At 59.1% G+C, this 113,643-nt stretch carries 113 protein-coding genes and 2 pseudogenes (2 of these 115 cut by a window edge); 42 read left to right on the top strand and 73 right to left on the bottom strand.

Translation table 11 applies throughout. From position 1 onward, the window contains the following. The 6 genes from BN4575_RS05175 to BN4575_RS05150 form a co-directional block, all read right to left on the bottom strand. Positions 1-313, bottom strand: partial view of a phosphopentomutase gene (locus BN4575_RS05175; RefSeq protein ID WP_068977405.1) — the 5' end (the start) only. 896 nt of this gene lie to the left of the window's left edge; the window shows 313 of its 1,209 coding nt (coding positions 1-313); the start codon lies at positions 311-313; its stop codon lies beyond the left edge, outside the window. A 14-nt stretch (positions 314-327) separates the two neighbouring features. Further along, positions 328-1,659 carry a thymidine phosphorylase gene (gene deoA / locus BN4575_RS05170; protein WP_068977404.1) on the bottom strand — a complete coding sequence of 444 codons (1,332 nt, stop codon included), beginning with the start codon at positions 1,657-1,659 and terminating at the stop codon, positions 328-330. A 109-nt stretch (positions 1,660-1,768) separates the two neighbouring features. Then, the gene (gene deoC / locus BN4575_RS05165; RefSeq protein WP_068977403.1) at positions 1,769-2,542 is read right to left on the bottom strand and encodes a deoxyribose-phosphate aldolase; all 774 of its coding nucleotides are present in this window, start codon (positions 2,540-2,542) and stop codon (positions 1,769-1,771) included. 422 nt (positions 2,543-2,964) lie between these two features. After that, the gene (locus BN4575_RS05160; RefSeq protein ID WP_042024325.1) at positions 2,965-3,135 is read right to left on the bottom strand and encodes a XapX domain-containing protein; all 171 of its coding nucleotides are present in this window, start codon (positions 3,133-3,135) and stop codon (positions 2,965-2,967) included. Positions 3,136-3,260: 125 nt separating this feature from the next. Then, complete coding sequence (locus BN4575_RS05155; RefSeq protein ID WP_068977402.1) at positions 3,261-4,535, bottom strand: NupC/NupG family nucleoside CNT transporter; 1,275 nt, start codon at positions 4,533-4,535, stop codon at positions 3,261-3,263. 220 nt (positions 4,536-4,755) lie between these two features. Beyond that, positions 4,756-5,535 (bottom strand): TatD family hydrolase, encoded by a 780-nt coding sequence (locus tag BN4575_RS05150; RefSeq protein WP_068977401.1) that lies wholly within the window; start codon positions 5,533-5,535, stop codon positions 4,756-4,758. A gap of 41 nt (positions 5,536-5,576) precedes the next feature. On the opposite strand from BN4575_RS05150, the gene BN4575_RS05145 reads away from it, so the two are divergent. Beyond that, positions 5,577-6,188 (top strand): type II secretion system protein, encoded by a 612-nt coding sequence (locus tag BN4575_RS05145; protein ID WP_068977400.1) that lies wholly within the window; start codon positions 5,577-5,579, stop codon positions 6,186-6,188. Between the two features lie 320 nt (positions 6,189-6,508). On the opposite strand, the gene luxS is transcribed toward BN4575_RS05145, so the two are convergent. The 4 genes from luxS to BN4575_RS05125 all read right to left on the bottom strand — a co-directional run bounded on the left by luxS (position 6,509) and on the right by BN4575_RS05125 (position 9,662). Further along, positions 6,509-7,018: an S-ribosylhomocysteine lyase gene (gene luxS / locus BN4575_RS05140; protein WP_042038845.1), complete on the bottom strand. Its 510-nt coding sequence runs from the start codon at positions 7,016-7,018 to the stop codon at positions 6,509-6,511. An 18-nt stretch (positions 7,019-7,036) separates the two neighbouring features. After that, on the bottom strand, positions 7,037-7,630 hold the full coding sequence (locus BN4575_RS05135) for a transglycosylase SLT domain-containing protein (protein WP_305087844.1): 594 nt from the start codon (positions 7,628-7,630) through the stop codon (positions 7,037-7,039). 61 nt (positions 7,631-7,691) lie between these two features. Next, positions 7,692-8,030: a nitrogen regulatory protein P-II gene (gene glnB / locus BN4575_RS05130; protein WP_005308848.1), complete on the bottom strand. Its 339-nt coding sequence runs from the start codon at positions 8,028-8,030 to the stop codon at positions 7,692-7,694. Between the two features lie 9 nt (positions 8,031-8,039). After that, on the bottom strand, positions 8,040-9,662 hold the full coding sequence (locus BN4575_RS05125; RefSeq protein WP_068977398.1) for an NAD+ synthase: 1,623 nt from the start codon (positions 9,660-9,662) through the stop codon (positions 8,040-8,042). Between the two features lie 146 nt (positions 9,663-9,808). On the opposite strand from BN4575_RS05125, the gene BN4575_RS05120 reads away from it, so the two are divergent. Both BN4575_RS05120 and BN4575_RS05115 read left to right on the top strand, forming a co-directional pair. Further along, entirely contained in the window at positions 9,809-10,327 is a 519-nt protein-coding gene (locus BN4575_RS05120; protein WP_068977397.1) for a GspH/FimT family pseudopilin, read from the top strand. Between the two features lie 98 nt (positions 10,328-10,425). After that, the gene (locus BN4575_RS05115; protein ID WP_068977396.1) at positions 10,426-10,953 is read left to right on the top strand and encodes a GspH/FimT family protein; all 528 of its coding nucleotides are present in this window, start codon (positions 10,426-10,428) and stop codon (positions 10,951-10,953) included. A 28-nt stretch (positions 10,954-10,981) separates the two neighbouring features. Here the strand turns inward: BN4575_RS05115 and tapY2 are convergent, their stop codons facing one another. From tapY2 to murJ, 12 genes are all read right to left on the bottom strand, one after another. Further along, positions 10,982-11,263, bottom strand: a complete 282-nt coding sequence (tapY2, locus tag BN4575_RS05110; protein ID WP_068977395.1) for a type IVa secretion system protein TapY2 — start codon at positions 11,261-11,263, stop codon at positions 10,982-10,984. Then, entirely contained in the window at positions 11,260-14,964 is a 3,705-nt protein-coding gene (locus tag BN4575_RS05105; RefSeq protein ID WP_068977394.1) for a pilus assembly protein, read from the bottom strand. Before BN4575_RS05105 ends, tapY2 begins: the two co-directional genes overlap by 4 nt. A gap of 10 nt (positions 14,965-14,974) precedes the next feature. After that, positions 14,975-15,412 (bottom strand): type IVa pilus pseudopilin TppD, encoded by a 438-nt coding sequence (gene tppD / locus BN4575_RS05100; protein ID WP_068977393.1) that lies wholly within the window; start codon positions 15,410-15,412, stop codon positions 14,975-14,977. After that, positions 15,409-16,401 (bottom strand): PilW family protein, encoded by a 993-nt coding sequence (locus tag BN4575_RS05095; RefSeq protein WP_083220993.1) that lies wholly within the window; start codon positions 16,399-16,401, stop codon positions 15,409-15,411. Before BN4575_RS05095 ends, tppD begins: the two co-directional genes overlap by 4 nt. Continuing rightward, entirely contained in the window at positions 16,398-16,964 is a 567-nt protein-coding gene (gene pilV, locus BN4575_RS05090) for a type IV pilus modification protein PilV (protein ID WP_068977392.1), read from the bottom strand. Before pilV ends, BN4575_RS05095 begins: the two co-directional genes overlap by 4 nt. Positions 16,965-16,966: 2 nt before the next feature. Then, positions 16,967-17,392 (bottom strand): type IV pilin protein, encoded by a 426-nt coding sequence (locus tag BN4575_RS22425; protein ID WP_068977391.1) that lies wholly within the window; start codon positions 17,390-17,392, stop codon positions 16,967-16,969. A 110-nt stretch (positions 17,393-17,502) separates the two neighbouring features. Further along, positions 17,503-18,438 (bottom strand): 4-hydroxy-3-methylbut-2-enyl diphosphate reductase, encoded by a 936-nt coding sequence (gene ispH / locus BN4575_RS05080; protein ID WP_068977390.1) that lies wholly within the window; start codon positions 18,436-18,438, stop codon positions 17,503-17,505. Next, entirely contained in the window at positions 18,438-18,890 is a 453-nt protein-coding gene (gene fkpB, locus BN4575_RS05075; protein ID WP_176716418.1) for an FKBP-type peptidyl-prolyl cis-trans isomerase, read from the bottom strand. The genes ispH and fkpB overlap by 1 nt, the downstream gene beginning before the upstream one ends. Positions 18,891-18,898: 8 nt before the next feature. Then, positions 18,899-19,408, bottom strand: coding sequence for a signal peptidase II (gene lspA, locus BN4575_RS05070; protein ID WP_068977388.1), 510 nt, complete (start codon positions 19,406-19,408; stop codon positions 18,899-18,901). Beyond that, a complete protein-coding gene (gene ileS, locus BN4575_RS05065) occupies positions 19,408-22,272 on the bottom strand; it encodes an isoleucine--tRNA ligase (RefSeq protein ID WP_068977387.1) in 2,865 nt (954 codons plus the stop codon). Before ileS ends, lspA begins: the two co-directional genes overlap by 1 nt. Beyond that, positions 22,272-23,246, bottom strand: coding sequence for a bifunctional riboflavin kinase/FAD synthetase (ribF, locus tag BN4575_RS05060; RefSeq protein ID WP_068977386.1), 975 nt, complete (start codon positions 23,244-23,246; stop codon positions 22,272-22,274). Before ribF ends, ileS begins: the two co-directional genes overlap by 1 nt. A 145-nt stretch (positions 23,247-23,391) precedes the next feature. Further along, positions 23,392-24,954 (bottom strand): murein biosynthesis integral membrane protein MurJ, encoded by a 1,563-nt coding sequence (murJ, locus tag BN4575_RS05055; protein ID WP_068977385.1) that lies wholly within the window; start codon positions 24,952-24,954, stop codon positions 23,392-23,394. Between the two features lie 191 nt (positions 24,955-25,145). Between murJ and rpsT the strand changes: the two genes are divergently transcribed. Next, positions 25,146-25,409 (top strand): 30S ribosomal protein S20, encoded by a 264-nt coding sequence (gene rpsT, locus BN4575_RS05050; protein ID WP_005892298.1) that lies wholly within the window; start codon positions 25,146-25,148, stop codon positions 25,407-25,409. 49 nt (positions 25,410-25,458) lie between these two features. On the opposite strand, the gene BN4575_RS05045 is transcribed toward rpsT, so the two are convergent. From BN4575_RS05045 to rppH, 8 genes are all read right to left on the bottom strand, one after another. After that, a complete protein-coding gene (locus BN4575_RS05045; protein ID WP_068977384.1) occupies positions 25,459-25,761 on the bottom strand; it encodes an ArsR/SmtB family transcription factor in 303 nt (100 codons plus the stop codon). Positions 25,762-25,812: 51 nt separating this feature from the next. Further along, complete coding sequence (gene nhaR, locus BN4575_RS05040) at positions 25,813-26,745, bottom strand: transcriptional activator NhaR (protein ID WP_042024276.1); 933 nt, start codon at positions 26,743-26,745, stop codon at positions 25,813-25,815. Continuing rightward, complete coding sequence (locus BN4575_RS05035; protein WP_068977383.1) at positions 26,732-27,139, bottom strand: hypothetical protein; 408 nt, start codon at positions 27,137-27,139, stop codon at positions 26,732-26,734. The genes nhaR and BN4575_RS05035 overlap by 14 nt, the downstream gene beginning before the upstream one ends. After that, positions 27,136-28,326, bottom strand: coding sequence for a Na+/H+ antiporter NhaA (gene nhaA, locus BN4575_RS05030; RefSeq protein WP_068977382.1), 1,191 nt, complete (start codon positions 28,324-28,326; stop codon positions 27,136-27,138). The genes BN4575_RS05035 and nhaA overlap by 4 nt, the downstream gene beginning before the upstream one ends. Positions 28,327-28,550: 224 nt before the next feature. Beyond that, positions 28,551-29,345 (bottom strand): thymidylate synthase, encoded by a 795-nt coding sequence (thyA, locus tag BN4575_RS05025; RefSeq protein WP_068977381.1) that lies wholly within the window; start codon positions 29,343-29,345, stop codon positions 28,551-28,553. Further along, a complete protein-coding gene (lgt, locus tag BN4575_RS05020) occupies positions 29,345-30,169 on the bottom strand; it encodes a prolipoprotein diacylglyceryl transferase (protein WP_068977380.1) in 825 nt (274 codons plus the stop codon). The genes thyA and lgt overlap by 1 nt, the downstream gene beginning before the upstream one ends. A gap of 67 nt (positions 30,170-30,236) precedes the next feature. After that, positions 30,237-32,516 (bottom strand): phosphoenolpyruvate--protein phosphotransferase, encoded by a 2,280-nt coding sequence (gene ptsP, locus BN4575_RS05015; protein WP_068977379.1) that lies wholly within the window; start codon positions 32,514-32,516, stop codon positions 30,237-30,239. A gap of 13 nt (positions 32,517-32,529) precedes the next feature. Next, the gene (gene rppH / locus BN4575_RS05010; RefSeq protein WP_042024265.1) at positions 32,530-33,057 is read right to left on the bottom strand and encodes an RNA pyrophosphohydrolase; all 528 of its coding nucleotides are present in this window, start codon (positions 33,055-33,057) and stop codon (positions 32,530-32,532) included. A gap of 733 nt (positions 33,058-33,790) precedes the next feature. Between rppH and mutH the strand changes: the two genes are divergently transcribed. Together mutH and BN4575_RS05000 are read left to right on the top strand one after the other, a co-directional pair. Then, positions 33,791-34,465, top strand: coding sequence for a DNA mismatch repair endonuclease MutH (gene mutH, locus BN4575_RS05005; RefSeq protein WP_068977378.1), 675 nt, complete (start codon positions 33,791-33,793; stop codon positions 34,463-34,465). An 80-nt stretch (positions 34,466-34,545) separates the two neighbouring features. Next, positions 34,546-34,869, top strand: a complete 324-nt coding sequence (locus tag BN4575_RS05000) for an isoamylase early set domain-containing protein (RefSeq protein WP_033135513.1) — start codon at positions 34,546-34,548, stop codon at positions 34,867-34,869. A gap of 104 nt (positions 34,870-34,973) precedes the next feature. On the opposite strand, the gene rplS is transcribed toward BN4575_RS05000, so the two are convergent. From rplS to ffh, 5 genes are all read right to left on the bottom strand, one after another. Then, positions 34,974-35,321, bottom strand: coding sequence for a 50S ribosomal protein L19 (gene rplS, locus BN4575_RS04995; RefSeq protein WP_005313505.1), 348 nt, complete (start codon positions 35,319-35,321; stop codon positions 34,974-34,976). Between the two features lie 32 nt (positions 35,322-35,353). Beyond that, complete coding sequence (trmD, locus tag BN4575_RS04990) at positions 35,354-36,103, bottom strand: tRNA (guanosine(37)-N1)-methyltransferase TrmD (protein ID WP_005340400.1); 750 nt, start codon at positions 36,101-36,103, stop codon at positions 35,354-35,356. A 34-nt stretch (positions 36,104-36,137) separates the two neighbouring features. Then, the gene (gene rimM, locus BN4575_RS04985) at positions 36,138-36,659 is read right to left on the bottom strand and encodes a ribosome maturation factor RimM (RefSeq protein WP_042024262.1); all 522 of its coding nucleotides are present in this window, start codon (positions 36,657-36,659) and stop codon (positions 36,138-36,140) included. Between the two features lie 24 nt (positions 36,660-36,683). After that, the gene (gene rpsP, locus BN4575_RS04980) at positions 36,684-36,932 is read right to left on the bottom strand and encodes a 30S ribosomal protein S16 (protein ID WP_021141082.1); all 249 of its coding nucleotides are present in this window, start codon (positions 36,930-36,932) and stop codon (positions 36,684-36,686) included. 178 nt (positions 36,933-37,110) lie between these two features. Beyond that, positions 37,111-38,487, bottom strand: a complete 1,377-nt coding sequence (gene ffh, locus BN4575_RS04975; protein ID WP_042024260.1) for a signal recognition particle protein — start codon at positions 38,485-38,487, stop codon at positions 37,111-37,113. Positions 38,488-38,689: 202 nt separating this feature from the next. Between ffh and BN4575_RS04970 the strand changes: the two genes are divergently transcribed. Together BN4575_RS04970 and BN4575_RS04965 are read left to right on the top strand one after the other, a co-directional pair. Further along, positions 38,690-39,478, top strand: coding sequence for a cytochrome C assembly family protein (locus BN4575_RS04970; protein WP_068977377.1), 789 nt, complete (start codon positions 38,690-38,692; stop codon positions 39,476-39,478). A 42-nt stretch (positions 39,479-39,520) separates the two neighbouring features. Continuing rightward, entirely contained in the window at positions 39,521-40,801 is a 1,281-nt protein-coding gene (locus BN4575_RS04965; protein WP_068977376.1) for an HlyC/CorC family transporter, read from the top strand. Between the two features lie 40 nt (positions 40,802-40,841). On the opposite strand, the gene BN4575_RS04960 is transcribed toward BN4575_RS04965, so the two are convergent. Further along, positions 40,842-41,312, bottom strand: a complete 471-nt coding sequence (locus tag BN4575_RS04960; RefSeq protein ID WP_042059661.1) for an Rrf2 family transcriptional regulator — start codon at positions 41,310-41,312, stop codon at positions 40,842-40,844. A gap of 111 nt (positions 41,313-41,423) precedes the next feature. Between BN4575_RS04960 and hmpA the strand changes: the two genes are divergently transcribed. After that, positions 41,424-42,617 carry an NO-inducible flavohemoprotein gene (gene hmpA, locus BN4575_RS04955; RefSeq protein ID WP_068977375.1) on the top strand — a complete coding sequence of 398 codons (1,194 nt, stop codon included), beginning with the start codon at positions 41,424-41,426 and terminating at the stop codon, positions 42,615-42,617. Between the two features lie 99 nt (positions 42,618-42,716). On the opposite strand, the gene BN4575_RS04950 is transcribed toward hmpA, so the two are convergent. The 7 genes from BN4575_RS04950 to BN4575_RS04920 form a co-directional block, all read right to left on the bottom strand. Further along, positions 42,717-43,328, bottom strand: coding sequence for a tetratricopeptide repeat protein (locus tag BN4575_RS04950; RefSeq protein ID WP_083221000.1), 612 nt, complete (start codon positions 43,326-43,328; stop codon positions 42,717-42,719). Positions 43,329-43,665: 337 nt separating this feature from the next. Continuing rightward, positions 43,666-44,628: an IS1595 family transposase gene (locus BN4575_RS21155; RefSeq protein WP_083220992.1), complete on the bottom strand. Its 963-nt coding sequence runs from the start codon at positions 44,626-44,628 to the stop codon at positions 43,666-43,668. 113 nt (positions 44,629-44,741) lie between these two features. After that, positions 44,742-45,677 carry a malate dehydrogenase gene (gene mdh / locus BN4575_RS04940; RefSeq protein WP_068977373.1) on the bottom strand — a complete coding sequence of 312 codons (936 nt, stop codon included), beginning with the start codon at positions 45,675-45,677 and terminating at the stop codon, positions 44,742-44,744. 222 nt (positions 45,678-45,899) lie between these two features. Further along, positions 45,900-46,562 (bottom strand): arginine ABC transporter permease ArtM, encoded by a 663-nt coding sequence (artM, locus tag BN4575_RS04935; RefSeq protein ID WP_068977372.1) that lies wholly within the window; start codon positions 46,560-46,562, stop codon positions 45,900-45,902. A 3-nt stretch (positions 46,563-46,565) separates the two neighbouring features. Further along, entirely contained in the window at positions 46,566-47,216 is a 651-nt protein-coding gene (artQ, locus tag BN4575_RS04930) for an arginine ABC transporter permease ArtQ (protein ID WP_042024246.1), read from the bottom strand. Positions 47,217-47,219: 3 nt separating this feature from the next. Beyond that, entirely contained in the window at positions 47,220-47,957 is a 738-nt protein-coding gene (locus BN4575_RS04925; protein WP_042024243.1) for a transporter substrate-binding domain-containing protein, read from the bottom strand. 24 nt (positions 47,958-47,981) lie between these two features. Then, on the bottom strand, positions 47,982-48,722 hold the full coding sequence (locus BN4575_RS04920) for an ATP-binding cassette domain-containing protein (protein WP_068977371.1): 741 nt from the start codon (positions 48,720-48,722) through the stop codon (positions 47,982-47,984). A 201-nt stretch (positions 48,723-48,923) separates the two neighbouring features. On the opposite strand from BN4575_RS04920, the gene argR reads away from it, so the two are divergent. Next, positions 48,924-49,394, top strand: a complete 471-nt coding sequence (gene argR / locus BN4575_RS04915) for a transcriptional regulator ArgR (protein ID WP_005340378.1) — start codon at positions 48,924-48,926, stop codon at positions 49,392-49,394. Positions 49,395-49,484: 90 nt separating this feature from the next. Here argR and BN4575_RS04910 read toward each other — a convergent pair whose 3' ends face one another. The 5 genes from BN4575_RS04910 to glnK all read right to left on the bottom strand — a co-directional run bounded on the left by BN4575_RS04910 (position 49,485) and on the right by glnK (position 54,878). After that, positions 49,485-50,390, bottom strand: a complete 906-nt coding sequence (locus BN4575_RS04910; protein ID WP_068977370.1) for a Dyp-type peroxidase — start codon at positions 50,388-50,390, stop codon at positions 49,485-49,487. Positions 50,391-50,493: 103 nt separating this feature from the next. Then, the gene (locus BN4575_RS04905; protein ID WP_068977369.1) at positions 50,494-51,528 is read right to left on the bottom strand and encodes an ABC transporter ATP-binding protein; all 1,035 of its coding nucleotides are present in this window, start codon (positions 51,526-51,528) and stop codon (positions 50,494-50,496) included. A gap of 81 nt (positions 51,529-51,609) precedes the next feature. Next, a complete protein-coding gene (locus BN4575_RS04900) occupies positions 51,610-53,235 on the bottom strand; it encodes an ABC transporter permease (RefSeq protein ID WP_068977368.1) in 1,626 nt (541 codons plus the stop codon). A gap of 39 nt (positions 53,236-53,274) precedes the next feature. Beyond that, positions 53,275-54,282, bottom strand: a complete 1,008-nt coding sequence (locus BN4575_RS04895; protein ID WP_141689725.1) for a Fe(3+) ABC transporter substrate-binding protein — start codon at positions 54,280-54,282, stop codon at positions 53,275-53,277. A 257-nt stretch (positions 54,283-54,539) separates the two neighbouring features. Continuing rightward, positions 54,540-54,878, bottom strand: coding sequence for a P-II family nitrogen regulator (gene glnK / locus BN4575_RS04890; protein WP_005341406.1), 339 nt, complete (start codon positions 54,876-54,878; stop codon positions 54,540-54,542). Between the two features lie 201 nt (positions 54,879-55,079). On the opposite strand from glnK, the gene arfB reads away from it, so the two are divergent. Both arfB and BN4575_RS04880 read left to right on the top strand, forming a co-directional pair. After that, a complete protein-coding gene (gene arfB, locus BN4575_RS04885; protein WP_068977366.1) occupies positions 55,080-55,496 on the top strand; it encodes an alternative ribosome rescue aminoacyl-tRNA hydrolase ArfB in 417 nt (138 codons plus the stop codon). A gap of 30 nt (positions 55,497-55,526) precedes the next feature. Continuing rightward, positions 55,527-56,018 carry a methylated-DNA--[protein]-cysteine S-methyltransferase gene (locus tag BN4575_RS04880; RefSeq protein WP_068977365.1) on the top strand — a complete coding sequence of 164 codons (492 nt, stop codon included), beginning with the start codon at positions 55,527-55,529 and terminating at the stop codon, positions 56,016-56,018. Positions 56,019-56,380: 362 nt separating this feature from the next. Here the strand turns inward: BN4575_RS04880 and BN4575_RS04875 are convergent, their stop codons facing one another. From BN4575_RS04875 to tapT, 4 genes are all read right to left on the bottom strand, one after another. After that, a complete protein-coding gene (locus BN4575_RS04875) occupies positions 56,381-56,806 on the bottom strand; it encodes a hypothetical protein (RefSeq protein WP_042024223.1) in 426 nt (141 codons plus the stop codon). Positions 56,807-57,002: 196 nt separating this feature from the next. Further along, positions 57,003-57,776, bottom strand: a complete 774-nt coding sequence (gene yaaA / locus BN4575_RS04870) for a peroxide stress protein YaaA (RefSeq protein ID WP_068977364.1) — start codon at positions 57,774-57,776, stop codon at positions 57,003-57,005. Positions 57,777-57,823: 47 nt separating this feature from the next. After that, positions 57,824-58,933, bottom strand: a complete 1,110-nt coding sequence (gene tapU / locus BN4575_RS04865; RefSeq protein ID WP_068977363.1) for a type IVa pilus ATPase TapU — start codon at positions 58,931-58,933, stop codon at positions 57,824-57,826. Between the two features lie 28 nt (positions 58,934-58,961). Then, the gene (tapT, locus tag BN4575_RS04860; RefSeq protein ID WP_042024218.1) at positions 58,962-59,996 is read right to left on the bottom strand and encodes a type IVa pilus ATPase TapT; all 1,035 of its coding nucleotides are present in this window, start codon (positions 59,994-59,996) and stop codon (positions 58,962-58,964) included. Between the two features lie 39 nt (positions 59,997-60,035). On the opposite strand from tapT, the gene BN4575_RS04855 reads away from it, so the two are divergent. From BN4575_RS04855 to BN4575_RS04835, 5 genes are all read left to right on the top strand, one after another. Further along, entirely contained in the window at positions 60,036-60,737 is a 702-nt protein-coding gene (locus tag BN4575_RS04855) for a YggS family pyridoxal phosphate-dependent enzyme (RefSeq protein WP_068977362.1), read from the top strand. Positions 60,738-60,879: 142 nt separating this feature from the next. After that, positions 60,880-61,704 (top strand): pyrroline-5-carboxylate reductase, encoded by an 825-nt coding sequence (gene proC / locus BN4575_RS04850; protein WP_068977361.1) that lies wholly within the window; start codon positions 60,880-60,882, stop codon positions 61,702-61,704. Positions 61,705-61,715: 11 nt separating this feature from the next. Next, positions 61,716-62,267: a YggT family protein gene (locus tag BN4575_RS04845; RefSeq protein ID WP_068977360.1), complete on the top strand. Its 552-nt coding sequence runs from the start codon at positions 61,716-61,718 to the stop codon at positions 62,265-62,267. Next, the gene (yggU, locus tag BN4575_RS04840) at positions 62,267-62,569 is read left to right on the top strand and encodes a DUF167 family protein YggU (protein WP_068977359.1); all 303 of its coding nucleotides are present in this window, start codon (positions 62,267-62,269) and stop codon (positions 62,567-62,569) included. Before BN4575_RS04845 ends, yggU begins: the two co-directional genes overlap by 1 nt. Positions 62,570-62,612: 43 nt before the next feature. Next, complete coding sequence (locus tag BN4575_RS04835) at positions 62,613-63,032, top strand: DUF4426 domain-containing protein (RefSeq protein ID WP_068977358.1); 420 nt, start codon at positions 62,613-62,615, stop codon at positions 63,030-63,032. A 71-nt stretch (positions 63,033-63,103) separates the two neighbouring features. On the opposite strand, the gene BN4575_RS04830 is transcribed toward BN4575_RS04835, so the two are convergent. From BN4575_RS04830 to BN4575_RS04800, 7 genes are all read right to left on the bottom strand, one after another. Next, entirely contained in the window at positions 63,104-64,300 is a 1,197-nt protein-coding gene (locus BN4575_RS04830; RefSeq protein WP_068977357.1) for a NupC/NupG family nucleoside CNT transporter, read from the bottom strand. A 182-nt stretch (positions 64,301-64,482) separates the two neighbouring features. Then, positions 64,483-65,418 carry a LysR family transcriptional regulator gene (locus tag BN4575_RS04825; RefSeq protein ID WP_068977356.1) on the bottom strand — a complete coding sequence of 312 codons (936 nt, stop codon included), beginning with the start codon at positions 65,416-65,418 and terminating at the stop codon, positions 64,483-64,485. Positions 65,419-65,500: 82 nt separating this feature from the next. Then, the gene (locus BN4575_RS04820; protein ID WP_042024200.1) at positions 65,501-66,037 is read right to left on the bottom strand and encodes a glutathione peroxidase; all 537 of its coding nucleotides are present in this window, start codon (positions 66,035-66,037) and stop codon (positions 65,501-65,503) included. A 58-nt stretch (positions 66,038-66,095) separates the two neighbouring features. Next, a complete protein-coding gene (locus BN4575_RS04815) occupies positions 66,096-66,659 on the bottom strand; it encodes an NnrU family protein (RefSeq protein WP_068977355.1) in 564 nt (187 codons plus the stop codon). Between the two features lie 227 nt (positions 66,660-66,886). Beyond that, on the bottom strand, positions 66,887-68,020 hold the full coding sequence (locus BN4575_RS04810; protein ID WP_068977354.1) for a glycerate kinase: 1,134 nt from the start codon (positions 68,018-68,020) through the stop codon (positions 66,887-66,889). A gap of 9 nt (positions 68,021-68,029) precedes the next feature. After that, a complete protein-coding gene (locus tag BN4575_RS04805) occupies positions 68,030-69,292 on the bottom strand; it encodes a GntP family permease (RefSeq protein ID WP_042024193.1) in 1,263 nt (420 codons plus the stop codon). Between the two features lie 117 nt (positions 69,293-69,409). Beyond that, a complete protein-coding gene (locus tag BN4575_RS04800; RefSeq protein ID WP_068977353.1) occupies positions 69,410-70,525 on the bottom strand; it encodes a sugar diacid recognition domain-containing protein in 1,116 nt (371 codons plus the stop codon). A 209-nt stretch (positions 70,526-70,734) separates the two neighbouring features. Between BN4575_RS04800 and BN4575_RS04795 the strand changes: the two genes are divergently transcribed. Both BN4575_RS04795 and BN4575_RS04790 read left to right on the top strand, forming a co-directional pair. Continuing rightward, a complete protein-coding gene (locus BN4575_RS04795; RefSeq protein WP_042024453.1) occupies positions 70,735-71,109 on the top strand; it encodes a YacL family protein in 375 nt (124 codons plus the stop codon). Positions 71,110-71,162: 53 nt separating this feature from the next. Next, complete coding sequence (locus BN4575_RS04790; protein ID WP_042024188.1) at positions 71,163-71,459, top strand: hypothetical protein; 297 nt, start codon at positions 71,163-71,165, stop codon at positions 71,457-71,459. Positions 71,460-71,576: 117 nt separating this feature from the next. Here the strand turns inward: BN4575_RS04790 and BN4575_RS04785 are convergent, their stop codons facing one another. Then, positions 71,577-72,323, bottom strand: coding sequence for a substrate-binding periplasmic protein (locus BN4575_RS04785; protein WP_068977352.1), 747 nt, complete (start codon positions 72,321-72,323; stop codon positions 71,577-71,579). Positions 72,324-72,442: 119 nt separating this feature from the next. On the opposite strand from BN4575_RS04785, the gene BN4575_RS04780 reads away from it, so the two are divergent. Next, positions 72,443-73,273, top strand: coding sequence for a CPBP family intramembrane glutamic endopeptidase (locus tag BN4575_RS04780; protein ID WP_068977351.1), 831 nt, complete (start codon positions 72,443-72,445; stop codon positions 73,271-73,273). A gap of 3 nt (positions 73,274-73,276) precedes the next feature. Here the strand turns inward: BN4575_RS04780 and BN4575_RS04775 are convergent, their stop codons facing one another. Both BN4575_RS04775 and tpx read right to left on the bottom strand, forming a co-directional pair. Further along, positions 73,277-74,506, bottom strand: coding sequence for a DEAD/DEAH box helicase (locus tag BN4575_RS04775; RefSeq protein WP_042024183.1), 1,230 nt, complete (start codon positions 74,504-74,506; stop codon positions 73,277-73,279). Between the two features lie 187 nt (positions 74,507-74,693). Further along, positions 74,694-75,194 carry a thiol peroxidase gene (gene tpx / locus BN4575_RS04770; protein ID WP_068977350.1) on the bottom strand — a complete coding sequence of 167 codons (501 nt, stop codon included), beginning with the start codon at positions 75,192-75,194 and terminating at the stop codon, positions 74,694-74,696. A 227-nt stretch (positions 75,195-75,421) separates the two neighbouring features. Between tpx and BN4575_RS04765 the strand changes: the two genes are divergently transcribed. After that, a complete protein-coding gene (locus tag BN4575_RS04765; protein WP_068977349.1) occupies positions 75,422-77,878 on the top strand; it encodes a zinc/cadmium/mercury/lead-transporting ATPase in 2,457 nt (818 codons plus the stop codon). A gap of 199 nt (positions 77,879-78,077) precedes the next feature. On the opposite strand, the gene pulA is transcribed toward BN4575_RS04765, so the two are convergent. Beyond that, a complete protein-coding gene (pulA, locus tag BN4575_RS04760; protein WP_256028895.1) occupies positions 78,078-81,728 on the bottom strand; it encodes a pullulanase-type alpha-1,6-glucosidase in 3,651 nt (1,216 codons plus the stop codon). Positions 81,729-81,992: 264 nt separating this feature from the next. Here pulA and BN4575_RS04755 point away from each other — a divergent pair, with 264 nt between their 5' ends. Next, positions 81,993-82,406: a hypothetical protein gene (locus tag BN4575_RS04755; RefSeq protein WP_068977348.1), complete on the top strand. Its 414-nt coding sequence runs from the start codon at positions 81,993-81,995 to the stop codon at positions 82,404-82,406. Between the two features lie 127 nt (positions 82,407-82,533). Beyond that, positions 82,534-83,761: pseudogene (locus BN4575_RS21150) on the top strand (IS4 family transposase); the annotation flags it as partial. Between the two features lie 59 nt (positions 83,762-83,820). On the opposite strand, the gene BN4575_RS04740 reads toward BN4575_RS21150, so the two are convergent. Genes BN4575_RS04740 through BN4575_RS04730 form a run of 3 tightly spaced genes read right to left on the bottom strand, consistent with a single transcriptional unit; the run spans position 83,821 to position 85,526 of the window. Further along, positions 83,821-84,018, bottom strand: coding sequence for a hypothetical protein (locus tag BN4575_RS04740; RefSeq protein ID WP_033135984.1), 198 nt, complete (start codon positions 84,016-84,018; stop codon positions 83,821-83,823). Between the two features lie 38 nt (positions 84,019-84,056). Beyond that, positions 84,057-85,118 carry a methyltransferase gene (locus tag BN4575_RS04735; protein WP_068977347.1) on the bottom strand — a complete coding sequence of 354 codons (1,062 nt, stop codon included), beginning with the start codon at positions 85,116-85,118 and terminating at the stop codon, positions 84,057-84,059. 12 nt (positions 85,119-85,130) lie between these two features. Beyond that, positions 85,131-85,526 (bottom strand): lipoprotein, encoded by a 396-nt coding sequence (locus BN4575_RS04730; protein ID WP_033135986.1) that lies wholly within the window; start codon positions 85,524-85,526, stop codon positions 85,131-85,133. A 351-nt stretch (positions 85,527-85,877) separates the two neighbouring features. Here BN4575_RS04730 and BN4575_RS04725 point away from each other — a divergent pair, with 351 nt between their 5' ends. The 18 genes and pseudogenes from BN4575_RS04725 to BN4575_RS04640 form a co-directional block, all read left to right on the top strand. Beyond that, positions 85,878-86,492 (top strand): beta-ketoacyl synthase chain length factor, encoded by a 615-nt coding sequence (locus tag BN4575_RS04725; RefSeq protein ID WP_256028894.1) that lies wholly within the window; start codon positions 85,878-85,880, stop codon positions 86,490-86,492. Beyond that, the gene (locus BN4575_RS04720; protein WP_068977345.1) at positions 86,477-87,271 is read left to right on the top strand and encodes a lysophospholipid acyltransferase family protein; all 795 of its coding nucleotides are present in this window, start codon (positions 86,477-86,479) and stop codon (positions 87,269-87,271) included. Before BN4575_RS04725 ends, BN4575_RS04720 begins: the two co-directional genes overlap by 16 nt. After that, on the top strand, positions 87,252-87,512 hold the full coding sequence (locus tag BN4575_RS04715; RefSeq protein ID WP_033114590.1) for a phosphopantetheine-binding protein: 261 nt from the start codon (positions 87,252-87,254) through the stop codon (positions 87,510-87,512). The genes BN4575_RS04720 and BN4575_RS04715 overlap by 20 nt, the downstream gene beginning before the upstream one ends. Positions 87,513-87,517: 5 nt before the next feature. Beyond that, positions 87,518-87,763, top strand: a complete 246-nt coding sequence (locus BN4575_RS04710; protein WP_033135988.1) for an acyl carrier protein — start codon at positions 87,518-87,520, stop codon at positions 87,761-87,763. After that, complete coding sequence (locus BN4575_RS04705) at positions 87,763-88,326, top strand: COG4648 family protein (RefSeq protein WP_068977344.1); 564 nt, start codon at positions 87,763-87,765, stop codon at positions 88,324-88,326. The genes BN4575_RS04710 and BN4575_RS04705 overlap by 1 nt, the downstream gene beginning before the upstream one ends. After that, positions 88,323-89,720, top strand: a complete 1,398-nt coding sequence (locus BN4575_RS04700) for an AMP-binding protein (protein WP_068977343.1) — start codon at positions 88,323-88,325, stop codon at positions 89,718-89,720. The genes BN4575_RS04705 and BN4575_RS04700 overlap by 4 nt, the downstream gene beginning before the upstream one ends. Beyond that, on the top strand, positions 89,720-90,085 hold the full coding sequence (locus BN4575_RS04695) for an ApeI family dehydratase (RefSeq protein WP_068977342.1): 366 nt from the start codon (positions 89,720-89,722) through the stop codon (positions 90,083-90,085). Before BN4575_RS04700 ends, BN4575_RS04695 begins: the two co-directional genes overlap by 1 nt. Continuing rightward, positions 90,082-91,758, top strand: coding sequence for a glycosyltransferase family 2 protein (locus BN4575_RS04690; protein WP_068977341.1), 1,677 nt, complete (start codon positions 90,082-90,084; stop codon positions 91,756-91,758). The genes BN4575_RS04695 and BN4575_RS04690 overlap by 4 nt, the downstream gene beginning before the upstream one ends. Further along, positions 91,745-93,316 carry an HAL/PAL/TAL family ammonia-lyase gene (gene hutH, locus BN4575_RS04685; RefSeq protein ID WP_068977340.1) on the top strand — a complete coding sequence of 524 codons (1,572 nt, stop codon included), beginning with the start codon at positions 91,745-91,747 and terminating at the stop codon, positions 93,314-93,316. Before BN4575_RS04690 ends, hutH begins: the two co-directional genes overlap by 14 nt. After that, on the top strand, positions 93,309-93,731 hold the full coding sequence (locus tag BN4575_RS04680; RefSeq protein WP_141689715.1) for an acyl-CoA thioesterase: 423 nt from the start codon (positions 93,309-93,311) through the stop codon (positions 93,729-93,731). Before hutH ends, BN4575_RS04680 begins: the two co-directional genes overlap by 8 nt. Next, entirely contained in the window at positions 93,731-94,327 is a 597-nt protein-coding gene (locus BN4575_RS04675; protein WP_068977445.1) for an outer membrane lipoprotein carrier protein LolA, read from the top strand. Before BN4575_RS04680 ends, BN4575_RS04675 begins: the two co-directional genes overlap by 1 nt. Continuing rightward, on the top strand, positions 94,317-96,629 hold the full coding sequence (locus tag BN4575_RS04670; RefSeq protein ID WP_068977338.1) for an MMPL family transporter: 2,313 nt from the start codon (positions 94,317-94,319) through the stop codon (positions 96,627-96,629). The genes BN4575_RS04675 and BN4575_RS04670 overlap by 11 nt, the downstream gene beginning before the upstream one ends. Continuing rightward, complete coding sequence (locus BN4575_RS04665; RefSeq protein WP_141689723.1) at positions 96,629-97,183, top strand: DUF3261 domain-containing protein; 555 nt, start codon at positions 96,629-96,631, stop codon at positions 97,181-97,183. Before BN4575_RS04670 ends, BN4575_RS04665 begins: the two co-directional genes overlap by 1 nt. Beyond that, a complete protein-coding gene (locus BN4575_RS04660; RefSeq protein ID WP_068977336.1) occupies positions 97,180-98,346 on the top strand; it encodes a beta-ketoacyl-[acyl-carrier-protein] synthase family protein in 1,167 nt (388 codons plus the stop codon). Before BN4575_RS04665 ends, BN4575_RS04660 begins: the two co-directional genes overlap by 4 nt. Further along, positions 98,343-98,801 carry an ApeP family dehydratase gene (locus BN4575_RS04655; RefSeq protein WP_068977335.1) on the top strand — a complete coding sequence of 153 codons (459 nt, stop codon included), beginning with the start codon at positions 98,343-98,345 and terminating at the stop codon, positions 98,799-98,801. Before BN4575_RS04660 ends, BN4575_RS04655 begins: the two co-directional genes overlap by 4 nt. Continuing rightward, positions 98,798-99,523: a 3-ketoacyl-ACP reductase FabG2 gene (locus tag BN4575_RS04650; RefSeq protein WP_068977334.1), complete on the top strand. Its 726-nt coding sequence runs from the start codon at positions 98,798-98,800 to the stop codon at positions 99,521-99,523. The genes BN4575_RS04655 and BN4575_RS04650 overlap by 4 nt, the downstream gene beginning before the upstream one ends. After that, the gene (locus tag BN4575_RS04645) at positions 99,520-100,761 is read left to right on the top strand and encodes a beta-ketoacyl-ACP synthase (RefSeq protein WP_068977333.1); all 1,242 of its coding nucleotides are present in this window, start codon (positions 99,520-99,522) and stop codon (positions 100,759-100,761) included. The genes BN4575_RS04650 and BN4575_RS04645 overlap by 4 nt, the downstream gene beginning before the upstream one ends. Positions 100,762-100,791: 30 nt before the next feature. Further along, positions 100,792-101,958: pseudogene (locus BN4575_RS04640) on the top strand (IS4 family transposase); the annotation flags it as partial. 37 nt (positions 101,959-101,995) lie between these two features. Here the strand turns inward: BN4575_RS04640 and dmeF are convergent. Continuing rightward, positions 101,996-102,982 carry a CDF family Co(II)/Ni(II) efflux transporter DmeF gene (gene dmeF / locus BN4575_RS04635; protein ID WP_068977332.1) on the bottom strand — a complete coding sequence of 329 codons (987 nt, stop codon included), beginning with the start codon at positions 102,980-102,982 and terminating at the stop codon, positions 101,996-101,998. 71 nt (positions 102,983-103,053) lie between these two features. On the opposite strand from dmeF, the gene BN4575_RS04630 reads away from it, so the two are divergent. Then, the gene (locus BN4575_RS04630; protein WP_068977331.1) at positions 103,054-103,329 is read left to right on the top strand and encodes a metal/formaldehyde-sensitive transcriptional repressor; all 276 of its coding nucleotides are present in this window, start codon (positions 103,054-103,056) and stop codon (positions 103,327-103,329) included. 39 nt (positions 103,330-103,368) lie between these two features. Here BN4575_RS04630 and bcsC read toward each other — a convergent pair whose 3' ends face one another. The 6 genes in view from bcsC to BN4575_RS04600 are tightly spaced (at most 3 nt apart) and all read right to left on the bottom strand, a layout consistent with a single transcriptional unit that may run on beyond the window. After that, a complete protein-coding gene (bcsC, locus tag BN4575_RS04625; protein ID WP_068977330.1) occupies positions 103,369-106,815 on the bottom strand; it encodes a cellulose synthase complex outer membrane protein BcsC in 3,447 nt (1,148 codons plus the stop codon). After that, positions 106,797-108,062, bottom strand: a complete 1,266-nt coding sequence (gene bcsZ, locus BN4575_RS04620) for a cellulose synthase complex periplasmic endoglucanase BcsZ (protein ID WP_083220989.1) — start codon at positions 108,060-108,062, stop codon at positions 106,797-106,799. Before bcsZ ends, bcsC begins: the two co-directional genes overlap by 19 nt. Positions 108,063-108,065: 3 nt before the next feature. Next, positions 108,066-110,309, bottom strand: coding sequence for a cellulose biosynthesis cyclic di-GMP-binding regulatory protein BcsB (gene bcsB, locus BN4575_RS04615; RefSeq protein ID WP_068977329.1), 2,244 nt, complete (start codon positions 110,307-110,309; stop codon positions 108,066-108,068). After that, positions 110,306-112,885 (bottom strand): UDP-forming cellulose synthase catalytic subunit, encoded by a 2,580-nt coding sequence (gene bcsA, locus BN4575_RS04610; RefSeq protein WP_068977328.1) that lies wholly within the window; start codon positions 112,883-112,885, stop codon positions 110,306-110,308. Before bcsA ends, bcsB begins: the two co-directional genes overlap by 4 nt. Continuing rightward, positions 112,882-113,544 (bottom strand): cellulose biosynthesis protein BcsQ, encoded by a 663-nt coding sequence (gene bcsQ, locus BN4575_RS04605; protein WP_068977327.1) that lies wholly within the window; start codon positions 113,542-113,544, stop codon positions 112,882-112,884. The genes bcsA and bcsQ overlap by 4 nt, the downstream gene beginning before the upstream one ends. After that, positions 113,541-113,643 carry the 3' portion of a BcsR/BcsP family cellulose biosynthesis protein gene (locus BN4575_RS04600; protein ID WP_068977326.1) on the bottom strand. The gene runs 101 nt beyond the window's last position, so 103 of the gene's 204 nt are visible here — the last part of the coding sequence; its start codon lies off the right edge, out of view — the gene reads right to left on this strand; the stop codon is at positions 113,541-113,543. The genes bcsQ and BN4575_RS04600 overlap by 4 nt, the downstream gene beginning before the upstream one ends.

The raw sequence follows: 113,643 nt of genomic DNA, 5'->3' as shown, positions 1-113,643 counted from the left end.
CGGCGATCTCCCAGTGGCCGGACGGGGTGTCCTTGCCGGAGGAGAGCTCCTGCGCAAAACCGTAGGCACCGACCACCTCGATATCTTTGTCCAGACCTGCCGGGAAGTAGCCGGAAGCCTGCTCCCCAGCGTGGCCGAGACCCAGCTTGTTGAGGTTGGGCAGCTTGAGGGCACCACGGCCTTCAAGCTCACCGGCTGCACACGCCTTGGCGATATGACCAAGGGTGTTGGCGCCCACATCTCCGAACTGTTCGGCGTCGGCAGCAGCGCCAATACCGAAAGAGTCCATCATCAGAATAAAGGTACGTTTCATGGGTCTTCCCCTTGTTACAAATCAGCCAGGGTGATGCGACGGTACACTTCAGGCAGTGCCTGTGGTCGCTCGCCACCAATTCGGACAGCCGCCTGCACCATGCTGGCAGCCTGAGCATATTGCTCTTCAGTCTGAGCGTGGATCAGCGCGATCGGCTTGTCAGCATCGACGCTTTGACCCAGGCGGATAAAGTCGGTCAGACCGACCGCATAATCCAGTTTGTCACCGGCAGCGCGGCGACCACCGCCCATCGCCACCACGGCCAGACCCAGTTCGCGGGTATCCATGGCGGTCACGAAACCGCTGTTGGCCGCGAAGACCGGGCGCACGATGGCAGCTTTGGGCAGGTAAGCATCATAGCGCTCCATGAAATCGGCCGGGCCACCGAGGCCAGTGACCATGCGACCGAAGATCTCGGCAGCCTTGCCGTTATCCAGCACCGCCTGCAGCTTGCGACGGGCATCGCTGTCGTCGCTGGCCAGACCGGCGGAGATCAGCATCTCGGCACTCAGGCTCATGGTCACTTCGTGAATGCGCGGGTTGCGGTATTCACCGGTCAGGTAACGCACCGCTTCGCGTACTTCGACCCCGTTACCGGCGCTGGAGGCCAGCACCTGATTCATGTCGGTCAGCAGCGCAGAGGTGCGGCAACCGGCACCGTTGGCCACAGCGACAATGCTCTTGGCCAGCTCTTCGGAGGCTTCGAAGGTCGGCATAAAGGCGCCGGAGCCCACTTTCACATCCATCACCAGCGCTTCGAGCCCGGAGGCGAGCTTCTTGGAGAGGATGGAGCCGGTGATCATCGCGATGGATTCGACGGTGGCGGTGATGTCCCGTACTGCATAGATACGCTTATCAGCCGGGGCGAGATCGCCGGTCTGGCCGATGATGGCGACACCCGCCTCTTTCACCACTTTCAGGAAACGATCGTTGTCGACCGAGGTCTGGTAGCCGGGGATGGCATCGAGCTTGTCCAGGGTACCGCCGGTGTGGCCCAGACCACGACCGGAGATCATCGGCACGAAACCGCCGCAGGCGGCGACCATAGGGCCAAGCATCAGGGAAACCACATCACCGACGCCGCCGGTGGAGTGTTTGTCGACAATCGGGCCACCCAGATTGAGGTGGTCCCAATTCAGTACCATACCGGAGTCACGCATGGCGCAGGTCAGGGCAACCCGCTCATCCATGGTCATATCTTTGAAGTAGACCGCCATCGCCAGCGCCGCGATCTGCCCCTCGCCGATGGTGTTATTGGTAATGCCCTGAATGAAGAATTGAATTTCTTGGGTACTGAGCGCTTCACCGTTGCGCTTCTTGCGAATAATTTCTTGAGGCAAAAACATCTTTCATTCCCTCCGCCATTGCTGGCGTCAAACAAGCCTGAATCCTTGCCCGCGCACCTCATGGTGGGGGCTTAACAGGGCGGGAATCCCCCGCCCTGTCATCAACTTATTAGTAACCGCTGGTGTTGGCCGGCTTGTCGCCGTGCCCCAGTGTTGCCAGCAAGCTGGCGAGCAGGCTGGACGCGCCAAAGCGGAAGGTGCGGGCTGATACCCAGTCGTTGCCGAGGATCTCTTCGGCCATGGCCAGGTACTGACCGGCAACGGCTGCGTCTTTCACGCCACCAGCAGGCTTGAAGCCGACTTTCGGATTCTTGGCCTTGATCACTTCCATCATGATACGCGCCGCTTCCGGGGTCGCATTGACCGGCACCTTGCCGGTGGAGGTCTTGATGAAGTCGGCACCGGCATCGATACAGATTTCGGAAGCGCGACGGATCAGCGCCTCTTCTTTCAGTTTGCCAGTCTCGATGATCACTTTCAGCAGCACCTTGGCGCCACAGGCTTCCTTACACGCTTTGACCAGATCAAAACCGATCTGTTCATTGCCCGCCATGAAGGCACGGTACGGGAATACCACGTCCACTTCGTCGGCACCGTAGGCGACAGCAGCACGGGTTTCGGCCACGGCGATCTCGATGTCGTCGTTGCCGTGGGGGAAGTTGGTCACGGTCGCAATGCGCACGTCGGCAGCGCCGATGTCACGCAGGGTCTTGCGAGCGATAGGAATAAAACGGGGGTAGATGCAGACGGCAGCAGTCAGGCCAGCCGGTGACTTGGCCTTGCGGCACAGGTCGATCACTTTCTGATCGGTGTCGTCATCGTTCAGGGTGGTCAGGTCCATCAGGTTCAGGGCGCGCTGAGCGGCCACATTCAGATCAGTCATTCTATTCTCCAAAGTCTCGATTTAATCCAGATAACCGGCCACCGCCAAGCCATCCAGTGATGGATGCACAGGCAGTAATCCCCAGCTATACGGGAATGGAATTACAGTGCGAAGGCACCGGCACTATCGGATGCTATTCAAAGCATCCCGCAGGCACTGCGACTGTAAATAAGGCAAGAGCCCTGTCACTTTCTTACAAAAGTGCGGACTTGGTTCCATGAAGACTTGAGAAAGGCCGACAACATCTGACCCGACTTCCCAATCAATTCCATTTGACCGCCAACACCCGATTGCATCGAGTATTAGTCATTGCCAGCACCCTGCTGGCAACGCCTATTTCAGCCGAGATACCCCCTGTTTGCAAGCCGGATTTACCAATTTCAGAGGTACCTCACATCTGGCAAATCAGGGACTAAAAAACCTTATGAAAAGAAGCGGGTCAGGATCCAGGAGTAAGCAAGCCCCCCCAGATAGACACCGATGATCCCCATCACTCCCGATAACACGGGTGGTGCCGGGATCGGTAATTTGAGGAAAGAAAACAACAAACCGACAATAAAGCCAGCCACAATCGCCAGTAATACTTCATTCATATAACCTCCGACCCGACTCATTTTATTATCAGTTTAGATAGGAAAACGGTTGTCACCGCCCCATACACCAACGCCACGGCAAATGCCGTGGCGTTGGTGTTTATAGTCTGTCAGTCAGACAGCTATTACATAGCAGACAGTGCCAGGAAGAAGCCTGCGATAGTGGCAGACATCAGGTTGGACAAAGAGCCAGCCAATACGGCTTTCAGACCGAAACGGGCGATGGTGCCGCGGCGGTTCGGTGCCATGGACCCCAGACCACCCAGCAGGATGGCAACAGAGGAGAGGTTGGCAAAACCACACAGAGCAAAGGAGATGATCGCTTTGGTGTGGTCAGACATGGCCGCGCCATTGATCAGCAATTCATCTTTCAGGTATGGAGCAAAGTTCAGGTAAGCCACGAACTCGTTAACCACCACTTTCTGACCGATGAAGGAACCAGCCACGACCGCTTCGTGCCAAGGCACACCGATCAGGAAGGCCAGCGGAGCGAAGAACCAGCCCAGCAGCAGTTCCAGAGACAGCTCTGGCATACCAAACCAGCCACCGACACCGGAGAAAATACCGTTGACCATGGCGATCAGGCCGATGAAGGCCAGCAGCATTGCGCCAACGTTCAGGGCCAGCTGCATACCGGCAGAGGCACCCGCAGCAGCCGCGTCAATCACGTTGGCAGGCTTGTCATCCAGCTCGGCGTTGACTGAGTCGTCGTCATAGTTCGGGGTCTCGGTCTCGGGAACCAGCAACTTGGCGAACAGCAGACCACCCGGAGCGGCCATGAAGGAGGCTGCAATCAGGTACTCCATCTTGACGCCCATGGCGGCGTAACCAACCAATACAGCACCGGCTACAGAAGCCAGACCACCACACATGACAGCGAACAGCTCGGAGTCAGTCATCTTGGCGATATAAGGACGAACCACCAGCGGGGCTTCAGTCTGACCGACGAAGATGTTGGCAGTTGCAGAGAGAGATTCGGTACGGGAGGTGCCCAGTACCTTCTGCAGTGAACCACCCAGCAACTTGATGACCACTTGCATGATGCCCAGGTAATAGAGCACAGCGATCAGCGAAGAGAAGAAGATGATGACGGGCAGGACACGGAAGGCAAAGATAAAACCACCGCCACCGAACACTTCAAACATCTTGTCGCTGACCAGACCACCAAACAGGAAGTCGATACCGAATTTACTGAAAGTCAGCACGCTGGAGACGCCATTAGAGACGGTAACCAGAATATCGCGGCCAACTGGAACATACAGTACAAATGCACCGAGACCGGCTTGCAGCGCAAAGGCGCCTACCACTGTGCGCATGTTGATTGCTTTGCGATTGCTGGAGAACAGTACCGCGATAAGGATGAGGGTGACCATCCCCACCAGACCCATGATTATACTCATTATTATCTTATCCTCTTATGTAGCACCTAGCTTGTTAGTGAAATGTGAACAACAGCCACTAACCAAGGGGTGCGCATTATACTAATTAATGCCCGATAAAATAGAATGCTGGTCACATTTTATCGTTATCAAAATGTCCAAGTGTCACAAAATTAGACAGCAAACGATTTTTACGCTCATTTTTTTTCCTGACAACTTAATCATGTGTTGCGAATTTGTTTCATGACAATTGATCGTGATGGAAAATATGCTGGGCAGTTTCAAATAACACCTTTGCAACATCCGTGGTGGATTCCGTCCGCAACGTCATCAATATTTCCGCTATTTTTGGTAAGGCTTCCGGAGTATTCCGCTCCTCCCGATCACCTTGCAACGGCATATCTGGCGAGTCGGTTTCCAGCACCAATGCCTCAAGCGGCATGGCCCGAAATACCTCTCGTGTCTTGTTCGCGCGCTCAAAACTGATCACCCCACCCACCCCGAGTCGAAAGCCCAGCTGCCAGAAGGCTTCCGCCTGCTGCAACGAACCGCTGAAGGCGTGGATCACCCCACCACGTGGCGGCTTGAAGCGGCGCAACAGCTTGGCCACAGTGTCATTGGCGCGCACCGAGTGGATCATCAGGGGTAACCCGGCATCGGCGGCCAGCCGGATCTGAGCCTCGAACAGCGCAAATTGCCCTTCCTGCGGCACATGAGAGCGCAGGTCCAGCCCACACTCACCAATGGCTACCAGCCCGGCAGGTTGGCTCATCACCAGCGTTCGCAACCGTTCCATCACCCCTTCCCGCTGCTCACCGGCATACCAGGGATGAACGCCCAGACCATAAAAGAGGCCGTCATGCTGATCTGCCAGAGCCATCACACGAGTCCAGTTATCCTCTGCGATGGCAGGAATGATATACTCCGTCACCCCTAATGCTCGGCAGCGGGCTAGCAACGCCTCCCTGTCCTGGTCGAAAACCGGAAAATCGAGATGGCAATGGGTATCTATCAGCTGCATATCACTCAAACCTGTTTGCGGGATTTAATGGGTCATTGAACATGATGAACAATAGAAACAACGGCTTTACTCTGATTGAACTGGTGCTGGTGATCATAGTGCTGGGGATCCTGGCCGTCACCGCCCTGCCCCGCTTTATCAATATCAAGGATGATGCCCTGAAAAGCACTGTCTCGGCGACCGCTGGCAGCTTTGCCAGTGCGGTACAGCTGGCAAATGCCGGCTGGGCGGTGAAAGTGCAGGGGCAAGACCTCGCACTGTATAACTTCAGTGGGATGGGTAACAAAGATCTGGATATCAACCATTATGGTTGGCCGGTGGGGACGAAAGAAGGGGGCCAGGGGGTTGATACCATCTTCCCCGGCGGCAATAGTGAGGAAATTTCTGTCAACAGCGAAGAGGATTGCGATCTGCTATTCGCAGGGCTACTCGATACAGACCAAACGTCCTCAAGACAAAAAGATGGCAAGGGACATTATTATTCAAAAATAATCAGAGTCCCGGGCCAAGTTGAAAATGGACTACGCCACGATAACTGCCGCTATATCCTGCGCGACTCAATGGGTCGCTTCCAGACAGGTTCAGAGTATGAAAACGGCCTCGGCTTTGAATACAACAGCGTTACCGGTGCCGTGACCCGCAATTTTGATTGAGCTCTGCCTCTTCTGCGCAGGTTCGCTCTTTGGTTGAATCATCATAACGACCCGGCGTGCAGCAGCGCCGGTTCTCCTGAGTGAGCCCCCACTCCTCGCACCATGCGTCGTAACGGGCCAGCCAACGTAGCAATACCCCTTTCATCGTCACACCTCCGCCAACAGATTCAGGTCAAAAACCATCCTAATCAGAGTTGGCAAGGGGAGCAAGTCATCCCCATTTTTGCGATCGGGCGAGATAAAAAGAGCCGGTCAGCATGGCTGACCGGCTCTTTAACATTCCCCGAAGAGATGACCCGATGAGCGACAGCTCATCAGCCTCACAGGCTCTTCAGCTTCTCTTCCGGCAGGGCCAGCTCGTCATTGTGGTTAACGCCAACGCCGCGCTCCAGCACATGACGGGCAATGGCATGGGCCTCTTCCAGCGAGTGCATGCTGTAGGTGCCGCACTGATACTCGTTCAGCTCGGGGATTTTGGCCTGATCCTGCACGGTCAGCACGTCGCTCATGGCCGCCTGCCAGGCTGCGCCAACACGGGCTTCGTCCGGAGCGCCGATCAGGCTCATATAGAAGCCGGTACGGCAACCCATGGGGGAGATGTCAATGATCTCCACGCCGTTGCCGTTCAGGTGATCACGCATAAAACCGGCGAACAGGTGCTCCAGCGTATGGATACCACGCTCGGAGAGGATCTCCTGATTCGGTACGCAGAAACGCAGGTCGAACACGGTAATGGTGTCCTTGTTCGGGGTCTGCATGGTCTTGGCCACACGCACCGCTGGCGCTTCCATACGGGTGTGGTCAACGGTAAAACTGTCCAATAACGGCATTTCTGACTCCTGCTTTGGTTACCAGAACCAGCCCCCACGGGAGAGCTGGTCCTTGCATTGACGGTACTGGGCGCCGTAGCGCTGGGCGCGAGCCTCCACCTTGCGAGAGGTCTTCATCAACCACCCCTTGCTGCGATAGCTGCCACGCCGGTAGCCACCCCACCCTTCGTGATAGTTGAGGTACTGGCCATAGGCATCCCACTTGGAGGTGCCATTGAGCCGCTGGGCTTTATTAGTGTACCAACCCATAAAATCGATGGCGTCGGCAAAGTCATCGCGGTCACTCCAGCTGTTGCCGGTTTCCCGCTGGTAATCAGCCCAAGTTTCATCTTTCACCTGAGCATAACCATAAGCCGAACTGGCCCGCCCGGTCGGGATGAAGAGGAAATACTGCATCGGCGGCTGGGCATCATGTACGTAAGAGGACTCCTGATACATCATGGCCATGATCACGTGGATCGGCGTCCCCCACTTCTCGTTCATCTTGAGCGCGGCCTTGTGCCACTCCGGTTTCTCGCGAAAGATCTGGCACAGATTTTCCGGCTGAGCAGGTGGACGGGTACTGCAGGCGGTCAGGCTAATCAACAGGCCCGCAGCCACGAAGAGGCGCATCCATGACATCTGAAGGCTTGTATCTTCGTTCTCTTGATCGTTACGAGGCACATGCATCACATCAAATCGCGTCTTCGTTCTCTTCGCCGGTACGGATACGAATGACGCGCTCCACCTCGCAGACGAAGATCTTGCCATCACCAATCTTGCCGGTGCGAGCGGTATTCTGGATCGCTTCCAGACAGGCATCGAGATCCTCGTCCTGCACCACCAGCTCCACCTTCACTTTCGGCAGGAAGTCGACCATGTATTCGGCACCGCGATAGAGCTCGGTATGGCCCTTCTGGCGGCCGAAGCCTTTGACTTCGGATACGGTCATGCCGTTGATGCCGATCTCGGCCAGGGCCTCGCGCACATCGTCCAGCTTGAACGGTTTGATGATGGCTTCAATCTTCTTCATGGTGACTCCTTACCAGTTCTGTTTGCCGAACCCGGATGTAATGGGGTAACGGCGATCCTTACCAAAGTTGCGAGCCGTAATACGGGGCCCGACCGCCGCCTGACGGCGCTTGTATTCGTTGAGATCCACTAGGCGGATCACCTTGCGCACCACCGCCTCCTCGAAGCCTTCAGCCACCATGTCGGCGACCGAGGCATCCTCTTCCACATAGCGCTTGAGGATCGCATCGAGGATGTCGTAAGGGGGCAGGCTGTCCTGATCCACTTGATCAGGCGCCAGCTCCGCTGAAGGGGGACGGTCGATAACCCGCTGCGGGATCACGTAGTCGACCGAGTTGCGATATTCGCACAATTTGAAGACCAGCGTCTTGGGCACATCTTTCAACACGTCAAAACCGCCCGCCATGTCACCGTACAGCGTGGCATAGCCGACCGCCATTTCGCTCTTGTTGCCGGTGGTCAGCACGATGCGACGACGCTTGTTGGAGAGCGCCATCAGCAGCACACCGCGGCAGCGGGCCTGCAGGTTCTCTTCGGTAGTATCGCGGGCGGTGCCTTCAAACAACGGCGCCAGCTGGGTCATAAACCCTTCGAACATCGGCTCAATGGAGATGATGTTGAACTCAACCCCCATCCGTTCGGCCTGCTCCTTGGCATCTTCCACGCTCATCTGGGCGGTATAGCGGAACGGCATCATCACCGCCTGCACCTTGTCGGCCCCGATGGCGTCAGCAGCGATTGCCAAGGTCAGGGCTGAGTCGATCCCGCCGGAGAGGCCCAGCACAGCACCGTGGAAACCGTTCTTGGTCACGTAATCGCGTACTGCCAGTACCAGCGCCTGATAGGTCTCGGCCAACGGCTCCAGCGGCGCCGCAGGTTCCCGCTTTTTCACCGGCTGACCATCGGCAAAACGCACCAGCGCCAGCTCTTCGGCAAACGGTGCCAGTTTGTGGGTCAGCTCGCCCTGGCTGTTGAACACCTTGGAGCAGCCGTCGAAAATCAGCTCATCCTGACCGCATACCTGATTGAGGTAGACCAGCGGCAGACCGGTCTGATCGCAGCGCTCAGCCATCAGCTCGCGGCGGATCCAGGGTTTCTCCTGATCGTAAGGCGACGCATTGATGGTGAGCAGCAACTCTGCCCCAGCCGCCTTGGCGGCCAGCGCCGGGCCAGGCTGCCACAAATCTTCGCAGATCAGCAGCCCCAGCTGGTGACCGCGGAACGGCACCACGCAGGTCTCAGTGGCAGCAGTGAAGTAGCGCTTCTCGTCAAATACGCCGTAGTTGGGCAAGTCCTGCTTGAAGTAACGGGCAATCAGCTTGCCCTGCTCATAGAGGGACGCCGCATTGTAGAGCGCCTCCCCTTCACGCCAGGGATGCCCCACCAAAATGGCACAGTTGCCCTGCCATGCGGCAATGCGAGCCAACGCGGCATCAACCCGGATCATCAGATCGGCACGCAGCAACAGATCTTCCGGTGGATAGCCGGTCAGGGCCAGCTCGGAGCAGACCAGCAGGTCTGCGCCTTGCTGCTCGGCTTGAGCCGCCGCAGCGAGCACTTTGTCAGTGTTATCTTCGATGGCGCCTACCGTCAGATTCAACTGGGCAAGCATCAGAGAGAGGGCTTTTGCCATGGCGATGCATCTTGAATTCGAAAATGATGGGGAATGATAAAGAAAAGGGGGGCAATCTGCCAGTTCAAGACAGGCGTAACCGTGTGACAGCAACCTGCGGGAAGGATAAGCTGTAGATAGTCACGGAACGACAGGCCTTCGCAGATATGAAAAACGCCGGATTTACCCTGATGGAGTTGATGATAGCCATTGCGCTGGGCGTCATTCTGTTGGGGATTGGTATTCCTTCCCTCTCTAACCTGCTTGGCAGCAATAATTTGGCGGCCCAGGAAAAAAGCCTTCTCAACCACTTAAACTATGCCAGACAACAGGCTATCTCTAACCAGCAAACGGTTACTCTCTGCCTGACCACTATCAATAATTCTGTAGAAGAGTGCGTTACTGCCAATCAAAATGGAGCGACCCGGCTGCTCTCTTTTATCGATACTAATAGCGATCAGAAGCTCAATGGCAGCGAAACAACTCTGACGGCAAGTCCCGAGTTTCCTGCAGAACTGGCCATTTCTGCAGATGCACAGGCGCTTCGCTTCACCCCTGATGGCACCATTACGTCTGATAGCGAGGTCATCTTTTCACTCTGTGTAAGCGGTGAAAAGGGCATTGAGATTGCAGTTATGCCTGCCGGGCGCGCCCATAGCCAGGCAAGTGGTGCTGTATGTCCATGACCTGCGTTAACTACCGCGAAACACACACGAGCACAAAAGGATCCATTTCAATCCAATAGCTATGCTTAGAGTCTCCTTTGAACAAGGACTCATACGCTATGGCACGAAATGGATTTACCCTGCTTGAGTTTTTAATATCTGCAAGCCTGACAACCATCCTGCTGACCTTGGGACTGCCATCATTGGCAAATCTGCTGACATCTACCGACAGCGACATCTACACAAGAAACCTGCAGGACCACCTGATCTTCGGCCAACGGCAAGCCATCACACAACAGCAACCCGTCACAGCATGTCTTGCCATGCCTGTCAGAAACTCCACAAAAGAAGGCTGTGTACTCGCAAATCAAACCGGCGCCCAGCGCATGCTTGTCTTTATCGACACCAATCAGGATCGCCAACTCAATGTTGCAAGTGGCGATATCTTGCTATCAGCAACAGAACCCTTTCTTGAGAAACATACCGTCACGGCCAATCGACAATTTGTACGCTTTAGCCCGGATGGCACAGCCATAGGCACCAACATGACACTCCGGTTTTGCATCGACCAAGCATCACGAGTCGATATTATCGTCTCACCATCAGGGCGAAGCCGGAGCGAAAAAAAGGGGCTGAGTTGTTCTTAGCCCCCTTTGCCCGACGCCATCACCAAACCTATCTGGGTTGAATGTCGTCTTGTTTTTTTGCAGCAGCCAGCGAAAAGGTTGCCGCCAGGGGTACGCACTCGATCACCTCTATCACCGGGCGCACCACACCATCAATCTCATAACCCGTTAATTTAAAAACCCGGTCCAGATTTGCCTTGCTGGTATCAGCAACCGGCTGCTGCAACACCATCTGCACGCCACCTTCCAGAGTGACATAACATTTTATGTCTTCAGTTTGAGCCTGTACCAACAAGGGTAAGCTCACCAGCCAGAGCAGTATGCGTTTCATCCCTGCTCTCCTTCATAGAGATAGATTTTCTTGGGAGACATATCCATTTTGGCCTCCTCGGCCCCCTGTGAACATTCACCTTCAGCGGTACAGCGCTCCGGTTTTCCTTCTATGAGGATGACCTCCTTGCCCGGCGCACCGCCGATGATCCTGATCCGGCCATCATCCCCACCATGAATAACCAGATCATCAGCAACCTTATTTTGCACCTCTACGTAACGCTGAATAACTTCCTGTTTGTTGCTATCAAGAACATATTTGAACGAAGTGCCATAGTGCATATCAATCATATACTGGCGCATGGCACCGATAGATTGAATGGTACATTGCTGGAAATCCTGTACCTGAGGCAGGAAAGAAGTGAAGTAGAGCTTGCCTTGTAACACCAAGCCAGCCCCCATTGATTTTTCACCGCTTTCACTGAGCCAGAATTTCCACCCTTGTTTGCTGGTAAGAGCCTTGGTTGTATTAACGATTTGCTCTTCATTCAAACCGGTAAATGGGTCACTGGTCACATCATAGAGGTCGTTCAATGTGATAGTTGATGGCACTGATGGCTCAGAGGTACCGCCAAACAAGCTCGGACTGACATTGTAATCACGGAGCATCACATAAACATTATTGGTGATGGCTTCTGAGGAGGGGCGATTACGATCACCACTACCAATCAGCACGGCGTCAAACGGGCGCTCACTGTAGAGATAATTTGTCCCATCATATTTCCAGCCTTTATTGATGGTGCGCACCAATACTGGTTGAGTAAAGAAACGGCGATCATCTTCCAGCTTCTTGGCAGTACCAGTTAAATGGGCATTGCCAAGACTGGCAAACTTGATCGCCGTCCACTTGGATTTTTCTGTCCCCTTCATGTCGATGCGCCAGATCTGACCGCCGGTATCACCTGCATAAACCCGGTCAGAGACACCATCTCCATCGCTGTCCAGCACAGAGACAGCGCCTGGCATGCTATAAACCATGCCTGCAACCTGTTTGTTGGTTGCACTGGCCGCATCCGTGGTAAAGCTAAACAACAGCGTGCCGGCCTCAGCATCCACGATATAAATACCCAACCCTTCGCTGTCTTCAGCCCCCTGGCCCAAATAGCTCTTGGCCTGATCATAACCTCCAGAGAATATCAGGACCGGCTTATAGGTTTTTTTACCATTGGTTTCTGTGTAATAACCGGGAATAAACGCAACCTCGGGGATCGACCAGGTCTCGCCCAGTTTGCTGAAACCGGCGCTGTTTTTATCCAACCGCCACATAAGCGAAGGGGAATCCGGATTGGATATATTCAAAGCATAATAGGCCTTACCACCACCCCGCAGCCCGGTAAATAACCACACCTTGTCACCTTGTGACGACTTGATATGACCATCTTTGACATACTCATTAACCAGCACAGTGGGCGATGAATCTACACCATATAGATGAACCGACGAATCTAGGTTTTCTCGCAGTGCTTTCTGATTAGCGATGAATTGATAAGGCATGGCCGCCCAGCTTTCATCAACCGTGTTGACGCTGTCTTTAAACATATGCAAGAAGCCGGCATTACTTCCCATCACAATGCGCAAGTCAGGTGTACATGTAGTCTGTCCTGTCGACTTTGTACAACCGTAGTTGATCACTAATGGCCGTGAATGCAACGGGTCACCAAGAATATGCTCCCGATTATCTGTTCTATCACCATCCTGATTCTCATCAAACGCATCAATCCCCTTGGTCCAATTAAGCAGGTCATCCATGCTATCAGCACTATCCAGCTTCATGACAGTGCGTAGCTGCGTCGCCCCGCCAGCAATGCCCTCAAGAGCAGACTTGCTAAAGGAAGTTAATGTATTAGAGGAAGGGGGAATAATATAAAGATTGCGATTGGTTTTAGCTGCCAGCATCTCCTGTACCCCACCCTCGGCAACCTTGTTACCATCAGTGGTGGATGACCAATAGGTTTTTGCTGACTCAAGAATTGTTCCGTCACTGGAAATCGCAGGTAATCCTATCTGAGATTTTCCATTCTCATCTTCATATAGAGTACTGTCTACCACGTAACCTTTCTCAGGTGCCAGCACCAGCTTTTTCAAATTTCCCTTCCATCGCGGGCCAGCTCCCGGTTCAAACATAGCGTAGTAGATATTATTAAGACTGCGAGTGCGGTCAAAGTTATTGGTGGCAATCGCGGGAGAGACCAGCGAGGTATTCATTTTCAAGATGGCTAGCAATGAAGATTTTAATGCCTCATTTAACTGAGTTGCATCTGTGGCGGGATAATATTTTCCGCCACCACGATCGGCGGTTTTTTTCAACAACTCTCCAGCACCGTTAATCGCATCATCACCAAACCCAACGGTAAAGGTAGTGACCGTCTGCTTACCAGCTGCAGATGTATTGACATCATTGTTTTTCATATAACCAGCAAGTGCAGCAAGGTAACTTTTTTCTTTACCTGTCCCATATCCAACCGTGCCACTATAACCAGGCTTATTAGGATCAGTTGAGCTGTTGAGCAATCCCGCTACCAAACTATCCGCAGCAGCATCATACGTTGGGGCACCATCAGTCATATAAATGACATAGCCATTATTAGAGCACTTATCGTATGGCGACTTATATTTAATAGCCGTGGAAATTTCGGCATTAGGATCACGCTGAGGATTGCGACTCGCATCATCATCACCAAAGTAGATATCAAGCCCGCCAAAGTAACGATATGCCTCGTACATGGTTTCACAGAGAGGCGTCCATGTCTCCGCCGAAAGGCTATTTGATTTATCAATAAGATCTTGCGAACCTGTTTTGCCGCCAGCCAAGATGGCATCATTACCCATAATGTGCCTAATGATACGACCACCATTTTTATTGGTACTGCCGTTACCATCATTTTGGTTAAACACCGCAAGGCCAAAGTCTACCGCTGGCGTAGAGCGAACCAACTCCCTCAGCGCCTGTTTGGCTACATTTAGTCTCGATGTGGTAATAGTGGATGGTGCATGATACCAACGCAAATAGTTGGCGGTATATATGGTCAGCACTTCTGTTCCACCCGTATTCGGGGCGACAGGAGTAGCACTATCAACCCATGGAATATTAATATTAGTGTTGTTTGATCTATTTACAGGGTAACCTTTAGTAGTTCCTGAGACAGACTGATATGAGCCGGTAAAACCGCTATTATCATTGTTTTTTGCTGAAATATCCTGTTGACAATCCACTATATTGGTTGTGTTGGACGCATAGTTCTTTAATGGCTTCCACTCCCCTTTTCTTTTAGCTCCAGTGCCAGACACATCATAATTCCAATAGACAGATGAGAATAGTCCAATTTGGTTAAGAGGCTCCCGAGATGTGGCACAAGCATTTTTACTCGTTGAGAACCGTCTGGTATTGTTACTATCTAACGTTTGAGGGGGAGTTCCATTTGTTGAGTAATAGAGAAAACTGTTACTCCCATCATCATATGCCAATCTTGGATAAGGAAATTCAGGGTCATACTCTTCCTTTCCTAGCAAAGTTGTTTCGCCCATACTTCCTGAATTATCGAATATAAATAGAACCTTTGGCCGAAAATCCCCCGCTTTAGCAAAATCATAAATAAACAATTCGGTATCATCGGAATAACCTGTCCCTACTGCTAAAGATGTCCCGGATATTCCGCAACACAATACCAGCAAGCTTGTAAACAAACAGTTCCTTATGTTCATTACTGGCTCCCTAATTGGCACTGAGCAAGGGTTGTTCTACCCCGGCAGTAAAGGTCATTTGGCTATTCACCTTGCCATAAGCACTGGATGTGGTGGCCTCCGCATAACGACAGGCCGGCGTCACATTCTGGCTACTGGCTTCAAATTTCCGCTTGCATACACTTTCGGTGTTGATTGTGAGGGTCGTGGTTGGGGTTATTGTGCCAATTGCCGCTGAAACACCTATCGCCTGCGTTGCAATTTGTGCTGACAGACCCGCCTCTCCCAATGCTGATTCCAAGGTGCCTTCAACCTCGTGTTCCGCTCGCTGCAGAGTGGCACCGGAACCGGCCATTTTCAGGCTCATACCACTAGACTGCATGACCACCACAGCAATCAAGGTCAAGGGAACCAGAATGACCAGCGCGACTATCAACGCAATACCCTGCTGTTGTTGAAACGATCTCATGTTCCACTCCGGGTAACAATTTGCTGGTTACGCAATGCAATACTGCTTTCCAACAGCAGGCGGCGATAGCCATCGCTATTGCCTTTGATTGGTGGCAGATTACCAAGTTGATAGGTATTGTTATTTTTGTAACGTGCTGATTCTTTCGCTGCTCTGATTAATATAAAAAGCCGAACACCTAATACACGCCCTTCATTCCAACGCTGGGCGGTCATCTGGTCTGCTGACATATATCTATCAATACGCCCATCGGGGATCACTGAATCATCGACGCCGAGCATCAACACCATATGTTCCACCCCTTCAGCCATTGCGCCACCGATCAGGGAAGATCCACCATCGGCGGTCAGATAGCGCTTGCGCAGCACCGGAACGCCATTATCTTGTGACAAATAATAGATATAGTGCTGATATTCCCAGATCTGGCTCTCATTATTGGCACCAAAGAGTGGTCGGGTTTCACTCCCCTTGATGACCCTCGCCTCCTGACTATTGGCTGCCATATAAAAGCGGTTTGCATCCAATCCCTCTGATGCTGGTATAGGACGCCCTACCAATCGCTTGATACTAATAACATCCGAGTTTGCCACTCGGTCAGCTTCCTTAATACAGGTGAGCCCCTCCAGCGATTTGGTGGCCGAGACCCGACTCACCCACAACCCTCTGGCGGGGCCAGCATTTGATGGCAAGCTTCCAACGTTACGTTCATCCAAGCAGTCATCATCGTCATCAATTACGATGTCATTTCTTAAGGAGGGGCCTACCTCGGTCGATTGACCTGTATAGGCACCAAAGAAACCTGCCCATTTGATATCCTGGCTAATCAGTCGAATAGCCAGTCGACCATTTTCCTGTAATTCACTCTGATCAAATGCATCTTCAGAGCTTGAGCGAGACATTACAAAGACCGAAAAAACTCCCGCCAATAAGAACAGTCCCATCGTCATGGCGATAAGCAATTCAAACAGAGTAAATCCATGAGATTTCATAAGGTTGTCGTCAAAATAAACTGACGCCTCGCTGCATCGATTGTTTTAGATAACTGACACTCATTGATCAGCGTCACTGCCGCAGCGGCAGCCCCCCCATCAGATATCTCTTGTTTGCCAGCCCAGAATATCCCGACCGCCAGCACATTATTGGCCCGCCGCACCACGCAGCCTATAGGTGAATTCAAGGAAGATGCCGCACCCGAAACACTGGCCCCAAGCAAGGCTTGTTGCCAGTAGTGAAGGTCGGCATTACGTAAATCTGCAGCACTGCAATTACTGATAGTGCCATCTTCCGATGCGCAAGTCGGTCGAGTTAAATTAGAGGCAAGACCTACCGCTGCAGAGCTTTCTTCACTCCAGCTGTCCCTGTTGATCCGCACCCGCTCGACCATATCGTTAGCCAGCCAGCTGGCGATGGTACGCTGGCGAGCTTCATAACTGGCAAATTTGGAATGGGTTTGCAAGGCAACCAGACCGAGCAGCCCCAGCGACAGGATCACCGCAGTGATCATCACTTCTAATAGGCTAAATCCGGCAGATGAAATAATCGATGATTTCATATTCACTCCCAACACCCATCAACTTTATTACCAACCTTATCTTCGGCATCTTTTTCTTTTTGCTTATTTCCTTGATTAATCATTAATTTAAAACAGCGACTATCAGCCTCCTGAGCTCCCGAGGCGGTTGCTGTCAAAGTAAAGTTAGGGCTAGGGACTCCTGCGGAAATACTAATCTCTAAGCTATAACGGGCATCGGGCTCAAGCACGATGCCTAAGTAGGTAATCGACGAAGCGTACTGATTGAAATCCATAAAATAGGTTTCCTGCCGATTGGCGGCATCCAGCAGCATTTTTTTGGCTTCGACACGATGACTGGTCAGCACATATTGCTGATAAGAGGGGTAAGCGATGGTGCCGAGAATCGCCACAATAGCGACGACAATCATCAGCTCAATAAGAGAAAAACCACGAGAGTATCCAATCATATCCCATCCTTGGTGACTGACTGCGAGATAAGTTTAACGCCGAGCCTGTCACTAGAACAAACCCGGCGTCATCATCATTGCACTTTATTCTTAAGCCTTCCTGGCTGCACTCAAATTATTCTAAGTTCGGGAGGAACCTCAAATACCACATTCTCTTCACGACCTGGATGCTCGGCCACCGCTTTGCCACCCAGCTCACGCAAACGGGCGATAACCTGCTGTACCAACACATCTGGTGCAGAAGCCCCGGCCGTCACGCCGATGGCGTTAATGCCGGTGAGCCAAGCAGCCTCAATCATGGTGGCATCATCGATAAGATAGGCTGTAGTACCCACCTTCTCGGCCAGCTCCCGCAGCCGGTTAGAGTTGGATGAGTTGCGTGACCCAACCACCAGCATCACATCCACCAGCCCAGCCATCTCCCGCACCGCATCCTGACGGTTCTGGGTGGCGTAGCAGATGTCATCCTTGCGCGGCCCCTGGATCTTGGGGAAGTGCTGGCGCAGCGCATCGATGACGTCCGAGGTCTCATCCACGCTCAGGGTGGTTTGAGTGACAAAGCAGAGATCATCCGGATTCTTCACCTTGAGCTTGGCCACATCTTCCGGTGTCTCCACCAGATACATGCCGCCTTCGCGATTCTCGTACTGCCCCATGGTGCCGATCACTTCAGGGTGACCGGCGTGACCGATAAGCACAGCCTCGGAGCCCTTGCGGCTGGCGCGATGGACCTCCATATGTACCTTGGTCACCAGCGGACAGGTGGCATCGAATACCTTGAGGGCACGGGACTTGGCCATCTCGCGCACCGACTTGGCCACACCGTGAGCGGAGAAGATGACGATACTGTCGTCCGGCACCTCATCGAGCTCCTCGACGAAGACCGCCCCCGCATCCTTCAACTTGTTCACCACATAGCGGTTATGTACCACTTCGTGACGGACATAGATGGGGGCACCGAACTTCTCCAGCGCGCTCTCGACAATGCTGATGGCACGATCAACTCCAGCGCAGAAACCACGAGGGTTAGCGAGCAGAATATCCATTAGTGCACCTTCTCCTCGTCATCAACGCTCAGGATCTCCACCTCGAAGGTGACGGTATGCCCGGCTAGCGGGTGGTTGAAATCGACCGTCACCGACATCCCTGCCACCGCCCGGATGATACCGGGCAGCTCGCTGCCATTGGGCTGGTCGAACAGTATGATGGTACCGACTTTTGGCTCCACATCGGCGCCAAATTTTGCACGGTCGAGATGGTAGATGTTGTCGGGATTGGCGAGGCCAAACGCCTGCTCGGGCGCCAACGTAAAGCTCTTGCTCTCCCCTTCGCACAGGCCCAGCAGGCACTGCTCGAAGGTGGGCGTCAGGCTACCATCCCCCATCCGCAAACGGGCTGGTTTGCCCTGCAGCGCAGTGCTGTCGGCCACAGATCCATCTTCCAGCTTGATGGAGAAGTGAAACAGCACGCTGCTGTTGGCTGTAATCTCAGCGGCGATAGGCTGACTCATGCCACCTCCTTCTTCTCGGAGCGGAAGCCTTCCAGCACTATCATGGCAGCCCCGATAAAGATGAAGCTGTCAGCCAGATTGAACGCTGGCCAGTGGGAACGCTGCCAATAAAAGTCTAGGAAATCAACCACATGGCCCAGCACCAACCGATCAAAGACGTTACCAAGGGCGCCACCGATGATCAGGGAATAGGCGATGCCGCTCCAACGCTGGGTCACCGACTGCTTGCGCAGCCAGTGGATCAGCAGACCACAGATGGCAAACGCCAGCACCGCGAAGAACCAGCGCTGCCAGCCTCCCTGATCAGCCAGAAAGCTGAATGCAGCGCCCTTGTTGTAGACATGGACCAGATTGAAAAAGGGGGTGATCTCCACCCCCGGGTAACCAAATGGCAGCAACTTGACCACGGCGAGCTTGCTCGCCTGGTCCAGTACAAAGGCCAGCAGCGCCAGCCACAGCCAACGCAGGCCGGTTTTGTTATGCATCGCGTTGTGAGTCATGTTCATCAGGCAAATTGACGAGTTTCGCCGTCACCCTCAACGTTGGTCACACAGCGACCGCAGATCTCTTCGTGACCGGCGATGGTGCCCACGTCTTCCACATGGTGCCAGCAGCGGTCGCACTTGGCGGCAGCAGACTGGGCGACGCAGAGCCACAGGTCATCACGCTCGGTCGCCACAGAGCCCTCAGGCGCAGTGTCAGCCACCACCACCTTGGCCTTGGAAGTGAGCAGCACGAAGCGCAGCTCATCGGCCAAGGCGTTCAGGCGCGCAGCCAGCTCCGGTTTGGCGAACAAGGTCAACTCGGCCTGCAGGGAGCCACCGATACGCTTCTCGCCACGGGCTACTTCCAGCGCCTTGTTCACTTCACCGCGTACAGTGAGGATCTCGGCCCAGAAATCGTCGTTGAGGGTTTCACCCGCAGCCAACCCGAACAGGCCGTCATACCACTCTTCGGTGAAGACGAACTCGCCGCGCTCACCCGGCAGCAGTGCCCAGATCTCGTCAGCGGTGAAGCTCATGATCGGTGCCATCCAGCGCACCATGGCCTCAACGATGTGATAAAGGGCAGTCTGACAGGAGCGACGGGCCAGGCTGTCAGCCTTGGCGGTGTACTGACGATCCTTGATCACATCCAGATAGAAGGAGCCCATCTCGATGGAGCAGAACTGCATCAGCTTCTGGGTCACGCCGTGGAAGTTGTACTCGTCGAATGCCGCCATGATCTCGGCCTGCACCGCTTTAGCACGACCCACAGCCCAGCGATCCACCACTACCATGTCGGCAGGCGCCACCATGTCGGTCGCCGGATTGAAGCCGTTCAGGTTGGCCAGCAGGAAGCGGGCGGTGTTGCGGATGCGACGATAGGCATCGGCAGAGCGTTTGAGGATCTCGTCAGAGACGGTCATCTCGCCGGTGTAGTCAGTGCTCGCTACCCACAGACGCAGGATATCGGCACCCAGCTTGTTCATCACGTCCTGCGGGCTGACCACGTTACCGATGGACTTGGACATCTTGCGACCCTGGCCATCCACGGTGAAGCCGTGGGTCAGCACCTGGTTGTAAGGAGCCTTGTTTTTCATCGCCACGCCGATCATCAGGGAGGACATGAACCAGCCACGGTGCTGGTCAGAACCTTCCAGATAGAGATCTGCTGACTTGCCGTTGAACTCGGGACGAGCATCCACCACGGAGGAGTGAGTGGAACCTGAGTCGAACCAGACGTCCAGGGTGTCAGGTACCTTGTCGTACATGTCGGCATCGCTGCCCAGCAGCTCGGCCTTGTCCAGATCCCACCATGCCTGGATCCCGGACTGCTCGACTCGCTTGGCCACCTCAAACATCAGGCGCACGGATTCGGGGTGCAACGCCTGAGTATCTTTGTGAACAAACAGCGAAATAGGCACGCCCCAGGTACGCTGACGGGAAATACACCAATCCGGGCGGTTCTCGACCATCGCCTGGATACGGTTTTTACCCCAAGCCGGAACCCAACCACTTTGCTTGAGCTCGCTGTTGAGGCCATCGGTCTCGATACGCTCGATCTCTTCCAGCGCGCGCTGGCGCAGACCTTTCTGCTCCATGCTGATGAACCACTGCGGAGTGGCACGGAAGATGATCGGGGTCTTGTGGCGCCAGCAGTGCGGGTAGGAGTGGTTGAATACCTTGTGATGCAGCAGAGCACCGCGCTCGGTCAGCACCTCGACCACTGAGGCGTTGGCCTTGAATACATGCTGGCCGGCAAACAGTTCGGTATCCGGCAGATAAACGCCGTTGCTGCCAACCGGGTTAGCCACTTCCAGACCGTACTTCTGGCCAACCACGAAGTCTTCCTGACCATGGCCAGGGGCGGTGTGCACGGCGCCGGTACCGGCATCCAGGGTGACGTGGTCACCCAGCACCACCGGCACATCGAAGCTGTAGAAGGGGTGGTTGAAGCGCAGCAGCTCAAGCGCAGCACCCTTGGCATAACCCAGGTTATGGAAGCGCTCGATACCGGCACGATCCATCACATCCTTGACCAGTTCAGCGGCCAGGATCAGACGCTCCGGCTGCTCCCCTTCGACCTGCACCAGCGCATAGTCGAGATCGGCGTGCATGGCAATGGCACGGTTGGCTGGCAGGGTCCACGGGGTAGTGGTCCAGATCACTGCAGAGATCGGGCCCTTGCCGTTGTGGCCTTCGGCGCAATCAAATTTGGCGGCCACGGTCGCCTCGTCAACGGCTTTGAAGCGCACATCGATGGAGGGGGAGTTCTTGTCGTAGTACTCCACTTCGGCCTCAGCCAGCGCAGAGCCACAGTCGGTACACCAGTGCACCGGCTTGGAGCCTTTGTGCAGGTGGCCATTTTCAACGATCTTGGCCATGGAGCGGATGATGTTGGCTTCGGTACCAAAATCCATGGTCAGGTAGGGGTTGTCCCAGTCACCCAGCACACCCAGACGGATGAAGTCGGTCTTCTGCGCGTCGATCTGGGTCTTGGCGTACTTGCGGCACTCGGCGCGAAATTCGGCAGCGGAGACTTTCACACCTGGCTTGCCGACCATGCCTTCTACTTTCAGCTCGATGGGCAGACCGTGGCAATCCCAACCCGGTACATAGGGGGAGTCGAAACCGGAGAGGCCCTTGGACTTGATGATGATGTCTTTGAGGATCTTGTTGACCGAGTGACCGATGTGAATATTGCCGTTCGCATAGGGGGGGCCGTCATGCAAAATGAAAGAAGGCTTGCCCGCTTTGGCGCGGCGAATAGCGCCGTAGAGATCCTGATCGTACCAACGTTTCAGCATGTTGGGTTCGCGCTTGGCCAGATCGCCACGCATCGGAAACTCGGTTTCCGGCAGATTCAGGGTGTGTTTATAGTCGCTCATCAGTCCTGGGTTCCCTTCTTTTCTAAAAGAGTGCTGGGTAAATTGAATTGTGGCAGCCCGAACCAGGCTCGGGCTGCCAGGGCATCTCGTTCGATCTGCTCTTTCAAGGCAGTGAAAGAGGCAAACTTCTGCTCTTCGCGCAGCTTGTGGCGAAGCAGCACCTTGACCTGTTGACCATATAGATCACCAGAAAAATCAAATAGATGTACTTCCAATCTGGCTTGTGTACCGCTCAAGGTCGGCCGTACACCCACATTGGCTACACCGGGGAAGGTCTTGCCGGAACATATCACTTCCACCGCAAACACGCCACCGACCGGGATCACCTGGCGCTTGAGGGCCAGATTGGCGGTGGGAAAACCTATGGTGCGCCCCAGCTTGTCGCCGTGGGCCACCCGGCCGCTGATGGTATAGGGGCGGCCGAGCATCAGCTCCACTTCCGCCATCCGGCCCGCTTTGAGCGCCTCGCGTACGAGTGTGCTGCTGACCCGTTGCCGTTCGAGCTGGAAGCTCTGGGTACTGATCACCTCGAACCCGAAGCGATGACCCGCCTCCTCCAGCAGGTGGAAGTCCCCTTGCCGCCCCTTGCCGAAACGAAAATCGTCGCCGACCACCAGATAGCGCACCCCGAGCGTCTCCACCAACAACTGCTCGATGAAGGTCGAGGCAGCCTGCTCGGCAAAGCGCTGGCTAAAACGCACGCAGAGCAGCCGGTCAATATCCAGCCCTTGCAGTGCTTCGTACTTCTCTCGCAACCGGCTAAGGCGAGCTGGCGCATCACTACCGGCGAACAGCTCCAGCGGCTGCGGTTCGAACAACATGACACAGGCAGGTAATCCCAGTCGGGCCGCTTTCGCCTTGAGACGTGCCAATACCGCATGGTGACCCTGATGAACCCCATCAAAGTTGCCAATGGTCAATACACATCCCCGGTGGCGGGGTTTGAGATTGTGAATGCCGCGAATAAGCTCCATCAGTGCCTTGTGCGTTGCTGCCATGGAAATCGGCGGATTATATAACAGGCAGCAGGCAGGGTCAGCCCTCATGGTCCTATTTCAGCTATCTGGAGCAAATCGCGCGCACCAGTGACACATTCCCGCATCGCCCCCAGGGCCACCGCTACTGCTGACCAGCTTTAAGATGTCGTGGTCTAACCCCCAGCACCAGCAGCACAGCGGCATAGAGCCCAGCACCCAGCACCAGCAGCATGGTCAGCTGCAAACTGGCCTTGCCCATGCTCCACGCCCCCCACTGGGCGAGATCCGGCGACAGATAGGCAAGCAGCCCCCCCATCAATACCGTCGCTACCAGCAACTTGAGACAGAACACCCCGGTATTGCGGGAAGGACGGTAAACATCTTGCTGATACAACCCCTTGAATAGCAGTGCCGCATTCAGGGTACCGGAGCAGGCGGTCGAGAGCGCCAGCCCCACATAACCGAGCGGAAAGATGAATGCGATGTTGCACACCATGTTGGCGATCATCGACATCACCCCGATCCGCACCGGCGTTCGGGTATCCTGACGGGCGTAATAGCCCGGTGCCAGCACCTTGATTAGCATCAGGGAGAGCAGACCTGTGGTGGACGCCAGCAAGCTGGCGCTGGACATGGCAACCTCATGCATGCCGAACTCACCGCGCATGAACAGCACCCGCAAAATGGGCTCGCGCAGCACCGCGATGCCGACCATGGCAGGCAATCCAAGCAACATCACCATCCGCACGCCCCAATCCATGGTGCGGGAGAAGTCGGCCGGGTCAGCATCCACATGCTTCTTGGCCAGCGCAGGCAGGATCACGGTACTGATCGCCACCGCAAACAGGCCGAGGGGAAACTCCAGCAGGCGATCCGAGTAATAGAGATAGCTGATGGCGCCGGTGGCGAGGAAGGAAGCCAGCATGGTGTTGATCAGCAAGTTGATCTGACTGACCGAGACGCCAAACAGCGCCGGGATCATCAGGGTGCGAATTTTCACCACCCCGGGGTGATGCCAGCCCCACTTGGGCCATACCAGCATGTTGATCTGGCGCAGGAAGGGATACTGGAACAGGAACTGCACCAGACCACCCAGAAAGACACCGATGGCGAGGGCTATCTCTGGCCGATCCATCAGGGGCGCGATCCACCAGGCTGCCGCAATCATGGTGAGATTGAGAAACACCGGCGTGAACGAGGAGACCCCGAAGCGGCCGAAAGTGTTGAGAATGGCCCCCGCCATGGCGGTAAAGGTGATGAACCAGAGATAGGGGAAAGTAATTTTGAGCATCAGGCTGGCCAGCTCGAACTTCTCGGCCGCTGGCCCGCCATGCAGCCAGTCCCAGAACCAACCCCAGCCAAACAGTGCGGTCAGCACACCCGAACCCAGCACCCCGAGCAGGGTGACCACCGTCACTATGCCCCCCAGCGTACCCGCCACCGCGGCCAGCAATTCACGCACTTCGCGCTCGTCGCCATTTTTCTTGTACTCCGTCATCACGGGGACAAATGCCTGGTTGAAAGCACCTTCAGCGAACAATCGGCGCAAAAAGTTGGGGATGCGATTGGCAAAGAAGAAGACATCGGCGGCCACACCTGCACCGAGCAGATTGGCGATGACAACATCACGAACCAAGCCCATTACACGGGACACCAGGGTCATTCCGGACACTATCATGCCGGATTTGATCAATTTCTTACTCAAGACGAGGCCTCTGGAACTGTCAGAATGAAAAGAATGCTGCTAGAATCGGCCGACAGTTTAACCGCCTCCCAACTGACACACCACCGGGAGGCGGTGTTTATTTGCACAAATCATTTGACATTATGTGGTTGAGAAGGCATATTTCCGGGCCTTTTCAATACACTCGCTAAGACAGTTTTAGGAGTTTTACCTTGGCTAACATCAAATCTGCTAAGAAGCGCGCGATTCAGTCAGAGAAACGTCGTCAACACAACGCCAGCCGTCGTTCAATGACCCGTACCTATCTGAAGAAAGTAATTGCTGCAATCGCTTCTGGCGACAAAGCTGCTGCCGTAGCTGCTTTTGCTACCGCTCAGCCGATCATGGATCGCATGGCTACTAAAGGCCTGATCCACAAGAACAAAGCTGCTCGTCACAAGAGCCGCCTGTCTGCCCAGATCAAAGCTATGGCTTAATCAGCCTCGGCTGACTTACGCTAAAAAAACCGGCCTTCGTGCCGGTTTTTTATTTATCTGCGCTGCAATAAAGTCGATGCAGCAAACTGATTACCTCACGCACCTCATGGCTGCGCAGCGAATAGTAGACCGTCTGGGCCTCTTTACGCGTCGTCACCAGCTCATCCCGCCGCAGCAATGCCAGATGCTGTGACAAGGCAGACTGACTCAATCCCAACCGCTCGTTGAGCTCCCCCACCGACAACTCCCGCTCCAGCAATTGGCACAAGATAAACAGCCGCCGTTCATTGGCCAGCGCCTTGAGCAAGGCCACCGCTTGACTCGCATTGGCCTCCATCTCTTCAAGTTGCATCACATCTCTCCTCTGCCGCTTATCGTCAATGATACGTGCTGACGCATCGTTTTAAAACGACAGGGTCGTTGGCTGAATGGTCGAGAAGTTCTCCTGCCCGGCAAACAGGAAGGTAAAGTCACTCTCGCACACCCGTTTAACCGCCGGGTGCTGGATCATCCGCTCAGCGAAGATAACGTAGTACTCTTCCATCAAATCCAGGGTTTCACCGATTAACATGACACCTTCCCCTTCCAGGATCTCCTCCCGATAGATGGTGGGAGCCATAAAAATCCCTTGATTGAAGAAACCAAAGGCCTTCATCAAAGCCGCATCGTCAAACTCACCGAGGATGCTGGGCGACACCCCCTGCTGCTCGAACCACTGGGTCAACTGGCGCCCCATGGCGGTACGGCGACCGGGGATCAGCAGTTTGCGCTCCTCCAGACAGGCAGGAAAAGGCTTCTCGGGCAATGGTGCCTTACAGAAGAAGCTGACGCCACAGCCCCCCAATCGCTTGGAGAGCAGCCCCGCATGCTGGCTGGAGTCCACCGGACAGTCGGAGAGGATCATGTCGAGCTTGTGCTCGCTCAGCTGCTCCAGCAGCAGCTCGTGAGTCGATTCGAAGCAGCGCAGGTGGATGGAGCCATCATTGGGGATAACGGAGAGCAGCACGCGGCTGGCAAGGCGTTTGGAGAGGGCATCGGCGATGCCGACGTCGAACAGGATCTGGCTCTCCTTGCGGTAGTTGACGATATCGAGCATCTCGTAGGAGAGGCTGAACATCTTGTCGGCATAGCGAAACACCAGCTGACCGAGCTCGGTCGCCTCGAGGGATCGCCCCTTACGTTTGAGTAGCTTGCCACCGAGCCGCTGCTCCAGCAGCTTGATCTGGCCGGTGACGGTTTGCGGGGTCAAAAAAAGGGCTTCCGCTGCCTGGGTAACGGAGCCCTTCTTCTGAGTCATCCAAAAATAGTAGAGATGGTTGTAGTTAAGGTGTGACATCCGATGGGGTTCCCGCTGTTCGCGGACTCCGGTAGCAGCTGAGTTCAACCGCCAGAATGTCATACATGTCGCTGACCGAGTCAACCTTGTTCGCGCCAAACTGCTCCATCAGGCTGGCCTTTAGGCGTGCCTTGTCCGGCATTCGCTCGGCGCAATAGCGTTTGTTGGAATGTTTGACCATCTCGCCAGCCCGACTGCTCAACGCCCGCTCGGAAAAGGTCTCGCCAAAGCGCGCCTTGGCCTGCTTGTCCCCCAGCAGCAGGGCACTGTCTACCACTCCATTCAGATAGGCAGAGCAGTTCGCCGAGGCGGCGTCCTGCTTGCAATCCTCCAGCCCGCCGGCCAGCGCCATGGGGCTCAGCAGCAACATCAACAACCCGGTCTGTATTCTCATAATCCCTCCGAACGCTGATCTCCTTCACCTTTAGGTAACGAGGCCCGCAATGCCAGATACCCCACTACAGCGGCGACAGTGGAACCGACCAGTATCCCCAACCGCGAGTAGCTACCGTAGTCCAGGCCGCCGTGCTCAAAGGCCAGCGACGCAATAAACATCGACATGGTGAACCCGATACCACAGAGGATACTGACCGCAAAAATCTGCTTGAAATTAACCCCCCGTGGCAATTGGGCAATACCCAACTTCACGGCCAACCAACTGATGGTGAACACCCCGAGCGGCTTGCCGATACACAGCCCCAGCATGATGCCCATCGGCACCGGGCTCATCAGCGCAGACAGACCAATACCGTCCAGCGAGACCCCTGCGTTGGCGAAGGCGAACAACGGCAGGATCAGGTAAGCGCTCCAGGGGTGCAATGAATGTTCCAGATGCTTGAGCGGCGAGGCATAGCGCTTGCCCTTAAGCGGGATCATGAAACCCACAACTACGCCGGCCAGGGTCGCATGAACGCCAGACTTGAGCACCGCCACCCAAAGCACCAGACCGACCAGCATGTAGAGGCTGATCCTGTCCTCACCGCGGCGATTCATCCAAAGCAGGGTGAGGGTTGCCAGAATACCGATGGCCAGCGCCTCCAGCGACAGCTGCTGGGTATAAAACAGCGCGATGATGATGATGACGCCGAGGTCATCCATGATGGCCAGCGCCAGCAGGAACACCTTGAGGCTCACCGGCACCCGCTTGCCGAGCAGCGCCATCACCCCGAGGGCAAAGGCGATGTCGGTCGCAGCCGGAATCGCCCAGCCAGCGCGCGCCACGTCGTCCGAATAGTTGAAAAAGGCGTAGATCAAGGCCGGCGCCAGCATGCCGCCCACCGCCGCGATGGCCGGGAAGGTCGCCTGAACCCGGGTGGAGAGCGCCCCTTCCAGCATTTCACGCTTCACTTCCAGACCAACCAGCAGGAAGAAGATCGCCATAAAACCATCGTTGATCCACAGCAGCAGCGGCTTGTTGATGTCGAGGGCTGCGATGCGCACCTGCACCGGCGTGTCGAGAAACGCCTGATACCCGCCAGCAAGCGCGGTATTGGCTAAAATCATTGCCAGCATGGCCGCCATGATCAGAATAATTCCGGAGGCAGCCTCCAGCTTCAGGAACTTTTTGATTACGTCACTCATGGTTAAATTTCCCACCGCATTGCTTTGATTTGAGTCTATATCCTGCAACAACCAATGGAAAATCGTTTCTTGCTGCTCAACACAACGAAAAAACCGAAGGCAAAACAGAACATACCTGCTATAGGCAGGTTTTCGCCTCGTCTCTGGCCACCCTCTCATTAATCAACAAAGTGAATTTTCAATTATTCAGCTGCATAAAAAAGGCGCCCTGAGGCGCCTTGCTATCAGATGGCGACGGGCGCCTTGATCCCGGGGTGAGGGTCATAACCCTCGATCTCGAAATCCTCGAACTTGTAGTCGAAGATGGAGTCAGGTTTGCGCTTTATCACCAGTTGCGGCAACGGACGCGGCTCGCGAGAGAGCTGCAGGGCAGTCTGCTCCATGTGGTTGGAGTAGAGGTGCACATCACCGCCGGTCCAGACGAAGTCACCCACTTCCAGATTGCACTGCTGGGCCATCATGTGGGTCAGCAGGGCGTAGCTGGCGATGTTGAACGGCAAGCCGAGGAACACATCACAGCTGCGCTGGTAGAGCTGGCAGGAGAGCTTGCCATCCGCCACATAAAACTGGAAGAAGGCGTGGCATGGGGCCAGCGCCATCTTGTCCAGCTCGCCCACGTTCCAGGCGGAGACGATGATGCGGCGCGAATCCGGGTTGTGCTTGATGTCATCCACCGCTTTCTGGATCTGGTCGATGACAGAGCCGTCGGCCGCAGGCCAGGAGCGCCACTGAGCGCCGTAAACCGGCCCCAGCTCGCCATTCTCGTCTGCCCACTCATCCCAGATGCTGACGCCGTTTTCCTTCAGATAGGCGGTATTGGTATCGCCATTGAGGAACCACAGCAGCTCGTGAATGATGGAGCGCAGGTGGCACTTCTTGGTGGTCACCAGCGGGAAACCTTCCGCCAGATTGAAGCGCATCTGATGGCCGAACAGGGAGACGGTACCGGTGCCGGTACGGTCGGACTTGACGGTGCCCTCATCGAGGATCTTTTGCATCAGGTCGAGATAAGCTCGCATTATTTCGCCTCCTTGATGGCATTACCGAACAACTGCGGGCGCTTGTAGGCGACCCAAATCATCAGGGCACCGGCGATAATCATCGGGGTGGAGAGGATCTGGCCCATGCTGATCTCCTGGAAGTAGAGACCAAGCTGGCTGTCCGGCTGGCGCACAAACTCCACCAGGAAGCGGAACAGGCCGTAGAACAGCAGGAACATGCCGGAGATGGCGCCGCGTGGCGGGTTCTTGCGCCAGAACAGGTTGAGAATGATGAACAGTACCACCCCTTCCAGTGCGAACTGGTAGAGCTGGGAGGGATGACGCGGCTCGGGGCCGGCTTCCGGGAAGATGATGGCCCAAGGCACATCGGTGACCCGGCCCCACAACTCGCCGTTGAGGAAGTTGCCGATCCGGCCAACGCCGAGGCCAAACGGAATGAGCGGCGCCACAAAGTCGGCCACGGTGAAGAAGTGGCGCTTGGTCTTGTGGGCAAACCAGACCATCGCGGTGATAACCCCGATCAGGCCGCCGTGGAACGACATGCCACCGGTCCAGATCTTGAACAGGTAGGTGGGATCCGCGAGGAAGAGATCGAAGTTGTAGAACAGCACGTAACCGACACGGCCACCGAGGATCACCCCGAGGAAACCGTAGAACAGCAGATCCGACACCTCGTTGCGGGTCCAGCCGCTGTTCGGTGCATCGGCGCGACGGCCGGCTAGCCACATGGCAAAAGCGAAACCAAACAGGTACATGAGACCATACCAGCGTACCGATAGTGGTCCCAAACTGAATGCTACGGGATCAATCTGCGAGAAAACCCAATATCCATCGTGCTGCATAAGCGGCCCCAGTCATAAGAAAAGCCGCATTTTCCGATCATTCGTCAGCAGGGACAAGGCATGATTATCAATCACTCTGTTTCGATTTATGACCGGCTCGCAGCAAACCGCCCAAACCATGCTCCTCCAGATAGCGGGCAAACAGGCCGCGCAGCACATGGGGATTGTCATGTTTGAGGCCATCGGCCATCAGTTCGGTCAGCTCGCTCAGGGTGGATTGACGCAGCACGTACTTGATCCGGGCGATGTTGTGGGTGTTCATACTGAAGCGGCGATAGCCCATGGCGAGCAGCAGCAGTACACCGACCGGATCACCGGCCAGCTCACCACAGACAGACACCGGCTTCTGGTAGCGATGGGAGGCATCAACCAGCTGTTGCAGGGCACGGATCACCGCAGGGTGGAAGGCATCGTAGATGTTGGCAACCCGGGAATTGTTGCGATCCACCGCCAGCAGGTACTGGGTCAGGTCATTGCTGCCCACCGACCAGAAGTCGATGAGCGGCGCCATCTCCGGCAAGATAAAGAGGGCTGAGGGCACCTCGATCATCACCCCGAGGCTGGGGTAGCGGATCACCGCATCGCGGCTGGCCGCCTCTTCCGATACTTCCCGCCACGCCTGATCCAGCAGACGACGGGAGGCTTTGATTTCGCTAACGCTGCTGATCATCGGCAGCATGATGGCCAGATTGTCCAGCCCTTCACTGGCCCGCAGCATCGCCTTGAGCTGCACCAGAAACAGTTCGGGGTGATCCAGGGTGATCCGGATCCCCCGCCAGCCAAGGAAGGGATTTTCCTCGACGATGGGGAAATAGGGTAGCGGCTTGTCGCCCCCCACATCCAGCGTCCGCATGCAGACCGGCCGGTTGCGGTAGGTTTCCAGAATGCCGCGATAGCGGGCAGTCTGCTCCCACTCGGAAGGGAAGCTCTCCTGCAGCATAAAGGGGATCTCGGTGCGATAGAGCCCGACCCCGTCCGCCAGCTGATTGAGGGAGATCTCGGTATCGGCACTGAGCCCGGCGTTGAGCAGCAGAGAGACCTTGGTGCCATCGGCGGTCTCGGATGGCAGGTTATCGACGCTGCGCACCAGCGTATCGAGCGCCCGCTCTTCATTGAGCAGTTGGCGATACTCGGTCAGGATCACCTGATTGGGTTCGATGAAGAGATCGCCGCTGTAGCCATCGACCACCAACATACGACCGCCGATGTCGCCAAGGGGCAGATCAACACCCATGATGGCGGCCACCCCCATGGCGCGGGCTAAAATGGCGGCATGGGAGTTAGTGCCGCCCTTGAGCGATACCACCCCGGTCAAATACTCGCGAGGTACTTCTGCCAGAATAGTGGCGGTCACCTCGTCGGCAACCAGCACCACCGGTTCGCCGATGGCGATATGTTCCGGTTCGTTCTGCACCAGTCGGCTGATCAGCCGCTGGGCGATATCCTTCACGTCAGTGGAGCGCTCCTGCAGGTAAGGGTCCTTCATCCCCTTGAACTGCTCGATCAAGCGATCGCTGATGAGCTTGACCGCAGAGACCGCAGTCCAGTGCTCCTTGCTCACCTTGTTGCGAATGGGCTTGATGTAGCCGGGATCGTTCAGCAGATGGAGGTAGATGTCGAAGATCGCCACCGAATCCTGGCTGTAACTCTCGCGAAAACGCAGCGCCAGACTCTCCAGATCGTGACGAACCTCCTCCACAGCCAGCTCCAGCCGCGCCAGCTGGTTCCCATGGTCTTCATCCTTGCGCGGAGTGATGGACGAGAGCGCCTTGCGCGGCCGCCACACCCAGGCCTTGGCAATGGCAATACCGCTGGCCCCGGCAATGCCACGCAGCGGCTTGCTCCAGTCGGTCTTCTGCAGCCACCCCTTAGCTTGCGCCTGAGCGATACGCGCTGCCAGCTGGGCAGCCAGAGTGACCATGAAGGACTCCTCACCCTCATCGAAGCGGCGACTCTCCTTCTGCTGGACCACCAGAATGCCGACCACCTGACGCTGGTGCATGATGGGGGCACCAAGGAAGGAGCGGAACGCCTCTTCGGCAACATCGGGCAGGAATTTGAAACTGGGGTGAGCGGGAGCATCGGCCAGGTTGATCAGCTCTTCTCGCTGGCCCACTAATCCGACGATGCCCTGCTCGTATGGCAGGGTCACCTTATCAACCGCAGAGGATGCCAACCCGTCGGTGGCAGCCAAGCGATAGCGACGCATCTCGGGTTCCGAGACGTACACAGAGCAGCAGTCTACGGCCATGGCCTGCCGGGTCTGGCTTACCAGGGCCTGCAGAGCCTGCTCGAGGGTGTTAGCCTCGGCCATGCTCTCGACGATACGTCTCAGCTCCGTTAACAACTAATAGTGCTCCTTAACGAGGACGGTTACGCCGTCCATCCTTCTTGTTGACCTGTACTGCCGGCACCGGCATCGCCAGCGGGACAAACTCTGTCATGACCCGACGGTAAACCTCCCGCTTGAACGAGACGACCTGGCGTACCGGGTACCAGAAGCTGACCCAACGCCAATCGTCAAATTCGGGATGGCCATGACAGCCGAACTGGATCCGCGACTCCCTGCCCTGACCCAGTTGTAACAGGAACCATTTTTGCTTTTGGCCAATACAGACCGGTGAACTGTCCCAGCGGACAAGACGTTTGGGTAAACGATACTTTAGCCAGTTACGACTGGTGGCCAAAATGGTCACATCTTCGGGCTTGAGGCCAATCTCCTCATACAGCTCTCGATACATGGCCTGCTCTGGCGTTTCACCATCATCAACTCCCCCCTGCGGAAACTGCCAGGAGTGCTGCCCATAGCGTTTAGCCCACAACACTTGTCCTTCACGGTTACAGATCACGATACCGACATTGGGACGAAATCCGTCGCCATCAATCACGTGATCACCTTATAAAGGCTGAATCTATAAGGAGATTGTTCCACATTCACTCCGTGGCAGCAAACAGGGAGTGAATCCCCTGTTTCATGAATAACTTTCCATTTCAAACATAGTTATAAACAAATTCAACGATCCTCCCGCCCAAGTTGCCCACCCAGACTGTGCATAAAGCTGTTAGCAAACGGGTATATACAGTACTTCTTGACGATAACAAAAAAGCGCCAGCCTGTTCCGCCACACAATGAAAATACAAAAAAACAATTAATATACATAGACTTAAACTATAAAAACCTGCGTTTGATCCATCGCTTCATCCATGCAGGATCCACGATCCTGATTGTGAACAAGTTCAACTGTTCAAAGATCCACCACGACCAAATTATCCACAGGAGTGGCACAGTATCTACTCGGTTAGCAGGGTAAAAATGGGGTTGCATTCACAATTTTTTGTAACATCTCAGAGACTCATCCCACTTTCATCCACTTATCCAAGATTTCTGTGGATAACTGTGTGTAACATCATGCACAAACCCTTGGACAACTATTTAGAGCTCAAGCAGTGCCAGGATCGCCACTCGATAAAATATATAAAACCCTTTAAAATCATTGTGATGAGCCAACAACCCCCAGATTCTCGGTATTTGATCTTATCCACTCTGGATCGGTTATAAAAACAGCGATCCATCTCAGGATCCTCCCCTGTTAGACTATGGCGAGCAAGATGGAGCCAAACATGCCAAGCAATCCTCAATCCGAACAGGAGTTATTGAGCCGGGCCTACGCCATGGCTGGCTTCACGTTGGCACAACTGGCCGCAGAAGCTGGCGTCGCCGTGCCCAACGATCTGCGTCGTGACAAGGGGTGGGTCGGTCAGTTGATCGAGCTGCAACTAGGCGCCAGCGCAGGGAGCAGGCCGGAGCAGGACTTTCCGGATCTCGGCATCGAGCTCAAGACGATCCCCATCGATCCTCAGGGCAAACCGCTGGAGACCACCTTCGTCTGCGTGGCACCGCTGATCGGTGTCAGCGGTCAATGCTGGGAGGAGTCCAACGTGCGCAACAAGCTCTCCCGGGTACTGTGGATCCCGGTGGAAGGCAGCCGCGAGATCCCGGTTGGCGAGCGGCGGGTAGGCATGCCGCTGATGTGGAGCCCAAATGAAGAAGAGGATCGGCTACTGCGTCAGGATTGGGAGGAGTTGATGGACATGATAGTACTGGGAGAAGTGGAGCAGATCAGCGCTCGCCACGGCCAGGTGATGCAGCTGCGCCCCAAGGCTGCCAACAATAAGGCGCTGACTCGCGCCATCGGCCGGAACGGTCAACCCATCATGACGCTGCCTCGGGGCTTTTATCTCAAGATCGACTTCACCCACAGCCTGCTGCAACGCTATTTTGCCTTGCCGACTTGATCTGCCTTATCAACATCTTTGTCATATGGTGGTATAAAAATAGTCAGGAGCCATTTTTAACTCACAGACAAGGAGGCGTCATGCCACTGATCAAACAGTTTTTGAAGTCCAAGCCCGAGGTCAAGGTGACCTTTGCCGTAGAGAAAGAGGCTGCCGCAGGCGCGGAGCAGGTGATGCTGATCGGCGAGTTCACCCAGTGGCAACCGGTCGAGTTGAAACGCATGAAGAGCGGCGAGTTCAAAGCCACCCTCAATCTGCCGACCGACGGCCCGGGTTACTTCGAATATTGCTACCAGCTCATCACACCGGCAGGGGAAACCCTCTACGAAAATGACTGGGAAGCGGATGACTATGTGCCAGGCCCCTTCGGGCGCGACAACTCGGTGGTACGCGTCATCCAATAGATGACTGAACCCAAGAACCGGATACAAAAAAGGCTCGCCATTGGCGAGCCTTTTCACTACCTGTCGAGCTATTTGCCGACATATCGACACTAATTCGAATCGAATTAGTTGAGCTTCTCTTTGATACGAGCAGCTTTACCGGACAGGTTGCGCAGGTAGTACAGTTTGGCGCGGCGAACATCACCACGACGCTTCAGTTCTACACTGTGGATCAGCGGAGAGTGAGTCTGGAATACACGCTCAACACCTTCGCCGTTGGAGATCTTGCGAACGGTGAAAGCAGAGTGCAGACCGCGGTTACGCTTGGCAATAACGATGCCTTCGAAAGCCTGCAGACGCTCTTTGCCACCTTCTTTAACACGCACTTGAACACGTACGGTATCGCCCTGGGCAAAAGCCGGGATGTCGGTACGCAGTTGCTCTTGTTCAAGCTGCTGAATAATCTTGCTCATTGTCTTTCCTTACCTAGGATAAACTGAAAACTCTACTTAACGCTGTCACGCACTTCGCGGACATACTCGGCAAGAAGTGATTCTTGCTCGTCAGTCAGAGCTAGGTTGTTAATAAGTTCCGGCCTTCTTTGCCAGGTTCGTCCGAGCGATTGCTTGAGACGCCAGCGTCGAATCACTTCGTGATTGCCGCTTGTCAGCGCCTCGGGCACTGCCAATCCATCCAACACCTCTGGCCGAGTGTAGTGGGGATGATCCAGCAAGCCATCCGTGAAGGAGTCCTGCTCGGCACTGGCCTGATCACCCAAGACCCCGGGGACCAAACGCGAAACCGCATCGATCAGGGTCATGGCAGGCAACTCGCCACCACTTAACACGTAATCCCCGATAGACCACTCTTCGTCGACTTCGGTTTGTATCACGCGTTCATCGATACCTTCGTATCGACCGGCTACCAGAATCAGTTTCTGATTCGTCGCCAGCTCGGTTACGCCCGCTTGAGTCAGCTTGCGTCCCTGAGGGGAGAGATAGATGACTTTCGCCCCGTCTCCCGCCGCTTGCTTGGCTGCATGAATCGCGTCACGCAGCGGCTGAACCATCATTAACATACCGGGCCCACCACCATAAGGACGATCATCGACCGTACGGTGTTTATCGTGGGTAAACTCCCGGGGGTTCCAGCACTCAATCTGCAGCAGGCCACTCTTGACGGCCCGACCCGTTACCCCGTGCTCGGTAATGGCTCGGAACATTTCAGGGAAGAGGCTAATCACCCCAATCCACATAAGAAACCTCCGGCACCCGTGTTAGCGCGGGAAACTAGAAACCAGGATCCCAATCAACTTCGATTGTTCGAGCAGTCAGATCAATATTCTTGATCACCTGCTCTTCCAGGAACGGAATCAACCGCTCCTTTGCACCAAAGGCATCTTTTACATTGGCCTCAACCACCAACACATCGTTGGAGCCGGTTTCCATCAATTCGGTCACCTTGCCCAGGTCGTATCCCTTGGTGGTCATCACGGAGCAACCAATCAGGTCACGCCAGTAGAACTCACCTTCAGGCAACGCAGGCAATAGATCAGCGGGTACGCCAATCTCGACATTGGTCAATGCCAGGGCATCTTCGCGCACATCGATACCATCGAGTTTGCAGATCAGACCCTTGTTGTGACGCTTCCAGGCCGAGACCTTGAGTTCACGCCACACCCCGTTCTGACTAATCAGCCAGGGGTTGTAATCGAAAATCGCTTCGGCAACATCGGTGAAGGAGTTCACTTTAAGCCAACCCTTGATGCCATAAACGGTACCCAGGGTGCCCAGAACTATAGGTTTTTCCACCTTAACTCCTTACCGTTTGGCTGATTAAGCAGCTTTAGCAGCGTCTTTGATCAGCTTGGCAACGCGGTCAGAAACAGCGGCACCAGTAGCAACCCAATGCTCGATACGAGCCAGGTCCAGGTTCAGCTTTTCGGCAGAACCAGAAGCAACCGGGTTGAAGAAACCAACGCGCTCGATGAAGCGACCGTCACGGGCGCAACGGCTGTCAGAAACTACTACCTGGTAAAACGGACGCTTTTTCGCGCCACCACGTTGTAAACGAATGGTTACCATATCGTCCTCATTAACATCTAATGAACAAGGCCCGCAAACACGCGGACCCTAGCTTAAAATAAGCCGCGTAATTCTACTTGGATTCGTAATAATTGCAACCAAGCCAGCCATTTTTTGCGCAGAACAGCAATGAAAAAGGGCCTGCCACCGCAGACCCCCCATAAACCTACAGGCCGGATCAGAACGGACCGCGACCGCCACCGAAACCCGGGGGCATCATGTTCTTCATCTGACTCATCATCTTGCGCATGCCGCCCTTGCCGGACATCTTCTTCATCATGCGCTGCATCTCGGTGAACTGCTTGAGCAGCTTGTTCACGTCCTGCACCTGCATGCCGGAGCCTGCGGCGATACGGCGTTTGCGAGACCCCTTGATAAGGTCAGGATGAGCACGCTCCTTGGGCGTCATGGAGCTGATGATGGCTTCCATCCGCACGGTAAGCTTGTCATCCATCTGATCTTTCACGTTATCCGGCAAGCCGGACATGCCGGGCAGCTTGTCGAGCATCCCCATCATGCCGCCCATGTTGCGCATCTGGGCCAGCTGCTCGCGGAAGTCCTCCAGATCAAAGCCCTTGCCACTCTTGACCTTGTCGGCCAGCTTGGCGGCTTTCTCTTTATCAACGTTGCGCTCGACTTCCTCAATCAGCGACAGCACATCGCCCATGCCGAGGATGCGGGAGGCGAGACGATCAGGGTGGAATGGCTCCAGCGCATCGGTCTTCTCGCCCATACCGATAAATTTGACCGGCTTGCCGGTGATGTGGCGCACCGACAAGGCGGCACCACCACGGGCATCACCGTCCGCTTTGGTGAGGATCACGCCGGTGAGCGGCAGTGCCTCGTTGAACGCCTTGGCGGTGTTGGCGGCATCCTGACCGGTCATGGCATCAACCACGAACAGGGTCTCGACCGGCTTGATGGTGGCGTGCAGATGCTGGATCTCGGCCATCATCGCACTGTCGACGTGCAGACGACCGGCGGTATCGACGATCACCACGTCATAGAACTTCTTGCGCGCCTGATCGATGGCGGCAGTGGCAATGTCGACCGGCTTCTGGCTGGCATCGCTCGGGAAGAAGTCAACGCCGATGTCGCTGGCCAGGGTCTCCAGCTGTTTGATCGCCGCAGGGCGATAAACGTCGGCACTGACGACCAGCACCTTCTTCTTGCTGCGCTCTTTGAGCAACTTGGCCAGTTTGCCGACCGTGGTGGTCTTACCGGCACCTTGCAGACCGGCCATCAGGATGATGGCGGGCGGCTGGGCAGCCAGGTTGAGCTGCTCGTTGGCCTCCCCCATCACGGTGACCAGCTCACCATGCACAATCTTGATGAATGCCTGGCCCGGGCTCAGAGATTTGGCCACTTCCTGCCCGACGGCGCGCTCTTTGACACGCGCCACGAAATCACGCACTACCGGCAGGGCGACATCCGCCTCGAGCAGCGCCATGCGGACTTCGCGCAGGGTTTCCTTGATGTTGTCTTCGGTCAGGCGACCACGGCCACTGACATTGCGCAAGGTGCGCGAGAGTCGTTCAGTCAAATTCTCAAACATGACGGATTCCGGTTCTTGGCGTAATAAATTGGGGGCATTATAACCCAGAGCGGGCGCGAGGACGATTATTCACCGCACGGCAGCAATAGGGACCTTCTCCCTATATATGGGCAGATCGGCCGTTGCACAACTGGCGAGCACTTCATGTGCAAGGTATACTGCCCCTCTTACCCTCAAAAGCTTGTGTAACAACGACCTGGTTATGATCGTAATCTCTGTTCTGGCCCTGGCGTTCTATCTGCTGGCCATCATCGCCTCCCTGCATCTGTTACTGAGCGCCAAGCCGGTGGGACAGCGCTCCCTGTTTGCCTGTATCGGATTGGCCCTGATCGCCCATGCCAGCGCCCTGGGTTCAGAAATCCTGCAAGGGACTGGCCAAAACCTGAGCATGCTTAACGTTGCCTCGCTGGTGAGTCTGATCATCAGTTGTTTCATGAGCTGTATCACTCGCCGCTTCAACGGCTGGATACTGCTGCCGGTGGTATACAGTTTCTCGGCCCTGCTGCTGGCCGCCAGTGCCCTGATCCCGGGGCGTTACATCACCCATCTTGAGGCTCATCCCCAGCTGCTACTGCATATCGGCCTCGCTTTGATGGCCTACTCGGTATTGATGATCGCCTGTCTGTTTGCATTGCAGCTTGCCTGCCTGAACAAACAGCTTAAATCGAGAAAAATCAGCAACCTGCCAGCCATGCCGCCGCTAATGACAGTGGAGAAACGGCTGTTCCAGCTGATCTCTGCCGGGGTACTGCTGCTGACCCTCTCCATCGCCTCCGGACTCTTCTTTCTTGAAGATATGTTCGCCCAGGGCAAATCTCACAAGACGGTGCTCTCGATCCTGGCCTGGTGCGTCTACGTGCTACTGCTGTGGGGCCATCACACCTATGGCTGGCGCGGCCGCAAAGTGATCACCCTGAGCCTCATTGGCAGCTTCATCCTTACCCTCGCCTACTTTGGCAGCCGCTTCGTCAAAGAAGTGCTACTGAGCTGACCCTCTCTTTATTTTCGTCACACCATCCAACAGGAGCCCTTTTTGGACAGCATCTCAACGAGCACATTACTGATTGTTCTCGTTATTTTGATCCTCTTATCCGCCTTCTTCTCCAGTTCCGAAACTGGCCTGATGTCCATCAACCGCTACAAACTCCGGCATTTAGCCCAAACCAAACATAAAGGCGCACGCCGCGTCGAGAAAATGCTGGCCCGCCCCGATCGCCTGCTGGGGTTGATCCTGATCGGCAACAATCTGGTCAACATTCTCGCTTCCGCCATCGCCACCATCGTCTGTATCCGGCTGTTTGGTGATCTCGGGGTCGCCATCGCCACCTTCGGCCTGACCCTGGTGGTACTGGTGTTTGGTGAAGTGACCCCCAAGACGCTGGCAGCCATGTATCCGGAAAAAATTGCCTATCCGGCCTCCTGGATCCTCAAAGGTCTGATGGTGCCACTGTCGCCGCTGGTCTGGCTGATCAACGGTATCACCAGCGGTCTGCTCAAGATGCTGAAGATCACCCCCAACAAGAATGACTCCCTCAACACCGAAGAGCTACGCACTATCGTCAACGAAGCGGGCAGCCTGATACCGCAACGTCATCAGGAGATGCTGATCAGCATCCTGGATCTCGACAAGATGCTGGTCGAAGACATCATGGTGCCACGCAGCGATATCTACGCCATCGACATCAACGATGACTGGAAAACCATACTGCGCCAGCTGGCTCACTGCGCCCACACCAAGATCCTGCTCTATCGCGACAACATCGACGACGTTGTCGGCTTTTTGCATGCTCGCGATGCCCTGCGGCTGATGGCGAGGGATCAGTTCAACAAATCGAGTCTGTTACGGGAAGTGGACGAAATTTATTTCATCCCGGAAGGGACGCCCCTCAACGTGCAACTGGCCAAGTTCCAGCGCAACAAGGAGCGGATCGGCCTGATTGTCGATGAATATGGCGATATTCAGGGCTTGATCACCCTAGATGACATATTGGAAGAGATTGTGGGTGACTTCACTACCTCCATGACACCAGCACCCAGCGACGAGATCCATCCCCAGCCGGATGGCACGTTTCTGGTGGAAGGCTCGGCCAGCGTGCGCGAGCTGAACAAGGAGATGAACTGGCACCTGCCCATCGACGGCCCGCGCACCCTCAACGGTCTGATCCTCGAATATCTGGAGGAGATCCCCCAGCCCAACATCGGGATCCGGCTGGCGGGTTATCCTATCGAAATCCTCGATGTGGAGAACAACATGGTGAAGATGGCGCGGATCATGCCGGCATCATACCGGGCGGAGTCGGATTCACAAGATTGAAAAAGGGCTGCCAGTGGCAGCCCTTTTCTATTGCTTATCGTCATTGTTCATCTTCATCATCCGGCTCCAGCACCAGCGTCGGGATCAACTCGCCAAAGACCCGTTGCAGCTCGTCACGGTTGGCTAGCAGATCTTGCAGCGTATAGCTGTCCATCACCGCCAGAAATGCATCCATCGCCTCTCGCAGCGCACTCTTGAGCAAACAGACCGAGACGATATGGCAGACGGGCGAGCCGCAGTCGATCCCGTCCAGATTGCCTTCCAGCGCCCGGATAACCTGCCCGATATTGATGGTCGCCGGATCGCAAGCCATGCGAATACCACCATTCTTGCCCCGCTGGGATTGCAGATAGCCCAGCTTCACCAGCTGATTGACTACCTTCACCATGTGGTTGCGGGAAACGCCATATAAGGCAGAGACCTTGGCAACGCTCGACAACTCCCCTTCCGGCAGGGTGGCAAGATAGAGCAGGGCTCTCAATCCGAAATCTGTATAACTGGTTAGTCTCATAAAACCTGATTAGCGCGATGCGAAAAGTGGAGTATTGATTCAAATCAAATAAACATCTAGGATGCCACTTATTAAATGACATTTTATATGTTCAATTAGAACGAGGCCCCTATGCTAGATCAAACCACAGTTGCCGTCATCAAAAGCACTATTCCGCTGCTCGAATCGGCAGGTCCTGCCCTCACCCAGCACTTCTACCAACGGATGTTCAGCCATAACCCGGAGCTGAAAGATATCTTCAACCTGGCCCATCAACGCAGTGGCGGCCAGCCGCTGGCCCTGTTCAATGCGGTCGCTGCGTATGCCAAGAATATCGACAATCTGGGGGCGCTTGCCGGTGCGGTCGAGCGGATTGCGCACAAACATACCGGATTCCTGATCCAGCCGGAACAATATCACATTGTAGGTAGTCATCTCTTGGCCACGCTCAAAGAATTGGGCGGAAGTGCGGTCACCGATGAGGTGCTGGAGGCATGGGGCAAGGCATATGGCGTGCTGGCCGACATCTTCATCGGCCGCGAGCGGGAGATCTATCAGGAGAAGGCCAATCAGGATGGTGGCTGGCAAGGTACCCGCACCTTCATCATCAAGGAGAAACGGGCCGAGAGCGCCCTCATCACCTCCTTCCTGCTGGTGCCGGAAAATGGCAAGCCGGTACTGGCCTTCAAACCGGGCCAATACCTCAGCATCAAGCTGGTGCACCCCGAGCTCGAATACCAGGAGATCCGCCAGTATTCACTCTCGGATGCACCGAACGGCCGCGACTATCGCATCAGCGTCAAGCGCGAGTCGCAGGGTCAGGTCTCCAACCTGCTGCACGACCACCTGCAGGCGGGCGACAAAATCGAGGTGATGCCCCCCACTGGCGATTTCTACCTGAAAGCCAACAGCCAGACCCCGGTCGTGCTGCTCTCCGCCGGGGTCGGCCTCACTCCCATGATGAGCATGCTCAACCAGCTGCTGGCGAATGGCCATCAGGCCGACCTCACTTGGCTGCACGCCTGCGAGCAGGGCGCGGTGCACGCCTTTCGGGAAGATATTCAGCAAAAATCCCGCCAGCATCCCGACTTGCTGAGCCGGGTCTGGTATCGGGAGCCGGAAGCCAGTGACGTACTGGGCGAAGATTACGACCTTGCTGGCACCATGGATCTGACCGCAGTGAAGGAGCGCATCACGCCGCAATCCCACTACTACTTCTGTGGCCCGGTCGGCTTCATGCAGGAGATCAAGCGGCAGTTGCTGGCGGCGGGGGTGCCTGCCGGGCAGCTTCATTACGAAGTTTTTGGCCCCCATCAAGATCTCTAAAACGCAGGCGGCCATATAACAGAGGGAGGTTGCGGCCTGTCATGGCACGGCGGCTGGAGCCGGACCCACAGATGCAGATCTGTGGGTCATTTTTTTGGATCAGTGCATCGCCTTGGCGCGGGCCACCACGTTGGCCGGCATCCGGTTACCAAGACGGTTCAGCAGACTCGCCGCCTTCTGGTGCAGCGCCTGGTCACCGATGACGGAGCCATGGAGCCAGCGGTAGGCATCCTCATAATCGAGCGGACTACCCATCCCCTGCAGCAGCATCTCGACCCACTCGATGCGGGCACGCAGAAAACCGAGGCTGGCCGCCTCGCGCATCAGGGTCTCGGCTCGCACCAGATCCTTCTGCACCATGGTCCCCTTCCAGTAGTAGCGCCCCAGCTGCTCCAGCGCAGGCGCCAGCCCCTGATTGGCGGCCTCCCACATGTATTGCACCCCGAGCTCGGCATTGGGCTTGGTACAAACACCCCACGCCAGCATATCCCCCCACAGGAATTGATAGGCCGGGATCTTCATCACCGAGGCGCGCGCTTCGATATCCTGAGTCAGCTGACAGCGATCCTGCTTCACCTGAGTGAGATGACGACCCTGCTCAATCCAGTTGAGCAGTTCGTCCTGACGATAGAGCGGCACCGCCTGCAACTCGCCAGCAGCCAGAGGCGCGGGAGTCGCAACCGCAGCGGCAGGCTCCACCGGTTGCGGCAGCGGCGCCGCCCCCTCGCCACTGCTGGCGACCGGCGTGACCGGCTCGGCCGGGAGCAAGACGGGGGCAGCCTCAGAGGGCGTGGGCGTGGCTGCAGCCGCAGACACCGGCGCTGTTGCCATCGCAGCACTGCTTTCGGTCGGCATCGATGCACTGACCGCTGGCGCATCGCTCGATACGGCAGCCGATACCGCCTCGGCGCCATAGAGGGGCGCGCTGAATGCTCCGACAAGAACGAGAAGGGTAAGGGGTTTCATCATAAGGATCTCCTGCTGCACTCTGTTATCGGCACCAACCCTCATCCCCTTAGCCTGCGGGCAGATCTCATCAATACAAAGGCTATGTCCCAATTACGTGTTGCATGGGGTGCCCCAGCGCCTCATGCAGACACGCTTTGATATTCACTCCCTTCCCGTAACGCTCCAGCATCCTGCGCCAACCCAGATAATTCCTCAGGTAGTGAGTCGCAACGCCATGAAAGCGCACCATCCATTCTTTCAATCGATGGTGATATCCGTTTACATGTTGAATGTGGAATGCTCCTACTACCCGCTCACCCTGACGATTGCGCACTACTTGATGAGTCACTCCCTGCACTTTACTGAAACTGGCATATACGCCCGCACCATCGCTACACAGCACTGCATCCGGCGAGACAAGGGGCTTCAACACCGCGATAACTGTTTCGGCATTCATCTTTTCCAACTGAAAATCTGCATGATGGCCAGCGCGGTCCTGCACCACCATCACCGGGATGTAATCCGGCCCGGTTCCACGGGTTCGCCCTTTACCTCCACGATGTCGTGCCGGACGCGGCAGTCCCCGTTGCCCCTTGAACGATTCGAGGAAGAAGGTCTCGTCGACCTCAACGATGCCCTCTTCCCGTGTGGCTTGATGGGCGGCCATCGCACGCAAGAAGCGGTGGCGCCAGAGGAAAGCGGTGTTCTTGCTGACCCCGCAACGCAGAGCTGCCCGGCGGACAGTGAGTCCTTCAATGAGGGCTTGCGCGTAGTCTTCCCAGCACTGCGTTTTACGTAATCTGGCCAAGGGGGTCTTGGTCAGCACGGTACTGGTGCGCAGACACAGTTTGCAACGGTAGCGACGCAGTCCGCGACTCCATCCCCAGGGGGCCAGCTGATTGGCATCGGCCTGACAATGTGGGCAACCGCTGCATGCAGGTAGCTGGGTATTGAGTGAGGTAATGGTGTGGGGCGCCATGAGCTCCTGCCGGGCAACACGGCGTTGGCGCAGGGTAAGCTGTGGAAAGAGAGACAACAGGTGTTGAAAGGCTGGGGTATCCATGATGGTAGACCTCAAGGTGATGGCCTACTTCAAGCTTAGCCTTTCAACACATAATTGGGACAGAGCCAATACAAAAGGGAGCCGAAGCTCCCTTGTTGGCACGGTAGACCCGTTTATTTGACGAAATCGACACCCAGCTGGATATCGGCTTTCAGGGTAGCCAGCATGCCTTCCATCGCTTCTTGTTCGAACGCGCTCAGCTTGCCGTAATCCAGCACGGTTTCGACGCCGTTCTTGCCCAGCAGCACCGGCTGCGCGAAGAAGGTGGCGTGCTCGCCGTTGCCTTCCACGTAAGCGCACTCAACAACGTTGGCTTCGCCCTGCAGACCCTTGATGAGGGAGAGACCAAAACGGCAAGCCGCCTGACCCATGGAGAGAGTCGCAGAACCGCCACCGGCTTTGGCTTCTACCACTTCGGTACCGGCATTCTGGATACGCTTGGTCATGGCAGCCACTTCTTCAGCAGTGAAGGAGGCGCCTTCAATCTGGGAGAGCAGCGGCAGTATGGTGACGCCACTGTGACCACCGATCACGTTGACGCGTACCTTGTCGACGTTCAGCCCTTTGGCGGCGGCCACGAAGGTCTCTGCGCGGATCACGTCCAGGGTGGTAATACCAAACAGGCGGCGCTTGTCATAGACACCGGCTTTCTTCAGTACTTCGGCGGCGATGGCGACCGTGGTATTGACCGGGTTGGTGATGATGCCGATCAGTGCTTTCGGGCAAGTGACCGCGCACTTCTCGACCAGATTTTTGACGATACCGGCGTTGATGTTGAACAGGTCGGAGCGATCCATACCCGGCTTGCGTGCCACACCGGCGGAGATCAGCACCACATCGGCACCAACCAGCGCAGGAGTCGGATCTTCACCGCAGAAGCCCTTGATGGCGACGTCGGTAGGAATATGACTGAGGTCAACGGCTACACCCGGGGTAACCGGGGCGATGTCATACAGGCTCAGTTCGGAACCAGCCGGCAGACGATTTTTCAACAGCAGAGCGAGGGCTTGACCGATGCCACCAGCGGCACCCAGAACGGCAACTTTCATGATCAACTCCATGTTTAAGCGTAGGTTTAAGGTTGTTTATTGTTGTGGGCCCAACCTTAATTGATCCCCCTATAAAAAACAATCTGATAACAGTTGCAGTCGCGGGTTCTGTGAGCAACGAAACAAGCGGGAATAAAAAATAGGGTTAAATACAGAAAGTTGGAGGGGAAGCACAGTTTTTTTGTGCTTCCACTTACCAATAAAGAGGTATTAAAGCGGTACTCAGGATTGAAACGCCAACGCCCGTTTTTCACACCAGCGAAACCCAATTGTTAACAATCCGTTCATCGCCAGATAAAGCCCGCCAGCTACCCCGAACACCGCCAGGGTATCGTAGGTCTGGGCATTCAACCCCTGAGCCAGCCCCATGATATCCATGATGGTGATGGTACTGGCGAGGGAACTCCCCTTGAGCACCAGGATCACCTCGTTGGAGTAGGCGGGCACCAGATGACGGGCGGCGTGGCGCACCTTCATCCAGAGGGTCTGGCCAGCCGAGAACCCCAGCGCCCGACATGCTTCTACCTCACCGGCCGGAATGGCATCGAGCGCCCCCTTGAATAGTCGGGTGGAGTAAGCCGCCGTGTTGAGACCCAGCGCCAGCACGGCGCAAAACCAGGGCTGCTTGAGCAGCGGCCAGAGCGGGCTGGCTTTCAGCCACTCAAACTGACCCGGCCCGTAGTAAATCAGGAAGATCTGAATAAGCAGCGGCGTACCGGTAAAGATCAGCACCCACAGCTGCACCAGCTGGGTCGCCACCGGCAGGCGCAACTCCAGCACCCAGGTCATCAGGGCCGCCAATGCGATTCCCAGCAGCAGGCTGAACAGGGTCAGCTCCAGCGTAGTGACCAGACCGCCCAGCAAAGTGACGAGATACTCTTGCATCAGTTAGCCTCCGTAGCGGCGGGTGTAGCGGGCAGCCAGGCCCAGGCCGAACTCACTTACCAGACTGATGGCCAGATAGATGAGGGCGGCGGCGGCATACCAGGTGAATGGCTCATAGGTACTGGCAGAGGCCATCTGCGCCTGACGCATCATCTCGTTAACCCCGATCAGCGACACCAGCGCGGTATCTTTCAGCAGCACCAGCCACTGGTTGCCAAGGCCCGGCAAGGCGTGACGCCACGCCTGCGGCAGCACGATACGAAAGAAGATATGGCCCTTGCCAAGGCCCAGCGCCAGCGCCGCCAGCCGTTGACCTGAAGGCACCGCATTGAGCGCCGCCCGCAGGGTCTGGGTCGCATAGCTGGCGAACAGCAGGGAGAGCGCCAGCACGCCACAGGCGAACGGGCTGAACTCCACATACTCGCCGGTGATGAGGAACAGCACCTGGGTCGAGCCGAAGTAGATGAACAGCACCACCAGCAACTCGGGCAGGCCACGGATCAGCGTGGTCAGAGTGGCCACCGGCCACACCAGCGCACGCTGTTTGCTGAGCTCGGCGGCACTGAACGCCAGTGCCAATACCATGCCCCCGACCAGTGATGCCAAGGCCAGCCCGAGGGTCATCCAGGCTGCATCCAACAACAGGCTCAACATGGCTTACTGCGCGAAGTATTTGTCGAAGATTTTCTGATAGGTGCCGTTGGCCTTGATCTCGGCCAGCCCCTTGTTCAGCTGAGTCAGCAGCTCCTGGTTGCCTTTGGCGACCGCGATGCCAAAGCCGGTACCGAAGTACTTGGCATCGGTCACCGGCGTACCCACCACCGCATACTCCTTGTGCTGCTTCAGCCAGTCAGCAGCAACCGCGGTATCGGCAAACACGCCGTCGGTACGGCCATTCATCATGTCGAGGAAGGCGCTCTGGTAGCTGGCGTACGGCACGGTCAGCAGACCCTTGCTCACCCAGTTATCCACCAGATAGGACTGGTGAGAGGTACCGTTCTGCACGCCGACGGTCTTGTCGACCATCTCTTCCGGCCCCTTGAAGGCATCTTTCTTGGCCACAAATACCGCCGAGTTCTCGTAGTAGATGTCGGAGAAATCGACCTGAGCGGAGCGCTCCGGGGTCACGTCCATGGCGGCGATGGCGGCATCGTAGCGACGGAATTTCAGGCTGGGGATCAGGCTGTCAAAGGCCTGGTTGTGGAAGCTGCACTCCAGCTTGGCCTGCTCGCAGATGGCGCGGGCCAGATCGATATCAAAACCCTGAAACTCGTTCTTGTCATCCAGGTATTCGAACGGCGCGTAGGTGGCCTCGGTGGCGAACTTGATCTCTTTGGCCATGACGGAGGTACTCAACAGACCCATGGCAGCAACCAACAACAGACTCTTTTTCATGACAGCTTCCTTATCGATTCAATATCAATGCATCAAGAATTCGGCAAACCGGCTGGTTTGCGGGGATTGGAAAATGGCGGCGGTGCCGGATTCGATGATCCGCCCCTTCTCCAGATAAATCACCTGGCTGGCCACCTTGCGGGCAAAGTCGACCTCGTGGGTCACCACCACCTGGGTAATGCCGGTCTGGCTCAGGTTGCGGATGATCTCGGCCACCTCCTTGGTGATCTCGGGATCGAGGGCAGCTGTCGGCTCGTCAAACAGCAGCACTTCCGGGTCCATCATCAGGGTACGGGCAATGGCCACCCGCTGTTGCTGGCCGCCAGATAAACGTGCAGGCCAGGCATCGCGCTTGTCGGCCAGTTGCAGCTGGGCCAGCAGATAGGCCCCCTTCTCGATGGCGGCCTCCTTGCTCATGCCGAGCACCTTGACCGGCGCTTCAATCAGATTCTCCATCACAGTGAGATGTGGCCAGAGATTGTACTGCTGGAACACCATGCCCACCTTGCGACGCAGCAGTTGGGACTGGCGGTTGAATTCGGCAGCAGAGAGGGAGTTCGGGAAAGAAAATTCACTTTCGCCAATCCGCAGAACACCCGCATCCGGGGTGTCCAGCAGGTTCATCATCCGTAGCAGGGAACTCTTGCCAGCACCGCTCGGGCCCAGCAACACCAAGGTTTCACCGGGGGATGCCCGAAAGCTGACCTGTTGCAGAACCGGCACCTTGTGCCAGGATTTCTCGATACCTATTAATTCAATACCCATACAGCCCAATTGAATAAGTTTTCAAAATTTCATCCCGATTCTATCCCTAATGAAGGTCGATGCAAGCCATTTTTGAATCAATATGCAGAACAAGCGCCGCTTCCTTGCAAAAAACGGCATATGAATGCAAAATGGCCTCGCTGTTCGTATCTGCCGCCTGTGTCGCACAGGCCGCCACACCTCCTCATTCGTGAGACCAAGATGAAACACAACGACAAGCAAGAAAAACTGGCCAAGGCCTTTAAAGCCTTGCTGAAAGAAGAGCGCTTTGGCTCCCAGGCAGAAATCGTCACCGCTCTGCAAGAGCTGGGTTTCGAGAACATCAACCAGTCCAAGGTGTCGCGCATGCTGAGCCGCTTCGGCGCCGTTCGCACTCGCAACGCTAAGATGGAGATGGTCTACTGCCTGCCAGTGGAACTGGGCGTGCCCACCACCTCCAGCCCGCTCAAGAATCTGGTGCTGGACGTTGACCACAACGGCGCGCTGGTAGTGATCCACACCAGCCCGGGCGCAGCCCAGCTGATCGCCCGCCTGCTCGACTCCCTCGGCAAGGCAGAGGGGATCCTCGGCACCATCGCTGGTGATGACACCATCTTCATCACCCCGACCAGCGACACCGATATCGAAGAGCTCTACCTCTCCGCTCTCGAGCTGTTCGAACAGACTCCGTAATGGCCGCCACCGCGTCATAGCTGTCACGCCAGAACGAAAAATCCCGGCCAAGGCCGGGATTTTTGTTTTTTGCATTTTCGTCAGGCGGGCTTATTTACCCTGCGCCATCAAAAAACCTTCCGATGGGGCGAAGAAAGCCGCGCCGGTCACTGCCTTGGTGAAGCGCAGCAGGTGGTCGAAGTGGCTGCCCTCCCCCTTGTACATGCTGGCCAGCATGGCGTTGAAGTGCAGCGGTGTGCGGCAGCAAGAGATGAAGTAGAGCCCCTGCTCGCTCATGGTGCCCCAGGGCATGCTCTGGCGCAGGATCTCCATGGACTCCCCTTTCGGGGTCTTGAGGTTGACCCGCTTGATGTGGGCCGTCAACGGCTTGGCGGCAGACTCATACTCGATGTTGTCGGGCTTGGTGCGACCGATAATGTCTTCCTGCTCTTTTTGCGCCAGCTTCTCCCAGTCGCTCATGGCGTGGACCCAGCGCTGGACGTGGATGTAAGAGCCACCGGCAAACTCGCCCTCGGCCAGCAGCGCCACTTCGGCACGATGCTCATCTTGCGGGTTCTCTGTGCCGTCAACAAAACCGGTCAGGTCACGGCAATCCAGGTTGCGGAAACCGCGCACCTCTTCGGCCAGCTCCACCAGTCCGGCCAGCAGCGCCATCACGCGGTGACCGGCGTGGTGCAGCACGTCCACCCGATCGGCACGCAGCTGCACGAAGAGATCAAACGGGGTGTTGGGGGCTTCCTGACCGTTGGCGGATTGCGCCATAAAGCCACGGAACTGGGGCGGACGGGCAGCAGGATAGAGACCATCCCAGGTGTCGGCGCCAACGGCGACCAGACCGCTGAACCCGGCATCGGGGAAATCGGCGGCCACCGCCTGCCACAGGGCGGGCAACTTGGCCAGACGGCCGACCAGTTCGGCGGCATCGCCAGTGCGATTGAACATCAGATAGAGGGCGTGCAGATTCGGCTCTGCGCAGATCCCGGCTTGGGCTTTCATATATCTCTCCCCTGAGTAGGCGTTAGCGTTACGGGCTATTTGCGTTGCGCGATTATAAACCAGAGTTGTTCCAGTTCTTTGATTTCACGACGATATCACGCGTTCAGGGCAAAGGGTCAAACAACACCAATCCATGGGGGGCGACCTTGATGCGGGCCAGCATCCCTGCAAGGGGCTCGCCAATGCTCGCCTCAAGCTGCAGATCGCCACACTCGAACAGCACACGGCAGTGGTGGCCGAGGAACTGCTGCTCCACCACCTTGAGCTCGCCATCTGCGGCGCTCTCCAGCAACAACTGCTGGGGTCTGAGCATCAGCTGCAACTGCTCGCCCACAGCGCGACCATGAGGCTCGCTGCCACAGATGACCCCGAGCGCCGTCTGCACACAGTGGCTGTCCACCACCTCGGCGGCCAGATAGTTGACCCCGCCGAGAAACTCCGCCACGAAGCGGTTTTGCGGCCGGCGATAGAGCTGCTCCGGCTGACCCACCTGCTCGATATGACCAGAGCGAAACAGGGCCAGCCGATCGGCGAAGGCGAAGGCCTCCTCCTTGCTGTGGCTGACGAAGATGGCGCCGATCCCCTGCTGCTTGAGCAGGGCGCGGATCTCGAGGATCAACTTCATCCGCACCTGGGTATCGATGTTGGAGAAGGGCTCATCCAGCAGCATCAGACGCGGCTTGCACACCAATGCCCGGGCGATGGCCACCCGCTGCTGCTGACCGCCAGAAAGCTGGTGCGGATAACGATCCCCGAACCCCTGCAGATTGACCAGCGCCAGCGCCTCGTCCACCTGCTGCTGGCGGGCCCGGCGATCGAGTCGGGTCAGACCGAAGCCGACGTTGTCGGCCACCGTCAGGTGGGGGAAGAGGGCGTAATCCTGAAAGATCATCCCGATATTGCGCGCCTCGGGCGGCACGCTGGCACCGGGCCCATCGAGCAGGGTCTCGCCGAGGCGAATCGTGCCCTCGGCCAGCGGCAGCAAGCCGGCGATAGCCTTGAGCAGCGTGGTTTTGCCGCAGCCACTGGCCCCCAGCAGGCAGACGATCTCGTTGTCTGCCACCGTCAGGGAGAGCTGTTCCAGCACATTGCGGCCGTTGTAACGGCAACTGACATTTTCAACCTGCAAACAAGACAAGGCTGACTTCCTCTCGTTTCTGGCGGTGCGCTGCCTTTCGATCAGCGCACCGCATGCAATTTCATTGGCCGACGTGGCGACTCAGTGGCCCGGACTGTCCAGACTACGGTTGACCCAGATCAGCGGCAACAGCCCCACCAGCACGATGACGATAGCGCCCAGGGCGCCGCGCTCCAGCATCTCGTCCGAGACGAACTGGTAGACGTGGGTCGCCAGGGTATCGAAGTTGAATGGCCGCAGCAGCAGGGCGGCGGGCAGCTCCTTCATGGATTCGATGAATACCAGCATGGCACCGGCAAACAGACCACGGCGCACCAGCGGCAGATGAACCCGACGCAGCATGGCACCATCCCCCTGCCCCAAAGATCGGGCCGCCATGTCGAGACTGGGGGAGATCTTGCCCATGCTGCTCTCCACCGAGCCGATGGCGATGGCCACGAAGCGCACCAGATAGCCAAACACGATGGCGGTGATGGTGCCGGTCAACAGCAGGCCCGGTCCCTGACGCCCGAACCACTCGGCCAGATCGTTGATGGCAAAGTCAAGGGCGGTGAGCGGCACCAGCACCCCGATGGCGAGCACGGTGCCCGGCATGGCGTAGCCCATGGCGGCGATGCGCAGGGGCAGCAGGCTCTTGATCCCACCATCGAGACGGCGGAAGAAGCCGAGCAGCAGGGCAATCCCCATCGCCAGCAGGGCAGTAAGCGCCGAGATGAGCAGACTATTGCCCGCAAAGCGGACAAACTCGGGCGTCCACGACAATTCGAAGTAGCGCACCCCGTAATCGAGCAGGATGACGAACGGCAAACCGAAACCGGCCAGCACCAGCCCCCAGCACCAAAGACCAGCCAACCCACGGCTAATCCCCCTGAGCGGATAGCGCAGCGGCTGCTCATGGCCCATCGACTTCTGGAACACCTGCTGCCGACTGCGCGAGCGGCGCTCCAGCGCGATCAGCAACACCACCGCCAGCAGCATCAGGCAGGAGAGTTTGGCCGCTGTGGCCAGACTGCCGTAACCGAGCCAGGTGTCGTAAACCGCCGTGGTCAGGGTGTTGATGGCAAAGAAGTGGACGGTGGCGAAATCAGCCAAGGTCTCCATCGCCACCAGCGATACCGCCACCATGATAGCGGGGCGCGCCAGCGGCAGACTGAGGCGGCGAAAGCTCTGCCACGGCGTACAGCCGAGCAGGCGGCTGGAGTGGATCAGGCTGACCGACTGCTCCAGAAAAGAGGCGCGGGTCAGCAGATAGACATAGGGGAACAGCACCAGCGCCAGTACCCAGGCGGCGCCGCCAAGGGAGCGAATGGCAGGAAACCAGTAATCGGCCGGACTATTCCAGCCAAAGAGTGCGCGCAACCCGGCCTGTAGCGGGCCCGAGTAGTCGAGCAGATCGGTATAAACGTAGGCGACGATATAGGAGGGCATCGCCATCGGCAGCATCAGCGCCCATTGCAGGGCGCGCCGCCCCGGCACCTGACACATGGCCACCAACCAGGCGGTAGGCACGCCAAACAGCAGGCTGAGCAATACCACGCCGACCACCAGCCCCAGGGTATTGGCCAGATAATCGAGCAGCACGGTATCGGCGAGGTGGCGAAAGAGATCTCCCTCAGCCGAGAAGGCAGAGAAAACAAGGGCAATCACCGGTAAACCCAGCAGCAGGGCGGTGGCCCAGCTGCCGGTAATCCATCCAAAATTTTTCATGAGACCACAGAGGTTGATGGGGCCGTTGGCCCCATCTGATTACAAGTCGAACTTCACTTCATCCAGCAACTGCAAGGCGTCCTTGCGGTGCTTGGCATAATCGCTGACCGGTAGTGCGTCAGACTTGAAACTGCCCCAGGACTTGACCATGGCGGAAGGCTCGACCCCGGCCTTGACCGGATACTCGGCATTCACGTCCGCATACATGTGCTGGGCGGTGTCGCCAGCCAGAAACTCCATCAGCTTCTGAGCGGCCTCTTTGTTCTTGGCATACTTGGTCATGGCCACGCCGCTCACGTTGACGTGGGCACCGCGGTCAGCCTGGTTCGGGAAGTTGATATAGACCGCATCCGCCCAGGATTTTTGCGCCGGATCTTTCAACATGGCGCCCAGATAGTAGCTGTTGCCGAGCGACACGTCACAGATACCATCCTTGATCGCCTTGACCTGATCCCGGTCGTTGCCTTGCGGCTTGCGCGCCAGGTTGGCCTTGACCCCTTCCAGCCAAGTTTTGGTCTCGGCCATGCCGTGATGGGCAATCATGGAGGAGACCAGCGCCACATTGTACTCATGCTTGCCGCTGCGGGTGCAGATTTTCCCTTTGAATTCCGGCTTGGCCAGATCTTCGTAGCTGATGGTGTCGAGCTTGCCGAGACGATCCTTGCTGGAGTAGATGGCGCGCACCCGGGTGGTCAGGGCGAACCAACGATTCTCCGGATCACGATAGATGGAGGGGATGTTCTCCTGCAGGATCTTGCTGTCTACCGGCTGCACCAGCCCCTTGTCCACCAGATCGGTCAGACGGCTGATATCGACAGTCAGCATCAGGTCGGCCGGGGAGAGCTTGCCTTCCCGCTCCAGACGCTCGTTCAACCCCTCTTTGGCGAACACCACGTTCACCTTGATGCCAGATTCCTTCTCGAACTGCTGGATGATGGGCTTGATCAGCTCATCCTGCCGGTTGGAGTAGACATTCACTTCCCCGGCCGCCAATGCCGATTGAGCCGCCAACGCAGAGAAAGCCAGTGCCAACATCTTCATTTTCATCATCCATTCCTTGATTTGCTATGCAGAGTGATAACGATTTCCGTTTGCATTCTGCATACATCTTATGAGCGGATCAAGAACGCTCGCCGTCGCCACATCACATATTTAATCTCCCCTAAATGAAAAGGGCCGGATGGAATCCCATCTGGCCGCTTCTTACCAAAACATTATGTAAATCAGGCTTCAATAAGCTCTCACCCCATCGAATTCCCCGAGGTCGGGAGGTCAGCAGATCTGTACGTCACGGCTGCGATTCATCACAGCGCCTCGTCGTCACTCTCGCCGGTGCGGATCCGCACCGCTTGCAGCAAGTCGTAGACAAAAATCTTGCCGTCGCCGATCTTGCCGGTATAGGCCGCCTTGCAGATCGCCTCGATCACCCCTTCCACGTTATCATCAGCGGTGGCAATCTCCAGCTTCACCTTGGGCAGGAAGTCGACCTGATACTCGGCTCCCCGGTATAATTCGGTGTGTCCCTTCTGACGGCCAAACCCCTTGACCTCGGACACGGTCAGTCCTTCCACCCCCAGGTTGGCAATAGCCTCGCGGACATCGTCCAACTTGAACGGTTTGATAATCGCACTAATCAGCTTCATCTGGTTGCTCCCAATCCATGGTGTGTCATGAATCGGGTTTCAATTCTTATGCCAAGTATTTTTATTGTTTTATTTCATATAGATAGAGTTTAATGCCTGCGCCATTCGCCAGGCACATCCCCATAACCGGCCAGCACGCCCCATAATGAGGCACCATGCTGCAGCGGCCAGCGGGTATGCACCAAACAAGAGCAAAACAGCATGTTAGTTATCTCCAACAGCATCACCCTGCCCTGGCATGAGCTGCAATTCCAGACCATGCGAGCACAGGGCAACGGCGGACAGCACGTCAACAAGACCGACTCCGCCGTCTGGTTGCGCTTCGATTACCGCAACTCTCCCAGCCTGACGCCCCTCTACAAGGAGGGTCTCGACAAGCTGAGCGACAGCCGGGTACACGATGGCTTTATCATGATCCGGGTCGAGAGCCATCGCAGCCAAGACATGAACCGCAAGGAGGCGATGAGCCGTCTGGTGGAGTTGCTGAAGAAAGCAGCCTGGCGCCCCAAAGCCCGCCATGCCACCAAGCCGACCCGCAGCTCCCAGCGCAAACGGGTCGATGCCAAAAAGCGCAAGGGGGATATCAAATCCGCCCGCGGCAAGCCGGTTCTGGACTGAGCCGCCCCAGCCCCCAAAGGATGTCAGCCGATGAGATACAGTTTTTGCGACAACGCCCGCGGCCCGCTGCTGGTCGCCATCGACGAGGATGGCCTGCGCCACGTGGAGTTCATGCAAGGGGAGCGGCCCGTCATGCCGCAAGCTGACTGGCAACGGGATGACAAGGCGCTGGCACCCTATCTCGCCCAGTTCACCGCCTATTTCGCCGGAAAGTTGCAGCAGTTCGACCTGCCCACGGCAGCGAAGGGCACCCCGTTCCAGCAAACGGTGTGGCGCGCCCTGTGTGATATCCCCTATGGCGAGACCGTCAGCTATCTCGAGATTGCCCAGGCTATCGGCAATCCTAAAGCGGTGCGGGCGGTGGGCGCTGCCAATGGCCGCAATCCGCTCAGCATCATAGTGCCCTGCCATCGGGTGATCGGACGCAGCGGCGATCTGACCGGCTATGCTGGCGGCATTCCCATCAAGCGCTGGTTGCTGGCACTGGAACAGGTGGGCACGGCATTCGAACTGGCCCCATGACATAGGTAGTCTTCCGGCGGAAGTGATGGCCAATGTCGCCACAAAACTGAAGGGTTTTCAGCTAGAGGACACGCCTTGCTGACAAGATGAACAGAAAATGAAGAATTGCCTCAGAACTACTTCAGATTGCAACGGGCATAGTGACCCTATGCTTGAATGTGACAGCTTATCCGCTTATTCAAGTAGCACCCATGTGACGCTTCCAATCTGTCTTTTTCCCCGCGCCTCCTCTGAGGCGCTTTTTTTGTGCCAACACAACAGGCCAACCCTCTGACTGAGTGACCTGAGCAGCACACGCTCTGCACCAACGCAAAAACAAAGAGGCAAAGGATCATCCTTCGCCTCTTTGTTATCAGGAGTAGCTACTCGCTCTGGGGCAAAAACTGCAGTTCTGGCGTAGAGGAGGTCAGCACATCTGCGCAGTAATCCCAGGTGGATATCCGGTAGTGCTGCAGATCTTCATCCAGATGCAGGCCGTCAGACTCTTGATGGAACCAGCTGGCAAAGCGGGAGGGGGTGATAAGCTGGATCTGCTCTTCGATGGAGTGACTCTCCTTTCCCTCGGTCAAGTCGCAATCCTCGACCACCCGCAAAGCGTAAATATGGCGAAAATGCACCCGACAAAGAATTTGGGGAGGCAGATCTATGCTCCGCGCCCGGCCCAGCATGATGGTCAGGGAGTCGCTCCAGAGATCCTGATGCAGCTCGGCAACGACCAGTCCGGGGGGGAGCTGGCGGGACGGAGCCCAAGGTACGGCAACCTGCCGAATGGCATTTTTCTGTTCCATAACTCACCTCGCAACAACTCACTCCCTGTCTTGAGTCTATCTGAACCACATTGTCCCGGCGAAGACAATCAATGAGCAGTAAAAGCGGGCAATAAAAAAGCCGACGTATCAAACGTCGGCGAATAAAAAGTGCTTACAACAGAGGATTCATATATTCAGACCTGCGAGTCGGAAGATTGGTTCCCTCTTTTTGTAATTAATTTTCGGCACGTTTAAACATCAGGGTGCTGGCATCCGACTCTTCCGGCACGAAGTAGTAACCCTCCGCGTTGAAAGTGGTCAGTTGCTCCACCTCGGTCAGCCGCTGCTTGATGATGTGGCGGGCCATCATGCCGCGCGCCTTCTTGGCGTAGAAGCTGATGATCTTGAACTGGCCGTTCTTCTCATCCTTGAACACCGGCGTGACAATCCGCCCTTTCAGGCTCTTGGGCCGTACCGACTTGAAGTACTCGTCGGATGCCAGATTGATCACTACCTCATCCCCCTGCGCGGCCAGCGCGTCGTTGAGGTGGTGAGTGATCACCTCGCCCCAGAACTGGTAGAGATCCTTGCCGCGGCGATTGTCGAGCCGGGTCCCCATTTCCAACCGGTAGGGCATCATCAGATCGAGGGGGCGCAGCACGCCGTAGAGACCGGAGAGCATCCGCAGATGCCCCTGAGCGAAGTCCAAATCGGCCTCGCTGAAATCCTCGACGGCCAATCCGGTGTAGACATCCCCCTTAAAGGCCAACATCGCCTGACGGGCGTTGGCCGGCGTGAAGTCTGGCTGCCACTGCGCAAACCGGGCAGCATTAAGACCCGCCAGCTTGTCGCTGATCTTCATCAGGCTGGCGATCTGATCCGGGCTCAGTTGGCGAGCCCGGCTAATCAGCTCGGCGGAGTGATCAAGCAATTCAGGTTGGGTGAAACGGGGGGTCACCAGCGGTGACTCGTAATCCAGCGTTTTGGCCGGGGAAACCACAATCAGCATAACGTTCCTTTATGGCGAGGGGCCGAACTACAGCACGGCCCCATGATTCATTCATCCAGCGTTACATTATCCAGCATGCCGGTACCGAGAGTATCCTGACCGGAGAGTTTGATTTGCAAGCGCAAATCATTGGCCGAATCGGCATGGGCGAGGGCCTCACTGTAGCCAATCTGGCCAGCACAGAACAGCTTGAACAACGCCTGATCGAAAGTCTGCATGCCCAACTCAGAGGATTTGGTCATCACCTCCTTGAGCCGGTGTATCTCACCCTTGCGGATGATATCGGTGATCAGCGGGGTATTGAGCAGCACCTCGAATGCCGCAAAACGCCGCTTGCCATCCATGCTGGGCACCAGCTGCTGGGCAACGATGGCCTTGAGATTGAAGGAGAGATCGAACAGGAACTGACGGTGTTTGTCTTGCGGCACCAGATGGAGAATGCGATCCAGCGCCTGATTGGCGTTGTTGGCATGCAAGGTGGCGAGACAGAGGTGGCCCGTCTCGGCAAACTGCAGGGCAAACTCCATGGTCTCCTGACTTCGGATCTCGCCGATCAGGATCACATCCGGTGCCTGACGCAGCGAGCTTTTCAGCGCCACATCGAATGACTCGGTATCGATCCCCACCTCTCGCTGGGTCACCAGACAACGGCCATGCTGATGGACGAACTCCACCGGATCTTCCACCGTCAGAATGTGGCCATCGGCATGCTGGTTGCGATAGCCAATCATTGCCGCCTGGGTGGTGGATTTACCCGCCCCGGTAGCCCCGACAAACAGCACCAATCCCCGCTTGGCCATCGCGACCTCTTGCAAGATATTGGGCAGTTGCAGGTCTTCAAAGGTGGGGATGCGGGTTTCGATGCGGCGCACCACCATGCCGGGCTGCTCCTGCTGCCAGAAGGCGCTGACCCGAAAGCGGCCAAGGGCCTCACGATAAATCGCGTAGTTGGCCTCTTTGGTGCGGATATAGCGCTCGAAGTGATCGTTGCTCAAGGTATCCCTGACCAGCGTCAGCGCCCCCTTCTTGTCGAGCACCTCCCCCCCCAGCGATACAAGATGACCGTTCACTTTGAGGGTGGGCGGTGAGCCCACCGTCACAAACAGATCCGATCCCTTTCGCTCGACCAGCTGGCTCAGCAGATCATCCAGATTCATTATCTCTCCCTCCCTGGGTTTGGCGTCCTTAAATACTGTTGGGATCAACCGCCTTGACCTTGGCATCGAGGGATGCCACCACGCCGCGGCTAACTAGCTGCTTCAGGCTCTGATCCATGGTCTGCATGCCGTGAGTCATCCCGGTCTGGATCACCGAGTAGAGCTGGGCGATCTTATCCTCCCGGATCAGGTTACGCACCGCCGGAATGCCCATCATGATCTCGTGGGCCGCTACCCGGCCGCCACCAATACGCTTGAGCAGGGTCTGGGAGATAACCGCCCGCAGGGATTCGGAGAGCATGGAACGCACCATGTCCTTCTCCGCACCGGGGAAGACGTCGATGATACGGTCGATGGTCTTGGCCGCCGACGAGGTGTGCAGGGTGCCAAACACCAGATGGCCGGTCTCTGCCGCAGTCATGGCGAGGCGAATAGTCTCGAGGTCACGCATCTCGCCCACCAGAATAATGTCCGGGTCTTCCCGCAGAGCCGAGCGCAGGGCGTTGCTGAAGCTCTTGGTATCCCGGTGCACTTCCCGCTGGTTCACCAGACAGCGTTTGTTCTCGTGAACGAATTCGATTGGGTCTTCGATGGTGAGAATGTGGTGGTGGAAGTTCTCATTGATGTAGTTGACCATGGCCGCCAGGGTGGTCGACTTACCAGAGCCGGTCGGGCCGGTCACCAGCACCAGACCTCGGGGAAATTCCGAAATTTTTCGAAAAATCTCCGGCGCATCAAGATCTTCCAGGCTCAGCACAGTGCTGGGGATGGTCCGGAATACTGCGCCTGATCCGCGGGATTGCTGAAAGGCGTTAACCCGGAAACGGGCCAGATTGGGCACCTCGAACGAGAAGTCGACTTCGAAGTTCTCTTCCAGCTCCTTGCGCTGGTGATCGTTCATGATGTCATAAATGAGGCTATGTACTTCTCGATGTTCGAGGGCGGGCAAATTGATCTTGCGCACCTCACCATCAACCCTGATCATCGGGGGAACACCGGCCGAGAGGTGTAGATCCGAGGCTTTATGCTTTACACTGAAAGCCAATAACTCTGTGATATCCATAGACTTGTCATTCTCCCATCACAAGATCACTAACGAAATATGAACCAGATTGCCCAGCACCTGTTTCAGGTAAAGGAACGTATTGCCCAAGCCGCTGCGCGGGCAAACCGCAACCTGCAGCAGATCCGCCTGCTTGCCGTCAGCAAGACCAAGCCTGCCGAGGCGGTCATGGCTGCCCATGCCGCAGGTCAGCGCTGTTTTGGCGAATCCTACGCCCAGGAAGCGGCGACCAAGATCGATGCCTTGCGCCAGCAGCCGGAATATTGCGACATAGAGTGGCACTTTATCGGCCCTTTGCAATCGAACAAATCCAAACTGGTCGCCGAACGGTTTGACTGGGTACAGAGCGTGGATCGGGACAAGCTGATCGACCGCCTCAACAACCAGCGCCCGGCCAGCATGGCACCGCTAAATATCTGTCTGCAAATCAATATTAGCGGAGAGAGCAGCAAATCCGGAACGTCGGAGCAAGAGATTTTCCGTCTCGCCGAACTGGTTTCTCACAGTGAGCGGCTGGTATTGCGAGGAGTGATGGCCATTCCCGAGCACACCAGCGATGAAAATGTATTGGCCACCCAAATGACCCGTATGCAGACTCTGTTCACCGAGCTTGCGCGACAATACCCCACGGTTGATACCCTCTCGATGGGCATGACCGAAGATCTTGAGCTGGCCATCGCCCACGGTAGCACCATGGTGCGGGTCGGCACCGCCATCTTCGGCGCCCGTGACTACTCATAAGCAGGGCTGGCGGATAACAAATACATCCACCCCTTGCAGCGACTTCATCAACAGGAGCGTTTGATGGAACACCGAATGTTGGCGTTAGCCTGTGCAGGCAGCACAAGCTGTGCCGTGACCGCATGTGCAACAGGAGCATCTGATGCAGCATAGAACTCTGGCCTTTATCGGCGCGGGCAACATGAGCCGCAGCATCATTGCCGGACTGGTCAAGGCGGGCTATCCCGCCGGGCAGATCACCGCCGCCAACCCAAGCATGCCCAAGCTGCAGGCGCTGGCCAGCGACTACGGCATTCGCATCACCCAGTCCAATATCGAGGCGACCCGCAATGCCGAGGTGATCGTGCTGGCGGTCAAACCGCAGCTGATGGCCGGCATGCTGGCAGCGCTGGTTGCCGAGCTGGGTTCCCTTGAAGGCAAGCTGCTGATCTCCATCGCAGCCGGTATCAAGGTGGAGCGCCTTGGCGAGATGGCCGGTGGCCACCACCGCATCATCCGCACCATGCCCAATACCCCGGCCCTGCTGGGTCTGGGAATGACCGGCCTCTATGCGCCCGAGCATATTGCCGCCAGCGATCGCGACTTTGCCGAGCAGATGATGCAGGCCGTCGGCAAAACCCTCTGGGTGGAGCAGGAGTCTGGTATCAACGGCGTCATCGCCGCTGCGGGCAGTGCCCCGGCATACTTCTTTCTCTTTATGCAGGCCATCGCCGAAGAGGCAGAGGCGATGGGCTTCTCACCCGAGCAGGCACGCCTGTTGGTACAACAAACCGCGCTGGGCGCAGCCGCCATGGTGGAGCAAAACCCAAATATATCGCTGCAGACCTTGCGTGAGCAGGTCACCAGCAAGGGTGGCACCACCTTTGAGGCGATCAACACCTTCCAGCAGCAGGGGCTGATGCCGCTGACTGCCCACGCCATGCAGGCTGCCGTTGCTCGCGCCGCCGAAATGGAAACACTCTTCTAACAGGAGCCCAGATGAACACTGCTTACTTTCTGATTAACACCGTTTTTGATCTCTACCTGATGGTGGTGCTGTTGCGCGCCTGGTTGCAGTGGGCTCGCGCCGACTTCTACAACCCGATGAGCCAGATGGTGGTCAAGTTGACCAATCCGCTGGTGATCCCGCTGCGCCGTGTTATCCCGGGCTTTGGCGGCATCGATCTCGCCTCCGTGGTACTGGCGCTGCTGATCGCATTTGCCAAGCTGGCGCTGCTCAAAAGCATGAACGTACTGCTGGCGGATTGGCTCAACATCAGCCTGTTCGCCGCCCTCACCGTGCTGAAGAAAGCGGGCTCGATGATCTTCTGGGTGCTGCTGATCCGCGCCATCCTGAGCTGGGTCAGCCAGGGTCGCAACCCCATCGAATACGTGATGCATCAGCTGACCGAGCCCTTCCTTGCCCCTATCCGCCGCATCCTGCCGGCACTGGGCGGGTTGGATCTCTCGGTGCTGGTCGCCTTTATCGGCCTGCAAGCCATCAACTACCTGCTGGGCGACCTGTTCGGCCAGCTGTGGTGGATGATTTGATGCCAGCCGTCCTGCAACAAGGGGATGAACTGGTACTGCATCTGGTGATCCAGCCCAAAGCGAGTCGGGATCAGATCATCGGATTGCATGGCGAAGAGCTGAAAGTGGCCATCACGGCGCCGCCCGTCGATGGCCAGGCCAACAGCCATTTGATCAAGTTTCTGGCCAAGCAGTTCAAGGTGGCCAAGGGGCAGGTCACCATAGTGCGGGGCGAGCTGGGGCGGCACAAAACCGTCGCCATCGACAGCCCCAAACAGTGGCCGCCAGAAGTGAGTGCACTGTTGAATGACCAGCAAGGCTGAATGAGTCGGCCTGTGCCAACCGTAGATATGAGAGGGATGACAGATGAAAACAGTCTGGATGAGTGGCTTACTGGCACTGCTGATGACCCTGCCACTCAAGGCAGAACAGATGAAGGAGCTGGGGCCCTGGCAGGTTCACTACAGCGCCTTCAACTCCAGCTTCCTCACCCCCGAGGTTGCCAAAGCCAACGGGCTGGAGCGCAGCCGTTACAACGCCATCATCAATATTGCGGTGCAAGACAAACAGGGGAAAGCACAGGCGGTCGGTATCACAGGTGAGGCCAAGAACCTGACCGGCACCATCCGCACTCTGAGCTTTCAGGAGGTAAAAGAGGGGGATGCCATCTACTATCTGGCGACCCTCCCCTACCGCAACGAAGATACCTATCAGTTCACCCTGAAGATCATGGGCGGCGGGCAGCAACAGAACCTCACCTTCCAGCAGACCTTCTACGTCGACTGAATGTGAGCGATAGAAACAACAAGGGCGCCATCACGGCGCCCTTGTTGTTTTCAAATCTGACACTCGCCTGGTTACAGCGCGAGGAACAGACCGGCCAGACAGGCGCTCATCAGGTTCGCCAGCACGCCGGAGAGAATGGCGCGCATGCCGTAACGGGCGATGAAGGATTTGCGCTCCGGCACCATGGAACCCAGACCGCCGATCAGGATCGCCATGGAGGAGATGTTGGCAAACCCGCACAGGGCGAAGGTCACGATGGCCTTGCTCGACTCGCTCAGGGTCTGATCCTGCACCAGACCGATAAAGGCGACGAACTCGTTGACCACGATCTTGGTACCGATCAGCGCGCCAGCGGCCTGTGCCTGATCCCAGGGCACACCGATCAGCCAGGAGACGGGGGCAAACAGCCAACCCAGAATAATCTGGAAGCTCAGATCCAGCCCCACCAGACCGCCAGCCCAGCCGAGCAGTCCGTTCAGCATGGCAATCACACCGACGAAGGCCAGCAGGGTGGCACCGACCGCCACCGCGATATTGAGGCCGGACATGGCACCATCGGCCGCCGCTTCGATCACGTTGGTGGCACGGGGGATCACCACATCCTGATGGTGATCGACCTCGCCTGCACTCGGCGGCACCAGGATCTTGGCCATCGCCAGACCGGCAGGGGCCGACATGAAGGCGGCGGCGATCAGGTATTTCAGCTCAACCCCAAGGCTGGCATAGCCCACCAGAGTACCACCGGCGACGGAGGCGAGACCACAGCTCATCACCGCGAAGAACTGGGAATCAGACATTTTGGAGAGGTAGGGTTTGACCACCAGCGGCGCTTCCACCATACCGACGAAGATGTTGGCGGTGGCGGAGAGACTCTCGGCACGGCCAGTACCCAGCAGCTTCTGCAAGCCACCGCCCAGCAGGCTGATCACCCGCGGCATGATGCCGATGTGGTAGAGGATGGCGATCACCGCAGAGAAGAAGATGATGACCGGCAATACGTTGAAGGCAAAGATGAAGCCCAGCTTGAACTTGGCCAGATCACCGAACAGGAAGGCGATCCCCTCCTGACCATAACCGATCACGCTGCTGACGCTTTCGCTGACCCCGTTAAGCACGTGCTGACCGGCAGGCAACCAGAGCACCAGACCGGCAAAGATGACTTGCAGGCAGAGGGCGAGGCCAACTGTTCGCAGCGGGATACGACGACGATTATCAGAACAGATCACGGCAAGCGCCAGGATACTCAGGATGCCGAGCAGGGCAATCATAGGGACTCCATCAGGTGGGGCAAAAGATGGGCGCGGATTCTGCGCCTCTCACCCCATCACTGCAAGTCCGCTTGGTTACAGGCTTGTTGGAAAAAACGTTTGTACGATATCGGTTGCGCCAACTGGCTGATTTGGCTCAATTTTAGTTTCATGCGAAAGCCAGCGTTTTTATATGGAAACGATTATTCCTCCGTGCCGGACAATTTACCCCCAAGCCAGGGTGCCAACCGCTGTTCCCAATAGGGTTCAGCGCCAAAGCGGGCCTTGAGGAAATCGATGAACAGCCGGATCTTGGGATCCAGGTGTTCGCGCCGGGCATAAACGGCATGCAGCGCCATCTGCTGGTTCGGCCGCCACCCGGGCAGCAACGGGATCAGCTTGCCGCTCTGTAACTCCTTGTCCAGCAGGTAGTTGGCGATATAGGCGATGCCCAGACCTGCCAGCGCCGCATCGCGCACCGCTTCCGCCATATCCACCCGATAGTTGCCCGCCACCTGTACCGTCTGGCGCTCCTTGCCCTGGCGAAACGACCACTGGTGATAGCGGCGTTCGCGGCTCTGGTAGGTGATGCAGTTATGCTGGGCCAGATCCTTCGGATGGAGCGGGGTGCCGTGACTCAGCAGGTAATCCGGCGAGGCCGCCACCACGAAGCCGATGTCGGCCAGCCGTTGGCCTACCAGCCCTTCGGGCTTGTCCTCATAGGTGGTGAGCCAGAGATCCAGCCCCTCATCCACCAGATTGGTTCTGTGGTCGAACAGCGAGACCTCCAGCTCCAGCTCGGGATAGCAGTCCTGAAACCCCTTGAGGTGAGGCAGAACATGGAGGCGGCCGAATGATTGACCCACCCCAAGATGGAGCACGCCGCTCACCTTGCCGCGCCGCTCGGCGATCATCGAGTCCGCCTCCTGCGCCACCGCCACCAATGCATGGCAGTGACGGGCATACTCCTGACCCAGCTCGGTCAGGACGAAGCGGCGGGTGGTGCGCTGCACCAGCTGAGCACCGAGGGTGGTCTCCAGCAGTGCCAGCTGCTTGCTGATATGGGATTTGGAGACCCCGAGACGACGGGCGGCGGCAGAGATCCCCTGCTCGCGCACCAGCGCATCGAAGATCACCATTTGAGGGAGACGTTGCAGCACAAAATAACCAGATTGAGTGGCGGGAGTCCATTATTCCAGAGCCGCCCGCCAAGGGGTAGGGTCAGAGCCCCAGCGCCCGGGTGATCTGCAACTTGAGGGGATCGTCAGCCGGATTCTGGTTGGCGCCGTAACTGGCGATCAGCTTGCCATCGCGCCCCACCAGATACTTGTGGAAGTTCCAGTTCGGCTCATCCCCGTCAGCGGCTGCAGCCAGCCCCTTGAACAGCGGCACCGCATCGGAGCCACTCACCGCCACCCGATTGAACATAGGGAAAGTGACCCCGTAGTCGCGACGGCACACCTCGGCGGTCTTGGTCTCGTTGCCCGCCTCCTGCCAGAAGTCGTTGGAGGGGAAGCCCAGAATAATCAGTCCTTTATCCTTGTAGCTCTGGTAGAGCTTCTCCAGATCGCGGAACTGGCCGCTGTAACCGCAGTAGGAGGCGGTATTGACCACCAGTACCACCTTGCCCTCGGTCAGCTGACAGAGGTTGTGGCGCTGGGCATTGTTGAGCTCCCGCATCTCCACATTGAAATAATCGGGGCACGCCGCAGAGGCCGCACCTGCCCCCAATAACAGCAACAGAGTGAACCATTTCATCGCCAAGACTCCTTTTGTTTTGTCCATCATACGCGGTTACCAGAGCCGCAGTTCACTCTCAATGCAGGGGAATGCCGGTCAGCCAGCCGTGGCCCCAGAAAACCAGTAATGCGGTAGCCACCAAGCCAGCCCCGACGCTGATGCCGGTGCCGGTCCAGTTAGCTGCCGGACGGGGATATCGCTGCCAGTCCCGCACCGAAATCCAGATGATGCTCACCAGCGCCCACAAGCCGATGCCGCCAAACAGCACCAGCGATCGCGCCTCGCTATTGACCAGCAGATGGGCCACCGCCCACAGCAGGGTGCCGAGCAGTTGGGGATGCACCAGCCAACGGCGCAGATGGTTGGGCCCCTGACCGGAGAAGAAGAGGATCAGCGCAAAGGGCATCATCACCGTCATGGTCATCGGCCCCCACTCGGGCAGGAAGTAGAGCGGCAACGAACTGGCACTGCGCCAACCGGCGATGATGCAGGCGATGGCGACAAACACCAGCAGGGAGAAGAGCCCCTTGTAGCGATTCTCACCCAGCCGTTCGCGCACCCGCGCCCGATGGGCCATGGCAAAACAGGGGTAGAGATGGATCAGGGTAAACAGCGCAACCCCCAGAGTCAGCAGGAACATGAGTCTCTCCTTGTACTTGGTACGACCACTATGCCGCAAAGGGAGAGGTGCGCCTATAGAAAGCAGTGGCACGACGGCAAGCCAGCAGAGGGAGGAAGATAAAAAAGCCGACCTCGATGGGTCGGCGAAAAGTGCTAAGGGCAACCGGATTTCTCATCAAATGAGAATGGCCCCTCACGGGCCAAGGGATGGCCGCCGCCCGAATATCGGGCGGCAACCAAATCAGATCAACGGGGCAGCCGATAGAGCGCGGCCACGTTGCGCGCGGTCAGCTCGATATTGGTGCTGGCGGTGGCCAGTGCTTCCGGCAGGGACATGGCGCGGTTGACCACGGCGAATACCGCATCCAGTCCATGCTCGTGCACCACACCGCAGTCGTCGGTCAGACAACCGGAGATACCGATCACCGGCTTGCCGAACTGCTTGGCGCAACGTGCGACACCGATTGGCGTCTTGCCGTGAATGGTCTGGCTGTCGATACGACCTTCGCCGGTGATGACCAGATCCGCATCGGCCACTTCATCGGCCAGCTTCAGGGCTTCGATCACAATCTGGATGCCGGGCTTGAGCTCGGCACCAAGCAGGCCAACCAGCGCGGCGCCCATGCCACCGGCGGCTCCGGCACCGGGCAGATCCTTCACCTGTTTGCCGAGCGCCTGTTCGATGCAATCAGCGTAACGGGCAAGGTAGCCATCGAGCTGCGCCACCATCTCGGGGGTCGCGCCCTTCTGCGGGCCAAACACCGCGGAGGCCCCTTTCGGACCGCACAGCGGGTTATCCACATCGCAGGCCACTTCGATAACCAGATCGCTCAGACGCGGATCCAGACCGCTCAGATCGATGGACGCGAGCTCGGCCAGACCGGCACCACCCAACGCGATGGCAGAGCCATCGGCTTTGAGCAACTTGCCACCGAGCGCCTGGATCATGCCGGCACCGCCGTCATTGGTGGCACTACCGCCGATACCGAGGATCAGGTGTTTCACCCCCATCTCCAGCGCAGCCAGGATCAGCTCACCAGTGCCGAAGCTGGAGGTGAGCAGCGGATTGCGCTGCTCCGGCGCCACTAGATGAATGCCGGAGGCGGCGGCCATCTCGATGACGGCGCGCTCGCCATCTCCCAACAGGCCGACGAAGCCCTGCACCTTGTTGCCAAGGGGCGCGGTCACTTCGACCGGCAGGATGTGACCACCGGTGGCATCCACCAAGGATTGCACCGTGCCTTCGCCGCCATCGGCCATCGGCAATTTGACGTAGGTGGCATTTGGCAGCACCTGTTTGAAACCGGCCTCGATGGCATCAGCCACCGCCATGGCGCTCAGACTCTCCTTGAATGAATCGGGGGCAATAACAATTTTCATATCAATTCCTTAGGCGAGGCCAAACACGCCAAACATCAGGGTGGAGACAGTTGCAATGGTCAGACCGACCGCAGTTTCGTAAGGGATGAGCTTGAGGCGCTCACCCACGCCCATGTGGACACTGCCACCGGTAGCGTGGAAGAAAGAGCCGTGAGGCATATGGTCAAACACGGTGGCACCGGCATGGATCATCGCCGCCCCGGCCAGACTGCTGATCCCCAGTTCAATCAGGGTGGAGCTGAATACGTTGGAGGCCACCACGGTACCGGCTGTGGTCGAGGCGGTCGCCAGTGACATCATGGCACCGGAGATGGGTGCCAGCAGGTAGGAGGGCAGACCGGAGGCGGTCAGGCCGCTGATCAGTACATCTTTCAGGCCGGAGTTGGCGATGATGCCTGCCAGGGTACCGGTACCCAGCAGCATGATGGCGACCGGCGCCATGCGAGCAAGACCCGCGACCGCAAACTGGTTCACCTTGCTGAATTTACCCATCATCAGGGCACCGACCAGACCGCCGAGGGGCAGTGCAATCAGCGGGTCCACCACGATACCGGCGACCGGACGCAGGGCCAGCAGCAGGATGGCGACCAGCGGCGCACTGATGGCGGCGGCAAAACCCGGCAACTTGGCACCGTCAAAGCTCACCACCTCGTCGGCGGCAACCTTGCTGCCCTTGTTGTTCAGCCGTTTGGCCAGCCAGTAGGCCATCACCAGACCGAACAGACCCGGGATGATGCCCGCCGCCATCACCGAGGTGAGAGGCAGATGGAAGGCGTCAGCCGCCGCGATGGCGTTGGGATTGGGGGACATAACGTTACCCGCCTTGCCGCCGCCGATCATCGCCAGCAGGATGGCCGCCTTGGAGAGGTCGGCACGGCGGGCAATGGCCAGCGCAATGGGGGCGACCGTGATGACGGCCACGTCCACGAACACGCCGACTGCAGTCAGGATCAGGGTCGCCAGCGCCAGTGCCAACAGGGCACGGGTTTCACCCAGCTTCTTGACGATGGTCTCGGCGATGGTGGTGGCGGCGCCAGATTCGATCAGTACGCCAGCCAACACACCGGCCGCCAGGATCCGCATCACCGCCGTGGTGATCCCTTGGGCGCCACCGATCATCAGGGCGACGGTCTGGGTCAGATCGGCGCCGCCAATCAGGCCACCGGCCAGGGCACCCACGATCATGCCGTAAGCCGGCGGAACCTTCTTCAGAATAAGGAAGATGGCGATGGAGAGCGCAGCGATGGCGCCAAGCGCGGTAACTGGGATCATGACGGGCACCTTGGATAGATAGAGTGCTCGCCATTATGGGGATGCCAAGAGATAAATCTTTAGACGAAACGACAAATAAAAGGCAGTGAAAAGCAGATTAATTGTAAAAAATCACAATCACATGCTCAGATTAAGCCCCAGATAAAGCTGAAATTTGTCGTCTAACTTGTTGAAATTCAACCCGGTTATCTGCTCGATCCGGCCCAGCCGATAACGCAGGGTATTGGGGTGGATAAACAGCGCCTCGGCACAGCGATGCAGATCACAATCCTGCAAGAAATAGTGGCGCAGGGTCTTCTGCAAAGCGCCTTTGGAGTCCTCCTTGGCAAGCCTCAGCAAGGGGGCGCGCAACTGATCCGCCTGCCAGGAGTCCATCAGACTCCCCAGCAGCACCGGTAAGCGGTAATCCTCGAAGAAGTAGACCTGCTTGCGCGGTGCCTGCCGCATGCCACGGCGCAAGGTATCCCGCGCCGTCTGGTAAGAGCGCGTCAACCCGTCGATGCCAGCGAAGTAATCGCCCACCGCGATATGCACCTTGAAGTGGGGAATCCGCGCCAACAGCTGTTTGATCCGGTTACGTTCCTGCTCCGATTGCCAGACGCCATCGCTCAATTGCGCCGGTTTGAGCACCACTATCTCGTCGAGACCATGGATGGCCACTAAATTGTCCCGCTCCGGGTTTTCCAGCTGATGAACCAGCTCTCTTAACCGGGCGGGATCCGCCTCCTCCAGCGCCAGCACGGCCACCACCCGAGGCTGGGCCAGATCCAGCCCGAGAAAACGGGCCGCCTGTTGCAGCTGATCGACCCGCCCCTCGCCACGGATAAGCTGCAGCACCAGCTCCTCCTTGTGGCGCTTGTCCCACTGCAGCTGTTCGGTGAGTGCCGCCTGCTCCAGGATCAGTTCTGCCGTCATTCGCACCAGCTCGGCGTAAGCACGAACTTCTTCCGGATCGCCGGAAATACCGATCACCCCGAGCAGTTCCCCCTGATAGGAGATGGGCAGATTGATACCGGGCCGCACCCCCTTGAGCTGCAGGGCTGTCGCCTCGCTGATCTCCACCACCCGGTTCTCGGTCAATGCCAGTACGGCCCCTTCGTGGCGCTGATGGATCCGCTCCGGATTACCAGAAGCGATAATGAGGCCGCTCTCGTCCATCACGTTGACCGAGAACGACAGGATCTTCATCGCTCGACTGACTATCTGATGGGCAAGGCTCTCATTTAGCTGCATAACATCTCCGGACAATAGGCGGTTTGGACGGTGCTGCCTGGCACCAACCCGCAGCAGATGGGCGCAAAGATGCCACATCATCAAGACAAGCGAGAGGGGGATCGCTAGAATAGGCCACTTTACCCGATGTGTGCCCCGCCATGGAGCAGGAATTGCGTGTTTGCACCCGCCTGTCCGTGATGGCCCATCCCTCCGATATGGACTGCGCTATGGATTATGAGTTTCGCCGCGACCCGTTTGGTGGCTATCGCGCCCGGTTCTCCATGGGCCATGAAGCCATCGGTCAGTGGCTGATCGACGAAGTTGGCAAGGATGAAGAGAAGCTCGACGAGCTATTCTCCATCATTGACCAGCTATCCAACCGCACCCGGGTCGAATACCGGCTCAATGGTGGTGATTACTCCCTGCTACTGACCCATGAAGAGGCGGAGGTGAAAGCCAACGCCCTCAATATCGAGCTGGATGAGGATCTTGACGATCTCGCCTACTACGATGATGAACAGCTGGCCATGTGCGGGCTGGAAGATTTTGCCCAGGTGCTCGGCTCCTGGCGCGCCTTTATCCGTAACGAGGATATGGGCTGATTAACCCAATGTCGGGCAAACTTGCCCTTTTGCCTAACCCAACAGGATTGACTATGTCTATTTACGATTTTGATGACGAACTGCCAGAAGACGAAGAACAGGAATCTACCCAGAAAGCGGCCGTGCCTGCCAAGAAGAAAGGCAAGCAAGTGATGAACACTCAGGTTAACTTGAGCCCGCGCGATGCCAGCCGTTTGAATGGTATCCATATTGAAGCGATCGCCACGCTGGACGACGTCAGCCTGCCGAAGAACGTCATCTTCAAAGCAGGCCTGATCGCCCTGGGCGAGCTGAAAGCCGACAAACGTGCCGATATCATCGCCCGCGTGATCGCTGAATCCGGTCGCTAATCCCCCGGGAAAACCGACTGGCCGGCGTATCGCCCATTGCGGCGATACTAAACGCCGAAAAAATCAAAGCCGGAGCCACTGCTCCGGCTTTGTTGTATCTGTCATCCCCTTCAGTACTTACTGTTGCTCACAGCGGAGCAAGCGGGGCTGCACCCTGGGCACCAGCTTGTCGTAATAACCGCTGGCACGAGCCGCCGCCAGTGCTTCGTTGAACCGCTCTATCAGCTCGATCCCGCCCGGTACCTGACGCGAAACCAGCAAATAGAAGGTATCACTCTGGCGAAAATAGGGTAACGACTGCAGGTGATGGGGATCGCCAAAGACCGCCATGCTGGCATCTGCCGTGACTGCATCGTTCATCGGCATCAGGTCAACCCGCTTGAGTTCGAGCATACGCAAGCACTGCGCCAGCGTTTTGGGGCGAATGAGCTGCAAAGAGAAACTGGCGATCACCTCATCTGCGTGGCTGGTACTCCAGCCCGCGGGAATACAAACCCGCAGCCCCTGCCACTTGCCATCAAGCACAGCCTCACTGCCTCGATAGGTAAACCAGGAGAGGTGATCGATATGGATGGGGGCACTGTAGTAGAAGAGTTTTGCCCGTGCCCGCGTCCAGGCGTAGGGGTAGGTGGCGGATGCCAGACCATTGCGAGTCAGCTCATAACCCCGGTTCCAGGGCAGGTAGTCCACCTTCAGATCCTGATAACCCGCCTCGCGCAACAGGGTCGTCACCAGCCGGGTACTCTGACCGCCATCCGCCAGCGCAGCGCCGGTATAGGGTGAAAAATCCCCGGTCACCAGCGACAACGGAGCACCGGATACCCATCCACACCAACAACAGAACAACCACCCATAGCGCTTCATCACCACCCCCTTCTTACTCTGTTACTGAGTATAGGAGAGCGGCTTGGAAAACCCGGTCGAGTTGCCTTGCGGACGATGCCCCTGCTAAGGTGCAGCCCTTTCACTACAGAGGTGTTTCGATGTTACCCCTACCCGATACCCTGATCTGGGGCGCACTGGCGCTGGCCACCCTGCTCTGTCTGGCACGACAACGGCTGCCCGGTTTCCTGCTGCTGGCGGTAGCCCTGCTACTGGCGCTCTGGCTGGATCGCATCACCACTGCGGCCCTGTCGGTGTCGCTGGCAGCCCTGTTGCTGGCATGGCGTCTGCCGTCATTGTCAGGCCATCGCCGTACCCTGGCATGGAGCGTGCTGTTGGCATGGGCAGTGGCACTGACCCTGCACCTGGTTCCCGGTTTCAGCAATCTCAAGGTGCTGGATCAGGCGCTGGCGGGCCCCGCCAGCGTGCCGTTCAACATGTACCTGAACCTCGACAAACCGCTGCTCTTCTTCGGCTTGCTGCTGGCCTGCCCGACCCTGCTCGGCAAAGGAGGTGCCATCCGTTGGCGGCCGCTGGCCATGTTGCTGCTGCCGCTGGGGGCCCTGCAGGTGATCGCCTGGCAGTTGGGGGCATTGCGACCGGAAGTGGGACTACCTCACTGGTGGTGGCTGTTCGCCCTGAACAACCTGCTGTTCACCTGTGTGGCGGAAGAGGCGCTGTTTCGTGGCGCGATCCAGCAGAGGCTGGCAGAACGCTACCGCCCCTGGATGGCCATTGTCGTGGCCGCCATGCTGTTCGGCGCCATCCACCTGCCCGGCGGCCCACTGCTGGCGCTGTTTGCAACCCTGGCTGGCTGCTGCTATGGCCTGGCATTCCAGCTAAGCGGGCGGCTCTCGGTGGCAATCCTGATCCACTTCGCCTTCAACTTCGCCCATCTGGCGCTCTTTACCTACCCGCTGGCACGTACATGACCCTCAGCCGCGTGGCGTCTTGCCTTTGAACGCCTTGACGCTGCGCTTGGCCTGAGTACGACGATTGGCCTGCTTGTCACGGGCCGGGCGCTTTCCCTCGCCGCTGGCGGGCTGGTCGGTCACCGGGAATCCGGCCAGATCGCCCAGCGGCAGCTCGCGGCCGGTCAAGGTCCGAATAGCCGTCAGGATCTCGCTCTCGCCATGGCAAACCAGCGAGATAGCCAGCCCCTCGCGGCCAGCCCGGGCGGTACGGCCAATACGGTGCACATAGACGGGGGCGCTGGCGGGCAAGTCCAGATTGATCACCACCGGCAGCGCCTCCACATGGATGCCACGCGCCATCAGATCGGTAGCCACCAGCACCCGCACCCGACCCTCCTTGAAATCGGCGAGCGCCTGCTCGCGCACCACCTGATCCTTCTCGCCATGAAGGGACGCTACCGCAATGCCGGCTTTAGCCAGCTTCTTAGCCACCCCATCGGCGTCATCCCGCGCACTGATAAAAACCAGCACCTGCGGCCACTCTTGCTCCTTGAGCAAACTGATCAGCGCCGGTACCTTGCTGCTCTTGTTGACCAAAAAGAGCTGCTCTTCAATCTCGTTCACCACGCTGTTGAGCGGATTGGCCTCGATGCGGATGGGCTCGCGCAACAGGCCGTTGGCCAGCGTCTCCAGTTCGACAGGCAAAGTGGCCGAGAAGAGCAGGGTCTGGCGATCCGCCGGAATAAAGCCGAGCAGCGCCTTGATATCGGGTGCAAAGCCCATCTCCAGCAGGCGATCCGCCTCATCCAGCACCAGCAGTTGCAGACCATCCAAGCCCAGCAGTTGCTGAGTCAGCAGATCCCGCAGCCGCCCCGGCGTTGCCACCAGCAGCTGTGGCCCGTGCGCCAGCTCGGCCTGTTGCCGCTCCTGCGCAACGCCCCCACACAGCGTCACTATGCGCAGTCCAAGCGCCTCGGCCCCCTCTGTTAGCGCGGCAGTGACCTGAATCGCCAACTCGCGGGTCGGCACCAGAATCAACCCCTGAACCTGGCTGGAGGCAGGATCCAGCCGTTGCAGCAGCGGTAAACCAAACGCCAGGGTCTTGCCGCTGCCGGTCTGGGCCAGTGCCAACAGATCCTGCCCCGCCAGTGCCGCCGGAATGGCCAACTGCTGGATGCGGGTCGGGCTGTGCAAGGTGGCTGGCAAAGAGGCCAGCAGAGCGGGATGGAGGGCAAGTTCACTAAAGGTCATGGCGCTACGTCAACAAAGAAGTGGGAGGCGAAGTCTAGCCAGCCAGCCTCCATAAGTAAAAGGGCGTGGCCCGGCATTCGCTAAAAGAGGCACCGGCGAAGTAACGGAGAAATGGCATCAGAAATGAAAACGGCCAGCACCTGTCATCAGACAGGGCTGGCCGCCGGGCAATCACAGCAGGAGAAAATTACAGCGCAGCGAGAGCCGCGGCGTAGTTCGGCTCGTCGGCCACTTCGGCGACCAGCTCGCTGTGCAGTACCTTGTTATCACCATCCAGCACCACGATGGCACGAGCGGTCAGCCCCACCAGCGGGCCGGAAGAGAAGGCCACACCGTAAGCCTGCATGAAATCAGCGCCACGCAGGGTGGAGAGAGTCACCACCTTGTCCAGACCTTCGGCGCCGCAGAAGCGGGACTGGGCAAACGGCAGATCGGCGGAGATGCACAGCACGACTGTGTTCTCCAGCGCGCTGGCCTGCTCGTTGAACTTGCGCACAGAGGTAGCACAGGTCGGGGTATCGACGCTCGGGAAGATGTTCAGGATTTTACGCTGACCGGCAAAGCTTGCCAGGGTCAGGTCGGAGAGATCCTTGGCTACCAGCGAGAAGGGCTTGGCTTGCTCACCGGCTACCGGGAAGTGACCAGCGACGGAGACCGGGTTGCCTTGCAGAGTGACTGAGTTGCTCATGTTTTATGTCCTTTTTATTGGTGTAGTAAAAATCAGGCCTCCAGTATAAGCGTGGCCAGCGCTTACAAACACCCGCCAACCTCAGGGATATACCAGGTAAAAGCCCGCTCTCCAGTCGAAACGTCAACACCATAAAAGGGATTGACCTTGGATATAACACCAAGGTTTAGACTCCCCTCAGTAATCAAGGATCTCGCAGGGGCGGGATCCATCAAGAGGGACTCATCATGAGCAAATCCTGCTGCTCCACCCAGCATGCCGCCACCCCCATCAAGGCCGTCAGCAAGGCGGTATCCGGCCAGAGTGAACATCACCACGATAGCCACTGCTGCGACAACGCCACGCCCGTCAGTGGCTGCTCAGCCCAGACGACTCATGAGCACTCATCCCGTGACGTCAATGAATCTCCCGGGGATGAAGAGCCACCCCGAGGAAGTTGTCACGATCAGCCGTGCTGCAGCGCCCCCTTATCGCCAGCCCATGAACATGAACATCAGCACGATATGCCACCTGCCGATCCGCTGGTTACGCCTGCACAAGGCAACAGCCGCCATAGCTGGCAGGTGATGGGAATGGATTGCCCCAGCTGTGCCCGCAAGATCGAGACCGCCGTCAGCCGGGTGAACGGTGTGCAGCAGGCGCGCGTACTGTTTGCCACCGAGAAACTGGTGGTGGATCTGGCCCCCGGCCTCTCCCCCGATCCCGTCACCGCCGCCGTGCTGGCCGCCGGTTTCCAGCTCAAAGGGGAAAGCGCAGGCAGTCAGACAGCTGGCCGCGAGCATAATTCGCAGCCGCCCCTGTTGGGCAATCTGTTTGGTAAGGTGCTCGGCAACTTTTTTGGCAAATACTGGCAACCCCTGTCACTGGCGGGTCTGATGCTGGTCGCCGCCCTGCTGCCGAGCGAGCTCGGTCAGCCGCTGTTTACCTTGGCCACCCTGTGGGGCCTGTGGCCCATCTCCCGCAAGGCGTGGGCGCTGACCAAAAGCGGCTCCCCTTTCGCCATCGAAACCCTGATGACGGTGGCAGCGCTTGGCGCCCTGTTCCTCGGTGAAACCGCCGAAGCGGCCATGGTGCTGCTGCTCTTTATGCTGGGGGAACATCTGGAGGCCTACGCCGCCGGGCGCGCCCGGGCCGGGGTCACCGCCCTGATGGCACTGGTGCCCGACAAGGCGCTGCGGATCCGCACCATAGCCCAGGGTGAGGTTCGGGAAGAGGTAGCAGCCGACCAGCTGCGTCCCGGCGACATTATCGAAATCGCCCCGGGTGCCCGCCTGCCCGCCGATGCTCGTCTGCTCGACGCCCTCGGGGCGTTTGACGAGAGCGCCCTGACTGGCGAATCTATTCCGGTGGAACGTCGCCAGGGTGACAAGGTGCCGGCCGGTAGTCTGGCTGCCGATCGGGTGCTGCGCCTTGAGGTGGTCTCCGAACCCGGCAACAACGCCATCGACCGCATCCTGCATCTCATCGAAGAGGCCGAGAGTCAGCGCGCCCCCATCGAGCGCTTTATCGACCGCTTCAGCCGCTGGTACACCCCGGCCATGATGCTGATCGCCCTGCTGGTCGTCATTATCCCGCCGCTCGCCTTCGGCCAGAGCTGGGACGAGTGGATCTATCGCGGACTGGCGCTGCTGCTCATCGGCTGCCCCTGCGCGCTGGTTATCTCCACCCCGGCGGCGGTTACCTCGGCGCTGGCCGCCGCTACCCGTCAGGGGGCGCTGATCAAGGGCGGTGCCGCACTGGAGCGACTGGCCCAGATCGATACTGTCGCCTTTGACAAGACCGGCACCCTGACCCTGGGCAAGCCGCAGCTGACCGAGCTGGTCAGCCTCAATGGCCAGCCGGAGGCCGAGCTGCTGGCACTGGCGGCTGCCATTGAGCAGGGTTCACACCACCCGCTGGCCCGCGCCGTGGTCGCCAAAGCGAGCGAACAGGGACTCTCGCTGGCGGACGCCCGCGACCTGCGCGCCCTGCCGGGCATGGGTGTTGAAGGCCTCATTAACGGTGAGCTGTGGCAACTGCTGGCACCGAGCCGGGTGGCGACCCTTAATGCGGAACAGCTGGCCCGGGTTGGGACGCTGGAGCAGCAGGGCAAGACCGTCGTGGTGCTCTGCCAGAGCAGCGGCGACCAGGCGCTGCCGGTCGCCCTGCTGGCGCTGCGGGATCAGATCCGGCCGGAGGCGGCGGCTGCGCTGCAAGAGCTCAACCGGCTCGGACTCCAGAGCATCATGTTGACCGGTGACAACCCCCGCGCCGCCGAGGCGATCGCCACCGAGCTGGGCATGGGCTGGCGCGCCGGTCTGCTGCCGGAGAACAAGGTAGAAGAGATCGCCAAGCTGGCCAGCACTCGGAAGGTTGCCATGATCGGCGATGGCATCAACGATGCCCCCGCCATGAAGCGGGCCAGTATCGGCATCGCCATGGGGGGCGGCACCGATGTGGCGCTGGAGACCGCCGATGCAGCGCTGACCCACAACCAGCTCGGTGGCATCGCGGCGATGATCCGGCTGTCGCGGGCGGCACTGGCCAATATTCACCAGAATATCGCGCTGGCGCTGGGGCTGAAGGCCATCTTTCTGGTCACCAGCCTGCTCGGCATCACCGGCCTGTGGATTGCGGTGCTGGCCGATACCGGCGCCACCGCGCTGGTGACCGCCAACGCCCTGCGACTGCTGCGCAAGCGCTGATCCCGCACAACCAGAAACAGTGAAACGACCACTGCCGCCCCCAACCGGGGCGGCTTTTTTGCATCCTGTGGCGGAAAAGAAAAAGCGCGTCTGCCGGTCGGCAGTCGCGCTTTGCTTACTCTCTCGGAGTTATCCCACCCTTGGCGAGGTGGAATTCAACCCGGGGACGCCGAGCCATCCCCGGACTCAATGGGTTTGCCTATGGCGTTGCATCCGCCACGCTGACGCTCAGGGTCGGCTTCTCCTTGTTCATGGCGGTAAAGACAAACTTGTAGTTGCCCACCTTGGCCAGATCGACACCGATATTGCCGGTATCTCCACCCTTGCAAAGGGTCAGCGGGGTGCCGACCACCAGCTTGTCACCGACGTTGCAGCTGCCGTAGTTGACTGGCCCCCAGCTGGCATCTGCAATCTTCACCTCGGTTGAGCCCAGCTTGTCAGCCTTCACTTCCGTGGTGAACTCGTACATAAAGTTGCCGCTGAAGGTCATCTGGTTGACCTCACCCCATTCACCGAGGAAGCCCTTCAGATAAACGGCGGTGTTGCCAAACGGTGGCAGCGTACTCAGGTCGGTCTTCTTGCTGACCGGCAGGCCCGCACCCTGTGCGCCAGACTGCGGCTTGACGAACACGGCGGCAGACCAGGCACCCAGCGTCAGGGTTCCACCATTGACGGCGGCATCACGGGCAATGCTGTTGCTGGCGTGGTGAGCCGGGCTCAGCCGCAGACCGGTCAGGTCGATGGGCTGATCGTTGCCGTCACGGAAGTCGCCGATGCTCTGGCTCTGGTTGGTGGCGTTGATCATCACCACCAGACCGTCGATGGCCGGATCCAGATCCGCCCCAGCCTTGCTGCCATCATCCACCGTCATCACGATCAGGCCTGGAGTCTGATCCGGCCCAGTGTTGCGGAAGTCGACCCGCTTGATCACCTCGGCACCGTTGCCAAGACGCAGCAGACGGGAGGAGTTGCGCAGCTCCGCCAGCTCCTGATAGAAGCTCACCATGGTCGCCATGTCGGCACCGCTCGGTTTGACATGCTGGCCCAGCACCTGCTCGATCAGCGGATAGTTGTCACCATCCTTGTCCTTGCGCGGCAACCCCTTGTCGAAGTTGTTGTCGCCTAAGGTGTAGTCGACCTTGTTGTACCAGTCGCCCGAGTCGTAGCTGTCCCGCTCCATGGACTTGGAGCGCAGCAGCTCGACACCGGCGTGGGTGAAGGGGATACCCTGTCCCAGCATGGCGGTCGCCAGCGATACTCCCTGCATCCGCACTAGGTCTGATCCAAAAGGCACCTTGTAGATCAGGTTGTCGAACAGGGTCTGGTTGTCGTGCTTGTCGACATAGTTCTGCACTTCCACCGGATCCTGGGCATAACCGGCAGGTTGACCGTTGTAGTCAATCTCGGAGCCTTTCTTCGGCATGCCATCCTTGTCGGTCAGCACGAACTCCTTGAGGTTGCCCGCCATGCCGAGGCGCACCAGGTCGGACTGATGCAGGGCGGTAGCGAGATCGACGCCGTTCACCTCGTTGTAATCCACGTAGGCGCCGTTGCCGAAGCCCTGGGTCTTGCGGATGTCGTCGCCGCCGTCGAACGGGCTGCCGCCGCGCACCGCATCACGCAAGCGGTCGGAGAAGGAGCCGATACCGGTACCGCCCAGATGCTTCTGGGTCGCCTGCACGAAGCGCTTGTCATCCTGAACCTCGCCGAAGTTCCACCCCTCGCCGTAGAAGTACATCTCGGGATTGACCTTCTTCACCGCGGCCAGCGCCTGCACCATCTGATCTTTCGGGTGGTGGCCCATCAAGTCGAAGCGGAAGGCGTCGATCTTGTAGTCGCGCGCCCAGGTCACCAGGGAATCATCCATCAGCTTGGCGAACATGGCGTGTTCCGGCGCAGTGTTGGAGCAGCAGGTAGAGTTCTCGACCGAGCCAGTCTCCGGATTGAGGCGCTGATAGTACCAGGGCACGATCTTGTCGAGCACCGACTTGGGGCCCAGCCCGGATTCGTTGGTGTGGTTGTAGACCACGTCCATCACCACGTTCATGCCGATGTTCTGCTTGATGGCCTTGACCATCTCGCGGAACTCCAGAATACGTTTGGTCCCCTCGGCGTTGGTGGCGTAAGAGCCTTCCGGCGTGGTGTAGTGGTAGGGGTCATAACCCCAGTTGAAGGAGTCGACGCCGCGCAGATAGCCGGAGAGCTCCTGCACCTGCGGGTTATCCTTGCTATCCCCGCCCTTGAGCGCATCCAGCACCTGCCCGACGGTCTGACCGCTACCGCAGTAGCCGCCAAACTTCGAGCCTTTCACATCGGGATTGACCTGACAGAGCTTGCTGAAGTCATCGCTGATATTGGCCACCTTGGCCGGATCTTCGTTGACGGTGGCGATATCGAACACCGGCAGCAGGTGCAGGTGGCTGACGCCGCTTTTTGCCAGGGCTTTCAGATGGTTGACCGGCACAGAGTCGGGCTGGGTCAGGCCGACAAACTTGCCGCGCTTCTCTTCATCTGTGGAGGCGTCGTTACCGGTCAGGTCACGAACATGGGCCTCATAGATGGTGATATCGGCAGGGTTCTGCTGGCTGTGGGGCGCCTTGAGGCTATCCCACCCTTCCGGTTTCAACGCAGGATCGTCGAGATTCACCACCTGACTGAACTCGGAGTTCATCGCCAGACTGAGCGAATAGGGATCGGTCACCTCATAGTGCTCGACCTTGCGGCTCAGCGGGTGGTAGACCTCCATGTCGTAGCGGTAGAACTGGCCGATCAGCTCGCTGCCCCCTTCGTAACTCCAGCTGCCGCTGGCGCTGTCGAAGGTCATGGCTACCTCGCCACTCTTCTGGTGGTTGGAATTGTAGAGGGCCAGCTTGACCGACTTGGCGGTCGGCGCCCAGAGGCGGAAGGTCACCCGGTTGCCCTCCACCACGGCGCCATAGCCGAGCTTGGTCGCCTCGGGGGCATAGAGCGCATCGAGGGCACCGGCGCTCTGCACCAGGGTTGCCCCCTGCAGGATGCCGTCAGCATCAGTGCCGATAGCCACCAGTTCCCCCTTGAGCAGGGGCTTGAGATCTTTACCGGCGGGCAGAGCGAAGGCGGCCGCATCCTTGAGGTGCGGATATTTGGCCTGCTGCTCGGCATTGAGGCTGGTCGCCGTCAGAGTGATATAGGGGAAGTCGAACACGCCATCAGCATTGGCCTTGATGGTGCCCGAATCAGTGTAATAGAGACGAACGTGGGGCTTCTCCTTGCCCCCTTGCCAGATCAGCGTATTGCCATCAATCAGATGGGCGCTGGCACCCGCCACGCCGAAGGCGGCGGTAAAGGCCTCGGCACGACTGCCAAACAGATCTTTCTTGCCCGCGACTATGGCCACGGTGCGATCCGGGTGCTCACTGAAGATCACCTTCATGTCGCTGCCGGTCAGGTTGGCCAGATCGCCGTTGCGAGCAATGAAGTTGATGCACCCTTCCAGCTTGGCCAGCGGCACCACCCAGGCCGGACCAAAGCTGTCGGCGGTGGCAGGTGTCTTGCTCTTGTTATCCCATCCGGTATTCAGGCCGCTGTCAGCCGTTGCCTGGCAGGCGTCCTTGTTCCAAAGATGCAGGCTGTGGCTGTCAAAAGGAGCCTTGGCTCCCTTGGCTGCCGACTGGGTATCCACCAGCGCAATGACCACCTCGTTGGGGCCTGCTTGCAGCAGTTCCTTAGGGGGATCCATCTTGGGTAGACGAGCGACAGGTCCGTCAGAAGGTTCAGGTGTAGAAGTAGATGTGCTGTTGTCATTACAGCCAGACAAAAGCGCGAGCAGTGAGGCTGTTACCAGCGCCACTTTGGTCTTTTTCATATCCATGATTTTTATAATTCCCGCTGTAGTTAGTCTCGATAGTCGAGCACCCGGTCATTGCCAGGCTGTGCCATATTAATCAGCGAAAATCGATTCAAACGTGAGCAACACGGCAAAAAAAAGCAACCAGATTCAACAAGATAACGTTTTCAGGTTGAAACTTCGATCCGGCTCACAGACCTCACGACCATTTGGCCTCATATCTGGAAAACGGCAGTCACGGGGTCAGAAACGCAATGTCTGATCAAGTGGATAGACAAGGAGCAAACAATGAAACGGATTGAAGAACAAGCCAGGCGGCTGGATGAGGAGTATCAGGCGATCGGGCAGCTATTTGACCAGTTCTGCCAGCAGGCTGGCGCCCTGGCCGAGCAGTATCACTTCTTCAACTGGCCCGATTATGAAGACTCGCCCCCGCTGAGCCGCGCCTTCACCCTGCTGGGGGAACCCCGCGAGCTGCGGCTGCGCTGCCAGCCCGGTGAGCGTTCCGCCCTCAATGGCCTGATCCAGGTGATAGCGGCAGATGGCACCATAGATGCCAGCCTCGGGTTTCGCGCCGATGGTCAGCTGCTGCTGGAGTCCGGCAAGCTGCTGGACAACCCGCCCGGACTGCTGCTCAAGCTGCTGCTCGGTGCAGTGTGGCAACACAAGCCCCAGGATGAGAGCACCGGGCAACCGCACTGACATCAGGGGCCAACGGCACTGAAACCAAGGGGGCCAACGGTCCTAATGCCGATCAGTTAAGGATCCATTGACCGATCATCCTGATGTGTAAAAATCCGAAACCTGTTGATTTGGTTTCGGATTTTTTATGCGTATCGCTCAAGCTCTCGACTTTCTCCATGCCAGCAATGCCGCTAAGTTTGAGTCACTCTCCGACCTCATTCCCCCCAAGCTCATCACCACTCTGCTCGGCGAAGAGGGGGCGCTACCCTGCGCCGTCGCCGCATGCCCATGGAGCGACTGGTCTGGGCCATCATCGGCATGGCCATCTTCCGCCACGTCCCCATGACTCAGCTGGTCAATCAGCTCGATATCCTGTTGCCCGGTGAGCGCCCCTTGTCGCTCCCAGTGCCTTCCTGCAAGCTCGCCAAAAACTTGGCCACAAGAGCATCGAACGCCTGTTTCACGAGACCGCCTCGTGTTGGCACCAGCAGGCCAATCACCCCGGTTGGGCCGGACTGCAACTGCTCGCCGTCGATGGCGTGATGTGGCGCACGCCCGATACCCCGGATAATGCCGCCTTTGCCAAACCCGGCACCCAGCATGGCGAGACCGCTTATCCGCAGGTGCGCATGCTCTGCCAGATGGAGCTCACCAGTCACCTGCTTGTTCAGGCAGTCATGGAGAGCTGCACCGTCAACGAGATGGTGTTGGCCGAACAGCTTGTCGCACGCACACCGGACCACTCGCTGACCCTGTTCGACAAGGGGTTTTACTCCCTCGGCCTGCTCCACGCCTGGCAAACCGCTGGTAGCGAGCGACACTGGTTGCTGCCACTCAAAAAGGGCACGCAATACGAGGTGGTGCGCAAGCTGGGGCGTCAGGATGCTCTGGTGCGTCTCAAACCCAGTCCACAGGCGAGGAAGAAGTGGCCGCAACTGCCAGAAACGCTAGAAGCCCGCTTGCTGACTCGCACTATCAACGGCAAAGAGCGGCAGGTGCTGACCTCAATGGTCGACCCGATGCGCTATGTGGGCGCCGATATCGTCGAACTGTATGGCCATCGCTGGGAAATCGAGTTGGGCTATCGGGAGATGAAACACAGCCTGCAGCAGCACCGGCTGACCCGGAGCAGCAAGAAGGCGGTGGGGATACGGCAAGAGCTATGGGGTGTGTTGCTGGCGTACAACCTGCTGCGCAGCCAGATGGTAAAGATGGCAGCGAGCTTGAAGGGATACACGGCGAGTCAGTTGAGTTTTCACATGGCATCGGTCTATCTTATCCATGAGTTGAGCTGCATGCCGTATGTGTCGCCGGGGAATATCCCGGGACGCGTTGCGGAGCTGGAGAAACAGGCGGGGCAGTTTGTCTTACCGGAACGAAATGCCAGTCAGGCTTAACTGACTGGCATTAGGCCCTGTTGGTCCTCCTGATGTCACATGTTCTTGATCTCGTTGCCGATGCCCTTGACGGTATCGCGCGTGCCGTGGCCTATCTCCTTGGTCACATCTCGGGTCGTATGACCTATCTCCCGGGTGACATCGCGGGAGGTATGGCCAATCGTTCGGCCAACCCCCTTCATCTCGGCACACCCCGCCAGCAATACACCTGCAATCAACAGAACAGTTTTCATCTGTACAGTGCTCACGCTTGTCACTTCTCCTGGCGTTATCACAATGGCTTGGCAACCAGCAGGGTATGGCCCGGCCCCGGAATGTCGTGATCATCCTCGACATGGAACTCGGCTTCACGCAGGCACTGGTACAACTCCTTGGAGTGGTAGAAGCGGCTGTTGCCATTAGCCAGAGAGGTAAAGTAGAGGGAGGTAGCATTGAGGCTGAAACTCGCCGCCTCGAACGGCTGTCGATCCCAGAAGAGCTCCAGGATACACAACCTCGCCCCCTCCTTCATGCTGCTCCGGATCCGCCGCAGCATGGCGACAATCTCGTCGTGGCTGAAGCAGTCGAGAAACTGGCTCATCCACCAGATGTCCGCCTCACCGGGCAGCGCTTGCTCCGACAGCAGATTGACAGGATAACCGTGCACCCGCTCGGCCAGCCCGGCAGCCCGGATCTGCTCGCTGGCCATGGCGATCTGCTCGGGCAGATCGAGGATAGTCACCTGCAATTCGGGACTTCGCAGGGCACACGAGATGGCCCACTTGCCGGTATTCCCCCCCAGATCGTAGATGTGGCTCGGCTCATATCCGAGTACCAGATCCTGCGCCTGCTTGAACGCCCAATCCGAATAGAAGTGATCGAAACGGAACCAGCTGCTTCGTGCCGGCTCCGGCAGATCCTTCAGGTGAGCATAGAGATTTGACCAGTCGCCAAACTCCTTGAGCCCGGCAGGCGTGCCGCTTTCGATAGCCTGTTGCAGATGAGCAAGGGGCTTGTAACAGACGTGCTGGACAAAATCCATGTTGACCCGGGTCATGGGGTCACTCAGCAGATAGTGGCCCACCTTGTCCAGCTGGTAGCACTCTCCGTTGAGGTGACAGATGCCGCCACCCAGCCCCATGTCGAGCAGCACGCTCACCGCATACTCGGTCAAGCCGGTCGCCTCGGCGATCTGCGCTGCGGTCGCCCCCTGCCGCTCTTTGGCAAGAAACGCCAGAATGCCAAACTCGCGCAAACTCCAGGCAGCCTGAAACAGCATGGGAGCAAAGGCGATACGCTGGGCCTGGCTGATGGCATCCAGTGCGTTATAACGATCCGACTGATAGTGATTCAAAATAAACCGACCTTACTTGTTACTGCTGGCGCGTTTCAGCTCAAGTTGAATTTCCTGGTTCAGACCGTTAATCCAGCGGTTATAAGTACGGTGGATTTTTCCTTTACCTTTGTCATTTAAATTGACACTGCTCACATAATTAATGGAATAGTTAGTGGTGTTATAAGGAATGCTGATATTAGCCTGATGCTGACGAACCTGAATATGACCCGTAATTAACCCTGGACGCTCTTCACGCATGATCCAGGTCTTGCTCACACCGGCATTAATAATGGCGCGAGAAACATCCTGTTCGCTGAGGTTGGGCGGAACCAGACTATTGGTCATATTCATGACCGGCCGGGAAGTTGAACAGCCAGCAACCAGCACCAGCGTTAATGCGCCAAGAATAATTTTGAGCATCTTCATTTTTTGTAACCTTTTGTAATTGGAACCTGTCAAAGCCGACCCAATGAGACAATAAAATGTGTGTCCTTTCAATAAATAAAGGTGAAGGTGAATACTTTCTTTATAGTTGCAACTTGCGTCACTGCTTGCCCCTGTTCTTGATGTGAAATGGTGGTAATATGCACATCCTATTCAAATCCTTAACTGGAGCTTAATCGCCTCTGCGAACGTGATCGAGCCTCCCTGTTAGCGTCATCCTGTCAAGGTTGTTTCGTGTACAAAAAGCCCACTTGTTCCATCGTTGAAAGCTGCGCGCGGGCGCCGGGTCTCTCGACCCGGGCGCAGTGGCTTGCATGGATGGCAGAGGGCACCATGCCAGCACAAATGCCGTTGACCACACCTCACATCCCGATGATGGTGGCACGGCGTATGAGCCTGGGTGGACGTCTCGCCGTAGAGGTGGCGCTCGATATGATGTCGCGCCATGCCGTCGAGGGGGCCGTGTTTGCCAGCCGCCACGGGGAGCTGGAACGCTCCATCGGCTTGCTGACGGCACTGGCACAGGCGCGCAGCCTCTCTCCTACCGATTTCTCCCAGTCCGTACACAACACGGCCGCCGGACTCACCTCCATTCAGGGCAAGCAGCCCATCCCGATGAGCTCGCTGGCAGCCGGTAGCGGCACGTTTGCCGCCGCTCTGCAGGAGGCCATCGGCATGCTCGCCGACGGTATGGAGCGGGTTCTGGTGGTGGCCTTTGAGGGTACACTGCCAGCATTTAGCCAACCCTGGCTTGGCGATGAACCGCCGCCCCATGCGGTGGCGCTGTTGCTGGCCCGTGGCGATGAGTGGCAGGGAGAAGCTGTGGCGACGGACGCTGGCGCAACCGGCAAGGGCGGCGCGCTCGATTGCTGGCGCGCCTTGCTGACCGACACACCGCAATTTCGGATTTCCGACGGTCGCAGGGAGTGGCTATGGCAGCGAAATTGAATCAGTGCTGGCGCCTGTTTGGCACCATGCTGGGATTTACCCTGTTCGGAATTGGCTGCCTGTTGCTGACGCTTGTCTGGTTTCCACTGCTCTGGCTGTTTGTGTGCGGTGAAACACGTCGCCACCTTGCCCAGAGCACCATCAGAATAAGTTTTCGGTTTTTCCTTAATGTGCTCAAGCAATTAAGGGTGCTGGATTATCGCTTCAACAATATGCCCCAACACTTGAGCGGCGTATTGGTATTGGCCAACCACCCCAGCCTGCTCGATTATGTGTTGCTGGCAGCCCACATGCCGGAGTGTGACTGCATCGTCAAAGAGGCGCTCTGGCATAATCCGTTTGTCGCCGGTATCGTGCGGGCCGCCGGTTATATTCCCAATGCAGCGGCCGAAACATTATTGCCGGTCTGTTGTGAACGCCTGCAGCAAGGCGCAGTACTGCTGGTCTTCCCGGAAGGCACCCGCACAACCCCCGGCGAACCGCTGCAACTGCAGCGCGGCGCCGCCCATCTGGCCGTGCGTTGCCAGGCCAGGCTGCAACCGGTTCGCATTCACTGCTCGGCCCCGTTTCTGACCAAACAGCACAAATGGTTCAAGGTGCCCGAGCACAAGCCACTCTTTACGGTAGAGTTTCTGCCTCAGTGTCTGGCTCGGGATCTGCTCCCGCGCGAAGAGAGCCCTTCGCTGGCCGCGCGCCATCTCACTCACTATTTCAAACGGGTATTGAGCCCGGCCCAATCAGCCCCTGTATGGACTCAAGATGCAACAAACATTAACTGAAGAAATCAAACAACTGATCATCGACAGCCTCAACCTCGAAGGCATGACGACTGCCGATATCGACACCGACGCCCCGCTCTTCAACGACGGCCTCGGGCTCGACTCCATCGATGCGCTGGAGTTGGGACTGGCGATCAAGGGACGCTACGGCATAGTGCTCTCGGCCGATGACGAGAATACCCGTCGTCACTTTGCCTCTGTTGCAGCCCTGGCTGCCCTCGTCAACCAACAGCGGGGATAATCACCATGACCAGAGATGAGATCTTCAACGAAATTCGCCGCGCCCTGGTCGAACTGTTCGAAATCGACCCCGAGGACGTGACCCTGAATGCCCAGCTCTACCAGCAGCTCGAGCTCGACAGCATCGACGCCATCGATCTGGTGGTGCACCTGCAAAAACTGACCGGCAAGAAGATCAAGCCGGAAGAGTTCAAGTCAGTGCGCACCGTCGCCGATGTGGTCGACGCCGTCGAACGCCTGCTCGCCGAGTAATGCGCCGCATCAACCTGCTGGCGGGTGCCCTGCTGCTGCTCTACCCCCTGCTGGTCTACCTCGGCCTGTCGCTCGGGGAGAGAAGCTGGCTGGCCCCGCTGCTGTTGCCCCTGTTTGCCATTCGCCTGTTTGCCGGTGCAGCCCTGCCGGGCACATGGCGCTGGGCGACCCGCTGGCTTGGCGCCGTCGGCCTGTTGCTGATCGGCCTCAACCTCTGGTTTCGCGAGCACGACTGGCTGCTCTATTACCCCATTGCCGTCAACGCCACCCTGCTGGGGGTATTTGGCTGGAGTCTTGGTCAACCGATGACCCTGATCGAACAGCTGGCCCGCCTCACCACCCCGGTTCTGCCGGAGCGGGGAGTCCGCTACACCCGCAAGGTGACCCAGATGTGGTGCCTCTTTTTTATCGGCAACGGCCTGTGCGCTGGCTGGACCGTCTGGCACGGCGATCTGGCGCTCTGGAGCCTCTACAACGGGCTGGTCAGCTATCTGCTGATGGGCGTTCTGATGGGCGGCGAATGGCTGGTGCGCCAGCGCGTGATGAAACGGGATAATGCATGACCCTGCTCGATGAACTGCTGCAGGCAGATGGCAACCGCATCGTCACCTTTGACGGCCAACGATCGTGGACGCTGGCGCAGCTGCGCCAGAGCGCCGGGTTGCTCGCCCGCCAGCTCGCCACACTGCCAGCGCAGCGCTGGGCTATTTGCACCGGCGACAGTTACCACTTTTGCCAGGCGCTGCTCGCCTGCGCCATGGCCGGACGTGCCGTGGTACTGCCCGGCCACCAGCGTCTCGCCGGCTTGCAGGAGTTGCTGGATCAAGATGCCTTCGATGGGCTGCTTTGCGACGAGCCGCTGCCGCTCCCCTGCCCCGTGCTGCCCATCGATGCCGTTACAGCCGGTGAGCCATTGCCAGCCACGGAAGCGATAGCGACGCTGGCCCCCGAGATCACCCTCTACACCTCCGGCTCGACCGGCCAGCCCAAGGGGATCACCAAGCCCTGGCCGCTGATCGAGGCCGAGGTGCGTACCCAGCTCGCCCTGTGGCACGAACACCTTGGCGGCGCACGACTCTTCTCCTGCGTCAGCCACCAGCACATCTATGGTCTGCTCTTTCGCATCCTGCTGCCGCTGGCGCTCGGCATTCCGTTTGCCCGCCGCCAGACCGACTACCCGGAGCAGTTGGCCGACCAGACAGAGCCGTGGGCGCTGGTCAGCTCACCTGCCTTTCTCTCGCGGCTCGACCCGGCCCTTGATACCCGCGGCTGCCGCTTGGTTTTCTCCTCTGGCGGCCCACTCGCCTATCAAGATGCCCGCCAGTGTGCGGCTCTGCTCGGCCCCTTGCCGGTGGAGATCTACGGCAGCAGCGAGACCGGCGGCATCGGCTGGCGCCAGAGCCATGCCCCCGATTGCCCCTGGACCCCCTTTGCCGGTGTCACCGTCAGCTGCGACGAGGAGCAGACCCTGCTGCTGCGCTCACCCTTTATGGATGAGGCCGAGCCCTGGGTCGGCAGCGATCGCATCGCTCTGTGTGACGATGGCGACAAAGACGCGGCTGGCCGCTTTCATCTGCTTGGCCGACGCGATCGCATCGTCAAACTCGAGGAGAAACGCATCTCTCTGGATGATGTCGAGCAGCGCATCAAGGCGCTGGAGGGGGTACTCGATGCCGCCATCTTGCCCCTTGAGCAGGGCGGACGTCAGGTACTTGGCGCCGCACTGGTGCTCAGCCAGCAGGGAATGCAGAGCTTCACCCGCCTTGGCCACGGCGCCTTCTTGCAACAGCTGCGTCGGCAGCTGCGGCCCTGGCTCGAGCCGGTGGCGCTGCCGCGCAGCATCAGACTTTTTCAGGCGTTGCCCCTGACCGGCGCGGGCAAACGCGACGGCGTGGCGCTGCGTCAGGCGTTTGACCAGACGCCATTGCAACCGCAACAACCCGGAGCCTTTACCTGATGGATAGTTCACTGCTGCCCGCCCTGCTGGCACGTCAGGCCACCTCCGACGGCGTGCAGCTGCTGCTGCACCTGAATGCCGATCTGCCCTGGTTTGCGGGCCATTTTCCCGGCGCACCGCTGCTGCCGGGGGTCACCCAACTGCAACTGGCCATTCACTTCGCCCGCGCAGAGAAGCTGTTCGCAGGCGAGTTTCAGGGGATGGACCAGCTCAAGTTCCAGCGCCCGCTGCGCCCGAATGACGACTGCTGGCTGGTATTGCGCGCTCATGGCGACGGCCAGCTGCGCTTTGAATATCGTCTCGGCAGCGCAGAGGATGTCGATACGCTGCCGCTCGCCAGCAGCGGACGGATCAAGCTATCGTGACGCCCTGCATCATCATCCCCTGCTACAACCACGCAGCCCCCCTCGCGGCGGTGCTGCGTGAACTCGCACAGCTCGCGCTTCCCTGCCTGCTGGTCGATGATGGCAGCGAGCCGGTGGCAGCCGCCCTGCTCGATCAGCTGGCGGCCGAACATGCCGATTGGGTCACCCTGCTGCGCCATCCGCACAATCGTGGCAAGGGGGGCGCGGTCAAGACGGCGCTGCTGGCTGCCAGAGCGCGCGGTTTCAGCCACGCCCTGCAGGTCGATGCAGATGGCCAGCACGATCTCTCCCGCCTGCCGGAGCTGCTGGCCGAATCAGAGCGCTTCCCGCAGGCGCTCATCTCCGGCGCTCCCGAATATGACGAGACGGTACCCAAGGGGCGCCTCTACGGCCGCTACCTGACTCACGTCTGGGTCTGGATCGAGACGCTCTCTTTCGAGATCAAAGACAGCATGTGCGGCCTTCGCGTCTATCCGGTCGAGGCGAGCTGCGCGCTGCTTGAGCAGTGCACCCTCGGCGAGCGGATGGACTTCGACATCGAGATCATGGTGCGCCTGCACTGGCGCGGCGTGGTGGTGCGCTTTATCCCGGTCAAGGTGCACTACCCCGAGAACGGCCTCTCCCACTTCAATCCGCTGCACGACAACCTGCGCATCTCCTGGATGCACACCCGTCTGGTGCTGACCCTGCTGCGCGACGGGGCCGCCAGCCTGCTGCGCGCCCCCGGCCAGCTGTTAAAACGCGGACGGGAACACTGGTCACGCACCCCGGAGCGCGGCACCCTGCTCGGTATCCGCACCATGCTCTGGAGCTACCGGCTGCTCGGCCGTCCCGGCTTCAAGGCCCTGCTGCTGCCGGTTATCAGCTACTTCTGGCTGACCGGTCGCAGCCAGCGCGAAGCCTCCCGCGACTATCTGACCCGCCTCACCGCCCGCGCCGCCGAGCTCAACCAGCCGCTGCCCGAACCGGTGGGGAGCCTGCGCCACTTCCTGCGCTTTGGCGAGGCGGCGCTCGACAAACTGGCCGCCTGGCGCGGCGACATCGGCCTCGACGACATCGAGCTGGTGAACCCGCACCATTACGAAGCCGCCCGCGGCAAGGGAGCCCTCATCATCGGCTCCCATCTGGGCAATCTGGAGCTATGCCGCGCCCTTGGCAGCAAGGCGCAGGGCGTGCGCATCACGGCGCTGGTCTTTACTCGCCACGCAGCCCGCTTCAACGCCCTGCTGCAGGAGGTGAACCCCGACTCCGGCCTCAATCTGGTGCAGGTGCAGGAGCTGGGGGCTGATACCGCCATCATGCTCAAATCGCGCATCGAAGCGGGGGAGTGGGTGGTGATCGTCGGTGATCGCACCTCGGTCACCAAAGAGAAACGGGTGGTCTGGGCCGATTTTCTCGGCAAGAAGGCCCCCTTCCCACTCGGCCCGTTTGCGCTGTCGGCCATCCTCGGCTGCCCCACCTACCTGATGTTCGGGCTGCGGGAGCAGGGGCGCTTTCGGGTGCACTTCGAGCCGTTCGCCGACGGCTCGCCCCTGCCGCGCGCCGGACGCCAGCAGCAGCTCGAGGCCCGGGTGCAACACTACGCCAACCGGCTGGAACACCACTGCCTGCGTGCACCGCTGGAGTGGTTCAACTTTTTCGACTTTTGGCATCTGACCGATGAGCAGGACTGATCAAGGCATGCACGAGATCCACTTCGGGGCCCGCCCCCTCACCATCGAAGAGGTTGTCGCGCTGGCCGAACGCCGCGCCACGCCACGCCTCAACCCTGCCCCCGAGTTCCAGGCCCGCATCCAGCGCGGCGCCGACTATCTTGACCGGCTGCTCGCCGAGGAAGGGGTGATCTATGGGGTCACCACGGGCTACGGCGACTCGGTCACCCGCGCGGTGCCGCTCGATCTGGTCGATACCCTGCCCCTGCATCTGACCCGCTTTCACGGCTGCGGCATGGGCGAGAACCTGAGTCTGGCCGCGACCCGCGCCGTGCTGGCAACCCGACTCAACTCACTGGCACAGGGGGTCTCCGGCGTCAGCCTGCCCCTGCTCAAGCGGCTCACCTGGCTGCTGGAGCAAGATCTGCTGCCGCGCATTCCCGAAGAGGGCTCGGTCGGAGCCAGCGGCGATCTCACTCCGCTCTCCTACGTGGCGGCGGCGCTGATCGGCGAACGCGAACTCTACCGCAACGGGGAGCTGACCAGCGCGGCCGAGCTCTATCGCGAGCTCGGCATCACACCACTCCAATTGCGCCCGAAAGAGGGGCTGGCGCTGATGAACGGCACCTCGGTGATGACGGCGCTCGCCTGCCTCGCTTATGCCCGCTGCGACTACCTGATGCGGCTCTGCACCCGAATCACGGCGCTGGTGAGCGTGGCGATGGAGGGCAACGCCTTCCACTTTGACGAGCGACTGTTTGCCGCCAAGCCCCACCCGGGCCAGCAGCAGATCGCTGCCTGGTTGCGTGCCGATCTGCAGAGCGGCGAGCTGCCGCACCACAGTAACCGGCTGCAGGATCGCTACTCCCTGCGCTGCGCCCCCCACGTCATCGGCGTGGTGGCCGACAGCCTGCCCTGGTGGCGCACGCTTATCGAAAACGAGCTCAACAGCGCCAACGACAACCCCCTCATCGACGGTGACGGGGAGCATGTGATGCACGGCGGTCACTTCTACGGCGGCCATATCGCCATGGCGATGGACAGCATGAAGGTGGCGGTGGCCAATCTGGCCGATCTGCTCGACCGTCAGCTGGCCCAGCTGGTCGACAGCAAGTTCAATCAGGGGCTGCCGAGCAACCTCTCCGGCGCGAGCGCCGAGCGCCGCTTTATCAACCACGGCTTCAAGGCGGTGCAGATCGGTACCTCGGCCTGGACGGCGGAAGCGCTCAAGCACACCATGCCCGCCAGTGTCTTCTCGCGCTCGACCGAGTGCCACAATCAGGACAAGGTGAGCATGGGCACCATCGCCGCCCGCGATGCGCTGCGGGTGCTGACCCTGACCGAGCAGGTGGCCAGCGCCAGTCTGCTGGCGGCGGTGCAGGGGGTCGAACTGCGCCTTGCCCTGCAGGGCAATGACCTGACCACCCTCAGCCCGGCGCTCGTCGCCACTGTCGAGGCGGTGCGCCGCGATCACCCCTTCCTCTGTGAAGACCGCCCGCTGGAGGCCGAGCTGCGCGCCATGATGGCCCGCCTGCAGGCTCGTCACTACCCGATTTATGATGAGGTGCCCAATGTCTGAGCCCTGGCAACTGAGTGCCGAGGTCGATGTCACCGTCCCCTTCCATGACGTGGACATGATGGCCGTCGCCTGGCACGGCCACTACCTGCGCTACATCGAGCTGGCCCGCTGTGCCCTGCTCGATCGCATCGACTACAACTACCCGCAGATGGAGGCCTCCGGCTATCTGTGGCCGGTCATCGACGTGCGGATGAAGTACATAGCCCCGCTGCGCTTTGGCCAGACGGTGCGGGTGCGCGCCACTCTGGTCGAGTACCAGCACCGCCTCAAGATCGATTACCTCCTCTATGACCCGCAGAGCGGCAAGCGCACCAGCAAGGGTTACACGGTGCAGGTGGCGGTCAGCAAGCAGAGCGGCGAGATGTGCTTCGCCTCGCCACAGGTGCTGCTCGACAAGCTGGGGGTGAGCGAATGATGGCACGTCTCACCCTTCTGCTGCTGGCTCTGCTCTCCTGGCCAACGCTGGCAATCACTCTGGCCGACGTGCAGCAACAGCTCACTGCGGCGGATGCCCGCAGCGCCCGCTTCGAGCAGGAGCGCCAGATAAGCGGCCTCACCCAGGCGCTGCGCGCCAGCGGCGAGCTGCTGCTGGTGAAGGGCAAGGGGCTCTGGTGGCAGCAGCAGATACCCTTTCCCCTGACGCTGACCCTCACGCCGACGCGCATGGTGCAGCAGCTGCCCGGTCAACCGGCCCAGACCCTCGACAGCCCGCAACTGCTGGAGTTCAGCAACCTGATGCTGGCCCTGTTCGACCCGAGCGAAGCGACACTGGATAACTACTTTCGCCACCAACTCAGCAGCGAGGGGGAGGAGTGGACCCTGACCCTAGAGCCCATCCGCTCTCCTCTCGACAAGGTCTTCGCCACTCTGGTGCTCAAGGGGCGTCACCAGCTCGCGTCGCTCGCCATCCATGACAAGCAGGGGGATGTCACCCTGATCCGTTTTGTTGACTGGCAGCTTAGAACCCTGCCCCTGAATGCCGAGGAGCAATCCCGTTTTGATGCTCACTGAGAAACAGTGGCGCCTGCTGGGGCGATGGTGGCTGCTGCTCTGCGTAGCGGTCTGCCTTGCCCTGGCGCTGGCCCTGCCTCGCGCCCGCTTCAATACCAGCGTGATGGACCTGCTGCCCAAGGAGGAGCATCAGCAGTGGCATCCGGAAATCCGGGCCGGACTGCTCGGCAACCTCGACCGGCAACTGGTGTGGCTGGTGAGCCTGCCCGCCGGCGAAAATGGCGAAGCCGCCGCGACCGCGTGGAGCAAGCAGCTGGCCGGCATCGACTCACTGGAACATCTGAAGGCGGCGCAGCCGACCCTCGCCGGTGCCTGGCAGAGCTACATGCGGCAAATGGCGTGGCAGCACCTCACGCCAGCCGCACGGGCACGGCTGGCCAGCGGCCCCGAGGGGTGGAGCCAGTGGGTACTGGGGCAGATCTACTCCCCCTTCGGCGGCGTCTCGCGCGCCGAGTGGCAGGCCGATCCCCTGCTGCTGACCCGCGCCGCAGTGCTTGAGCAGAAGAGCCCGATACAGCTGGACGAAGAAGGCTGGCTCAGCAGCACGGGGCCGGATGGACGTCGCTGGTATATGGTGCGGGCCGAGCTCAACCTCTCCGCTTTCGACATGGCGCGCAACCGCCAGCTGCTCAGCGAGCTGGCAACCGCCGAGCAGCAGCTGCACCAGCACTATCCGGGCGTCGAACTGCTGCGCCGCGGCACCCTCTTCTACAGCCAGCACGCCAGCACGCTCGCCGAGCAGGATATCTCGACCATCGGGCTGGGCTCGCTGGTCGGGGTCATTGTGCTGATCTGGCTGGCGTTTCGCTCGGTGCGGGCCCTGCTGCTCTCCCTGCTGCCGCTGACGATGGGGATGCTGTGGGGGCTCGGCGCCGTACTGCTGGTGTTTGGCGAGATCCACGTCTTCACCCTGGTGATCAGCTCAAGCCTCATCGGCATCTCCATCGACTACGCCCTCCACTTCCTGAGCGAGCGGCGCCTGCATGGTCACGAGACACCGGCGCAGACCCGCGCCCACCTTCTGCCGGGGCTGAGCCTCGCGCTGCTCACCACCCTGATCGGCTATGCCCTGCTCTGGCTCGCCCCCTTCCCGGGGCTGCAGCAGCTCGCCATCTGCGCGCTGGCAGGCTTGCTGGCCGCCTTCCTGACCGTGCTGCTGCTCTTCCCCTACTGGCTGGGCGACCTGCCGCAGGGTGCCTTGCCCATCCGCCACTGGCAGGTGCGCTGGATTGAGGCCTGGCAGCGTCCGGGCGGCCTGCGCCGCTGGCTGCCGCTACTGGTGCTGGTGATCAGCGCCATCGGCATCAGCCGCCTCGCGGTCGATGACGATATCCAGAAGCTGCAACCCCTGCCCCACGAGCTGCAGGCGCAGGAGCGCCAGATCCAGCAACTGACCGGCCAGCAGGGCGGCATGACCGGCTATCTGGTGGTGGGCAGCGATGCCGAGCAGGCCCTCACCCGCCTCGAGACGCTTGCTGACCAGCTTGAGCTGGCCCGCCAGCACAAGGTGCTCGACCAGTTTGTTGCCATCAGCCAGTGGCTCCCCTCGAGGGCCCGCCAGCAGGCGGATCATCAGGCTATCATGGCGCTGCAACCGGGCGTCATTTCCGCCCTCAAGGCGGCCGGTGTACCGGTGGAGGCCAGCGCTCGCCCCCTGGATCTGCTGACCCCCGAAGCGTGGCTAACCAGCCCGGTCAGCGAGGGGAGTCGTCTGCTCTGGTACGCCCTGCCCGATGGCCGGGTCGGGATCTGGGTGCCGCTGGGCGGCATTCACGATGCCGCCGCGCTGGCCCGTCTGGCCGACGAGCATGACGGGGTGATCTGGCAGGATCAGCGCAGCCAGTGGAGCCAGCTCTTTGCCGATTACCGCCTCAAGCTCGCCGAGCTGCTGCTGGTCGCGGTGGTGCTGGTGATGGGGCTGCTCTGGCATCGCATCGGCTGGCCCCTGACCCTGCGCATCCTGCTGGTCAACGGGCTGGCCATCGCCATGGGGCTGGCGCTGCTCGGCTTCAGTGGCCAGCCGCTCACCCTCTTTGGCGTGCTGGCGCTGAGCCTAATCTTCGGCATCGGCATCGATTACGGGCTCTTCTTCGCCCACTGCGGCAGCGAGCCTGCCCGCCAGCAATCGACCCTGCTCGCCATCCTGCTGGCCCACCTCACCACCCTGCTGGCTTTCGGCCTGCTGGCGCTCAGCAACACCCCGGCCATCGCCGGTTTCGGGATTGTGCTGAGCGGCGGGATCTTCACCGCGTTTCTGTTATCCCCCATGGTGCTGGCCCCACGGCCAGCTGCGGAGTCATGATGAGATACTGGTACTTGCTGCTGGTGCTGCTGACCGGTTGCAGCAGCCAGCAGGGGATCGAGGCATTTATCGCCCCGGGTGTCCCCCTCTCGCTGCCAGCGCCCCAGCGCGCCGAACCGCTAAACCGCCAGCAGCTGCTGATCGCAAGCGTCGAGGGCAAGCAGTATCAGCTGCTCACCGCGCTGGAAGCTGGCCAGCAGGGCATCACCCTGGTCGGGCTGATGCCGACCGGTGCACGCCTGTTCAAGGTGCAGTACGACCGAAACGGCATTCACAGCGAGCGGCTGCTCCCCCTGCCCGGCAACGCCCTGCCCCCGCCAGCGCAGGTGCTGGCCGACGTGATGCTCTGCTACTGGCCGCTGGCCGAGTGGCAATCCCGTCTTCCGGCAGGCTGGCAGCTGGTCGATGAGGGGGATGTTCGCCGTCTCACCGACCCTGCTGGCGTGCTGGTCACCGAGATCCGCTATCAGAGCTGGCAAGGCCAGCGCGAGCCGGTCAGCCTGACCCAGCACCGCTTTGGCTACCGCCTGCAACTGGAGAATCTGGCGCAATGACCCTCTACATTCACGCCTACAGCCTCATCAACGCCCTCGGCCGTGGCAAGGATGAGGTGAGTGCCGCCCTCGAGGCGTGGCGCACCCGTGGCGCCAGCCCGCTTGATGGCGAGCGCTGGACGCTGGTCGATGGCCGCACCTCGCCGGTTGGTCGGGTGCGCCATCCGCTGCCAGCGGTGACGCGCGCCCCCTACGACTCGCGCAACAACCGGTTGCTGCTCGCGGCACTGGCCGATATCGAAGACGACGTAAACGCCGCAATCGCCCGCGTCGGCCCGCAGCGGGTGGCGCTGGTGCTCGGCACCAGCACCTCCGGCATCGGCGAGGCCGAGGTCGCCGTTGCGGCGAGCGATCGTGGCGAGGCGCTGCCGCCGCAGTTTGACTACGTGCAGCAGGAGCTCGGCTCACCGTCGCTGTTTCTCGCCGCCCATCTCGGTATTGAAGGGCCGGCGATGACCATCTCGACCGCCTGTTCCTCGAGCGCGCGCGCCTTCATTACCGCCCGCCGCCTGCTGGCCAGCGGTCAGGCCGATGTGGCGCTGGTCGGTGGTGCCGACTCGCTATGTGGCCTCACCCTCAACGGCTTTGACAGTCTGGAGTCCCTGAGCGAACAGCGCTGCCAGCCGTTTACCGCCGGGCGCGACGGCATCAACATCGGCGAAGGGGCGGCCCTGTTTCTGGTGAGCTGCGAGCCCGCCCCGCTTGCCCTGCTGGGGGATGGGGAGTCGTCGGATGCCTGGCATATCTCGGCGCCGCACCCGCAAGGGGAAGGGGCTGAGCGAGCGATGCGGATGGCGCTGACCCGCGCCGGTCTTGAGGCTGAGCGGATCGGCTACGTCAATGCCCACGGCACCGCCACCCGTCTCAACGACGAGATGGAGAGCCGCGCGCTGGCGCGCCTCTTCCCGAACAAGGTGCCGGTCAGCTCGACCAAGGTACTGACCGGCCACACCCTAGGGGCGGCCGGTGCGACCGAAGCGGCGCTCTGCTGCCTGCTGATCGAACGCGCCCTGCCGCTGCCCCCGCAGGGTGAGGAAGCCGATCCGGCGCTGGCCCCCATCGCCCTTGTGCAGGATCAGGGGCCGGTCGACATCATCATGTCCAACTCGTTTGCCTTTGGTGGCAACAACGTCAGCCTGATTTTTGGCAAAGAGGCATCATGACTTTTCCTACCATAGAACAACTGCTTCCCCATCGTGCCCCCATGCTGCTGCTCGAACGCGTCACGGCGCACGACGAGCAGAGTGTCTGCTGCGAAACGGTGGTGGGAGCACGGCAGGCGCTGCTGCTCGATGACAACAGCGATCTGCCCGGCTGGTGCGGCATCGAACTGATGGCGCAAACCATCGCCGCCTGGGCTGGCATGCAGGCACATCAGCACCAAGAGCCGGTGCGGATCGGCATGCTGCTCGGTACCCGCAAATACCAGAGCCAGCAGCCGGTCTTTGCCGCTGGCAGCCTGCTGCGCATCGAGGCCCACTGCCTGCTGCAGGATGCCGGAATGGCCAGCTTTGAATGCAGCATCTGGCTTGGAGATCGCGAGTGCGCCAGAGCCCGTCTGAGCACCTATCAGCCCACCGAGGCGCAACTGACAGATTTACTGGAGCAGAAACAATGAACTCGACCGTATTGGTAAGCGGCGCCAGCAAGGGGATTGGCCGCGCCATCGCCCTCAAGCTGGCGGCCGACGGTTTCACAGTGGTCGTTCACTACCACAGCGACCAGCAAGGGGCGCAGGCGACCCTCGACGAGATCACCGCCCAGGGCGGCGCCGGGCGCCTCATCCAGTTCGATATCGGCGATCGCGAACTGTGCCGCGCACGTCTTGAATCCGACATCGAGCAGCACGGCGCTTACTATGGCGTGGTCTGCAATGCGGGCATCGTCCGTGACGGCGCCTTCCCGGCACTCACTGACGACGAGTGGGATGATGTCATCCACACCAACCTCGACGGTTTCTACAACCTGCTCAAGCCCTGCATCATGCCGATGATCGGACTGCGCCGCGGCGGACGCATCGTCACCCTCTCCTCGGTCTCCGGCATCATGGGCAACCGCGGTCAGGTCAACTACAGCGCCTCCAAGGCCGGCCTTATCGGCGCGACCAAGGCGCTGGCGCTGGAGCTCGCCAAACGGCGGATCACGGTCAACTGTGTGGCCCCCGGCCTTATCGACACTGGCATGGTCAGCCCGGAAGTGGAGGGCGAAGCGCTCAAGATGATCCCTCTCAAACGCATGGGACAGGCAGAGGAGGTCGCCGGTCTGGTCTCCTACTTGATGTCCGACATCGCCGGCTATGTCACCCGACAAGTAATTTCCATCAACGGAGGCCTGATATGAATCGACGGGTCGTAGTCACCGGCATGGCCGGTGTGACCGCCTTTGGCAACGACTGGGCCAGCGTCAAGCCGCGCCTGCAGGCAGGACGCAACGCCGTGGTCACCATGCACGAGTGGGGCATCTATGACGGGCTCAACACCCGGCTGGCCGCGCCGATCAGCGACTTTGCCCTGCCGGCCCACTATCCGCGCAAGAAGATCCGCGCCATGGGTCGAGTCTCCGAGATGTCGACCGTGGCCTCCGAGCTGGCGCTGGAGCAGGCGAAGTTGCTGAACGAACCTGTGCTGAGCGATGGTCGCACCGGTATCGCCTATGGCTCCTCCACCGGCAGCACGGCGCCCATCGGCGCCTTTGGCGCCATGCTCAACGACAAGACCACCGCCAACATCACCGCCACCACCTATGTGCAGATGATGCCGCACACGACGGCGGTCAACACCGGCCTCTTCTTCGGCCTGCGTGGGCGGGTCATCCCCACCTCCAGCGCCTGCACCTCGGGCAGCCAGGGGATCGGCTACGCCTGCGAGGCAATCCGCCACGGCTACCAGACCGTGATGGTGGCGGGCGGCGCAGAGGAGCTCTGCCCCTCCGAGGCGGTGGTGTTCGACACCCTGTTTGCCACCAGTCAGCTCAACGATACTCCCGAACTCTCTCCGCGCCCGTTTGACCGGGATCGCGACGGGCTGGTGATCGGCGAAGGGGCCGCCACCCTGGTGCTCGAGGAGCTGGAGCATGCCCTCGCGCGCGGCGCCCCCATCATCGCCGAGCTGGTCGGCTTTGCCACCAACTGCGATGCGGCCCACGTCACCCAACCCCAGAGCCAGACCATGCAGCTCTGCATGCAGATGGCGCTGGATCAGGCAGGGCTGCGTCCCGAGCAAATTGGCTACATCAGTGCCCACGGCACCGCCACCGAGCGGGGCGATATCGCCGAGAGCCAGGCGACCGCCGCCATCTTCGGTGACCAGACACCCATCTCTTCCCTCAAGAGCTACTTCGGCCATACCCTGGGCGCCTGTGGTGCCATCGAAGCCTGGCTGTCCCTCGAAATGCTGCACGACGGCTGGTTTTCTCCGACCCTCAATCTGGCCAACCCGGACCCTGCCTGCGAGCCCCTCGACCACATCACGGGTCAGGGGCGACAGCTGGAGATCGAGTACTTGATGTCCAACAACTTCGCCTTCGGCGGCATCAACACCTCGCTGATCTTCCGCCGCTGGCACGATGAAACAAACTAGGTGACATCGCAGCCAAACAACTAAAAAGGGGCCATCATCGGCATGGCCATCTTCCGCCACGTTCCCATGACTCAGCTGGTCAATCAGCTCGATATCCTCTTGCCCGGTGACCGCCCCTTTGTTGCCCCCTGCGCCTTCCTGCAAGCTCGCCAAAAGCTTGGCCACAAGAGCATCGAACGCCTGTTTCACGAGACCGCCTCGCGTTGGCACCAGCAGGCCAATCACCCCGGCTGGGCCGGACTGCAACTGCTCGCCGTCGATGGCGTGATGTGGCGCACGCCCGATACCCCGGACAATGCCGCCGAGTTTGCCAAACCCGGTACCCAGCATGGGGAGACCGCCTATCCGCAGGTGCGCATGCTCTGCCAGATGGAGCTGACCAGTCATCTGCTTGTTCAGGCGGTCATGGAGAGCTGCGCCGTCAACGAGATGGTGTTGGCCGAACAGCTTGTCGCGCGCACGCCGGACCACTCGCTGACCCTGTTCGACAAGGGGTTTTACTCCTTCGGCCTGCTGCATGCCTGGCAAACCGCTGGCTGCGAGCGACACTGGCTGCTGCCGCTCAAAAAGGGCACGCAATACGAGGTGGTGCGCAAGCTGGGGCGTCAGGATGCCCTGGTGCGTCTCAACACCAGTCCACAGGCGAGGAAGAAGTGGCCACAGCTGCCTGACACGGTGGAAGCCCGCTTGCTGACCCGGACTATCAACGGCAAATAGCGGCAGGTGCTGACCTCGATGGTCGACCCGATGCGCTTTGTGGGCGCCGATATCGTCGACTTGTATGGTCATCGTTGGGAAATCGAGTTGGGCTATCGGGAGATGAAGCACAGCCTACAGCAGCATCGGCTGACCCTGCGCAGCAAGAAGGCGGCGGGGATACGGCAAGAGCTATGGGGTGTGTTGCTGGCGTACAACCTGCTGCGCAGCCAGATGGTAAAGATGGCTGCGAGCCTGAAGAGATACACGGCGAGTCAGTTGAGTTTTCACATGGTGTCGGTCTACCTCATCCATGAGTTGAGCAGCATGCCGTATGTGTCGCCGGGGAATATCCCGGGACGCGTTGCGGAGCAGGAGAAACAGGCGGGCCAGTTTGTGTTGCCGGCCCGGAGGGAGCGAAGTTATCCCCGCAGCGTGAAGCCAAGGCCACAGAAGTATGGAGTTAAAAAAACCAATAAAAACAATGCCAGTCAGGCTTAACTGACTGGCATTAGGCCAACGGTCCCCTCTGTTTATCCTATTCGCTGGCGATCTCGATGGTCACATGCACCAGCTCTTCATGGATCGCCAGCCGCTCGCGGATCTGCTGTGCCGGTAGCGGATTGACCATCAGCAAAGAGAGCACGCAGGCATACTGCTGCTGCCCCACCCGCCAGACGTGCAAATCGCGGATATCGGTGCCCGGCAGCTCGGCGATGACCTCACGGATCTCCGCCACCAACGGGGTATCCATCTCGGCATCCAGCAGCACCCGGCCGGAGTCACGCAACAGACCCCAGGCCCATACCGCCACCAACACGGCACCCACTATTCCCATCAGGGGATCCAGCCAGTCGGCTCCCCACAGCATGCCCCCCACCAGCGCGAAGATAGCCAACACAGAGGTCGCCGCATCCGCCAGCACATGGAGGTAGGCGGCACGCAAGTTCAGATCCTGATGGCCGTGGTGATCATCATGATGGTCGTGACCATGGTGACCGTCATGATCATGCCCATGATGGGCGTGGCCATGGTTGTCGCCGTGGTTGTCGCCGTGGCTGTGGTGATGACCATGATCGTCCTTGAGCAGCCAGGCACAGGCGAGGTTAACCAGCAAGCCCACCAGCGCGATGCCAATCGCCTGTTGATAGTGGATCGGGCTGGGATCCAGCAGCCGGAACACCGACTCGAACAGCATCAACCCGGCCACCCCCACCAGCAGCAAGGCGCTGGTGAAGCCCCCCAGCACCTCGATCTTCCAGGTACCGAAGCTGAATCTGTGGTCGCGGGCAAAGTGGCGGGCGGCGCGATAGGCCAGCACCGACAGGCCGAGCGCCAGTGCGTGGGAGCTCATGTGCCAGCCATCCGCCAGCAGCGCCATGGAGTTGTAGATCCAGCCGCCGCTGATCTCGGCCACCATCATGATGACAGTCAGCAACACGGCCCAGCGGGTCTTCCGTTCGGCCAGTGGATTTCCTTCGTGAATGACGGGGTGATGGCAATGGGGTTGAGCGAGGGATGACATGGATTTCTCCTGAGGGCGACAATGCAATATACTATACCCCAGTATAGTTTCATTGATCGAGAGGATCCGCCATGTCTCACACTATTCACAGCAAAAAGAAGCTGCTGGCGCGAGTGCGCCGCATCAAGGGGCAGGCCGGAGCACTGGAGAGCGCGCTGGAACAAGAGAGCGACTGCACCGCCATCTTGCAGCAGATCGCCGCCATTCGTGGCGCCGTCAACGGCCTGATGCTGGAGGTGCTGGAGGGACATATGCGCGAACATCTCGGTGCCGTCGATGCCACCCATGCCGAACGGCTGGAGGATCTGGATCAGGTGGTCAACGTGCTGCGATCCTATTTGAAATAGCCCAATACAGAGACGCCCGGCAGCAAGCCGGGCGTCTCGTCAATCAAACTCCCCATAGGGGGTCAGGGGTTGCGGTGGCATATCGAGATCCCCCCGCCACGGCTTGAAGGTGTAGCGCAAAAACAGGGTGGCATGACTGGGGGCATAGTCATCCGCCTGCTGGATATCGATCCGGCCGCCGATGCGCCAGTGATCCGTCAGCCGGTGCTCGACCAGCGCGTTGACGGTATAGCCCGTGCCACGGCTGCTGCCACCGGCCACGGTGGCATCCTGATCCGGCAAACCATCCGGCAACAAACCGGGCAGAGGATAGCGGCGACTTGCGTCGCTGTGAGAGCGGGACCAGGCGAGCGTCCCGCCCAGATCCCATGACCAGTCGCCACTGCGTTGACTGAATCGCACTGGCACACCGAACGAGAGATAGCGCTCGGGACTGTAATATCCGCCGCGACCCAGGGTGTAACCGCTCAAATCCTGTTCATGGTGCCAGGCCATGACCCGCCCCCCGATGGTCACCCGTCGGTTGGCCTCGTTGATCAGCTTGTAGTAGCTGCCCCCCATCAGGCGGGTACGCCAGTTATCCGGCACATTCTCGCCCGTCAGCAAGTGCTGTTGCAGGCTGCCCCAGTGACCCAGCGCGCCACCCTGATCGTGACTCAGGTTAAGACGTACGCCGTTGGCCCGGATCCCCCCCCAGCGGATGCCGGTCGCAGGATCCACCGCCCCGCCATAGGAGAGCAGCGAGCTGTTCAGCGGTCGCCGCGACAGGGTGGCGCGCCAGCCAATCTCATGCCACTTGCCGCGCACCGTGGCCCCGCCGACCCAATCCACCACCTCGAATCCCAGCGGCGTGGTGCCGAGATCCGCCTGCCACTGATCCCCCTTCCAACCAACCGCCAGGGTGTGACCCGTCGCCTGCTGTGACTCATTGCCCCAACACTCGCGAGTAGTACAGGTGCCAAAACTGGCGCGGTAAGGAGAGTCAGGGAAAGATCCGGCATCCATCGCCACCCGTTCGATACGGCCAAACAGAGCACCACCGGCCAAAGGGGTATCCAGCTGCAACATCTGGGTCAGGGCCTGCAGATCCGAGGTTCCCTCCGATCCCTTGCTCCCCCAATAGTCACTGTCAAACGACACAGTGGTTTGGCTCTGTCGATAGTGGCGGTCAAGATCACGGCGCACGCTGCCGACCAGCCAGTCATCCTGATCCCGACTGAGCGCCCGGGCAGTCAGTGCCGCATCATCCAGCGGCTCAGCGGATGTCAGCCCTGCGGCGGTGAGCGCCTTGCGATCCAGCGCCAGCGCACCCTGCGTATCACCAGTGGCAAAACGCTGGCGAGCCGCATCGCGCCAGAACAGAGCTCTATCTTGGGAAGGGGCACCTGCGGCCACGGTGGGGGCATAGGCGGTGAAGATTTCGCTGGCAATCCCGGGCTCATCCAACTGCTGATAGAGATTGGCGACCCGGCGGTAATGGTTGAAATCACCGCCTACCGGAGCGCTCGATGACCAGACGGGCAACCAGTGGCGGCTCCCGGCCTTGTCTCCCTGTGCGAGGGCCAGTTCAGCCATGCCAAGGCGAGCCCCCTGATGATCCTCGTCTTTGCTCAGGATCTCCCAATAGTAATGCTCGGCCTGCGGCCGGTCACCACGACCGGCCGCCCACCCGGCCAGTGTCAGCGCTATCGAATCATCCGGCAGCAGGGGGAGCAGCAGACGCTCGGCCGCCGTCACCTCACCCGCGTCATGGAGTGCTCTGGCCTCTGCTATCAGCTCCCGCTCTGCCAACCGGCTATCGAGTTGTGCCATCTGGCTGCTCCAGCGCTGGGCAGGCACCTCGGCCAGCACCCTGCGGGCACGGGATAGGGCTCCCTGACCGGAGAGATAGAGCGCGGTGGCATAGCGCAGGTCACTATCTTGTGGATTGGCCGCCAGCGCACTCTGCAATAACACGCTGGCAGCCGTCGTATCGTTGGCCGCCGCCATGGCCACTGCGGTGCGATAACGCCGCCACGGATCCTCAGGCGTCAATCCCAGCGCGACATGGCGTTTATTCAATGCCTGCGCCCGATAGCCGGATTGCTCGAGCGCCGCAGCATCCCGCTCCAGCAGATCAGCCCTGAGACGATCCCCCTGTTTTTGCAATGCCGCTGACCCCCCCGGAGAGAGTAGCGCCAGTGCCCGCTCAGGATCCTGCTCCCGATAGAACTCAAACAGCCGTAGCCGTGCCCGTTCATTCTTGGGGGCGATATTCAGAGCCCGCAGATAAGCCTGCTCGGCGGCACCCTGCTGGTGACGTGCCAATTCGCAATCCCCCAGCCCCAACCAGGCTTCCGGCCTGCTGCCATTCAGCCCGATCACTTGCCGATAGAGCGTGGCGGCCTGCTCCCACTGCTGGCTGGCCTGCGCCTGTTTTGCCCGATCGAGGATCAGCCAGTAACGATTGTTCTCCCACTGCCGTTCCCAGCGACCTCGCTGGGGGAGATCGGGATGGCGTAACAACCGCTCAAACAGGCGGTTGGCCTGCTCACGCTGATGCTGGCGGGCATAGGCCACCCCGAGTACCCCCATCACTTCGGGATCATCCGGGTAGCGTGTTTGCAGCCGCTGCAACTCGGCCAGGGTGGCGCGCTTGTCTGCCGCCAGCGCCAGAATGGCCTGACGCTGACGAAATGCAGGAGAGGCCCAGAGTTCCTCCTGCTGCGCCAGCAGGGTCTGTGCCTCGTCACTGCGGCTGTCGGCCGCAAAGGTGACGATAAACTGCTGCAAGGATGCCAGACTGGCGGGGCCAACCGGCATGCGGCGAATATCCGCCAGCCAGACCCTGGCCGCGCTGTCTCGCGTCGGATAACTGGCCGCCATCTTGTGCAGCAGGGCCATCCCCTCGTCACGATGGCCGGATAACAGCAGACGCTGGGCGAGAAAGGTTCGCAATCTGTCGTGCCCAGGATAGCGCTGATCCAGCGTCTGCATCATGGCCAGCGCCTCGGCGCGATGTGCCGGGATCCGGTCATTAAGCACCGCATATTCAACCGCCAGCTCCAGGTTGGGCGCCTCATCCCCGCCAAACAGAGCGCGATAGCACGCCCGGGCCCCCTCCAGATCCCCTGCTTGGACCAATTGGCGAGCCTGCTCTAGCCGGGCTCTCGACGCCGGCTCATTGATCCGCAGGTTGAGCATGCCCAGCCGGTAGAGAGAGGAGTCGGGGGCCAGCTTGCCAAGTCGTTTCAGCAGCGCCTCCGCCTCCTCCAGCTTGCCGCGGGCAAGGGCAAACCTGGCCTGGGCGGCAAGCAACTCGGGATGTTGCTGCTCAATCAGGGAGAGCGAGTAGAGTGAGTTGCCGAGCAGATCTTCGTTATGGGTCACTTCACCCAGACGGATCTGCGACAACAGCCACTCAACCGGTTCTACCACCTCCTTCGCCTGCACGCTCCCCAGCAGACTGGCCACCAGCCAGATCAGGGTCAGCGGGCGCGTTGGCATTCATCACTCCAGCGTGGCAACAGGGTGCCATTGGCTGCGAAACGAAAATGCCCCTGTGCCCAGCCATGACCAAACAGAGTCAGCACACTGGCGTAATAGCCATCGCCCTGAATAAGGGGCTGCTGCTGCAGTTGCACCGCCAGCGGCAACCCGCTGGCCAGTGGCAGCAGCGCGGCAGCAAAGCCGTGATCACCACGGCTCAACACCTCGCCGGTCAGGGTATCCACCCGTTCCGGTACACCCTGCCCAGTCAGCGCCTCACCGGTCGGGGTATCCATCTGTTCCGCTACGCCCGGCTCAGTCAGCGCCGCCAGCATGGGGTTGCGGTGACTCAGCTGCGCCGCTATGGCTGGGTCATCCTCGCGCAACGCCTCGCCGGTCTGGGGATCTACCGGTTCCGCTACGCCCTGCTCGGTCAGCGCCGCCAGCATGGGGTGGAAGTGACGCACCAGCGCCTCTCTGGCCGGGTCATCCTCGCTCAGCATGCCGAGCCAGAGGTAGACCCGGATCCCGTCATAACTGCCCACGCTACCTTTCGCTTCAGTCACCTGCCAGCCAGACGCCTGCCGCCAGTCGATCCAGTCAGGGGCAAAACCACGGGGCGCGGTGGCGGTCAGCAGCGCAGGCAACAGGGTGCGCATCTCCTGCCACGGCCCCTGCATGGCAGCAAAACGGGCCAGCAACTGGGGCGGCAGGTAGCTCGGGTTGAGGGTCCAGCGCCCCTCCCCGGTAAAGCCGCGGGGAGCAGGCAACAGCACGGGGCCAAGGCCCGGCAGCCGGGCCACCTCTTCACGGGCGATGCGACGCAGCAGCATGGTACCGATGGATTGATAGCTGTGGTTTTGCCACAACCGCCCCGCCTCCAGCAGGCTGTAGGCAATCCAGAGATCCGAATCGGCGGCGCTGTTGTCATCGAGCACGCCGAGGCTGCCATCACTGCGCGTCCCCCACTGCCAGGCTGGCAGAAAACCGGTCAGATCCCCTCTGGCGAGCTGCACTTCGGTCCACTGCAACAGGCGTTCGAAGGTCTCCCGATCGTCGTTGACCAGCGCAAAGAACAGGCCGTAGCTCTGCCCCTCCGACGTGGTGATGCGGCGGCCATCGGCAGGATCAATGACCCGCCCCTCCTCGCTGATGTAGTGATCCTTGAACTGCTCCCATTCTGGCCAGTCACAGCCCGCCCGGGCAGGCTGCAGCGAACAGGCCCACAACAGCAGGCAACCCCAGATACGCAACGCGCTTCTCATCTCTTACTTTTCCTTCAAACGACGACGGCTGATCCCGGCCAGCAGGACCCGCAGTCCCCAGCCCAGCAACAGCATGCAAGTCACGGTCAGGCCAACCAGCCGCAATGGATGGTGGGCAAACTGCTGCCAGATGTGCTCCCACCAGGGCAGGTAGCCCACTGTGTAGCGATCCCCTACCGCCAGACTGCTCACCCCGGATGCCCGGATGATGGCCACCGACCCCGCCACCTGTGACCGCAGCTCGTTCTGCTGCAACGTCTCATTGAGCAGCCTGGCGCCAGCGGGGCCATCGGCCAGCATGGCCACCAGACTGCGCTGGGGATGGACCGGGGATTGCAGCCCCACAATGGCGGCAATGGCCAGGTTGCCCGTCATGGCGACCCGACTCTCGGGCTGGCGATCGCTGGGGGAGCCCGCCAGCTCAGGCCGGTTCTCGCGTCTTGGCCGGTTGACCCAGCTGCGAGTCGATGCCAACAGGGCATCCGGTTCGGCATCGTGACGAAATTCGGCGGGCAGCTCGCCGATCAGCAAGGTGTCGCGGTCAGCATCCCGCGCCTTTAGCCAATCACTGGTCAGGGTCACCGCCAGCGCCGGATAACCGGTCTCGGCACCGATAGCCCCCAGGGTATCGAGCAGGGTCGTTATCTGCTCTGACGATGGACTTTGCGGCATCACTATCTGGGTTTGTGAGAGATCAGCCAGCCGACTGAAGGGGAAACCGGCGCCGGAGAAGGCCCGCAGATCCGGCATCTCGATGAAATGGCGATAGCCGGTGAAGTCGATGGTCGACTCGTCATCGATACGCACCAGATGGGGGGGCGGCAGGGTCAGATCGCAGCGCCCCTCCTCATCCCCGCCCATCATCTGGCGCGCATATTCAAACTTGAATCCCAGACTGTTGGCCTGACTGGTCTTGAGCCCGGGCATGGTCAGCGCCCGGGAGCCGTCATCCCCCGCCAGCCAGAGCGGCAGGGTGAGCCACTGCTGGCCACGGGTTGCATCCGGTTCGAGGGGGTATGACTTCATGAACTGGCCATTGACCATCATGTCCAGTCGGGAACCGTTGCGCAGGGTCGGCGTGCTGTAGTGATAGTCGAGATTGAGCTTTACCCCTTGCGAGCCCGCCATATAAAGATCGGGGGGCAACCGCAGGGTCAGATTCATCGGCCAGGGGGCATAACCAGAGGCTTGCAGCTGGGTAGGGTAGTCGAGCAGCTCGGCAAAGCGCATCGGGCGATCCAGCCGCACCCAGTTGGGCGCGTCATAGGGGACTCTCGGCGCCAGCGCCGTGACGGCATCCACCTGCACGCTCTGGCCACGCAGCAGCACATTGCCCTGGGCAATCCCCTTGCTGGCGGTGACCAGATCCTGATCATCCCGCCCCAGGATCAGCAGCAATTTCACATAGGGGTTATCGGGGGCACTGATCATGTCGATGGTCGGCCCGCTGACCTCGGGGTAGTCGAGAAGGAACGCGGGGCGCTGCCCGTTGGTCGCGAAGATGATGCCATTGCGCTCCGGCACCTTGTCTATCAGCACCGGAAAGTGCTGCCCCCGCCATTTGGCCTGGACCCCGAACCAGGAGGCGAGGATCGCCGCCGCCTGCTGCTGGACAGAAGATACGTCACCGGCAAACACCATGGGCAGTACCAGCTTGCCCTCATCCCGGGTATCGAGGAAGGGCATGGGAAAGAAGGAGAGCTCGTTGCGCACCGGCAGAGTCTGCAACTGCAGCGTCAGCCGGGAGTCACGATTGATGTTGAGCCACAGCGTATCGCTGGCTGGATTCTCGCACACCCGCTGATAGTGACCGATGAAGTTGAACTTCAGGTTGTTGAAATCCTTGGCGTAACGGGGCTCCAGCTCGAAACGGGCCTGACTACGCTGCCCCATCTGCTCCTTGGCAAATGCCGAGACCCCCATCAGCTCGTTATTGAAGTAGAGCTTGAGCTGGGAGATCAGCGGCAACAGGGCCGGAGAGGGCGTGAAGTCGACATCGACCAAAGCCCTGGTCACCACCTCGTCGCGCCGCACAGTGAAGTCGGCCAACCCATCCGGCAGATTGCCACGCAGGGAGAGGGTGCCCGGTGCGGCAGCCAGCTGCTCGAGGGTCAGCGACAAGGTGCGCACCGGCGCAGGCACCGGCGGCTGCGGCCCCATTGCTGACGAATCGGCAAGCAAGCCGGTGGCGAGCGCCACCGGGGCGGCCAGCAACAGCGGCAGTATTAGGTGTTGTAGTTTCATCATCCTTTCACCGTCTGGATCATCGATGTCGGCAACCGGCCAGCAGGCGCAACGCGACGTGGAATATAAGAGCGCAGCCAGCGGGCCAGGCGTTCGAACTGATTACATAGCGGGAGCAACGGCGTGCCCCGGGAAAAACGCCAATAGGCCCCCCATCCAACCCGGGCAATATCGAGCAGGCTGTGCAGCGGGCGATCCTTGCCAAACCCCTGCTGCCAGAGCGACCAGTTATCGGCGCGGGCAAAAGTGCACTGGATAAAGGCGATGTGTTGCCCTTTATCCATCTCTTCCAGCTCCAGCCCCACGCGATGTGCCATCACACGCCGCACCCGGGCGGCAAAGGCCGACTCCCGCAGGCCATTGCGCAGCAGCAACCAGACCCGGTCGTTCTCCTGCAGGGGCTGCGCCGACGCCAGCGCCAGACCGACGCCGCCGTTGGAGTAATCCGTCAGGTTGCAGGGGTAGATAAAGCCGTTGCCCAGCTTGATGGCAGCGCTCATGTTCATCTCCACTCTGGGGTTGCTGCGCACCTGCCTCGCCTCGAATGCCACCGCCAGCGCCCCACCCAGAATGGTCAGGTTGTAGAGGGTCCATACCATGCTGAGCAGCACCGCGGGCACTTCGTCCGCTTGCCCGGCCAGCAGGCGCCAAAGCCCGAATCCCAGCCCGCAGAAGTTGAGCAGAACCAGCACCAGATAGGGGCGTGACAGCGCCAGATCGAGATAGCCCTGTTCGTTCAATCCCCCTTTGGCGGTGACATTGAACTTGCCCCGGTGGGGAGCAAACAGGGCAACCGTGGTGGGCCAGGCGATATACCAGGCCAGCACTGTCTCGTAGACCTCCCCCCAGAAGGAGTGGCGCACCTTGCCCTGCAGCCGCGAGTTGGTGATGGCGCTATGGAAGATATGGGGCAGCATGTAGAGGGCGATGGTCATGGCCGGGGCGTAGATGATGTAGGCATGCAGGATCAGGAAGGCGAGCGGTGCCGTCAGGAAGATCAAGCGCGGGATCCCGGAGAGGAAGTGCAACATGGCGTTGAAGTAGCAGAGCCGCTGCCCGAGGCTTATCCCTTTGCCAAACAAGGGGTTATCCAGCCGCAGGATCTGCACCATGCCGCGCGCCCAGCGGATGCGCTGGCCGATATGGGCCGACAGACTCTCGGTCGCCAGCCCGGCAGCCTGGGGAATGTTGATATAGGCGGAGTGATAGCCCTTGCGATGCAGGCGCAACGAGGTATGGGCATCCTCGGTCACCGTCTCCACGGCGATGCCACCAATCTCATCGAGGGCGCTGCGCTTGATCACCGCACAGGAGCCGCAGAAGAAGCTGGCATCCCAGATGTCATTGCCGTTTTGCACCAGACCGTAGAAGAGGGCCCCTTCGTTGGGCATCTTGCGAAAACGGTGCAAATTGCGCTCGAAGGGATCCGCCGAGAAGAAGTGATGGGGGGTCTGTACCAGACCGAGGGCAGGATCTTTGAAAAACCACCCCACCGTCATCTGCAAGAAAGAGCGAGTCGGCAAGTGGTCACAGTCGAAGATGGCCACCAGCTCGCCGCTCGCCATCTGGAGGGCATGGTTGATATTGCCTGCCTTGGCATGCTCATGGGTGGGGCGCGCCACATAGCGGATCCCGGCCTCTTCGGCAAACTGCCGGAACGCCTCTCTATCCCCGTCGTCGAGCAGCCAGACGGTCAGCTTCTCTTGCGGCCAGTCGAGCGCCAGCGCCGCATAGACGGATCCTTTGACGATGGAGAGATCCTCGTTGTAGGTCGGGATCATCAGATCCACCGTCGGCCAGCACGCACGATCCCTTGGCAGGGGCGCCGGTTTGCGATGCAGCGGCCAGGCGGTCTGCCAGTAGCTCAGCAACAGCACCAGCCAGGCGTAGGTCTCCGCCAGCAACAGCAGCAAGCCGCAAAACAGGCTCACGGGATCGAACCAGTCGAGGGTCGAGGTGTAGCGCCACCAGATATAGCGGCAGGAGACGGTCACCGACAGCACGATCAGCATCAGCGCCGGATAGCGCCCCGGCACCACCCGCAGCAACAGGGCAATGAGAGCCAGCAACAGCACAAAAAAGAGCTGGGCCTGCGGATCAAAGGGTTGGGTGATGCAGAGTAGCGAGAGCAAGCCTGCCACAGTACCGAGCACCTTGCCCTGCCAGGTCAGGGTACGGGCCGTCAGCGGCGCCTCATAGCGCGCCACCAGATGCCCCGTCGCCCGTTGCACTCGCTGCGAGAGCGCCGTGCCTGCCTCGGCAAACCTGATCCGCCAGCGGGAACGGCCAGCGGCCCGACTCCCTGCGTCAGCTCGCCAGCAGAGCAGCCAGAGCCCCTGCAGCAACAGCCGCAACGGATCACCGGCACCGGGGCGGGTTCTCGTTGACGCAAACCGCGCTCGCTGGGCCAGCAACCACTGCCAGTTGGCATTCTCAAGGGGGAAGAGCGCCCAGGCCAGCAACCCGCAAGCGGTCAGGGTGAAGGCAGCCCAACGGGAGGCGTGGCGCTGGCGCAGCAGCCGGTAGCGGGTACGGATCCGCGTGCTGGCCTCGGGGGTCACCAACCAGAACAGACTCACTGTGCCAGTTCGCCCCGCAGGCACCAGCTGGCAATTTCCGTCAGTTCATGGGCAATCATGCTCTCTGGTGCATAGGCCCCTGCCGGTTGCTTGGCTGCCAGCGCACAGGCCATGACCTCGTCCCGATGCAACCTGACGCTGAGAATGGGCAGTCCGGCTTGCAGCCAGAGCTCCAGCAGATCCTGCTGCAGGGCACGGCGACTGCTGAACTGGGTCAACAACAGCCGCTCGTTGGGGGCCAGCTGATGGCGATAGAGCCGCACATGGCAATTGGCATCGGCATGGATCACCGTCAGTTGCAGACTCAGCCACGGGAGTGCAAGTCCGGGTGGCATATCCAGCAAGATCAGGTCATATCCTGACAACTGTTGCAGCCAGTCGAGGGCGTCCGACACCTCCGCGCCACCGTGAGCCAGCAGGTCGATATCGACAGCGCAGTTCAGCACCTTGTCGCGCCACTGTTGCGCGGGAGCCGTCAGCTGGCTCCAGCCAGACTGCTCATCATGGGGGCGGCCAAAATGGAGCCCGAGCAGATTATCCTGACAGAGATCGACCACCAGCACCCGGCCCCCCTGCCGGGCAGCAGCCCAGGCGAGACCGGCCACGATAGAGGTCGCCCCCACGCCACCGCGCAATCCCCGCACGCCGATCACCCTCATTGGCCGCGGCGCCTCATGTCACACTCGACCAGCAGGGGATACTGCTGGCGGATGGCGGCCAACTGCTCCTCCAGCAGGATATTCTGATAGTTCAGATGC

The sequence above is a fragment of the Aeromonas sp. EERV15 genome (assembly GCF_900079845.1).
Lineage (GTDB): Bacteria > Pseudomonadota > Gammaproteobacteria > Enterobacterales > Aeromonadaceae > Aeromonas > Aeromonas sobria.
The sequence above is the reverse complement of the archived record's forward strand: the minus strand, read 5'-3'. Positions and strand labels throughout refer to the sequence as shown.

Excerpts from the sequence above, each read along its gene's own strand:
- bcsQ (WP_068977327.1), bottom strand. The coding sequence starts at position 113,544 with ATGAGGGTGATCGGCGTGCGGGGATTGCGCGGTGGCGTGGGGGCGACC.
- BN4575_RS04920 (WP_068977371.1), bottom strand. The coding sequence starts at position 48,722 with ATGGGTATTGAATTAATAGGTATCGAGAAATCCTGGCACAAGGTGCCG.
- artQ (WP_042024246.1), bottom strand. The coding sequence starts at position 47,216 with ATGTTGAGCCTGTTGTTGGATGCAGCCTGGATGACCCTCGGGCTGGCC.
- pulA (WP_256028895.1), bottom strand. The coding sequence starts at position 81,728 with ATGGATATGAAAAAGACCAAAGTGGCGCTGGTAACAGCCTCACTGCTC.
- tpx (WP_068977350.1), bottom strand. The coding sequence starts at position 75,194 with ATGAGCAACTCAGTCACTCTGCAAGGCAACCCGGTCTCCGTCGCTGGT.
- BN4575_RS05120 (WP_068977397.1), top strand. The coding sequence starts at position 9,809 with ATGAAAAACGCCGGATTTACCCTGATGGAGTTGATGATAGCCATTGCG.
- BN4575_RS04775 (WP_042024183.1), bottom strand. The coding sequence starts at position 74,506 with ATGACCTTTAGTGAACTTGCCCTCCATCCCGCTCTGCTGGCCTCTTTG.
- BN4575_RS05095 (WP_083220993.1), bottom strand. The coding sequence starts at position 16,401 with ATGAAATCTCATGGATTTACTCTGTTTGAATTGCTTATCGCCATGACG.
- BN4575_RS05035 (WP_068977383.1), bottom strand. The coding sequence starts at position 27,139 with ATGAGAATACAGACCGGGTTGTTGATGTTGCTGCTGAGCCCCATGGCG.
- BN4575_RS04845 (WP_068977360.1), top strand. The coding sequence starts at position 61,716 with ATGAACACTGCTTACTTTCTGATTAACACCGTTTTTGATCTCTACCTG.
- trmD (WP_005340400.1), bottom strand. The coding sequence starts at position 36,103 with ATGTGGATTGGGGTGATTAGCCTCTTCCCTGAAATGTTCCGAGCCATT.
- BN4575_RS05000 (WP_033135513.1), top strand. The coding sequence starts at position 34,546 with ATGCCACTGATCAAACAGTTTTTGAAGTCCAAGCCCGAGGTCAAGGTG.
- BN4575_RS04835 (WP_068977358.1), top strand. The coding sequence starts at position 62,613 with ATGAAAACAGTCTGGATGAGTGGCTTACTGGCACTGCTGATGACCCTG.
- hmpA (WP_068977375.1), top strand. The coding sequence starts at position 41,424 with ATGCTAGATCAAACCACAGTTGCCGTCATCAAAAGCACTATTCCGCTG.
- BN4575_RS05125 (WP_068977398.1), bottom strand. The coding sequence starts at position 9,662 with ATGGCAAAAGCCCTCTCTCTGATGCTTGCCCAGTTGAATCTGACGGTA.
- rpsP (WP_021141082.1), bottom strand. The coding sequence starts at position 36,932 with ATGGTAACCATTCGTTTACAACGTGGTGGCGCGAAAAAGCGTCCGTTT.
- bcsZ (WP_083220989.1), bottom strand. The coding sequence starts at position 108,062 with ATGAGAAGCGCGTTGCGTATCTGGGGTTGCCTGCTGTTGTGGGCCTGT.
- mdh (WP_068977373.1), bottom strand. The coding sequence starts at position 45,677 with ATGAAAGTTGCCGTTCTGGGTGCCGCTGGTGGCATCGGTCAAGCCCTC.
- BN4575_RS04655 (WP_068977335.1), top strand. The coding sequence starts at position 98,343 with ATGACTTTTCCTACCATAGAACAACTGCTTCCCCATCGTGCCCCCATG.
- BN4575_RS04665 (WP_141689723.1), top strand. The coding sequence starts at position 96,629 with ATGAGATACTGGTACTTGCTGCTGGTGCTGCTGACCGGTTGCAGCAGC.
- BN4575_RS04650 (WP_068977334.1), top strand. The coding sequence starts at position 98,798 with ATGAACTCGACCGTATTGGTAAGCGGCGCCAGCAAGGGGATTGGCCGC.
- BN4575_RS05150 (WP_068977401.1), bottom strand. The coding sequence starts at position 5,535 with ATGCAGCTGATAGATACCCATTGCCATCTCGATTTTCCGGTTTTCGAC.
- tppD (WP_068977393.1), bottom strand. The coding sequence starts at position 15,412 with ATGAGATCGTTTCAACAACAGCAGGGTATTGCGTTGATAGTCGCGCTG.
- deoC (WP_068977403.1), bottom strand. The coding sequence starts at position 2,542 with ATGACTGATCTGAATGTGGCCGCTCAGCGCGCCCTGAACCTGATGGAC.
- bcsC (WP_068977330.1), bottom strand. The coding sequence starts at position 106,815 with ATGCCAACGCGCCCGCTGACCCTGATCTGGCTGGTGGCCAGTCTGCTG.
- BN4575_RS05135 (WP_305087844.1), bottom strand. The coding sequence starts at position 7,630 with ATGCGCCTCTTCGTGGCTGCGGGCCTGTTGATTAGCCTGACCGCCTGC.
- BN4575_RS04675 (WP_068977445.1), top strand. The coding sequence starts at position 93,731 with ATGGCACGTCTCACCCTTCTGCTGCTGGCTCTGCTCTCCTGGCCAACG.
- BN4575_RS04925 (WP_042024243.1), bottom strand. The coding sequence starts at position 47,957 with ATGAAAAAGAGTCTGTTGTTGGTTGCTGCCATGGGTCTGTTGAGTACC.
- yaaA (WP_068977364.1), bottom strand. The coding sequence starts at position 57,776 with ATGCTGATTGTGGTTTCCCCGGCCAAAACGCTGGATTACGAGTCACCG.
- BN4575_RS04630 (WP_068977331.1), top strand. The coding sequence starts at position 103,054 with ATGTCTCACACTATTCACAGCAAAAAGAAGCTGCTGGCGCGAGTGCGC.
- lgt (WP_068977380.1), bottom strand. The coding sequence starts at position 30,169 with ATGCAGCACGATGGATATTGGGTTTTCTCGCAGATTGATCCCGTAGCA.
- BN4575_RS04815 (WP_068977355.1), bottom strand. The coding sequence starts at position 66,659 with ATGTTCCTGCTGACTCTGGGGGTTGCGCTGTTTACCCTGATCCATCTC.
- deoA (WP_068977404.1), bottom strand. The coding sequence starts at position 1,659 with ATGTTTTTGCCTCAAGAAATTATTCGCAAGAAGCGCAACGGTGAAGCG.
- BN4575_RS04960 (WP_042059661.1), bottom strand. The coding sequence starts at position 41,312 with ATGAGACTAACCAGTTATACAGATTTCGGATTGAGAGCCCTGCTCTAT.
- BN4575_RS04900 (WP_068977368.1), bottom strand. The coding sequence starts at position 53,235 with ATGAAAAATTTTGGATGGATTACCGGCAGCTGGGCCACCGCCCTGCTG.
- BN4575_RS04720 (WP_068977345.1), top strand. The coding sequence starts at position 86,477 with ATGGCAGCGAAATTGAATCAGTGCTGGCGCCTGTTTGGCACCATGCTG.
- ileS (WP_068977387.1), bottom strand. The coding sequence starts at position 22,272 with ATGAGCGACTATAAACACACCCTGAATCTGCCGGAAACCGAGTTTCCG.
- pilV (WP_068977392.1), bottom strand. The coding sequence starts at position 16,964 with ATGAAATCATCGATTATTTCATCTGCCGGATTTAGCCTATTAGAAGTG.
- BN4575_RS04790 (WP_042024188.1), top strand. The coding sequence starts at position 71,163 with ATGTCTATTTACGATTTTGATGACGAACTGCCAGAAGACGAAGAACAG.
- BN4575_RS04875 (WP_042024223.1), bottom strand. The coding sequence starts at position 56,806 with ATGGAACAGAAAAATGCCATTCGGCAGGTTGCCGTACCTTGGGCTCCG.
- hutH (WP_068977340.1), top strand. The coding sequence starts at position 91,745 with ATGAGCAGGACTGATCAAGGCATGCACGAGATCCACTTCGGGGCCCGC.
- BN4575_RS05045 (WP_068977384.1), bottom strand. The coding sequence starts at position 25,761 with ATGCAACTTGAAGAGATGGAGGCCAATGCGAGTCAAGCGGTGGCCTTG.
- argR (WP_005340378.1), top strand. The coding sequence starts at position 48,924 with ATGAAACACAACGACAAGCAAGAAAAACTGGCCAAGGCCTTTAAAGCC.
- BN4575_RS04910 (WP_068977370.1), bottom strand. The coding sequence starts at position 50,390 with ATGAAAGCCCAAGCCGGGATCTGCGCAGAGCCGAATCTGCACGCCCTC.
- lspA (WP_068977388.1), bottom strand. The coding sequence starts at position 19,408 with ATGAACATGACTCACAACGCGATGCATAACAAAACCGGCCTGCGTTGG.
- BN4575_RS04810 (WP_068977354.1), bottom strand. The coding sequence starts at position 68,020 with ATGAAAATTGTTATTGCCCCCGATTCATTCAAGGAGAGTCTGAGCGCC.
- BN4575_RS04795 (WP_042024453.1), top strand. The coding sequence starts at position 70,735 with ATGGATTATGAGTTTCGCCGCGACCCGTTTGGTGGCTATCGCGCCCGG.
- BN4575_RS05155 (WP_068977402.1), bottom strand. The coding sequence starts at position 4,535 with ATGAGTATAATCATGGGTCTGGTGGGGATGGTCACCCTCATCCTTATC.
- BN4575_RS04765 (WP_068977349.1), top strand. The coding sequence starts at position 75,422 with ATGAGCAAATCCTGCTGCTCCACCCAGCATGCCGCCACCCCCATCAAG.
- BN4575_RS04805 (WP_042024193.1), bottom strand. The coding sequence starts at position 69,292 with ATGATCCCAGTTACCGCGCTTGGCGCCATCGCTGCGCTCTCCATCGCC.
- arfB (WP_068977366.1), top strand. The coding sequence starts at position 55,080 with ATGTTAGTTATCTCCAACAGCATCACCCTGCCCTGGCATGAGCTGCAA.
- BN4575_RS22425 (WP_068977391.1), bottom strand. The coding sequence starts at position 17,392 with ATGATTGGATACTCTCGTGGTTTTTCTCTTATTGAGCTGATGATTGTC.
- tapT (WP_042024218.1), bottom strand. The coding sequence starts at position 59,996 with ATGGATATCACAGAGTTATTGGCTTTCAGTGTAAAGCATAAAGCCTCG.
- BN4575_RS04725 (WP_256028894.1), top strand. The coding sequence starts at position 85,878 with ATGCCAGCACAAATGCCGTTGACCACACCTCACATCCCGATGATGGTG.
- BN4575_RS21155 (WP_083220992.1), bottom strand. The coding sequence starts at position 44,628 with ATGGATACCCCAGCCTTTCAACACCTGTTGTCTCTCTTTCCACAGCTT.
- bcsB (WP_068977329.1), bottom strand. The coding sequence starts at position 110,309 with ATGATGAAACTACAACACCTAATACTGCCGCTGTTGCTGGCCGCCCCG.
- BN4575_RS05105 (WP_068977394.1), bottom strand. The coding sequence starts at position 14,964 with ATGAACATAAGGAACTGTTTGTTTACAAGCTTGCTGGTATTGTGTTGC.
- luxS (WP_042038845.1), bottom strand. The coding sequence starts at position 7,018 with ATGCCGTTATTGGACAGTTTTACCGTTGACCACACCCGTATGGAAGCG.
- BN4575_RS04825 (WP_068977356.1), bottom strand. The coding sequence starts at position 65,418 with ATGGTGATCTTCGATGCGCTGGTGCGCGAGCAGGGGATCTCTGCCGCC.
- BN4575_RS04880 (WP_068977365.1), top strand. The coding sequence starts at position 55,527 with ATGAGATACAGTTTTTGCGACAACGCCCGCGGCCCGCTGCTGGTCGCC.
- BN4575_RS04970 (WP_068977377.1), top strand. The coding sequence starts at position 38,690 with ATGATCGTAATCTCTGTTCTGGCCCTGGCGTTCTATCTGCTGGCCATC.
- BN4575_RS05160 (WP_042024325.1), bottom strand. The coding sequence starts at position 3,135 with ATGAATGAAGTATTACTGGCGATTGTGGCTGGCTTTATTGTCGGTTTG.
- BN4575_RS04715 (WP_033114590.1), top strand. The coding sequence starts at position 87,252 with ATGCAACAAACATTAACTGAAGAAATCAAACAACTGATCATCGACAGC.
- nhaR (WP_042024276.1), bottom strand. The coding sequence starts at position 26,745 with ATGTCACACCTTAACTACAACCATCTCTACTATTTTTGGATGACTCAG.
- BN4575_RS04855 (WP_068977362.1), top strand. The coding sequence starts at position 60,036 with ATGAACCAGATTGCCCAGCACCTGTTTCAGGTAAAGGAACGTATTGCC.
- BN4575_RS04785 (WP_068977352.1), bottom strand. The coding sequence starts at position 72,323 with ATGAAGCGCTATGGGTGGTTGTTCTGTTGTTGGTGTGGATGGGTATCC.
- BN4575_RS04705 (WP_068977344.1), top strand. The coding sequence starts at position 87,763 with ATGCGCCGCATCAACCTGCTGGCGGGTGCCCTGCTGCTGCTCTACCCC.
- BN4575_RS04830 (WP_068977357.1), bottom strand. The coding sequence starts at position 64,300 with ATGATTGCCCTGCTCGGCATCCTGAGTATCCTGGCGCTTGCCGTGATC.
- BN4575_RS04645 (WP_068977333.1), top strand. The coding sequence starts at position 99,520 with ATGAATCGACGGGTCGTAGTCACCGGCATGGCCGGTGTGACCGCCTTT.
- BN4575_RS04710 (WP_033135988.1), top strand. The coding sequence starts at position 87,518 with ATGACCAGAGATGAGATCTTCAACGAAATTCGCCGCGCCCTGGTCGAA.
- BN4575_RS04695 (WP_068977342.1), top strand. The coding sequence starts at position 89,720 with ATGGATAGTTCACTGCTGCCCGCCCTGCTGGCACGTCAGGCCACCTCC.
- BN4575_RS04755 (WP_068977348.1), top strand. The coding sequence starts at position 81,993 with ATGAAACGGATTGAAGAACAAGCCAGGCGGCTGGATGAGGAGTATCAG.
- ribF (WP_068977386.1), bottom strand. The coding sequence starts at position 23,246 with ATGGAGCTTATTCGCGGCATTCACAATCTCAAACCCCGCCACCGGGGA.
- BN4575_RS04700 (WP_068977343.1), top strand. The coding sequence starts at position 88,323 with ATGACCCTGCTCGATGAACTGCTGCAGGCAGATGGCAACCGCATCGTC.
- BN4575_RS04660 (WP_068977336.1), top strand. The coding sequence starts at position 97,180 with ATGACCCTCTACATTCACGCCTACAGCCTCATCAACGCCCTCGGCCGT.
- artM (WP_068977372.1), bottom strand. The coding sequence starts at position 46,562 with ATGCAAGAGTATCTCGTCACTTTGCTGGGCGGTCTGGTCACTACGCTG.
- BN4575_RS04740 (WP_033135984.1), bottom strand. The coding sequence starts at position 84,018 with ATGAAAACTGTTCTGTTGATTGCAGGTGTATTGCTGGCGGGGTGTGCC.
- BN4575_RS04800 (WP_068977353.1), bottom strand. The coding sequence starts at position 70,525 with ATGCAGCTAAATGAGAGCCTTGCCCATCAGATAGTCAGTCGAGCGATG.
- nhaA (WP_068977382.1), bottom strand. The coding sequence starts at position 28,326 with ATGAGTGACGTAATCAAAAAGTTCCTGAAGCTGGAGGCTGCCTCCGGA.
- ispH (WP_068977390.1), bottom strand. The coding sequence starts at position 18,438 with ATGGATATTCTGCTCGCTAACCCTCGTGGTTTCTGCGCTGGAGTTGAT.
- tapU (WP_068977363.1), bottom strand. The coding sequence starts at position 58,933 with ATGAATCTGGATGATCTGCTGAGCCAGCTGGTCGAGCGAAAGGGATCG.
- mutH (WP_068977378.1), top strand. The coding sequence starts at position 33,791 with ATGCCAAGCAATCCTCAATCCGAACAGGAGTTATTGAGCCGGGCCTAC.
- yggU (WP_068977359.1), top strand. The coding sequence starts at position 62,267 with ATGCCAGCCGTCCTGCAACAAGGGGATGAACTGGTACTGCATCTGGTG.
- BN4575_RS05115 (WP_068977396.1), top strand. The coding sequence starts at position 10,426 with ATGGCACGAAATGGATTTACCCTGCTTGAGTTTTTAATATCTGCAAGC.
- proC (WP_068977361.1), top strand. The coding sequence starts at position 60,880 with ATGCAGCATAGAACTCTGGCCTTTATCGGCGCGGGCAACATGAGCCGC.
- tapY2 (WP_068977395.1), bottom strand. The coding sequence starts at position 11,263 with ATGAAACGCATACTGCTCTGGCTGGTGAGCTTACCCTTGTTGGTACAG.
- dmeF (WP_068977332.1), bottom strand. The coding sequence starts at position 102,982 with ATGTCATCCCTCGCTCAACCCCATTGCCATCACCCCGTCATTCACGAA.
- thyA (WP_068977381.1), bottom strand. The coding sequence starts at position 29,345 with ATGCGAGCTTATCTCGACCTGATGCAAAAGATCCTCGATGAGGGCACC.
- BN4575_RS04670 (WP_068977338.1), top strand. The coding sequence starts at position 94,317 with ATGCTCACTGAGAAACAGTGGCGCCTGCTGGGGCGATGGTGGCTGCTG.
- BN4575_RS04820 (WP_042024200.1), bottom strand. The coding sequence starts at position 66,037 with ATGAAATGGTTCACTCTGTTGCTGTTATTGGGGGCAGGTGCGGCCTCT.
- BN4575_RS04680 (WP_141689715.1), top strand. The coding sequence starts at position 93,309 with ATGTCTGAGCCCTGGCAACTGAGTGCCGAGGTCGATGTCACCGTCCCC.
- BN4575_RS04780 (WP_068977351.1), top strand. The coding sequence starts at position 72,443 with ATGTTACCCCTACCCGATACCCTGATCTGGGGCGCACTGGCGCTGGCC.
- BN4575_RS04895 (WP_141689725.1), bottom strand. The coding sequence starts at position 54,282 with ATGAAAATGAAGATGTTGGCACTGGCTTTCTCTGCGTTGGCGGCTCAA.
- rplS (WP_005313505.1), bottom strand. The coding sequence starts at position 35,321 with ATGAGCAAGATTATTCAGCAGCTTGAACAAGAGCAACTGCGTACCGAC.
- BN4575_RS04730 (WP_033135986.1), bottom strand. The coding sequence starts at position 85,526 with ATGAAGATGCTCAAAATTATTCTTGGCGCATTAACGCTGGTGCTGGTT.
- glnB (WP_005308848.1), bottom strand. The coding sequence starts at position 8,030 with ATGAAGAAGATTGAAGCCATCATCAAACCGTTCAAGCTGGACGATGTG.
- BN4575_RS05145 (WP_068977400.1), top strand. The coding sequence starts at position 5,577 with ATGATGAACAATAGAAACAACGGCTTTACTCTGATTGAACTGGTGCTG.
- glnK (WP_005341406.1), bottom strand. The coding sequence starts at position 54,878 with ATGAAGCTGATTAGTGCGATTATCAAACCGTTCAAGTTGGACGATGTC.
- ffh (WP_042024260.1), bottom strand. The coding sequence starts at position 38,487 with ATGTTTGAGAATTTGACTGAACGACTCTCGCGCACCTTGCGCAATGTC.